Here is a 111,744-nt window from a genome sequence, read left to right as displayed (position 1 = left end):
ATGACCGGATCGCCCGCACGGGTCCCCCGGATTACGGGATCGCCCGCACGGGTCCACCGGATGACGGGATCGCCCGCACGGGTCCACCGGCTGACGGGATCGCCCGCACGGGTCCACCGGCTGACGGGATCGCCCGCACGGGTCTCCCCTTCGCACCCGGCGCACTCGTGATAGCGGCATTGCTGCTCATCGCCGCCGGAAGCGCCGCGCTGATCCGGCGTCCGCGCGAGCGGCCAGACGGGAGGAACGGATGACGCGCCTCCGGTACCCCATGGTCGGAGCGGTACTCGCACTCGGCGCCGTTCTCACCTTCTCGGCGCAGTCGACCGCGACCGACGCAGGGTGGAGCGAAGCGACCGTAGCGAAGGGCGAGTTCTTCGCGCTGACCGTCGTTGCGCCGACAATCTTGGGGTGCACGGCGGGCGGCACCGACCTCTCGCCGACCCTCACCGCACAATGGTCGTTCCCCGTCGGGAGTGGCTACACCGCGCCAACGAACATCAACCTCTATTACTCGAACGACGGCCTGCTTTCGAATCTCGTGCTGATCGGCGCCGGCGCCTCGACGAGCGGCCCGAACGGCAGTGGTGTCTACACGACGACATACAACATCGGCCTGCTCGGCGGCGTGTTGAACAGGCAAGCGGCCATCGGCTTCGAGACCACGGTGAATGGCTGGACCTCCTTCACGCGCGCGACTGCGCTGGCGAGGTGGCCGCTCATCGGCTCGAATTCGTGCACGGTCAACTAAGCCGAGGAGGTCCGCTCATGCCTCGACGGCCGCGAGCGTCTGGCGCGCGATCTCGAGCTCCTCGTTCGTGGGCACGACGAGCACCGCGGTGCGCGAGGCATCGGTCGAGATACGGCGCGCGTGGCTCGCCCGCGCCCGGTTGCGGTCGGCGTCGAGCTCGACGCCGAAGCCCTCGAGTCCCGCGAGCGACCATTCGCGCACGATCGGCGAGTTCTCGCCCACACCCGCGGTGAACGCGATGGCATCGACGCGGCCCAGCTGGGCGGCATAGGCGCCGACGTAGGCGCGGATGCGGTGCGTGTACACCTCGAGCGCGAGGGTGGCCGCTTCGTCACCCGACTCGAACGCGCCGACGAGGTCGCGCATGTCGCGATGGCCGCTGAGCCCGAGCACGCCGCTCTGCGAGTTCAGGAGCTTATCGGTGGCATCCGTGTCGAGCCCGGCCACCCGCTGGAGGTGCAGGAGCACCGCGGGGTCGATGTCGCCCGACCGCGTGCCCATCACGAGCCCCTCGAGCGGCGTCATGCCCATGCTCGTCTCCACCGAGCGCCCGCCCGAGACGGCGCACGCGGATGCCCCGTTGCCGAGGTGCAGCACGATCGTCCGCAGCTCCTCGACCGGTTGCCCGAGGAACTCCGCCGCCGCTCGAGACACGAACCGGTGGGAGGTGCCATGGAAGCCATAACGCCGCACCCGGTGCTTCGCTGCGAGCTCACGGTCGATCGCGTACGTGTAGGCCGCGGGCGGCAGCGTCTGGTGGAAGGCCGTGTCGAACACCGCGATGTGCGGCACGTCGGGAAAGGCCTGCTGCGCGGCGACGATGCCCGCGAGGTTCGCGGGGTTGTGCAACGGCGCGAGCTCCTCGAGCTGTTCGATCTCGCGCTTCACCTGGTCGGTCACGACCGTCGGCTCGACGAAGCGCGAGCCGCCCTGCACGACGCGGTGCCCCACCGCGACCGGCGAATGCGACTCGAGCGACGGCCCGTGCTCCTCGAACGCGTCGAGCATGAGCTTGAACGCCGCGTCGTGATCTGGGATCTCCTCGTCGGTGTCCCACGTGTCGTGGTCGTTCTCGGCATCTTCACGGCGATGCTGCACGTGCCCCTCGGCCTGCCCGATCCGCTCGATGAGGCCGTTCGCGAGCGCGCGCCCGGCCTCGACGTCGATCAGCTGGTACTTCAGCGACGAGGAACCCGAGTTGACGACGAGGACGATGCTCACGAGGCATCCGCCGCCTGGATCGCCGTGATGGCCACGGTGTTCACGATGTCCTGCACGAGGGCGCCGCGCGAGAGGTCGTTGATCGGCTTTCGCAGGCCCTGCAGCACCGGCCCGATCGCTACTGCGCCCGACGAGCGCTGCACTGCCTTGTAGGTGTTGTTGCCCGTGTTGAGGTCGGGAAAGATGAACACGGTGGCCCGGCCGGCGACCTCGGAATCGGGAAGCTTCGTGCGCGCGACCGCGGCATCGGCGGCGGCGTCGTACTGGATCGGCCCCTCGACCGCGAGCTGCGGCGCGCGCTCGCGCACGAGCTGGGTCGCACGGCGCACCTTGTCGACCTCGGCGCCCGAGCCCGACTCGCCGGTCGAGTACGAGAGCATCGCGATGCGCGGCTCGATGTCGAACTGCGCCGCCGTCTCGGCCGATGAGACGGCGATGTCGGCGAGCTGCTCGGCGGTGGGATCAGGCACGACGGCACAATCGCCGTAGACGAGCACGCGGTCGGCGAGTGCCATCAGGAACACGCTCGAGACGACCTCGACCCCGGGCTTCGTCTTGATGATCTCGAATGCCGGCCGGATCGTGTGCGCCGTCGTGTGCGCTGCGCCCGACACCATGCCGTCGGCGAGACCCAGGTGCACCATCATCGTGCCGAAGTACGAGACGTCGCTGACGGTCTCCCGCGCCTGCTCGAGGCTGACGCCCTTGTGCGCGCGGAGCCGCTGGTACTCGTCGGCGAAACGGTAGACGAGCACGTGGTCGTGGTTCGAGAGCACGGTCGCGCGTGAGATGTCGAGGCCGAGGCCGATCGCGCGGGAACGCACCTCGATCTCCTCGCCGAGGATCGTGAGCTCCGCCACGTCACGCGCGAGCAAGGTGGCTGCTGCGCGCAGGATGCGGTCGTCGTCGCCCTCGGGGAGCACGATGTGCTTGCGCACCCCACGCGCCCGTTCGAGGAGGCCGTACTCGAACATGAGCGGCGTGACGACCTCGGCGCGCGCGACGTCGAGCAGGTCGAGCAGGCCCTGCCCGTCGACGTGCTTCTCGAAGAGCGAGAGCGCCGTGTCGCGCTTGCGCTGCGACTCCGCCGCGAGCCGCCCGCGGGCATGCGTGATCGCGAGCGCGGTGTCGTAGCTGCCGAACTCGGTGCGGATGATGGGCAGGCCCGCCTGCAGCCCGTCGACGAGTCGCTCCACCTGTTCGGCGAGCGGGAAGCCGCCGTTCAGCACGATGCCCGAGATCGACGGGAACGTCGCCGAGGCGTGCGCCGTGAGCACGCCGATGAGCACTTCGCTGCGATCGCCCGGCACCACGACGACCGACCCCTCGATGAGCCGCGTGAGCACGTTCTCCATCGACATCGCCGCGACGACCACGCCGAGCGCCTCGCGGTTCAGGAGGTCGGGATCGCCCGCGTACAACTCGCCGTCGACCGCCGACATGATCGTGCGCATCGAGGGGGCGACGAGGAACGGGTCTTCGGGAATGGCCCACACGGCGACGGATGTCTCGGCCAGCACCTCGGTGCCCGCGGCATCCGCTCCCGAGCCGGCGGCCTCCCGCACGGCCTCGACGATCTCGATGAGCCGATCGGGATCGGCGCGATTGGCCACGATGCCGAGGAGACTCGCGTGCTCACGTCCGAGCTCCTCGACGGCGAGCTCGGTGAGCTGGGCGAGCTCGTCGGGGGTTCGCGCGTCGGAGTAGCCGAGTCGCTCCGAGCGGCCGCGGCCCTCGCCGACGCGGCCGCCGAGCACGAGCAGCACGGGGGCACCGAGGTTCGCCGCGATGCGCGCGTTGTAGGCGAGCTCGGTGGGACTGCCGACATCCGTGAAGTCGGAACCGAGCACGACCACGGCATCGCAGCGGTCTTCGACGGCCTTGAAGCGGCGCACGATCGTGGCGAGCGCGGCATCGGGGTTCGCGTGCACGTCGTCGTAGCGCACGCCGATCGCGTCGTCGTAGTCGAGCTCGACCACGCCCTCGTGGCTGAGCAGCAACTCGAGCACGTAGTCGCGCTCGGCGGTCGATCGGGCGATCGGACGGAACACGCCCACGCGCGTCGCGCGCCGGCTCAGGGTGTCGAGAGTTCCGAGCGCGACCGTGGACTTGCCGGTGTTGCCCTCAGCCGAGCAGATGTAGATGCGGTGCGCCACCCGCCCAGCCTATTGGGCGGGCATCGCGGCGGGCATAAGAAAGACCCCCCGCGCACCCGCCAGAGCCGGGTTACCCTTGCTGCGTTTCCGCCCTGGGGGAGTTGGCCTGGATGGCGCCACGCGGGGAGCCGTCGTCCATTCTACCCGTTCTCGAGCTCGGGTGAAGCCCTGTCGCATCGGCTCGACCGATCGCGCGAACGGCGGGCGTTCGGAAGTCGGGTACGATTTCATGAGGTCGCACGCGCTTTCGAGTGCCGCGTCCCGTGGAGGATTCGCCTAGTGGCCTATGGCGCACGCTTGGAAAGCGTGTTGGGTGCAAGCCCTCGGGGGTTCGAATCCCCCATCCTCCGCCAGTTGGTCTCCGCCGCGAGCATGTTCCCATGCCCGCGGCGGAGCTGTTTCCGGCCCGCTCCTCATTCGCGCGCGGATGTCTCGCCGTTCGCGCACGGACGTGTCCTCCTTAATGCCGAATAGCGCGGTCTTCGGGCGCACTCCATGATGTGAGTGATGTCAGCGGCGCAGGTGGAGATGAGAAGTGGGGACACAGGGGGTGTCTCCACCGGACCGGCGGCAGTAGGGGGCGATGGCCTCAGGGTCTCAACCCTGAGGCCGCGTCGCACTCTCGGTTGGAGCATCGGCCTTCCGGTCGTCATGCTCTTCCTGCCGCTGCTGACCGTGCTGCTCTGGGCCCTCGATCCGCTCGGCGAGTGGCCGATCGTCGCCGCGTCGGCGGTGGTTGTCGCGCTCCTCTTCGTGACGGCCTGGCTCGCGTACCGCCGCACGAATGCGTCGCTCAGCCGGCATGGCATCGTGGAGCGCGGCTTCTTCGGCTTCATCTCAGTGGTCGCTGCTCGGGACATCACCGGGGTGCTCCGTGTGCAGATCTACCGATCGAACAGCCTCGACACGACCGAGCAGCTGTTCGTGGTGTGCCGAGACGGCCATTGTTCCTTCCGCATGCGCGGCCGATTCTGGGACGAGCGCACGATGTCGCGCGTCGCTCCCATCCTCGGTGTGGAGGAGACGAGGCGCGACGAGCCCGTGACGCTTGCCGAACTGCGCCAGACCGACCCCCAGTTGCTCTACTGGTTCGAGCGCCGATCGCTCGCCCGCAGGCCGGTCACGCTCACGTAGCGCGCCGCGATGGCCCGGCGTGTCAGCGCGTCGCGATGCCGAGCAGTGGCGCTTCGGGGCGGCTCGAGGGCAGCTCGTGGAACCCGAGCCGGTCGTAGAACGCTCGAGCGTCCGTGTTCGCGGCATCCAATCCGAGGTGCACGGCCGGAACCTCGCGGCTCGCGAGCGCCGCACGGAACACGTCGATGAGCTTGCGACCGAACCCCTGCCCCTGCAGTTCGGGCAACAGGTCGATGTGGAGGTGCGCCGGGTACTCGTCGAGCTCCGCGATGAGCATGCGATCGGGTTCGACGCCCGCTTGGATGAGCGCTTCCTCGGAGAACTTCGGGTCGTGCCCGGTGGGCGGTCCCGGCGCCGGATGCCGCTTCCGGAACTCCGGCGCCCATTCGCGCCGCCACCACTCGACGAAGGCCGCCGTGTCGGCGACGCCGAGCACATAGCCGAGCACGCGGTGCCCGTCGCTCACGACGAAGGTGAGCTCGGGCGCGTACTCCACATAGGGCAGCGCGAAGACCTCCGGCATGAGCGTGTCGTCGGAGTACACGCCGGTGGCGTCGCCACCGCTTGCCGCTGTGCGCAGGCACACCTCGGCGATGCCGTGCCGGTCGGCGGGCTGGTAGCGGCGGATCAGCGGATGCGGCGCGCCCGCCCCCCTCGTCGGGGCATCCGTTCGCTCCGCGCTCACTTGCGCCGCCGCGTGCCGAAAATGCCCTCGACGACGGTCGTGAGCACGTCGCGGGCCGCCTTGGAGCCGAGCACCTGCTCGAGCGTCGACTTCGATCCGCCCGTCGAGCGCGACGTCGAGCGCGAACTCGACCCCGAGGAACGCGACGTGCCGGAGGTGCGTTTCATGAGCCGGTCGTACTCGGCTTGCGCCGCCCTGCGCTCCTTCTCCTGCTGCTTCTCGATGGCCGCCTGCTGCTTGGCGAAGTCGGCATCGGCCTTCGCCTGCGCGGTCGCGTCATCAGCCGCCTTCGCCGCCGCTGCCGCCTCGTTCATCTTCGCCGTGAGGATCTCGCCGGCACTCTCGCGGTCGAGCGGTGTGCCGTACTTCGGGAGCAGCGGCGAGGCACCGATGAGGGCGTCGATCGCGGCATCCGTCGACGGATTCATGAGCGCTTGCGGGGCGCGCAGCCGGGTCCAGGCGACGGGGCTCGGTGCGCCCTTCTCATTCATGACGGTGACGATCGCCTCCCCGGTGCCGAGGGTCGTGAGCACCTCCTCGAGGTCGTAGCCCGACCTCGGATACGTCGACACCGTCGCTCGCAGCGCCTTCGCGTCATCGGGAGTGAACGCCCGCAGCTGGTGCTGCACACGCGAGCCGAGCTGGGCGAGCACGTCGGCGGGCACGTCTTTCGGCGTCTGCGTGACGAAGAAGATACCGACGCCCTTCGAACGGATGAGTCGTACGGTCTGCACGACCTGCGCGAGGAAGTCCTTCGAGGCGCCGGTGAAGAGCAGGTGCGCCTCGTCGAAGAAGAACACGAGCTTCGGCTGGTCGAGGTCGCCGACCTCGGGCAGGTCGTTGAAGAGGTCGGCGAGCAGCCACATGAGGAACGTCGAGTAGAGCGCCGGCCGATCGGCGACGCCCGGCACCTCGAGCAGGCTCACGATGCCGCGACCGTCGGATGCCACTCGCAGGAACTCGGCCGTATCGATCTCGGGTTCGCCGAAGAAGACGTCGGCTCCCGCCTCGGCGAACGTGACGAGTTCGCGCAGGATGACGCCCACCGTCGCCTTGCTCAAGCCGCCGAGGCCCTCGAGCTCGCCCTTGCCGTCGTCGCTCACGAGGTACTGCAGCACCGCGCGCAGGTCGGCGAGGTCGAGCAGGGCGAGGCCCGCGTTCTCGGCGTAGTGGAAGACGAGACCGAGACTCGACTCCTGCGTGTCGTTGAGTCCGAGCACCTTGCTGAGGAGGAGGGGGCCGAACCCAGCCACCGTGGCCCTGATCGGCACGCCCTTGCCGATGCCGCCGAGCGAGAAGAACTCGACCGGGAAGGATGCTGCGGTCCACGCCTGCCCGATGCCGTCGGTGCGCTGCAGCAATTTCTCGTTGCCTTCGCCGGGCGTCGCCATGCCAGAGAGGTCGCCCTTGATGTCGGCGGCGAACACCGCGACGCCCGCCGCGGAGAGCTGCTCGGCGAGCACCTGGAGCGTGCGCGTCTTGCCCGTGCCGGTGGCGCCCGCGACGAGTCCGTGCCGGTTCGTCATCGCGAGCGGGATGCGCACCGGGACATCTGGAATCGCCTCGCCGTTGACGAGGGCGCCCATCTCGAGGGCGGCGCCCTCGAACGCGTAGCCGCTCTTGATCACCGCGACCTGGTCGGCGTCGAGCGGACCGGCCGGCGCCGGTGGTTGAGTAGCCCGCGAAGCAGGCGTATCGAGACCACCCTCGACAGCGGCATCCGCGGCCTCTGTCACTCGCTGGTGCGACTCGAGCGCAGCGCGGGCGAGCTCCGCGGCCTCCTCGGCCTTCTTGATGGCCTCCTGCGCCTGCACCTGCAGCGCTTCGGCTGCCTCGGCCGCAGCAGCGGCCGCCTCTTGAGCTCGCGTCACTGCGTCATCGGCCATGAGCCGATCCTATGACTGAGCACCGCGCGCCGGATGAGGCAGATTCACGCGACGCTCGGCGCGTCGTCGCCGACCAGGCCCAGCCCGGATCTGGCGCCCGCTCCCGCGCCGGTACCGCGCCGGCCCCCGCGCGCTGCCCGCCCCGGAGAAGGGCTCCCCTTTCCGCGCACCCCGCCTTAGAGTGAAAGCGTGAGCCCGAAGACGAGCGCGGCCCAGGTGCTGGAGATCGGCGGCCGCGAGGTGCGCATCTCGAGCCCCGAGAAGATCGTGTTCCCCGAGCTGGGGCTCACCAAACTCGACCTCGTGAACTACTACCTCACGGTGGCCGACGGGGCGCTTCGTGGAGTTGCCGGCCGGCCGATGGTGCTCAAGCGCTTCGTCAAGGGCATCGACCAGGAGGCGTTCTTCCAGAAGCGGGCGCCCGAGAAGCGGCCCGAGTGGATCGAGACGGCGACCCTCCAGTACGCCTCGGGCAACTCGGCCGAAGAGGTCGTGGTGCGCGACGCCGCGGCGCTCGCGTGGGTCGTGAACCTCGGATGCATCGACCTCAACCCGCACCCGGTGCGCGCTGACGACCTCGATCATCCCGACGAGCTGCGCGTCGACCTCGACCCGATGCCCGGCGTCGAGTGGGCCCAGATCGTCGACGTTGCGCTCATCGCGCGGGAGGTGCTCGCCGACCACGGCCTGATCGGCTGGCCCAAGACCTCGGGGTCGCGCGGCATGCATATCTACGCCCGCATCGAGCCGCGGTGGAGCTACCACGACGTTCGGCTCGCCGCCGAGACGCTGGCCCGCGAGATCGAGAATCGTGCACCCGGTCTCGCGAGCGCGAGATGGTGGAAGGAGGAGCGCGGCGAGAGCGTCTTCGTCGACTTCAACCAGAACGCGAAGGACCGCACCGTCGCGTCGGCCTACTCGGTGCGCGCCCTGCCCGACGCTCGCGTGTCCACTCCGCTCGACTGGGCCGAGGTGCGCGACAGCGATCCCGAGCAGTTCACGGTGCCGACGGTGCTGCGCCGGTTCGAGGAACGCGGTGATGCGGCATCCGGAATCGACGACGCCGCCGGCAGCCTCGACGCGCTGCTCCGACTCGCCGAGGAGCTCGGGCCGGCCGAGAAGGCGCCGACGTCATCCGACGGCTCCGGTCGCAGGAAGTCCACGATGCCGCTCATCGAGATCGCGCGCGCCGAGACGAAGCCCGAGGCGCTCGAAGGACTCGAACGCTGGAAGGCCAAGCACCCCGATGTCGTGCCGCTCCTGCAGCCGGCCGATGTGCTCGTCGACGGCATGAGAGGCTCGAGCTCGCTCTGGTATCGCATCCGGGTGAACCTGCAGCACGTTCCCGAGACGAAACGGCCGAAACAGGAGGAGCTCGAAGTGGACTACGACCCGTGGGCGGGGAAGGCGTGAACATGCTCGACAACGACACCCAGCCCGCGGAGGACGGAACGACGACGGATCTCGCCGTCGCGACCGAATGGCTCGAGCGCTGGCGCCTCAGCCTCGACGGCGCCGTGTTCCAGACCGCGACCTCGACGCTCGCACCCGCCTACACGGCGACCGGGCAGGCCGTGATGCTGAAGATCTCGCACGTCGACGAAGAGCAACGTGGCTCCCACCTCCTCGCCGCATGGTCGGGTCACGGCGCAGCGCGCGTGCTCGAACACGAGGGCGACGCCGTCCTCATGGAGCGGGCGACCGGTCCGCGATCGCTCGCGCACCTGTCGGTGTCGGGGGCGGATGCCGCGGCCACCGAGGTGCTCTGCGAGACCGCAGCCGTGCTGCACGCGGCATCCGCCGACGTGCTCGACTCCCCCGAGCCGCCCGAGCTCGTGCCGCTTCGCACCTGGTTCCGCAACCTCTTCTCACACGCCGACGAGTTCACTGCGTTCCATCGGCGTGGCGCCGACCTCGCCCTGGCACTCCTCGACGACGAGCGCGACGTCGTCGCCCTGCACGGGGACGTGCACCACGCCAACGTGCTCGACTTCGGCGAGCGCGGCTGGCTCGCGATCGATCCGAAGGGATTGCTCGGCGACCGCGCGTTCGACTACTGCAACCTGTTCTGCAACCCATCGCCCGAGCTCGCGCTCGAGCCCGGCCGCCTCGAGGCGCGCTTCGCCCAGGTGACGGATGCCGCCGCATTGCCGCCCGACCGTCTCGCGCGCTGGCTCGTGGCATGGTGTGCGCTGTCGTCGACGTGGTCGACGCTCGACGGGGACGACGCCGTGGCGGAATCCATGATCCGCATCGGCGAGCGCGCCATCCCGCTCGCGCTCGACTGACCGCCCACCCGCACCCACCGCGTGCCGCCGCCCGCCGAAAGTGCGCGTCGTGTCGGAATGATCCACGGATTCCGACATCTTGCGCACTCTCGAAAGCTCCCACCCGGCTACGACCGCCAGCCGCGCGAGCTCAGGGCGTCGCGAAGGAGGCCGAAGACCACGGCGAGGTCGGTGTCCTTGTTGACGCGGATGACCATCCAGCCGTTGGCGGCGAGCTCGTTGAGCCGGTCGACGTCCTTCGCCCATTGCCGTGCGTGCTCCCGGTGATGCTGGCCGTCGTACTCCACGATCACCCTGAACGCACGGAAGACGAGATCGGCGCGAGTCGAACGCCCGGACCTGAGTAGGACGATCCCGTTCGGCTCGGGTTCGGGGAACCCCTCGTCGAGGAGATCGAGGCGAAGCTTCGTCTCGCGCGGTGATTCCGACCTCGGTCGAAGACGCGCCCGTGCCCTCCGGAGACGTCGTGCGCCGCGCCGACCACCGTGCCGCACGATTGCCGCGTCGATCTCGTCTTCGGTGGCGAGCGGTCTGGGAAGACCGAGCAGCCGGTCGCCGGCGACGACGAGGTCGCGTTCGTCCAGCTCGGCCGAGAGTTGGCACCAGGCGTCGGCCGGAGCCACGACGCGGAGACCGAAGCGGCGGCGGAGCTCGGGCTCAGACGCCATGCGATGGCCGACGATCGCCGAAGCTCTGGATGGATGGCCGCCGTCCCACACCACGTCGTGCAGCCGCGGATCCGCCTGGAGACGCCACGGCAACGGGAGTCCCCACAGCTCTGCGGCAGTCGCGTGGCTGAACGCCCCACGCGGACCCCTGCGGAGGGCGTACGCGCGACACGTCGCTACGCGCGAACCCCTGAGCGATTGCGGCAAACGGATGCCCCGAAACGGTGTTGACAGGTCGAGGGCGCGCAATCGCCGAGTCGATACGCCGACGGCGTCGGCCGAGCTGATCGTGAAGGCGGTGCGGTCGAACGGCGAGGGAAGCGGGTTCGGAGGGCGAATGAGCACACTCTGCCGTCGGCGGCATCCGTCGATTCCCCGAATCCGTCACCCTGTGGACGCCATCCGTGGTTCTCCACAGCCCGCCACACGGCAGACCGACGTCGAGAGTGCGCGTCGTGTCGGAATGCGCGGCGGATTCCGACACGACGCGCACTCTCGGCGATGACGGGGGGCAGGGCGAACGCGAATGCGCCGGGCGACGTCAGGGGGTGAGCACGACTGGGGGCATGGTCGCCCACTCGCGCACGAGCTCCTCGCGCACGGTGACGCCCGAGCCCGGGGCATCCGGAACCCGAAGCTGGCCGCGGTGCTCGCCGGAGCCGAGCACGAACGGCTCGGTGATGTCTTCGGCGTAGTAGCGCGACGAAGCCGAGGTGTCGCCGGGGAGCAGGAATCCGGGCAACGCTGCAAGCGCGACGTTGGCGGCCCGCCCGACCCCCGTCTCGAGCATGCCGCCGCACCACACCGGAACGTCGAGGGCGACGCACGCGTCGTGCACGCGCAGCGCCTCGAGGTAGCCGCCCATGCGTCCCGGCTTGATGTTGACGACGGAGGTGGCGCCGCGCTCGATCGCGTCGACCGCCGTGCCGACGCCGAGGATCGACTCGTCGAGGCAGACGGGTGTCTCGCACGCCTCCGCGAGGCGGGCGTTGGTGGCGATGTCCTCTTCGGCGAACGGCTGCTCGATGAGCAGCAGGCCGAACGCGTCGAGGCTCGCGAGCAGCGGGATGTCGTCTGCCGTGTAGGCCGTGTTCGCGTCGACCTGCAGCAGCCCGTCGCGGCCGAGGAGCTCGCGCACCGCGCCGACCGGCACGAGGTCCCAGCCGGGCTTGATCTTCAGCTTGATGCGCCGGTAGCCCTGCTCGACGTAGCCCGAGACCTCGTCGAGCAGCTCGTCGAGCGTGGGTGCGATGCCCACCGAGACGCCGCAGTCGACCCACTCGCGCACGGCGCCGAACGCCTGGCCCATCGATCGGCCCTGGGCTCGGAGCTCGGCATCGAGCACTGCGGCCTCGAGGGCACCCTTGGCCATGCGGTGCCCGGCCACGAACGCCAGCGTGCCGGAGACGGATGCCGCGAGCGGCACGCTCGCGATCGACGCCGCCGCACCGCCCGCCGCGGCGGCGGCCCGCGCGTCGCCGGCAACGTGCTGCTCCCGATCGTCGACCCAGAGGCCCACCGAGTGGGACGGGTCATCGATGAGCACGCCGGCCATGCGCCCGTCGGCCTCGAACTCCGCGGCGTGGCGCCGCAACAGCGCCGGCGCCAAGTAGCGTTCGATGACGGATGCCGCTCCGTCGACGAACTCCCCCGAGTAGAACGGGTCGCGACCGGCGACGCACTCGCCCCAGCCCTCGCCGGCGCCGGTCACGACGTGCACGAGGAGCACCTCGCGCACGGTCTCGCGCCCGAAGGACGTCTCGAACGGCCGCACGAGCGGCACCTCGAGGCGGTGCAACTCGATGCGCTCGATGCGGGCGAGGCGCCCGCTGCGCCCGCCGTCACGCGCAGCATTCGTCGGCTCGGTCATGGTGCCTCCCGATCGGGGTCGTCGCGGGTGAAGACGTAGTCGCCGTTCGCGTCGAGCTCGGCGCGCAGGCCGCGGCCGTCGGCGAGCGCGGCGAACGCCTCGCGCGAGGCATCGCGCAGGCGTGCTGCGACCTCGGGATCCTCGGCCCGAACGCGCTCGTAATCGGCGACGAGCGCGAGTCCGCCCTCGGCTCGCCACTCGGGCACCGGGCGGCGGGCGATCGCCCGAGCGGTGCGGCGGGAGTCGAGCCGCCACAGCACCTCGAACCGGTCGCTGCGGTCGGCGCCGGTGATCGCGTCGCGCAGCTCGCCGTAGAAGTCGGGCAGGAACCGGTCGACCTCCGCGCCGAGTCGCACGAGGTTCAGGTGGGCGTTGCGGCGGATCAGCGGATCGTAGGTCCAGCGCATCTCGGTCACTCCGTGGGCGAGGCACACGGCGCGCTGGCGCAGCTTCAGCGCGACGCCGATGCCGCGCCCGCGCGCGCCGGGGTCGACGGCGTTCATGTGCGAGTGCAGGTGCAGTCCGCCGGTCCAGCCGAGGAAGCCGAGCGTCGCGCCAAGCGGCGTGTCACCCGACGCGGTGGGCTCGGCAGCGGCATCCGGCCACTGGGTTGGCGCATCCGCCCACTCGGTGGCAGGCACGGCGACGAGCACGGTGTTGCCCGCGTGCTCGAGCGCCTGGAGCATCGAGCGGTCGGGTCCGCGCCCCTCGCCCCACGTCGCCTCGAAGCGGGCGAGCACGCCGCCGAGTTCGCTCGGATCGGCCGGACGGGTGTGGATGCCGCCGCGCGCGTCTGCGGCATCCGCCGTCGCCTCGGCCTCGGCGATGAGCGACGCCGGCACCCGCTCGAGCGAGCTGCTCACGCCAGCCGGTCTTCCACGTGCCAGGGCTGGCCGTAGCCGCCGTCGAACTCGGGTCGCGCCATGAGATCGAGGTAGGGCGCCGCGTCGAACGCCTCGGGGCCGAGCACGCCGCGGCCCTGCCAGACGCCGGTGGCGAGCAGCTCGAGCGCGATGACGGGGTTCAGCGCGGTCTGCCACACGACGCACTGCGCCTCGTACTCGCGCATCGTCCACTCGTTGTCGCTCACGTGGTAGAGGTACGCCTCGCGGGCGCCGCCGTCGGTGCCGGTGCCCGTGACCCACAGGCCGGCGCACGTCTTGCCCGTCATCCGCGGCCCGATGGTCGCCGGATCGGGCAGCGATGCCGCCACGACATCGCGCGGTGCGACGTGCACGGGGCCGTCGTCACTCCGCACCCGCACCGGCGTCGTCGAGTCGAGGCCCAGCATGTGGAGGGTGCGCAACACGTTGATGAACTCCGCACCGAGTCCGTACTTGAAGGTGACGCGCTTCGCGTCGATCCAGCGCGGCATGAGGAGCACCTCCTCGTGCTCGACGTTCACGCACTCGACCGGGCCGATGCCCTCGGGGAACTCGAACACCTCGGGCTCCGAGAACGGCGCCGTCGTGAACCAGCCGGCCTCCTCCTCCCAGATGACGGGCGGGTTCAGGCACTCCTCGATCGTCGTCCAGATCGAGAACGACGGCGCGAAGATCTCGTTGCCCTCCTCGTCGGTGACCACGAGGTTCGCGCCGTCGCGCACACCGAGCTCGTCGATCTCGCTGAAGAGGTGGTCGGCAGCGAACCGCGCGAAGACGTCGGAGAGGCCCGGCTCGACGCCCATGCCCACGAGGGCGAGGCGGCCCGCGGCATCCCAATCGGGGCCTTGCGCGAACTGGTCGTCACCGAGCTTCACGCCGGTCTGCGTGTACGGGTCGGACGGATGCGGCTCGGAGAGGCTCATCGCCATGTCGAGGTAGTCGGCTCCCGCCGCGAGCGCGCCCGCGAAGATCGCCTGCACGAACTTCGGCTCGACCGCGTTCATCACGTGGGTCGCGCCGTGTTCACGGGCGACGGATGCCACGATGTCGGGATCGCTCGCATCGATCTGCGTCGTGGCGAAGCGGGCGGCCACCTCGTCGCCGTGCTTCGCCCGGATCCAGTCGACCGTGCGCTGCGCTCGCGACTCGTCGTAGTCGCTCACGACGAGGAGCTCGAAGAACTTTCGACGGGCCGCGATCTTGGCAATGGCGTCTCCGACGCCGCCGGCGCCGACGAGGAGGATCCGCATCCCACGACGCTATCGTGGCGGGCGCGGCACGTCGACGGCGGGATGCCGTCAGGCCCCGAACAGCACCCGCTCGGTGAACGCGTTCCGGAACCGGCCCTTGGGGTCGTACTGCGCTGCGAGCGCGGTGAACGCGTCGAAGCGAGGGTAGAGCGGGGCGAGCGCCGCGGCATCCGCTGCGAAGAGCTTGCCCCAGTGCGGTCGTGCCTCGAACACGGCGAGGGCTGCCTCAAGTCGCGGGAGCAGCGCGACCACCTCGGCCTGCATGGGTCGCCAGGTGAAGTGCAGCCCGACGACGTCGCGACCGAACGCGGGGCTCAACCACAGGGCGTCGGCGGCGACCGTGCGCACCTCGCTCACGAACAGCAGCGGCGCGATCTCGGCGGCGAGCCCCCGCACCGCCCCGATTGCCGCGACGGCATGCTCGCGCGGCACGAGGTACTCCGACTGGAGCTCCTCGCCGTTCGAGGGCGTGAAGCCCATCCTGAAGTGCGCGAGCCGCTCGAGCCACGGGCCCGCGGCGCCGCCCTGTTCGGTGCAGTACTCCGCCGACACCCCGGGCAGCGGATGCCGCGGACCCGTCGCCGGGCGCGCACCGACGACGTCCGCGAGCGCCGGGCGGTCGCGGTCGGGCCGCCGCTTGACCCACAGCTGGTCGATGACCTCGGGATCCCGCCAGGTGGTGAACAGGCTCACCGAATAGCCGAGCCCGGTCACGGCGTCGAGGTCGGCGAGCACGGCGTCGACCGGAAGACGCTCGTACACGGTCTGCTCGACCTGGAAGCTCGGCTCGATGTCGAGCGTCACCTGCGTGACGACGCCGAACGCGCCGAGCCCCACCACGACCGCGTCGAATTCCGCATCGCCGCGGCGGAGCGTCACAAGATCGCCCGCCGCGGTCAGCAGCTCGACTGCGGCGACGGATGCCGCGAGCGAGCCGTTGCGATCGCCGGAGCCGTGCGTTCCCGTGCTCACGGCGCCCGCCACCGAGATATGCGGCAGGGAGGCGAGGTTGCCGACCGCCCAGCCGGACTCCTCGAGCCGGACGGCGAGGTCTCCGTAGCGCATGCCCCCGCTCACACGCACGAGGCGTCGCTCGGCGTCGATCTCGATGTCGGCAGGCAGCGCCGCAGTCGACACGAGCAGGCCGTCGGTGTCGGCGATGTCGTTGAACGAGTGCCTGGTGCCGAGCGGACGCACGCGTTCGCCGGCGAGTTCGGCGTCGGCGAGCAGGCGTCGCAGTTCGTCGAGGTCGCGCGGGGCGGCGACGCCGCGGGCGGCGTAGCGGAGGTTGCCGGCCCAGTTGCTGGCGCTTGGCTGGATCGTCGTGGGGGCGGGGGTCATGGGGTCAAGCCTGCCGTACGTGTCCATCGCGGGCTCGGTTGACGCGCGGATTCCTCGCGACGACACGCACCTGGGCGTCATCGAGGGGCGCGGCATCCGTCATCGCAGCCCGCTCGAGACGTCACCCCCCGAGAACAGTCCGCTCGAGAGCTGGCCGCTCGGGAACTGTCCGCGGGGAAGCGGCTCGGTCAGCCGCACCTGGCGATTCACGTCCTTGTAGAGGAGATAGCGGAACGGGCCCGGCCCGCCCGCATAACAGGCCTGCGGGCAGAAGGCCCTCAGCCACATGAAGTCGCCTGCCTCGACCTCGACCCAGTCGTCGTTCAGCCGGTACACGCCCTTGCCTTCGAGCACGAAGAGCCCGTGCTCCATCACGTGCGTCTCGGCGAACGGGAGTGAGCCGCCCGGCTGGAACGTCACGATGTTCACGTGCATGTCGTGCGCGAGATCGTCGGGATCCACGAACCGGGTCGTCGCCCATGCGCCGTTCGTGCCGGGCATCTCCTGGGGCGCGACCTCCGCATCGCTGGTGACGAACGAGATGGCCGTATGACCCTCGAGTGGTTCATACGCCTTGCGGATCCAGTGGAAGCTCGTGAGCGCCGCAGCCTCGTTCGCGATCGACCAGCGCTCCCCCGCCGCGAGATACGCGTAGCCGCCCGCCTCGAGCACGTGCCGCTCGCTCTCTCGCTCGAGCGTGAGGGTGAGCTCGCCCGACGTCACGAACAAGACGCCCTCGACCCCCGGCTCCTGCTCGGGATGCTCCGCTCCGCCGCCGGGCGCGATCTCGACGATGAGCTGCGAGAACGTCGTCGCGAACCCGGCGATGGGCCGGGCGATGATCCACGCGCGGGTGTTCGTGAAGCCCGGCAGGTTGCTCGTGACGATGTCGCGCAGCACGCCCTTCGGGATCACCGTGTAGGCCGCCGTCACGATCGCACGATCCGTGAGGAGCTCGGTCTGCGCGGGCAGTCCGCCCAGCGGGGTGAAGTAGCTCATGGGCCCTCCTGATCGGTGATGGCCGCGGTGCGGCATCCGTTCACGGTTCCGACCTCCTCGGATGCGCGAGCGCAGCGAGCTCCGACTCGTCGATGCCCGTGTCGTCGGCGACCTCGGCGGCCGAGATCGCGCCGCACTGCACGCCGCGCAGCACGAACGCGGCGAGGGCACGCACCGTGGCGGGTTCGTCCAGCACCGCGCTTGCGATGCGCGCGCGGTGATCGCGAAGGCGAGCGGATGCCTCGGGGTAGCCCTCGCGATAGAACGCGTACGTCGCGATGAACCGAGTGGGGAGCTGATGCGCGTGCAGATCCCAGCCTTGGGGGAACCCGCGCTCGAGCGACCGGCGCACGAGCCGAGCGTGCTGCCGCCATGCCTCCCCTGCGCGATCGCCGATCGGCAGGAGGTTCGTCGATCCGTCGGAGAGGCGAATGGAGGTGCCCGCGACCGCGAGCTGCATGAGCTCCTTCGCGACATCCGCAGCGGGGTGCTCCATCGACTGGTACGGCGCTGCGATCTGCAGGGACGCACTGTAGTCGTAGGTGCCGTAGTGCAGCGCGCTGATGCGGCCGGGCACCGCGAGGGGCAGGCGTGCCACGGGCGAACGGCCGTCGGCGCCGAGGATGAGCTGCGGCGTCTCGACCTGCACCTCGAACGTGAGCCGGCCGTCGGGCAGGCCGAGGGCGCGTTCGAGCGCGGCCGCGACATCCGCCATCGCCTCGACCTGCGCGACCGTCGACACCTTGGGCAGCGTGAGCGCGAGGCCGTCGGGCAGCGCGCCGTGCGCGACGAGCTCGGTCACGAACAGGTCGAGGGTGCGGATGCCGCGAGCTCGCGTCGCCGCCTCGAACGACTTGAAGCGGATGCCGATGAACGGCGGGGCGAAGCCCGCGCCCGCCGCGGCGACGATCCGCTTGGCGGCGCGCACCGCGTCGGCGTCTTCGACCTCGTCGTTGCGCACGCCGTAGCCGTCTTCGAAGTCGATCCGAAGGTCTTCGATCGGCTCGCGTTCGAGCTTCTCGAGCACGCGTGGTGCGACGGCGGCCGTGACGGCGGCGTCGATGCCGACCAGGCCCGCGAGCGCCTCGATCCCTCCCGCCGAATCGGCGGCGGCGAGCGCGGCGCGTCCCCAGATGAAGGGAAGCTCCGGCGTGTACCGGTCGGCGGCCACGTACACGGTGTGCACGGGCTGTCGCGAGCCGTCGTCGCCGGGATACGCGGTGGCGAGCAGCTCGTCGGTCGCGGCGAGGCGGGCGTCGATCGCAGCGAGGTCGGTTCGGGTCAGTGCGGTGCGCATCCTCATTCCAGCAGTTCGTAGGCGGGCAGGGTGAGGAAGTCGACGTAGTCGTCGGAGAGGCAGAGCTCGGCGATCAATCGCGAGGCGGGCTCGTAGTAGGCGGCGAACCGCTCGGGCGTCACGTCGGTTCGGAGGGCCTCCACCTCTTCGGCCAGCACCTGGCGCACGAGTTCGGGCGTCATCGTGCGGCCCGTGTCGGCGAGCACGACCCGGTGCTGCAGCTGCTGCCACACCTGGGAGCGGGAGATCTCGGCCGTGGCGGCATCCTCCATGAGGTTGTGCAGGGCGACCGCACCATTGCCCGAGAGCCACACGGCGGTGTAGGCCACGCCGACGGAGAGATTGGTGCGAAGCCCCGCCTCGGTGACCTCGCCGCCTGCCGAGGCGACGTCGAGCAGTTCGCGGGCGGTGACCTCGACCTCGGGTCGCTGGCGATCGAACTGGTTGGGGCGGTCGCCGAGCACGCCGTCGAACACCTCGCGGCATACCGGCACGAGGTCGGGGTGCGCCACCCATGATCCGTCGAACCCGTCACTCGCCTCACGGGCCTTGTCGGCACGGACCTTCTCGAACGCGGCCGCCGTCACCTCGGGGTCGGCGCGGTTCGGCACGAACGCCGCCATGCCGCCCATCGCGGCGGCACCGCGCCGATGGCAGGTCTTCACGAGCAGTTCGGTGTAGGCCCGCATGAATGGTGCCGTCATCGAGACCGAGGCGCGGTCGGGCACGATGAACTCGGGCCCGGCGTCGCGGAACAGCTTGATCATGCTGAACAGGTAGTCCCAGCGGCCGGCGTTGAGGCCCGACGCGTGGTCTCGAAGCTCGAAGAGGATCTCGTCCATCTCGAACGCGGCGGGAACGGTCTCGATGAGCACGGTGGCACGGATGCTGCCGGCCGGGAGGCCGAGCTGCCCCTCGGTGAAGGCGAACACGTCGTTCCAGAGCCGCGCCTCGAGGTGACTCTCGAGCTTCGGCAGGTAGTAGAACGGGCCGTGGCCGTTGTCGATGAGCCGGGCCGCGGTGTGGAAGACGTGCAGCCCGAAGTCGACGAGCGACCCTGATCCTCGTTCGCCGTCGACGAGCACGTGCCGTTCGGGGAGGTGCCAGCCGCGCGGCCTGGTGACGACGGTCGGGCGGCGGATGTCGTCGCGAAGCGCGTAGTCCTTGCCCTCGGGCGAGGTGAACGCGAGCGTGCCCAGTGCCGCATCGCGGAGGTTCCGGATGCTTCCCACGACGTTCGCCCACGTCGGACTCGACGCGTCCTCGAGGTCGGCGAGCCACACGCGGGCGCCGGAGTTCAGGGCGTTGATCGCCATCTTCGCGGGAGACGCAGGCCCCGTGATCTCCACCCGCCGGTCGAGCAGCGCCTCGGGTGCGGGCGGCACGCGCCAGTCGCCCTCACGGACCTCCCGCGTCTCGGGGAGGAAGTCCAGGCGCTCGCCCCCGGCGATCCGCTCGCGCCGGCCGCCGCGGGCGGCGAGCAGCTCACGGCGTCGCGGATCGAAGCGGCGATGCAGTTCCTCGACGAAGGCCAGCGAGTCTCTCGTGAGGATCTCCTCGCCGCCCTCGACGTCGGTGGCATTCGCGATCTCGATCGTCATGCGGCAGCCGCTCCCTCCCGGGTGATGGTCCACACGCTGAGTTCCTCTCATCTTGGCGCAGAAGCGCTCGCAGCGTAACCGGAACATGCGGAACGTCGCGGCGCAGTCTCCCGAGACAAGGAGTTCGACGATGGATGATCACCAGTGCGCCACGGGCCAGCCCTCGGCGTCCCACTCGAGCTCGATGAGCGCGAGCTGGAACGCGCCGTCCAGGCGTCGATCGTAGTAGTGCAGGGCGAGCGTCTCCCCCGCGACCGATTGGCCGCCCGGGCCGACGCGATCTCCGTCGGCGGCCAGCAGGAGCGTGCCGCCGCCCTCGAGGAGCGAAACACCGTCGCGATCGACGTAGGGGCCGGTGATCTCGTCGGCGCGGCCGACCGCGATGTTGTAGGTGCTCTCGAGTCCGCGGCAGCACGAGTCACGGGAGACGAAGAGGAAGTACTCGCCTTCGTGCTCGACGATGTACGGGGCTTCGATCGCGTTGGGCGGCAACTGGCGGTCGGCGAGCCGCAGCGGCTCCGCGGCATCCGCTCGCATTCCGCTCGGCCATTCGAGCGCCACCATGCGGATGCCGCTCCAGAACGACCCGAATGACATCCACGGCTGCCCGTCGCCATCGACGGCGATGCCCGGGTCGATGGCGTTGAAGTCGTCGGAGCGGGCCGAGGAGATCACGGGTCCGCGATCGACCCACTCGTACTCCGCGGCATCGGGATCGAGCGTCTCGTTGGTCGCCAGGGCGATCACCGAGGTGTTCGATCCGAACGTCGACGCCGAGTAGTACAGGAACCACGTGCCGTCGTGCTCGATGAGCTCGGGCGCCCAGAGGTTCGAAACTCCGGGCACGGCCTCGTCGAGCCATTCGGGCTTCTCGGGCCACACCTCGCCGCGGTGGCGCCACGACGAGCCGTCGGTCGAGCTGCGGATCTGGATGTTGCCGTCGGCCACGGTTTCGCTGCCCGTCGAGTACACGTAGCTCGTGCCGTCTTCGACGGCGAGCGCCGGATCATGCGTCATCAGGTCGCCCGTGAGCTCTCGCGCGCCGCCGCTCGAGCAACCGGCGAGCGCGGCGAGCGAGACGACGGAGACGAGCGCGACGACCGAGCGCAGCGTTCTGACGAGAAGGGCGGGGCGCGCCGTCATGGACGACCGGCGCGCCCCGCTGCTCATGCGCCGAGCGAGACGGCGGTCCACGACACGGCGGGCAGCACGAGCGTGAGCTGCCCGTCGGCGAGCTCAGCGCTGTCGTTGGCGCGCAGGCCGACGCGCTCGGGCTCGTCGAGCGTGTTCTTCGCGTACACGTCGTCGTCGGCGAGGGTCTGCGCATCGAGCACCGTGATCTCGCCGAGCGCCGAGACGTCGATCGTCACCGAGATGGGCTCGCCCTGGCTGCGGTTCACGAGGAACACCGCGGCTCGGCCCGTCTCAGCGTCGTGCGTCGCGACCGCGTCGACGAGCGGCACGACGCCGTAGACCTCCGTCTCGTACGTGGGGGCGTCGAGCCTGACTTCGAGTGCCTTGCCCGTCGCGAGTTGCGACGTGAGCGCGAACGGGAAGAACGTGGCCTGCCGCCACGCCGGGCCGCCGGGCTCGGTCATGATCGGCGCGATCACGTTCACGAGCTGCGCGAGCGACGCGCTCGTGACGCGATCGGCGTGCTTCAGGAGCGAGATCATGAGGCTGCCGAAGACCACCGCGTCGGCGACCGAGTAGACGTCTTCGAGGAGGCGCGGCGCGACCGGCCAGTTGTCGATGCCGTCGATCTTGTCGACGTTGTGGAAGCGCTCGATGTACCAGACGTTCCACTCGTCGAACGAGATGTCGATCGTCTTGTCGCTGCCGACGACGGCCTTCACGTGGTCGGCGGTGGCGACGACCGTCTCGATGAAGTGGTCCATGTCGACGGCCGACGCGAGGAACGAGCCGAGGTCGCCGTTCTTCTCCTCGTAGTAGGCGTGGCACGAGATGTAGTCGACGTCGTCGTAGGTGTGCGTGAGCACGACGCGCTCCCACTCGGCGAACGTGGGCATGTGCGCGCTCGACGACCCGCACACGACGAGTTCGACCGACGGGTCGAGCTGGCGCATGGCCTTCGCCGTCTGCGAGGCGATCTTGCCGTAGTCGTCGGCCGAGCGGTGGCCGAGCTGCCACGGGCCGTCCATCTCGTTGCCGAGGCACCACATCTTCACGCCGAATGCGTCGGTACGGCCGTTGGCGATGCGCCGGTCGGCGAGCGCCGAACCGCCCGCGACGTTCGAGTACTCGAGCAGGTCGAGCGCCTCGAGCGGCCCCCGCGTGCCGAGGTTCACGGCGAGCATGAGCTCACTGTCGACCTTGTCGAGCCACGAGGCGAACTCGTGCAGCCCGATCTCGTTCGTCTCGGTCGAGTGCCACGCGAGGTCGAGGCGGCGGGGGCGCTCCGCGCGCGGGCCGACCGAGTCCTCCCAGCGGAACCCCGAGACGAAGTTGCCGCCCGGGTACCGGATCGTCGAGACGCCGAGCTCCTTCACGAGGTCGATGACGTCTTGGCGGAACCCCTCTTCGTCGGCGGTCGGATGTCCGGGCTCGTAGATCCCGTCGTACATGCATCGCCCGAGGTGCTCCACGAAGGAGCCGAAGACGCGGCGGTTGATGGGTCCGACCGAGAACTGAGGGTCGATGGTGAGGCGTGCGGTGGGCATAACGGTCTTTCTGTGATGAGGTGTACGGTCTGCGGATGCCGCCGCTCGCGGCATCCGTCATTGGTCGTCGTTCGCGTCGGCTACTTCACGCTGCCGATCGCGAGCCCGCCCTGCCAGTACCGCTGCAGGAAGAGAAACGAGAGGATGAGCGGGATGATCGAGATGAAGGAGCCCGTCGTGATCAGGTTCCACACCTGCTCGCCGCCGGCACCCGCGTTCGAGAGCGCGGTCCAGCGATTCAGTCCGAGGGTCACGGGCAACAGCTCGGGGTCCGTGAGCACGGCGAGCGGCAGGAAGAAGTTGTTCCACGTGCCGACGACGGAGAGCAGGAGCACCGTCACGATCGCCGGCTTCAGGAGGGGCAGCGCCACTTGCGCGAACGTGCGCAGCTCGCCGGCGCCGTCGATGCGTGCCGCCTCGAGCAACTCGTCGGGCACGGCGTCTTGCGCGTAGACGCGCATGAGGTACACCCCGAATGGATTCAGGAGCGACGGCAGGATCACGGCCCATGGCGTGTTGATGAGGCCCATCTGGCTGAGCAGCATGAACGTGGGGATGACGAGCGCGGTGAGCGGCACCATCACCGACGCGAGCACGATCGTGAAGAACGGACCGCGACCGCGGAACCGGTACTTGGCGAAACCGTAGCCCGCGAGGATCGCGAGGATGGTGGCCCCGGCTCCACCCGCGAACGCATAGAGGAACGAGTTCGCGAACCAGCGCCAGTAGACGCCGCCCTGGTGGGTGAAGAGTCCCGCGATGTTGTCGAAGAACGCGAACTGGTCGTCGAACCACAGCGGCCCGCCCGTGCCCGTGAAGAGGCCCGAGTTGCTCTTCGTCGCCGCGACGATGAGCCACCACAGCGGCGTGATGAAGTAGATCGCGAGGATGATGAGGAAGACATGCGAGCCGATGCGCCGGCCGCCCGAGCGACCGCGGCCGTCGCCGCGGCGCGGCTGGTGCGCCGGCACTCCGGTCGCGACGGTGAGGTCGGTGGGCGCCGTGGCGCGAGTCGAGGTCGTGGAGGACATCACTTCAGTCCGCTCTGCTTGCGCGTGAGGAAGAGGAACACGGTCGACCCGGCGAACACGAGCGCACCGAGCGAGAAGGCGATCGCCGAGGCGTAGTTGAACTGGCTGTAGGAGAACGCCAGCGAGAACGCGTACATGTTCGGCGTGTACGCCGCGTCGATCGCCCCTTGGGCGACGCTGCGGAGCACGACCGGCTCGGTGAAGAACTGGAGCGTGCCGATGAGCGCGAACGTGATCACCATCACCATCGACGACGAGATCATCGGCAGCTTGATGCGCGTGGCGGTCTGCCAGCCGTTCGCTCCGTCGATGCGCGCCGCCTCGTAGATCGTGGGGTCGATCGAGCGGAGGGCCGCGTAGATGACGATCATGTAGTACCCCGCCCACTGCCACGTGACGATGTTCACGAGGCTGCCGAAGATGCTGTCGGCGGCGAGGAAGTTGGGGGCGTCGAGGCCGACCATGCTGAAGATCGTCGCCGCGGGGCCGAAGCGGGGGCTGTAGAGGAAGCTCCACATGAGGGCGCCGATGACGACCGGAATCGCGTACGGCACGAAGATGAGCAGCCGCGAGAGCTTCGACACGCGCGTCGCGAGCGTGTCGAGCACGAGCGCCGCGACGAGGGCGACGAGCAGCTGCGCCGGGATCATGACGACCGCGTACGCGAGCACCCGCAGCATCCCCTCGAGGAAGAGCGGATCGGTGAACGCCTTCGCGTAGTTCGCGAGACCCGTGAACTCGGTGCCGGTCGCGAGCGTCGAGGTGAACAGGCTCATGCCGAACGCGTAGCCGAGCGGGAGCACGAGGAAGATCGCGAAGACGACCGCGAACGGGGCGACGAACAGCCAGCCCCAGCGCTGGCGGCGACGAACGAGGCGGGCACCTCCGCCCGGGCGTGGAGGCGCGTCGCGCCGCGACCGGACTGCGGATGTCGCGGCCGCCTCCATGGTGTTGCTGGTCATCGTTGCTCTCTTCGTCGAGTCGTCGGTCGGAGGTGGGCCCGCGTCCGGTGAGGGAGATCACCGGACGCGGGCCGCGGGAAGGCTACTGGAGCGTGAAGCCCTGCTCGGTGGCGTACGCCTCGAGCGAGGCCTGCAGGTCGTCGAGCGCCTTCGAGGCATCCTTCTCGCCCTGCACCATCGCGTACAGCTGTTCAGTCAGCTGGTCGTAGGCGTAGTTCTGGAAGGGGCTGAACGTGAATCCGGTGTAGCCGGATGCCGCTTCGAGGAACACGTCCTTGTTGATCTGCTGCCCGCCGAAGAACGGGTACTCGAGGTCGCGGAAGTAGTCGGACTCGAGGATCGGCTTCCACAGCGGGAAGAGCGCCGCCTCCTCGATGCCGATCTTCCAGGCCTCCTCGGTGCCGAAGACCTCCTTGGCGACGAGCGCCGCGGCCTCGGGGTCCTTCGCCTGCGTCGTCACGGCGAACGTGGAGCCGCCCCAGTTGATCTGCACCGGGTTGGCCGGGTCCCACTGGGGAACCGGCGCTGCGCGCCAGACGGCGTCGGCGTCGGCGTCGGAGAGACCGCCGAGGTAGCCGGGGCCCCAGGCCGCCGCGATGTAGATGGCGTACGAGCCGTCGACGAGCTTGGTGTTGTAGTCGGCCGTGAAGGCGTCTTCAGTGCCGACGAGGCCGTCTGCTGCGAGCTTCTCCCAGTACGCGAGCACGTCCTTGGAGGGCTGGTCGTTGACCTCGATGCCGATCTCGGTCGGCTTCGCGTTGTCGTAGACGAACGGCGTCGAGCCGACCTGGGCGAAGAGGGCCTGGTTGTAGGCGCGGCCGTTGGTCGGGAAGTCGGCGAGCACGCCGGGCGCCCCGGCGTCCTTCAGGGTCTGCGCGGCCGCCGCGAATTCGTCCCACGTGGTGGGCACAGGGATGCCGTACTCGTCGAGGATGTCCTGCCGGTAGAGCATGCCCATGGGGCCGCCGTCGACCGGGATCGCGTAGACCGCGTCGCCGCTCGAGACGTCTTTCCAGGCGCCTTCCGAGTAGTCGCCCTTGACGTCGTCCGCGCCGTACTCGGTGAGGTCGACGAGCGAGTCGCGGATGCTGAAGCTCGAGAGCACCTCGGACTCGAGCATGATCACGTCAGGTGCGCCGGAGCCCGATTCGATCGCAGTCGAGAACTTCGTGTACTCGTCGTTGCCCTGGCCGGCGTTGGTCCAGCAGATCTGCACCTCGTCGTGGGTCTCGTTGAACAGGTCGACGACCTGCTCGAAGGCCGGATACCAGGCCCAGACGCTCACCTGGGTGGCGTCGGGCTGGAGGATCTCGTTGGTGCAGGATTCTGCGCTGGCACCGGGCGTGCAGCCGGTGAGTGCGGCTGCGGCGACGGCGACGACGCCGCTCGCGGCAAGGAGCTTGGATCTCATTTGCTGTGCTTCCTCTCGCGGTGTTGGACACCGTTGTCTCTGGCGATGGAGGCTCGTGCACCGTCGCACAGCAGGGGCTCCGCGGCGAGTTCCGAGTCTTCTACAACGTTGTAAAGTAAACGTTGTAGAGACATGGTGCCGTGGCATCCGCGTGATGTCAAGTTCGAACCGGACGCGTGCCGGATAGAGCCCCGGCTATGCGCCGATCATCGCCCTCGATGGAGCTGACTCGCGTTCGACCACGTGGAAGTCGGCAAGGAGAAGCCTCGGCTCGCCTGCGGCATCCGTTCGCCGGATCCGCTCGAGGAGTGTCGCCACGGCGGTGCGGGCGATCCAGCGCTGGCCCGGGTCGACGGTCGTGAGCGACGGAATGGAGTACTTCGCCTCGTCGAGACCGTCGAACCCGATGACGGCCACATCAGTGGGCACCCGGATGCCGGCCTCCTGCAGCACGCGCATCGCGCCGAGCGCGAGCGTGTCGTTGAGCCCGAACACCGCATCGAAGGTGACGCTGCGGTCGAGGAGGTCGCGCATGCCGCGGGCGCCGTTGGCACGGTGCCACGTGGTGGTCTCGCTGATGATCGAGTCGTCGTAGGGCACGCCAGCCGCCTCGAGGGCCTCGCGGTAGCCGCGCAGTCGCAGGCCTGCCGAACCGATGACCTCGCCCGGGTGCGCTCCGACGACGGCGATCCGCCGCCGCCCGGAGGCGAGCAGGTACTCCGTCGCGGCCCGCGCAGCCTCGACGTTTCGCATCGTGACGTGGTCGACGGGGGCATCGAAGATGCGCTCACCGAGGAGCACGAGCGGGTACGGTCGCTCGAGGTGAGCGGCATCGTCCTGGCCCATGCCGAGTGCGCTGAAGATGAGACCGTCGGTCATCTGCAGCCGCGGACTGCGCAGCAGTTCGATCTCGCGATCGCGGTCGCCGCCCGTCTGCTCGACGAGCACGACCACACCTGCCTCGTCGGCGGCTTCGATGACGGCGGCCGCGAGCTCGGCGAAGTAGCTGAGGGCCAGTTCGGGCACCGCGAGCGCGATGGCTCCGGTGCGGCCCGACCTCAGGCTGCGGGCCGTGAGGTTCGGGGTGTATCCGAGATCGGCGATCGCCTGCTCCACCTTGGCCTTCGTCGCCGGCCGGATGTGCGGGTAATCGTTGATGACGTTCGAGACGGTCTTGATGGAAACCCCCGCCAGACGGGCCACGTCATGCAGCGTCGACGCCATGGTGCCTCCTCAGCCGATGCCGCCACTCTACAACGTTGTAGGTGGCGGGGCTTCTCCGCAATGCGGTCGGGCGCTGGGCGCCCGAGCCCTGCATCACGCCCGCGCCGGTGGCGTGACGTGCGCCTGCGCGCGCTCGGCGTTGCGTGCCGAGATATGCGCGAGCCGAGCGAGCCGTTCGCGTTCGAGGGGCGCCGCGAACACCGCCCACAGCACGAGGGCGACCCCCGCGCCGACGAGCAGGCCGCCGATCGTGTCGGAGAGCCAGTGCGCGCCGAGGTACGTGCGGCTGATCGCCATCAGCACGGTGTAGGCGGCGCCCAGGACCCACATCCAGACGTAGGGGATGATCACGGCCAGGGCGAGGGCGATGGTCGCGGCATTCCCGACATGCCCCGACGGGAACGAACCCGTATCTGACGTGACGAGGATGTCCGGCGGGCGGGCCCGCATGAATGAGCGCTTGAGGATCTGCACCACGCCGGCGCTCGCGGCCGATGCCACGAGGAAGTACAACGCCGCCCATGGGCGTCTGACGACGAGGAGGATCACGGCCGTCACGACTGGGACGACGAACACCCCGGCCACGCCGCCGCCGAGCATGTTCATGAAGTACCCGAACACGTCGCCGACCGGGCCGCGGATCTCGACCAGGTCTTCAGCCCACTCCTCGTCGAACTCGAAGGGCAGGCCTCCGGAGCGCGCCATGACGACCACACCGAGCAGTGCTGCGACGACGATCCCGGAAGTCCCGCTCACGAGCGGGACGCGACGACCGAGCCGCCGCGCCTTCGCCTCGCGCTGGGCGGGTCTCAGGTCGTCGGCGACCGTCGCCGTGGTGTCGTGGCCGTTTGCCTCCTGCGCGGTGTCAGGTGCCTCCGGTGGCGGCATCGTGGGAGCGTCGTCGCGGCCGGTCATCGTTCAACGCTAACGCGGGAGGCCAGCGGATGCACCGGCACACTGCACGCGGCACGCGGCATCCGCTCGCCCGGCTCAGTCGCTCAGCGGCGGCACCGTGCTCGGGCGCACGAGCCACCACAGCGCCGTGATCGCGACGGCGGCTGCGCACAGCATCACGAACGCCATGGGCACGGCGCTGCCGACGCCCAGGAGTCCGATGAGCGGCGAGATCAGGCCGGCGAGTCCGAAGTTCAGCGCGCCGAGCAGCGACGCCGCGGTGCCGGCCTCGGCGCCGTGTCGCGCGAGGGCGAGCACCTGCACTGCCGGGAACGAGAAGCCGCACGCGAGGATGTAGATCCACAGCGGGATCGCGATGCCCCAGAAGCCGGCGCCCGTGCTGTCGAGCACCATGATCGCGATCGCCATGGCGAGGTGCACGATCGTCGTGATGGCGAGGATCCACTGCGGCTGCACCGGGCCGCGCATGAGCCGCGAGCTCGCCTGCACGCCGATGATGATACCGACGGAGTTCACCGCGAAGAGCAAGCCGTACTGCTGCGCGGTGAACGCGTAAAGCTCCTGGAAGAGGAATGACGACGTGGAGAGGTAGCCGAAGAGGCCCGTGAAGGTCATGCCGCCGACGAGCACGGCGCCGAGGTACACGCGGTCGCGGAAGAGGGCCGCATACCGGTCGCGCAGCGTCGAGTGTCCGGCGACGTGGCGGCGCGACTCGGGCAGCGTCTCGACGATGAAGAACGAGACGGCGACGACGACGACGGCGGCGTAGATCGCGAGCACGACGAACACGCCCCGCCAGTCCATGAAGGCGAGCAGCTGCGACCCGATCACGGGCGCGAGCACCGGGGCCAGGCCGTTGACGAGCGCGAGGCGCGAGAGCATGCGCACGAGCGGCTTGCCGCCGAAGAGGTCGCGCACCATCGCCATGGCAACGACGCCGCCGGCGGCCGCGCCGAAGCCCTGCAGCAGGCGGAACACCATGAGCCACGCGATGTCGGGCGCGAGGGCGGCGGCGACGGATGCCGCGATGTGCAGCACTGTGGCGAGGATGAGCGGCAGTCGACGACCGACCTTGTCGCTCCACGGGCCGACGATGAGCTGGCCGAAGCCGAACCCGATCATGGTGCCCGTGAGCGTGAGCTGGACGGCGGCAGCTGAGACGCCGAGTTCGTCCTGCAGCACGGGGAACGCGGGCAGGTAGAGGTCGACGGTGAACGGGCCGAGCGCGGTGAGCGCGCCGAGCACGAGCACGTAGACGAGTCGCTGGCGGCGGCTGAGGAGGTCGCCGGGGTGCGACGGACGACCGTAGTCGTCGGGACGGATGATGGGGATGGATGACGTGCTCGACATGCGTATTCCTGGGCGTGCTCGGATGCGGCGGCGCACGCCCTCGGGCACCGGGAAACAGGACTGACGGCACCCTCGGGCGCCGTCAGTGTTCGATCTCAGGCTCGCGCGGCCTCGAATCGATTCGACTGCGGTCCAGTCTAGCGCGCGCCCCCCGGAGCAGATCAAGTTCGAATCGATGGTCCGCACACCTTGCGAAGCACTTTCGAGAGGTTTCGGCGAACGATGCCCTAAAAATGCGCCGAATATGTTGCGCTTGACGGCATATCTGCCTTCGCCGTATATTCGAGACGTCCAGACCACTTTCGACGCAGGTGTCGAAACTTTCGAGAGGTTCAAAGATGAACAGACGCAGCATCCCACGGCTCGTCACGCTGGGTGCCGTGGCCGCGCTGGCCCTCGGCACCCTCGCCGGGTGCAGTGCCGCAAGCGGTGACACGGGGGACGGCTCGGCCGAGCTGAGCTTCTGGCACAACTCCACCACCGGCCCCGGCAAGGCCTATTGGGAGCAGACCGCCAAGGACTTCGAGGCGGAGCACCCCGGCGTCGACATCAAGATCCAGGCCATCCAGAACGAGGACATGGACGGCAAGCTCCAAACCGCCCTGAACTCCGGCGATGCGCCAGACATCTTCATGGCCCGTGGTGGCGGCAAGCTCGCGGCCGTCGTCGAGGCGGGTCAGGTGCAGGACCTCACCGACGCGCTCTCCGACGACACGAAGGCCGCACTCGGCGAAGCATCGCTCGCCGCGCTCTCCGTCGACGACAAGGTCTACGGCGTGCCGTCTTCAGTGCTGCCGGGCGGCATCTACTACAGCAAGGACCTGTTCGCCCAGGCCGGCATCACCGCGCCGCCGGCCACCTTCGACGAACTGAGTGAGGCCGTCGACAAGCTCAAGTCGGCCGGCGTCGCCCCGATCGCCCTCGGCGCCAAGGATGCCTGGCCCGCCGCTCACTGGTACTACTTCTTCGTGCTCCGCGAGTGCTCGCAAGATGTCGTGGCCGAGCTCGCGTCGGACCCGAGCTTCAGCGACGAGTGCTTCCTGCGCGCCGGCGAGGACCTCGCGGACTTCGCCGCCACCGAGCCGTACAACGATGGCTTCCTCACCACCTCCGCACAGCAGGGTGCCGGCTCCTCCGCGGGTCTGCTCGCCAACCACAAGGCCGCCATGGAGCTCATGGGCGCATGGGATCCCGGTGTGATCGCCTCGCTGACGCCCGACGAGCAGCCGCTCGCCGACCTCGGATGGTTCCCCTTCCCCGCCGTGAACGGCGGCGACGGCGAGGCCGGCGCGATGATGGGCGGCGTCGACGGCTACAGCTGCTTCGTCGACGCGCCCAAGGAATGCGGCGAGTTCCTCGAGTTCGCCTCGCAGAAGGAGCAGCAGGAGGCCTACGCCGAGGCGTTCGTGACGCTCCCGGCCAACAAGGACGCCCAGAGCGTCGTCACCGATCCCGCGCTGCAGGAGGTCCTCGCCTCGTACAACGACGCACCATATGTCTCGGTGTGGCTCGACACGCTGCTCGGCCAGAACGTCGGCAACGCGCTCAACGTCGGCGTCGTCGACCTGCTCGCCGGCAAGGGCGACGCCCAGGGCATCGTCGACGCCGTCGAAGACGCCATCAAGAAGGGCTGAGAGGCCCTCGCAACATGAATGTTCGCACCAGCACTCCCGCACCGAAGCGAGGAGCCCTGGCGGACGGCGTGCGGGTCGGGGACGACGAGTCGTCCCCGACCCCGCGCCGGGTCACCGCCCCGGCGCCGGCGGCCGCACGGCGAGGCCGACCGGACTGGCGGAAGGCCTTCGAGATCGCCTTGCTCGTCGGCCCGGCCCTCGTCGTCTTCCTCGGCTTCGTCATCTTCCCGGTCGTCATGGCCGGCTACTACGGGTTCTTCAGCTGGAAGGGCTACGGCCCCCCGACCGACTTCGTCGGCCTGCAGAACTACGTCACGATCCTCCAGGACCCGACGTTCCACGAGGCCCTCTGGCACAACGCCGTCATCGTCGTGATGTCGCTCGTACTGCAGGGGCCGCTCGCGCTGCTGCTGGCGCTGCTGCTGAACCGCCCGATGCGAGGGCAGTCGGTGATCCGAGTGCTCATCTTCGTGCCCTACGTGCTCGCCGAGGTCGTCGTCGGCACCGGCTGGAGCCTCATGCTCCAGAGCAATGGCGCGGTCAACGGATTGCTCGAGAAGGTCGGCCTCGGCGCTCTCGCCCAGGACTGGCTCTCGAACCCCGACCTGGCGATCTGGACCCTGATGGGGATCATCACCTGGAAGTACATCGGCTTCGCCGTCATCCTCTTCCTGGCGGGTCTGCAAGGCATCCCCCAGGAGCTCACCGAGGCGGCACAGATCGACGGCGCCTCCTACTGGCAGATCCAGCGCAGGATCACGCTCCCGCTGCTCGGCCCGACGCTGCGTATCTGGGCGTTCCTCTCGATCATCGGGTCACTGCAACTGTTCGATCTCGTCTACATCATCTGGGGCCAATACATCGCCTCGACCGCGGGCACCTCGACGATGGCGACGTACATGGTGGCCAACGGCCGCAACGCCGGCAACTTCGGCTACGGCAACGCCGTGGCGGTCGTGCTATTCGTCATCTCGCTCGTCGTCGCCCTCATCTACCAGCGCTACGTGCTGCGCCGTGACACGGCGGGCGCCCTCACCGAACGGAGCGAGCGATGACCGCCTCGACCATCGCCATCCCGCAGGCCAGGCGGCCGCGCGGCAACGGCCGGCTCCCCTGGGGCAGCCCCGCCACCTACTTCGGCGCCCTCGTCGTCATCGGGCTCATGCTGGCGCCGATCGCGTACATCATCATCGGCGGCTTCCGCACCAACGCGCAGATCACCGCCGATCCGTCAGGGCTGCCCTCGCCATGGGTGATCGAGAACAACGCCGACGTGCTCGCCAGCACGACGTTCTGGGGCGAGGTGGCGAACTCCACGGTCGCCGCGGTCGCCACCACGGTCGGGGTCGTCGCGCTCGGCCTCATGGCCAGCTACGTGCTCGCGCGGTACCGGTTCCGTGCGCGCGGCCTGCTCTACGCGACCTTCGCTGCCGGACTCATGTTCCCGATGACGGTCGCGATCACGCCCCTGTACCTCGTCGTGCGCAACCTCGGCCTGACGAACTCGCTCGCGGGCATCATCCTGCCCCAGATCGCCTTCGCGCTGCCGGCCACGATCATCATCCTCGTGCCGTTCCTGCGCGCCATCCCCGACGAGCTCGAGGAGGCCGCCTCGATCGACGGATGCTCGCGCCTCGGCTTCTTCTGGAGGATGGTGGTGCCGTTGGCGATGCCCGGCGTCATCACCGTCGGCATCCTCGCCTTCATCGCGAGCTGGAACAGCTACATGCTGCCGCTGTTCATCCTCAACCACGAGGCGAGCTACACACTGCCGCTCGGCGTGCAGGCCTTCGCCTCGCAGTACTCCGTCGACACCGCCAAGGTGCTCGCCTTCACCTCACTGTCGATGATTCCCGCGCTCATCTTCTTCAGCATCTTCGAGCGCCGCATCGTCGGCGGCCTGACCGGGGCAGTGAAGGGATGAGCGAGCCGGTGACGGATGCTGCGGGCGCGACGGATGCCGCCACGATGACGAATGCCCCGACAGAGCGAGAGGCCGGCACGATGACGGAAGCCCAGATGACCGATACGACGGCGACGGATGCCACGGCGACCCATGCGCCGTGGCGCGACCGGTCGCTGCCTGCCGGTGCGCGCGCGGGTGCGCTCATCGCCGAACTCACGCTCGAAGAGAAGATCGCCCAGCTCTACGGCATCTGGATCGGCGCCTCCGATGACGGCGCCGACGTGGCGCCGCACCAGCACGACATGAGCAGCGAAGTGGATCTCGACGAGCTGCTGCCCAAGGGGCTCGGCCAGATCACGCGGGCCTTCGGCACCGCGCCGGTCGATGCGGCGGTCGGAGCCCAGTCGCTCGCCCGGCTGCAGGAGCGCATCGTCGCGTCGGGCAGGTTCGGCATCCCGGCGCTCGTGCACGAGGAGTGCCTGGCGGGCTTCGCCGCCTACGGCGCGACCGCCTACCCGGTGCCGCTGTCGTGGGGCGCGACGTTCGACCCCGAGCTCATCGAGCAGATGGCGCGCCGCATCGGCGCCGACATGCGCTCGGTCGGCGTCCATCAGGGACTCGCTCCAGTGCTCGACGTCGTGCGCGACGCCCGGTGGGGCCGCGTCGAAGAGACCATGGGCGAAGATCCGTACCTCGTCGGCACCCTCGGCACGGCGTACGTGCGGGGGCTCGAGGCATCCGGCATCATCGCGACCCTCAAGCACTTCGTCGGGTACTCGGCATCGCGAGCGGGCCGCAACCTGGCGCCGGTGTCGGTCGGCGCCAGGGAGCTCGCCGACGTGCTGCTGCCGCCATTCGAGATGGTGGTCCGAGATGCCAAGCCGCGTTCGGTGATGAACGCGTACACCGATCTCGACGGCGTGCCCACCGCTGCTGACCGCGACCTGCTCACGGGCCTGCTGCGCGAGACCTGGGCCTTCGAGGGCACCGTCGTCGCCGACTACTTCTCGGTGGCCTTCCTCGAGACCCTGCACGGCACGGCCGGCGACCTGGGCGATGCGGCCGCTGCGGCGCTCGAGGCGGGCATCGACGTGGAACTGCCCACGGTGCACGCGTTCGGCGAGCCGCTCGTGCGGGCGGTGGCCGACGGCCGCGTCGACGAGGAGGTCATCGATCAGGCCCTCCGCCGTGTGCTCGTGCAGAAGATCGAAGCGGGGCTGCTTGACGACCCCACGGCGCCGGCCGCGGCCACAGCCGCGAAGGGCGCGGTCGATCTCGACCCGGTGGAGAACCGCGCCCTCGCGCGCCGCATCGCCGAGCGGGCGATCGTGCTCCTCCACAACGACGGCACGCTGCCCCTCGCCGAACCCGCCCGTATCGCGGTGATCGGCCCGACCGCCGACGACCCGCTCGCCGTGCTCGGCTGCTACGCCTTCCCGACGCACGTGGGCGTGCACCATCCCGGAAGCGGAGCGGGAATCGAGCTTCCCACCCTTGTCGAGGCCGTGCGCGCCGAGTTCCCCTCGGCCGAGATCGCCCTGGCACCGGGCACCTCGATCGACGGCGGCGAGACCGATGGCATCGCGCACGCGGTCGCGGTCGCGGCATCCGCCGACGTCGTGGTGCTCGCACTCGGCGACCGCGCGGGCCTGTTCGGCCGGGGCACGAGTGGCGAGGGCTGCGACGCCGAGACCCTCGACCTGCCCGGTGCGCAGGCGACCCTGCTCGAGGCCGTGCTCGACGCCGGCACGCCGACGGTGCTCACCCTGCTCGCGGGTCGCCCGTACGTGCTCGGCACGGCACCCGACCGCGCTGCCGGCATCCTGCAGGCGTTCTTCCCTGGCGAAGAGGGCACCCGCGCGCTCGCCGCCATCCTCGGGGGACGCGTGAACCCGAGCGGACGCCTGCCCGTGAGCGTGCCGTCGACGCCGGGTGCGCAGCCGTCGACGTACCTGGCATCGACGCTCGCCCGGCGCAACAGCGTGTCGAACATCGATCCGACGGCTCGATATCCCTTCGGCCACGGACTCGGCTACGCGTCGTTCGCGTGGAGCGACCTGCAGGTAGGGGTGCCCGAGGTGACGACCGAGGGCACGGTCGTGCTGTCGCTCACGGTGGAGAACACCGGTGACCGGGCGGGCGCCGAGATCGTGCAACTGTACCTGCACGACCCCGTGGCATCCGTCGTGCGACCGGTGCAGCGGCTGGTCGGATTCCGCCGCGTCGAGCTCGAGCCCGGAGCATCCGTGCGCCTGAGCGTCGAGGTGCCCGCCGACCTCGCCGCATTCACGGGGCGCGACGGCCGCCGCATCGTCGAGCCGGGGTCGCTCGTGCTGGGCTTCGGGCGGTCGAGCGCCGACCTGCCGCTGCAGGCGAGGGTCGACCTCGTCGGGCCGGTGCGGGTGGTCGACCACACCCGGGCGCTGCATCCCGTGTGGGCCGTCGTCGGATGACGGATGCCGCGTGCCGGGGTGGTCCCCCCGGCAGGCGGCGCCTCAACTCGCGGCAGGCGGAGCCTCAACTCGCGGCCGGCGGTGCCGTGCTCTCGCGCACGACGAGGCTCGTGGCGAGGTCCATGCGCGGCGTGGGCGCCGATCGGGGCTCGCCCGACCCGTCAACCGTCGCGGCGGGCTCGTCGTATTCGTCGGCGAGCCGGATCGCGAGCCTGGCGGCCTCCTCACCCATGCGGCGAAGGGGCTGGTGCACGGTCGTGAGCCGAGGGGTGAGCCAGCGGGCGAGCGGGATGTCGTCGTAGCCGACGATCGAGAGCTCCTCGGGCACGCGGATGCCGCGCTCGCGGGCCGCTTCCATGACACCGAGCGCCTGCATGTCGCTGCCGGCGAAGATCGCGGTCGGCCGGTCGGATCGGCCGAGCAGCTCGCGGGCTCGTTCGCGGCCGCCGCTGACGTGGAAGTCCCCGAAGCGGATCCAGTCGGGGTCGATGGCGAGTCCTGCGGAGTTCATCGCCGAGCGATAGCCGTCGACCCGGGCGAGCGAGCACATCATGTCTTCAGGGCCGGTGATCGCGGCGATGCGCGTGTGGCCGAGCTCGATGAGGTGCCGGGTGGCCGCGAGGCCCCCCGACCAGTTCGCCGAACCGACCGAGGGCGCGTCGGGCGAGGGGTCGCCGGCCGGGTCGACGATGACGAACGAGATGGCCCGCGAGTGCAGCCGCTCCCGGTATTCGGGCGCCAACTCGGAGAAGACGAGGATGACGCCGACGGGCCGGCGTCGCATGACCCCCTCGATCCAGTCGGGGTCGGGCGCATGACGGCTGCCGCTCACCGTGAGCACGACGCTGAGCCCGTGCTCCTTGGCCACCTGCTCGACGCCGCCGATGAGCTCCATCGACCAGATCGGGTCGAGTTCGTGGAACACGAGCTCGATGAGCTCGGCGCGTGACTCCGAGCGCCCGCCGCCGCGGCGACGGTAGCCGCGCTCGGCGAGGAGCTGCTCGACGCGGGCGCGCGTGGGTGGCGAGACATCCGCCCGGCCGTTCAGGACCTTCGAGATGGTGGACAGCGAGACGCCCGCCTCCTCGGCCACGCTTGCGAGGGTGACCCGCTCCCCCACGACATCCGCTTCCATGTTTCGAATTCTAAGCCCGAAACTTGCGGTCAGCCGCGCGAGCGTGCGAGTTCGGCCCCCGCCGCCTGGAGCCAGCGCAACGGCTCCGCCATGGCGGGCGCGCTGCCGCCGGCGATGGCCGCGAGGGCGACGGATGCCGCGAAGCCTCGCGGATCGGCCGTGATCGCCCCGGCGACGAGCGCCGTCGGCACGCCCGCGTCGCCCGCGAGCGCAGCCACGACGGTCGGCGCCTTGCCCGCCTCGGACTGCCCGTCGAAACGCCCCTCCCCCGTGATCACGAGGTCGGCTCCCTGCAGCACGTCGGCGAGGCCGACGGTGTGCGCGACGAGCGCCGCGCCACCGCCCATCTCGGCGCCCCAGGCGAGCAGGCCGAAGCCCGCGCCGCCGGCCGCGCCCGCACCGGGTGTCTCGGGGTTCGCGGGCAGGAGCCGTGCGAGCCGCGCGAGGTTCGACTCGAGCACCTCGACGCCCGCGGCATCCGCCCCCTTCTGCGGCCCGAAGACCGCGGCAGCGCCGAGCGGGCCGAGCAGCGGATTGGTGACATCGCCGAGGATCACGGCCCCGCCGGGCGGCAGCGACCGAAGCCCGGAGAGATCGACGCGCGCGAGCGCGCCCAGTCCCCGATTGCCGAGCTTGATGGGCCGGCCCGACGCATCGAGGAATCGCCCGCCGAGCACCGCGAGCGCGCCCACCCCGCCGTCGGTCGAGGCGCTGCCGCCGAGCGCGAGCAGAAGGCGGTCGACGCCATGGTCGAGCGCCGCGGCGATCGCCTCGCCGAATCCGGCGGTGTGCGCGTCGAGCGGCGCGAGCGGGTCGAGCAACGTGATGCCCGAGGTCGCGGCGAGCTCGACGACGGCGGCCGGGCGGTCGCCGGGCAGCAGCAGCCAGTGCGACTCGACCGGTTCGGAGACCGGGCCGCGCACCGTCACCGGCATCCGCCGAGCATCGGGCACCGCCGCTGCGAACGCGTCGAGCGTGCCCTCGCCGCCGTCGGCCATGGGGCGCAGCACGAGGTCGTCGCCGGGGCGCACCGCGTGCCAGCCGCGCGCGAGGGCGGCAGCGGCATCCGCTGCGCTCGCCGTTCCCTTGAACGAGTCGGGCGCGACGACGATGCGGCTCACTCCACCTCCGCCGTGGCCGCCGGAACGTGCGAGAGCCACTCGAGCGATCGCGTGATGAGTTCGCGATGCTCCGCCGACTCGTAGGAGCGGGTGTCGTGCCCGAGCCCGTCGTACACGAGGCGCGACCGGCCGAACTCTCGCGCCCACACGAGCGGGTGACGGCCGCCGCCTTCCTCGTGCTCGGCGATCGGCTCGATGACGTCGTGCAGGTGGAAGTCGGTGTATCGCTCGTCGAACACCGTGAAGTCGCCGAGCCCCTCGGCGATGGCGTGGTTGCCGACGACGTGCACGTGCGCCTCGTCGATCGGCGGATGCCACGACTCGCCGCGCACCCAGCGCGCACCGAGCGCCCGCCCGTACGCCGGGTAGGCGCGCAGGCTCGCCGCCGCGGCATGCAGCGCGAGGATGCCGACGCCGCGATCGATCGCGGCGTCGAGCGCGGCGTTCGCCTCGGTGGTGACGGATGCCGCGGGCTGCACGCGTGCGGTGTCGTCTGGCCCCTCGGGGTCGCCCGCGTTCACGACGAGCAGGGTGACGTCGTCGGCGAGGCCGGCGAGCGCGGCGTCGGGATCCTCGGAGATCTCGACCGTGAACCCGGCCGCTCGCGCGAGCTCTGCGAGCACGGCGCTCGTCTCGGGATAGGGATGCCACGGATCGGCGTACCGGCCGGCTCCGCTCAGGATGATCGCCTTCGTCATCGTCGCTCCTTCATCGCCGTCACTGTCGCCCGTCGCCCCAGACTGCCACGCCGTGGCCGGTGCGGCCACCGTGACCTGCACCGCTTGCGCACCCGGTCTCACGCATCGAGCACCATCGCCCAGTCGAAACGGCCGAGCATGACGCGCTCGACCGGAGCGCCCGTCACGGCATCGGTGCCGACGACCACGACCTCGACCTCGTCGTCGCCGTGATTCACGAGTGTGAGGAGCTCCCCGCGGCGCGCCGCCTCGACGTGCTCGGGAAGGTCGGCGAGCACCGGTGCGACGCCCGCGTCGGCGAGGACGTGGTCGATCACGGCTTGGGCGCCCGCCTCGTCGGGCACGGTCGCGAGGTAGCGGGCGGTGCCGTTTCCGGTGCGGCGCACCGTGAGGGCCGGATGCCCCGCCAGGCGGCCGCTCGTGAACGACGCCTCGACCGTGGCATCCGCTGCCTCGATCTCGATCTCCTCGGCGACGAGCGTGCCGACCGACTCGCCGAGCGCGTCGCCCGCGAATCGCGCCTCGCGCTCGCCCGGGCCGGCGGCGCCTGGTGCGACGAGGGCTCCGAAGTCGTCGAGGCGGATGCCGTAGAGCTCGCCGAGCTGCGTGAGGAATCCGCCGTCGCGGAACCGGTCGAACTCGTCGACCACGTCGGTGAATGGGCCCGCGACCAGGTGTCCGCCGCCCTCGACGAACGTCGTGAGCGCGGCGGCACCCTCGTCGCGCAGGAGGTAGAGGAGCGGGGCGATCGCGAGCGCGTACTGGCCGTCGACGCGTTCGGGCGGCACGATGTCGACCTGCACATGGCGGCGGTGCAGTGCCCGGTACCAGCGCTGCACGACGGCGACGTAGTCGAGCTCGTTCATCGGGTGGTCGGAAGCCTCGACGGCCCACCAGTTCTCCCAATCGAAGACGAGCGCGACGCGGGCGTCGCGAGCGCCCGCCGGCAGCTCGGGCAGGGCCGCGAGCTGCTCGCCGAACGCGGTGACCTCACGCCACGTGCGAGTGCGCGTACCCGCGTACGGGAGCATCGCCGAGTGGAACTTCTCGGCGCCCGCCCGCGATTGCCGCCACTGGAAGAAGAGGATGCCATCGGCGCCTCGGCCGATCGCCTGCGCGCTGAGCGCGGCCATCTGGCCGGGAGCCTTCGGGGCGTTCGTGGGCCGCCAGTTGAGGGCGTTCGTGGCCTGCTCCATGAGGATCCAGGGCACGTCGGGCTTCATCGACCGCATGAGGTCGCGCTGGAATGCCGCGGCGCGGAAGCTCTCGGGGTCGTTCGGATCGGGGTAGCAGTCGTCGCTCACGACATCTATGTGCTCGGCCCACTGGGCGTAGTTCGCGGGCTTGAACGCGCCCATGAAGTTCGTCGTGATCGGCTGCGTCGCGCCCGCGGCACGGATGATCTCGCGCTCCATGAGGTAGCACTCGAGGAGCATGTCGCTCGTGAACCGCCGGAAGTCGAGCATCTGGCCCGGATTGTGGCTGTAGGGCGCCTTGCGCGGCGGGAACACCTCGGCGAAACTCCCGTAGCGCTGCGACCAGAAGTTCGTGCCCCAGACCTCGTTGAGCCGGTCGATCGTGACGTAGCGGCGCTCGAGCCAGCCGCGGAAGGCGTCGCGCGCGGCATCCGAGTAATCGAGCTGAACATGGCAGCCGTACTCGTTGTTGACGTGCCACATCACGACGGCCGGATGCTGCGCATACCGCTCGGCGATCGCCGTCACGAGCTCGGTGGCGAGCCTGCGGTACACCGGCGACGAGGGAGCGAACTGCTGCCGGCTGCCCGGCCAGTACACGGCGCCGTTCTCGTCTTGCGGAAGGAGCTCGGGGTAGCTCGCCGACGCCCACGGCGGCGGGGAGGCGGTCGCGGTCGCGAGGTCGACGGCGATGCCGCCCTCGTGCAGCAGGTCGATCACCCGGTCGAGCCAGTCGAAGTCGAACTCGCCCTCTCGCGGCTGGATGCGCGACCACGAGAAGATGCCGAGGCTGACCATCGTGACGCCCGCCTCGCGCATGCGCGCCACGTCGTCGGGCCAGATCTCCTCAGGCCACTGCTCGGGGTTGTAGTCGGCGCCGTAGTGCATTCGTCCTCCGTTGCTCCGTTGCTCCGTTGCTCGCTCTGGGAAAGCGTATTCCATCCCGGCCGCCCGACCGAAGTGGCGGGTCGTCGCGTGACTACTGACCAGTCTGTGCTGTTCTGGCGGGCCAGAACGACCCGAAATGGCCAGTAAACGAAAACCGGGTGCCGGCGCCCTTGCGCGCCGACACCCGGGGTCTTCGATCGAGCTCAGCCGAGGATCACCTTGGCTTCGCCGAAGAACTGCTCCACCGCGTCATCCACGCTGAGCGCGCCGAGACCGATCGACTTGCCGAGGTCCCAGAAGGTCTGCTCGAGCGAGCCGTAGCCCACGACCGGCACGGGCGGTGCCTCGCCGATGCGGTCGGCGACCGACTCGAGGTAGTCGGCGACCTGGGCGTCGATCCCCTCGAGGGTCGTGCCGGCGAGCTTCGTCTTCGAGGCCGGGAACCCGACCGTGGTGCCGAAGATCTCACCGGCCGCCTCGCTGTTCACGATGAAGTCGAGCCAGAGCGCCGCTGCCTCGGGGTGCTCCGTGTCGGCCGAGATCGCGACCTGGAGACCGCCCTGACGGTAGAGGTCCTTCGAGCCGGGCTCGTCGGTCGGCGGCGCGACGAGGGTGACGCTCGCGGCACCCGAGTCGGCGAGGTAGCCGCCGAGGAAGTTGCTCCAGCTCGCCTCGCTCGCCGTCAGGTTCGACGCGAACCCCGACTTCGGGAAGGTCTCCTCAAGGCGCTGCTGCGGCACCGTGACGCCATCGCGCGCCTCCGCACCCGAGTTCCAGAAGTCGCGGAGCTCGTCTTCCGTGAAGCCGAGCTCGCCGTCATCGGTGTAGAGGTTCTTGCCCTGCTGGCGCAGCTCGTTCTCGAAGGTCTGGATGCGCTGGGTCATGTCGGTGCCGCCGTAGACGGCGCCGCCCGTGGCATCCGTGACCGACTTCATCCAGGCCGTGTACTCCTCGGTGCTCGTGCCACCCTCGTAGGGCTCGACGCCCGCCTGCTCGAGCAGGCCGTCGTTCAGGAACACCGCCCACGAGCTGTACCCGGTGGGAAGCGAGTACTGCACGCCCTCGAGCTGCCCGGTCTGCTGCAGCGACTCCTCGAACGCGTCGAAGTCGATGTAGTCGCTCACCGTGCCGAGGTCGAGGAGCATTCCGGGCTCCGCGTATTCGCGCAGGTAGGAGTCGGAGAACTGCCACACGTCGGGCAGGCCGCCGCCGGTGGCCTCGATCTTCCGCTTCTCCCAGTACGCGGGGAAGTCGGTGAAGGTGCCCTCGATCGTGATGTTCGGGTGCTCCTCGTTGAACGCGTCGATGAGCGACTGGTACCGCGTCGCGCGGTCGTCGTTGCCCCACCAGGTGAACTGCAGCGTGACCTCCTCTTCGGGGTCGTAGGCCGCCTCGCCGTCGCCCGCGCTCCCGGCGCACCCGGTGAGGGCGAGCACCGCAGCCCCGGTCATCGCCGCAGCGGCGAGCATGCGCCGTCGCGCTCCAGTCGTGAACATCATCGTCCTCCAGTAGGTCAGTTCTCTGTGATCGGCGCGGCCCGGGAATAGCAGGGGGGAAAGCGCTTCCCGCAGCGTAGCGTGAGACGATTCAATCGGTCAACGCCGCGGCCGGTGAAGCAGGTCTCGATTCGGCAACGAGACCGCGATCGCGGTGCGTCCATCGAGGGCCCGCACGGATGCCGCGTCGCCATCGACGACCACAACGCCTCCGTCGGCGTGGCCCAGGCGCGCCACCACGCGGCATCCGTCACCTCGACGGCGTGAGTTACCGAGCCGCCCCGCGGGCGCGCCGAGGGCGCTCGGGCACGGCGACGATGGCGAGCGCGACGCAGCCGAGTGCGGCGATCACAAGCGGGATGAGCTGCCACGTGACGATGACGGCGAACGCGGCGGTCGCGATGAGGTATCCGGCACCCGCGGGGTCGTCGCGGAGTGCGCTCGGCACTGCACGCAACGCACCGAGCCAGCCGTGCTCGGGCGTCCACCGCCCTGCGGCCACGAAGAGCACGAGCACGAGCACGGCGAGTCCGACCCAGCCGACGACGCCCACGATCGGGCCTCCGGGCAGCACGCCGGTTGCGGCGAGGTCGATGTCGAGGGCCAGCACGGCGGCGATGACGACGGATGCCGCGCCCACGCCGAGGCCACCGAGCAGTGCTGCCCGCACGTCGCGCCAGAACCACTCGAGACTCGAGTCGTCGGCGCGGAGGAACCGGCGGAGGTGCCGCGCCCCCGCGGCGAGCCCCGCCGGCAGCGTGACCAGCGGAAGCGACACGAGCGCCACGAGGATGCCCACGAGCAGCACCTCGCCGAGGAGGCCGAACGCGCTGCGTGCACCCGGGAAGCGCGCCGTCGTCGCGGCGTCGTCGCGCGTCGGCCCGCTGCCCGAGAGGGCGGCCCGGCGTGCAGCTCGATCGGCGGCTCGAGACATCCGGATCCTAGCCCTTCAGACCCTGCGTGGCCACGCCGTCGACGAGGAAGCGCTGGAACACGATGAAGAAGATCAGGATCGGCAGCAGGGCGAGGAACGACACCGCGACCGTGGCCCCGTAGTCGGACGTGCTCGTCGCGTCGTTGTAGAGACGCAGCGCGATCGGCAGCGGATACTTCTCGGGTGAGTTCACGTAGAGGAGTGGACCGAGGAAGTCGTTCCAGGTCCAGATGAACGTGAAGATCGCGCTCGTGATGAGGGCCGGCTTGATGAGCGGCAGGATGATCGAGAAGAAGATCCGGACGTGCCCGGCGCCGTCGATGCGCGCCGCCTCGTCCATGTCGCGCGGGATGTTGCGGATGAACTGCACGATGAGAAACACGAAGAACGCCTCGGTGGCGAGGAACTTCGGCAGGATCAACGGCCAGTACGTGTCCACGAGCTCGAGCCGGTTGAAGATGATGTACTGCGGGATGATGATGACGTGGAACGGCAGCAGGAGCGTGCCGATCATCGCTGCGAACAGCACCCCGGCGCCCTTGAACTTGATGCGTGCAAACGCGTACGCGGCAAGTGCTGAAGAGAAGAGCGTGCCGATCACGGCCATCAGGGCGATGAAGAGCGAGTTGGCGAAGAACCGCCAGAGCGGAGTGCCGCCGATGCCCTCGAGCACCTTGACGTAGTTGTCGACCGTGGGGTTGTCGGGAATGAGTCCGGGGTTCTGGCCGAACTCGCTCGACGGCTTGAACGTCGAGAACACGAGCCAGACGAGCGGGTAGAGGATCACCGCCGTGATCGCGAGCAGCACCACGAACCAGATGATCGTGTTGACGGTCTTGCTCTTGATGCGCCGGCGCCGCGGGGGCCGCGGTTCGGTGGCGACCTCGAGGAACTCCGCGCGCGGGACTTCGATCGTGCTCATCGGTTCTCTCCCGCGTAGTGCACCCAGGACTTCTGGGTCTTGAACAGAATGAAGGCGATGATCGCCACGACGATGACGAGCACCCAGGCCATGGCTGCGGCGTAGCCCATCTGCCCATCGGCGAAGCCTCGCTTGTAGAGGTAGACGGTGTAGAAGTTCGTCATGCCGGCGGGGCCGCCCGAACCGTTGGAGATGATGAACGCCGACGCGAACACCTGGAAGGCGTTGATCGTCTCGAGCAGCAGGTTGAAGAAGATGACCGACGACAGCATCGGGATCGTGACGCTGCGGAACTTGCGCACCGGCCCCGCGCCGTCGACCTCGGCCGCCTCGTAGAGCTCCTGCGGAATCTGCTTGAGCCCGGCGAGGAAGATGACCATCGGGGCGCCGAACTGCCAGACGGCGAGCAGGATCATCATCGGGATGACGAGGTCGACGTTGCCGACCCATCCACCGAGCTCGATGCCGAAGAGGCTCAGTGAGCTGTCGACCGGGCCGTCGGTGGAGAACATCGCACGCCACACGATGGCGACGGAGACGGATGCCCCGATGAGCGACGGCGCGTAGAACGACGAGCGGAAGAAGCCGCTGCCCTTGTTGCGATAGTTCAGGAGCATCGCGACGGCGAGGGCCGCGGCGAGCTTGATGGGGGTGCCGACGAGCACGTAGACGAGCGTGATCTGCACCGACTGCATGAACTGCGGGTCTTCGGTGAACATGCGCACGAAGTTGTCGAGGCCGACCCACTCGGGCGCAGTGAAGAGGTTGTACTTCGTGAAGGCGAGGTAGAGCGAGAAGATCATCGGGCCGACGGTGAGCCCGAGGAAGCCGAGCATCCACGGGAGCAGGAAGCCGTAGCCCACGACGGTCTCCCGACGACTCTGCGATCGCTTGCCCTCGGTGGTCGGGACCTTGCCGCGCTCTGTGCGACGCAACTGGCGCATGGCCTGGCGCACGCGCGTCGACTCGGCCTCGGCGGTGACGATCGATTGGGTTTCCGTGCTCACGTGGTTCTCCGTCCTTGCGAGAACAGTGCTCCGGGCCCGGGGCAGGCCCGTCGGGCCCGGAGTCGCTGTCGTGCTGCTACTGGTTGAGGACGACGTCCAGCTCACCGAAGAACTGGTCCACGGCCTCGTCGACGGTCAGGGTGCCATAGGCGAGCTCCTGTCCGATCAGGCGGAACTTCTCCTCGAGCGAGCCGTATCCGACGATCGGCACCGGCGGTGCGTCGCCGAGGCGGTCGGAGATCGACTCCTCGTACTCGCGGATCTGCTCGCCGAGCGGGTCGAGCTCTGCACCCTCGAGCATCGTCTCGGAGGCCGGGAGGCCCCGGTTGGTGCCGAACGCCGCGCCGGCCTCGGGTGAGTTCACGAGGAAGTTGACGAGCGTGGCCGCCGCTTCGGGGTGATCGGTCTTCGAGGAGATGGAGTGCAGCATCGAGGGCTTCAGGTAGAGGTCCTTCGCGCCTTCCTCGGTGACGGGCGGGGCGACGAGGCCGAGCTCGGTGTACTCCGCGCCCAGGTTGCCGAGGTAGCCGGCGCCGAAGTTGTCCCACGTGAGCTCGCTCGCGGTGAGCGCCGAATCGAAGGCCGAGAGCGGGTAGATCTCCTCGAGGCGCTGCTGGTCGATCACGGTGCCGGCTTCACGGATGCCCGAGCCGGATTCCCAGAACTCCGCGAGGTCTTCCTCGGTGAAGTTCGGCTCACCCTCGTCGGTGAAGAGATCTTCGCCCTTGGCGCGCTGCTGGATCTCGAAGTTCTGGATGCGGCCGGTGTAGTCGGTGCCGCCCCAGATCGTGACACCCTGAGCCGCGGCGGCGTCGGTGATCTCCTGCATCCAGGAGTCGTAGTCGGCCCAATCGCCGCCCTCGAACTCCTCGATGCCGAGCTGCTCGAGGAGCTTCGGGTTCGTGTACATGCCCCAGGCGTTGGTCGACGTCGGGATACCGGTGGTCTCGTCGCCGACGACGCCGATGTCGAGGATGTTCTGGCTGAGCGGCTTGGTGTCGATGATGTCGCCGAGGTAGGGGCTCAAGTCGAGGAGCAGCCCGTTCTCGGAGTACTGGCGGAGGTAGGAGTAGTCGAACTGCATGACGTCGGGCAGGCCGCCGCCGGCAGCCTCGGTCTGGCGCTTCTCCCAGAACTCGGGGAAGCCGAGGAACGAGGAGTTCACCGTGATGTTCGGGTACTCCTCGTTGAACGCGGCGATGGCCTCTTCGTACATGGCGGCGCGCACGTCGTTGCCCCAGAAGGCCAGGTTGAGCGTGACCTTCTCGTCGGGGTCGTACTCGGCAGCGGCATCCGACCCGCCGCCCGAGCAGCCCGTGAGCACGAGGGCCGCGCTCGCGGTGAGTGCCGCTGCGGCGACCGCGACGCGGCGCTTGCGAATGTTGAACATCGTTGTTCCTCCCGGAAACGTCTCTGTCTGCCTGATTGCAATTCCACGTCGTGTGCGGGAAAGCGCTTCCCAAAGCTAACCCGCGCTCGTGCGCTGAGTCAACCTCAGACAGAAAATCGTTTCAATTCGTTATCTTCGAGCGGTCCGGATGGCGCCGAAGTGGATACGAAGCTCTGGTCAGACGGTGTTTACGCGCAGGGTCAGTCAGTCAGCCACGGCGAAGGTCGACGACCGGGCTCTCGAGGCTGCGCAACCGGTCGACGTCGTCACGGAGCGTTGCCGGCGTCACGGTCTGGCCCGTCGCGGCCGAGGAGTAGATCGCGGTCACGATCTCGAACGAGCGCGCGGCATCCGACGCCGTCGACGGCAGCGGGCCGCCTGAGCGGAGCGCCGCGTAGACGTCGCGCAGGAGCGGCTCGTGCCCGCTCGCCTCTTCGAGGTCGGGAAGTGCCCACGCCGCGGAATCTGCTTCGCCGACGTGCGGAGCCGGCGTGATGCGCCAGTGCTCGTGACCGTGGCCGTAGAGGTGGTCGACCGTCACGGTCGCGAGCTCGGTGTCGATGCGGATCGAGCTCACCTCGCGCGGCGACACGGCGCTCGTGATGACGGATGCCACGGTGCCGCCCGCGAACGTGATGACCGCCGTCGAGACGTCTTCGGTCTCGGTCTCGCGGTCGAGCCGCCAGAGGCCGCCGTGCACGCTCGCCCAGTCGCCGAGGAGCCACGCGAGCAGGTCGATCTGGTGGATGCCGTGCCCCAGGGTGGTGCCGCCGCCCTCGGTCGACCACTTGCCGCGCCACGGCACGGCGAAGTAGGAGGGGTCGCGGTACCAGAGCGTCTGGCACGTCGCGACGAGGGGGCGCCCGAGCGCGCCGGAGTCGAACAGGCGGCGCACGTGGGCCGCGGCCGAGCCGGTGCGCTGCTGGAACACGACGACGAAGCGACGATCGTTGCGCTCGGCGGCATCCGTCATCGCGTCGAGCTCGTCGAGGGAGAGCGCGGCGGGCTTCTCGCACACGACGTGCACTCCTGCGTCGAGCGCGGCGATGGACTGCTCGGCGTGGGCGCCCGGAGGCGTGCAGACGTGCAGCACGTCGATCGTGCCGCTCGCGAGCAGTTCGTCGAGCGAATCGAACACCGCGGGGCCGCCCCAGCGTTCGGCGAAGGCGCGGGCGAGCGCGGGGTCGCGGTCGACCACGGCGACGAGCTCGGCATCGGATGTCGCCGCGAGCCCCGCGGCATGGGAGTTCGCGATGGCGCCGGTGCCGACGATCGCCGCGCGCAGCGGGGCGGACGAGGCGGGTGTGGTGGACGGCGCGGGTGAGGGCTTCTCGGTCATCGGGCTCCTTCGGGGTGGCCGGTCTCGGGCACGGCGGCGCTCATGAGTTCAGCAGGTCGGGCAGCCGGGCCGATCCTGCCGCGGCGAGCGCCGCAGCGCGGTCGGGGTCGCTCGCGCCATCCGCGATGACGACGCCGTAGCGAAGGTCGAGGGTCGCACCCGGCTCGACCTCGTGCTCCTCGCTGAAGAACGGAGCGGGGCACAGGCACGCGAACTCCTCGCTGCGGGCAAACCACTGCGGCGGATGCTGCAGGTTGCCGGGGTCGTCGATCATGACGATCGTCGAGGCGGCGCCGGTGACGTCGTGGCGACCGGTGAACCCCATCCAGGGCGCCCGTGTTCCGCGCAGCTCATCGCCGCCGGCGATGCCGGGGGCGAGCACGGATCCGCCGGTGAACGACCTGGGGCCTCGCCAGAACAGTCCGCCGTAGCCGGCGTTCTCCCGGCCGCGCGTGGTCGGCGAGCCGATCGGGATCAGGCGGCCGCTGACGTTGCGCATGCTGGTCGCGAAGGCGAGGAGCCACGAGTCGTCGTCGAGGAGGGTGGCCCCCACGATGCGCTGCTCCTCGAAGAGCTGCTCGCCGCCCTCGGTCACCCAATCGAGCGCCTCGACGAACCGGGCCGTGGATTCGTCGTCGACCACCGGGAATTCGCGGTGGCCCTGGGTGCCGTTGTTCGGCAGCTGCACGTAGCCACGGCGGTCGACGAACGTGGGTCCGCCCCAGAAGTTCTCGTCGCCGACCACCGGCAGCGACCAGGTGATGCCCTTGTGCCAGACGTGGTCGTGCGGGCGGTAGAGCGAGACGAGCTCCCCCGCGCGAGTGCGGATGGGGCTGAAGTACGGCCGCGGGGACTCGAGCTGCGGGTTGTCGGGACGGTGCACGTATTCGGCGAGCACGACGGAATCAGCCGTGAACCCGAGGCGGCCATCCATGGTGTCGATGCGGATGCGGCTCATCTGGAACTCCTGCGAGTCGTCGTCGGTCTCATGATCGGTCGAGCTGGTTGGGAAAGCGCTATCCCACGCGCTATCCCGAGCCTACACGCTCGAGCTCGATCGGGCGATCGATGCCGGCGACCTCGATCGTCGGCCAGCGGGGATCGACGGTGAGCACCTCCACACCGGTCGTCCGCACGAGCACGGTGTCTTCTACCTTGGCGCCCGGCGCCGTCGGATTCCACGCGAAGGCGTGGTCCTGCTGTACCACGTCGCTTACGACCGCAGTGCCGCGCGGGTCGCGCCCTGCGTATCCCGCGGCGCCGCCCTGGTGATGACGGCGCCACTCGTCGCTGCCGAAGCCGTGCCGTGCATACGAGTCGATGCCGCCGCGGAACGCCTCGCCGATCGTCGCGCCGACCAACGTCGAGGCGAAGAAGGCCGCCTCGACCTCGAGGATGCGCCGCTCGGCGTCGGCCTCGGCGTCGGCGTCGCTCCGACCGCCCGAGCGCACCCACCTCGTGGCGTTCGCGATGAGGCCGTGCCGGCGGCCGCACGCCACGAGCATGGCGCGGTCGCCGATCGGCGAGCCGGTGGGCAGCGGATGCCGGTGGCCGAGGCGCGATCGGCCCGCGACGAGGATCACGAGCGGGTCGATCCCGCGCGCGATGAGGTCGCCGCCGAGGCGCGCCGCGACGTCGCGCTCGGATGCAGCGGGATCGGCGGAGTCCGCGGCATCCGTCAGCGCCTCGGCGACCTCGCGCCCGAGCGCTCGGTACCGGGCGAGCTCGGCCGGAAGGAGACTCGCCCGCGCCGCTCGCAGTTCGGCCGCGACGTCGTCTTCGGCGAGCGCGGCGATGCCGGCCGGCGCGAGGACGTCGTGCCATGGCACGCGGGTGACGTCGAGGTCGAGGTCGCCGATCGCGCCGAGCTCCTCGTCGAGCAGCCGGTCGGCCTCGTTGGCGAACACGCGCAGCTCGTCGCCGCCGTGCCGCACGACGACGGCCGCAATGGGATCGCCCGCGAGCGAGACGTGGGTCCGCGCTCCGTCGAGGTACCACGCGACGGCGGCGTGCGAGTGGAGCACGATCGAGTCGGCGCCGCGGCGCCCGAGCAGTTGCAGCATCCGCTCGCGCTTCACCCGGCGGTCGGCGGCCGAAGGCGCCGATGACGCCGGCACGGTCGTCTGGGCCGACGTCGCCGCCGCCACCCTGCTCATCGCACGGGCCCGGTGCTCTCGCGCGCCTCGAGGCGCGGCCGATACAGCACGGTGTGCTCGATCGGCCCGCCGGCGATGAGCGTGCGCAGCCGTGCCCAGACTTGCGCGCCGATCTCGCCTCGCGGCACCGACATGCTCGTGAGCCGCGGCGTGGCGAACCTCGCCATCGGCACGTCGTCGAATCCCGCGATGGAGAGGTCGCCGGGGACCTCGACGCCGAGCTCGCGCAGCCGGGTCATGAGCCCGAGCGCGACGAGGTCGTTGAAGGCGATGACCGCGGTCACGCCCTCACGTCGCGCGGCGTCGACGGACTCGGCGGCCTCGTAGCCGTCGTCGAGCCGGGAGCCGCCCTCGATGACGTCGATCGCGATGCCGGGCTCGGCCGCCACCGCGTCGGCGACGCCGCGCAGGCGCTCGGCGTTCGAGGCGCTCAGCCTGGGGCCGCTGAGATACGCGAGGCGCCGATGGCCAAGGCCGTGCAGGTGGTCGACGAGGTCGCGGATGCCGCGTGCGTAGTCGACGCCGACGATCGGAACTTGCGCGCCGGGAAGGGGCCGGTTCACGACGACGACCGGCGCGATGCGGGCCACGAGTCGTTGCAGGCGCTCCTCGGGCATGCGCGGCGCGCACAGCACGATCGCGTCGCAGCGATGGCGCGCTTCGAGCGCAGTGACCTCTTCTTCGTCGACCTGCTCGGCGGTATCGGCGACGAGCACCCGATAGCCGTCGGCCGCCACCGCTCGGCTGAGTCCCTTGAGGATGCCCTGGAAGAGCGGGTTCTCGAGATCGGGCACGACCATCGCGATCGTGTCGTTGCGCCCGTGCACGAGACTTCGCGCGGCGACGCTCGGCGTGTAGCCGAGTGCCGTGATGGCGGCCTGCACGGCCTGCACGATGGCGGGGTCGACGGACTGCTTGCCATTGAGCACGCGGGAGACGGATGCCTGTGACACCCCCGCCCGCGCGGCGACGTCGGCGATCGTGACCGCTCGGTTCCGATCGCTCATCTCACTCCTCGGCGCTGTCGTCTGTGCGATGCCGGCGTGCCGACACGCCGGGAAATCGGTTCCCCAGTGTAGCGCCGAAGTTGCCCGAGACGCGCGCCTCCCCTAGGCTCTCAGCGAGAAAGCGGTTTCTCAGCAAGGGAGCACGAGCCATGCACGTCGTCGTCACCGGTGCATCCGGTCGTCTGGGCCGCAGCGTCTGCGCCGCCCTCGTGGCGGCGGGCCACCTCGTCGTGGGCGCCGACCGCACGTTGGGCGGTCTTGACGGCATCGACGAGCGGGCGATCGACCTCGCCGACGATCGAGCCGTCCAACGATTGCTCGACGAAGTGCGACCCGATGCGCTCGTGCACCTCGCGGGCATCGCCGTGCCCTTCAGCGCGCCAGAGCGCGACATCCTGCTCACGAACACGAGCCTCGCGCACATCGTGCTCGCCGCCGCAGCTCGGGGCGGAGTGGCGAGGGTGCTCGCCGCGAGCAGTCCGACGGTGATCGGCTACGGCTCGCCCGGTTGGCATGCGGCATCCGTGCCCATCGACGAACGCCATGCGGTCGCGCCGACGAACGCCTACGCCCTCTCGAAGGTCGTCATCGAAGACACCGTGCGAATGTTCTCCCGCACGTCGAACGGCGCGTTCGGCTTCTTCCGGCCCTGCTACGTCGTCTCCCCCGAGGAATGGGCGGGCGCCCCGACGCAACAGGGCCACACCATCGCCGAGCGGCTCGCCGACCCCGCCCTCGCCGCGGTGAGCCTCTTCAACTACGTCGACGCGCGCGATGCCGCGGAGTTCGTCGCCGCGTGGCTCGCAGCCCCCGCCGCCGCCATCGACGGCGAGGGGTTCTTCGTCGGCGCCGCCGACTCGCTCGCCGTGCGCCCCGTGGCCGAGCTCTGGCGCGACTTCGCCCCGGGTCTCGGCGAGGCCGCCGAGCTGCTCACGGGCACGCAGCCCGTGTTCGACATCGGCAAGGCCCAACGGCGGCTCGGATGGCGGCCGGCGCGCAGCTGGCGCACCGAGCTCGACGCGGCATCCGTCGCCTCCGAGGCATCCGTCGCCGCATCCGTCATCCGACCGCACGAGACGAGGGCCTCATGACCGCATCCGCTCCCCGATTCGACGGAGTGCTCTTCTTCCCCGTCACGCCGTTCGGCGCCGACGGCGGCGTCGAGCTCGACCTGCTCGCCGAGCACGTCGAGAGCCGGCTCCCGTTCGGCCCCGGCGCGGTGTTCCCGGCGTGCGGCACCGGCGAGTTCCACGCACTCGCGGCCGGTGAGGTCGTCGACGTCGTGCGCACGACCGTGCAGACCGTGGCCGGGCGCGTGCCCGTGATCGCCGGCACCGGCGGCCCGCTCGGTCACGCGATCGAGCTCGCGCGGGGCGCGGCCGACGCCGGAGCCGACGGCTTGCTGCTCCTTCCGCCGTACCTCGTCTCGGGCACCGCCGACGGCCTCGTCGCGTGGGTCGAGGCGGTCGCTGCGGCGACCGAGCTGCCTGTGATCGTCTACCACCGCGGCACCGCGCGCTACACCGCCGACACGATCACGCGGCTCGTCCGCAACCCGCGCATCATCGGCTTCAAGGACGGTACGGGCGACATCGGGCTCGCGCAGGAGATCGTGCTCGCGGCGCAGGCAACGGGGCGCGACCTGCAGTTCTTCAACGGCCTGCTCACGGCCGAGCTCAGCCAGGGCGCCTACCGCGGCATCGGCATCCCGCTCTACTCGTCGGCCGCCTTCGCGATGATCCCCGAGCTCGCCGGGCTGCACTATCGCGCCTACACCGACGGAGATGAGGAGACACGGATGTCGCTCCTGCGCGAGTTCTACACGCCCCTCGTTCGACTCCGCGACGAGACACCCGGCTTCGGGGTGTCGCTCATCAAGGCGGGACTCCGCTTGCGCGGCCTTCCCGTCGGCTCGGTGCGCCCGCCGCTCGTCGACCCGTCGCCTGAGCAGGAATCCCGGCTCGCGGCGATCCTCGACGACGGCCTCGCGCTCGCCGAGCGGCTCGAGACGGCGGCGGCTGCGGCAGTGACGGCGCCACCGGCGGCTGCGGCTGGACCGACAGCAGTGACGGCGGCGGCCGCGCGGTGACCACCTCGATCCGGCGGTTGTCGACGCGGCTCGTGCGCGTGCCGTTGCGGCGCCCGTGGGGGCCCGACGTCACCGACATCTCCCTCATCGAGGTCGTCGTCGAGGATTCGGCCGGCGACGTCGGCTACGGATTCTCGTGGACCCCCTCGATCGGCGCCGCGGCCGTACAGGCGCACCTCGACCACGACATCGCCGCGTTCGCCGTCGGGCGCGACGCCGACGCCGAGTCGCTCTGGACCCCCCTCTGGCTCCACTTGCACGAGGGCGGTGGCGGCGGCATCACGACGATCGCGATGGCCGGGCTCGACCTCGCGCTCTGGGACCTCGCCGCACGCCGGGCCGGCGTGGGCATCACCGACCACCTCGGCCGCCGCCACGACGTCGCCGCGATCTACGGCAGCGGCGTGAACCTGCACTACCCGCTCGACGAGCTCGTCGCGCAAGCCGAACGCTGGGTGGCCGCGGGATTCGACGCCGTCAAGGTGAAGGTCGGCAGTTCGCTCCTCGACGACGACGTGCGGCGCATCGCGGCGGTCCGCGAGGTCATCGGGGGCGACCGCGACCTCATGATCGACGCGAACCAGCGGTGGGAGCCTCGAGCAGGCCGAGCGGGCGCTCGACGCCCTCGCCCCCTTCGACCTGGCCTGGATCGAGGAGCCGCTGCGCGCCGACGACCTCGCCGCGCACGTCGCCCTCCGCGACCGCATCGACGTGCCGATCGCCCTCGGCGAGAACCTGCACACGCGCTACCGGTTCGCCGAGTTCATCGACGCGGGCGTCGTCGACGTCGTGCAGCCGAACATCGTGCGCGTCGGCGGCATCACCCCGTTCCTCGCGATCGCGTCGCTCGCCGACGATCGCGGCGTGGATCTCGCGCCGCACCTGCTCCTCGAGCTCTCAGCCCAGCTCGCGCTCACGCTGCCGGGCGAGCACCTCGTCGAATCCGTCGAGGACGCCTCCTTCGCCGACCTCGGCGTGATCGCATCGCCATCGCCGGTCATGGTCGAGGGCACGCGGGCACGCACGACGGGGCAGACTGGACTGGGCATCCGCTTCACCGATGACCGAGCGGATGCCGCGGCATCCGCTGATCCCACGGAGGAATCATGACCACGACCGATACCGCCACCCGCACCACTCTCGACGAGGTCTCGGATGCCGCCCGGCGCGCCTTCGCCGTCACGGTGGCGTCCACCGCCGCCGAGCGTGCCGCGTGGCTCACCGCGGTCGCCGATGCCCTCGATGCGAATGGGCCCGAGCTCATCGCCATCGCCGACGAGGAGTCTCACCTCGGCACCACTCGCCTCACGGGCGAGCTCGCCCGCACGACCTCGCAGCTGCGGCTCTTCGCGGAGGCCGTCGTCGAGGGCTCCTACCTCGAGGCCACGGTCGACCACCCGAATGCCGAGACGATCCCGCCGCGCCCCGACCTCCGCCGCATGCTGCGTCCGCTCGGCCCGGTGGCCGTCTTCAGCGCCTCGAACTTCCCGTTCGCCTTCTCGGTCGCGGGTGGCGACACCGCGTCGGCCCTCGCCGCCGGATGCCCCGTGATCGTGAAGGGGCACTCCGCGCATCCGCGGCTCTCGCGTCGCACCGCCGACGTCGTCGCCGGTGCACTGGCCGCGGCGGGGGCGCCCGACGGCGTGTTCGGCCTCGTCGAAGGCCGCGAGACGGGCGTCGCGCTCGTGCAGCATCCGTCGATCCGTGCCGTGGGCTTCACCGGATCGCTGCACGGCGGCCGCGCGCTCTTCGACCTCGCGTCGGGCCGACCCGACCCCATCCCCTTCTACGGTGAGCTGAGCGCCGTGAACCCCGTGCTCATCACCGCCGCCGCGCTCGACGCGCGCGCCGACGAGCTCGCCGCGGGACTCGCGGCATCCTTCACCCTCGGGGCCGGACAGTTCTGCACGAACCCCGGTGTCGTATTCGTGCCGGCGGGCTCCGGCTTCGCCGAGCGCGTCGGAGCGGCGGTCGGCGCGACCGCACCAGTGCCGATGCTCACCGACGGCATCGCGGCGGCGTTCGCCGACGGGCTCTCGGGCCTTGCCGCCCACGACGGCGTGACCGTCGTGGCGGGCTACGCAGCGCAGCAGCCGGGCACCGGATCGGCCGTCGTGCTCTCGACGACGACCGCCGCCGTGCTCGCCGATCCGTCGGCGCTCCTCGTCGAGTGCTTCGGCCCGTCGACGCTCGTCGTCGAGTACGACCGCCTCGACGACGCCTTGGACGCGATCCACTCCATCGGCGGCAGCCTCACGGCCACCGTTCACGCCGAGCCCGGCGAGGAACTCGGCGGCATCGTCGAGGTACTCACCGAGATCGCCGGCCGCGTGCTCTTCGCGGGCTGGCCGACCGGCGTCGCCGTGAGCTGGGCGCAGCAGCACGGCGGCCCGTGGCCGTCGACGACGTCGATCCACACCTCGGTCGGCGTGACCGCCGTGCGCCGGTTCCTCCGGCCCGTCGCGTACCAGGATGCATCCGATGCCGTGCTGCCGCCCGAGCTCCGCGAGTCGAACCCGCTCGGGATCCCGCGCCGCGTCGACGGCGTGCTGCGCCTGCCCGGTGCGCCGGTGACCTGAGTGGGCGTCGACGCCTTCTGTGACGCTGCCGCAGGGCGTTCGCGGCTCAGCCCGCGGCGCGGGTGAACGTGCCGAGTCCGTGCTCGTCGAGCAACTCGATCTCGAGCGTGGACCCGTCGAACGTCGTCTGCGAGACGCTGCCGAGGGCTGCGTTCTCGCTGAACGGTTCGAAGACGAACACGTCGCCGTCCCAGTGGTCGAGCGGCCAGACCACCGTGCCCGGGCCGACCGTGAGCTCGAGGGAATCACCCACCACGGTGACCCGGGCGGTACCGAAGTAGTCGTTCACGTAGTCCCCCGCGTACTCGGCGAGCGCGCGAGCCGGCGCGGCATCCGCGGGAGGTGACTCCCCGACGAGTTCCCCGGTAGGACCGGCCTCCGCGGTAAACAGGGCCGTGTACAGCGCGAACCAGTCCTGGCGGATCTCCCCGAATTGGGCGAGATCCATGAAGCGGGCGGCGACGGCCTCTGTGGTGCCGTCGGCGGAGCCGTTCGCGAGGGCGATGATGCCGAGCCCTGCTTCCGGGAGCATGCTGAACGTCGTGCCGGCACCGAGGTAGAAGGCGCCCGAATGGGTGACGGAGGCGAGGCCTCCCGCTGTCGACCCCACATTGAAGCCGTAACCGTAGAACCCGGAGCGCTGGTAACCGAGCGCCGCCGCGCCCGAGACCGACTGGGCGGTGATCGCCGGAACGAGCGCCTCGGGGCTCACGACGTCGTTCGCCTCGGCATCCGGGCCGGAGGCACTGAGGACCATCGACATCCACGCCGCCATGTCGGTGGCACTCGAGCTCACCCCGCCCGCGGGCGACTCGGCGTCGGGCTGGCGCTGGCTCGGGGTGACGATCCACTCGTCGTCGTCGAGGATGTGGCCGTCGGCGCGGTTCCCCTCCGCCATGAAGTCGTCGAACCGAGAACTCGTCGAGCGCATGCCCAGCGGCTCGTACAGCACCTCCTCAGACAGGTCGGCCCAGTCGACGCCCGCGGCGCGAGCGACCGACTCCGCCGCCGCGGTGATGTCGAAGTTGCCGTACGCGTACGTCGAGCGGAACGGGGACAATGGCGTGTACCGGAGTCGCTGCAGCACCTCACCGCGGTCGTACCCCAGGTCTTCGAGCTCGTCACCCGCATGCTTGAAGAGCCCCGAGCGGTGCGCATACAGGTCGCCGATCGTCACCTGCTCGGTGACCCAAGGGTCGGCGAGGGCGAATTCGGGCAGGTGCAGCGCGACCGGAGTGTCCCAGTCGACGACGCCCTCGGTCACCTCGTGCGCGACGACGGTCGCACCGACCGACTTCGACACCGACGCGAGCTGGAACACGGTGTCGGGGTCGACGGGCTCTCCGCTGTCGATGTTGCGCACACCGAACCCCTCCGAGTAGATGAGCTTGCCGCCGTACACGACCGCAACGGCGAGCCCAGGCATGCCGGTCTCATCCATGAGTTGTTCGATCGAGGCGGGGAGCGCTGCGACCGCCGCCTCGATGCGTTCGTCGGTGACCGTCGCGACGGCGTCGGCCGGCGGGTTGCCGTATCCCGGCCTCTCGGTGGACAGGGGTGGCGTGGTCGGGGTGGATGGCTCCCCCGCGCCGAAGGTGCATCCGCTCAATGCTGCCATGGCCCCCGCCACGACTCCTGCCGTAGCGATGAACATGCTCGTGCGTCGCATCCGATTCACCGCCCCCGCGCGGGCCTGGCCGCGACGCCGACAGCATATTCCCAACGGACCCCGCCCGCTCGCCCCAGTTCGCGTGGGATGCGTCATCGCGACGACGCGAAGTCCGTGACAGGATCGCGGTGTGGCCGACCGATTGATGCTCCTCGATACCGCCTCCCTCTCTTTCGCGCCTTCGACGGCGTGCGCCGGTGCGCCGGTGAGCTGAGTGGGCGTCGCGGCCTATCTCACAGCGGCCACGCCGCCGCGACTGGCGGTCGGCGGCATCACCGTGGCCATCCCCGTGCTCGCGGTCGAGCAGCTCGGCGACGTCGCGCTCGGCGGCCTGCTCGTGGCCGCTGCACTGGGGCCGAGCATCGTCGCCGCGCCGATCGTGGGCGCAGTGCTCGATCGCTCGCGCCGGCCGGGAGCGCTCATGGCGGGCGCGGGACTCGTGACGGCCGTGGCGTTCACGGTCGCCGCCTTCCTCGGCGACGTGCCCGCATGGGTGGTCGCGCTCGCCCTCATCATCGCCGGCGTCACGACGCCGTTCCTGATGGGCGGACTGTCGAGCTTCGTGACCGAGGGGATTCCAGAAGAGCGGAGAGCCTACGCCATCGACGCGCTGGCCTACAACCTCGGAGCGGTGGCCGGACCGGCCACCGTCGCGGCGGCGGCAGCCTTCGGCTCCGCCCGGCTCGCAACGCTGCTCATGGCGGGAAGCGCGTTGCTCGGCGCGGCCGGTACGCTCCCGCTGCGACTCCGCCCGCTCGCCGGCGAGCCGCACGGCTCGATGCTCGCCACGATGGCTGCGGGCTTCCGCCATATCGCGACGCATCGGCCGCTCGCCGTCATCACCGCGAGCGGCACCGTCAGCCAGTTCGGCGCGGGCGGCCTCGCGATCGCCGCGGTCGCGCTCTCGGTCGAGCGCAGCAGCGATGCGGGCGCGGGAGCCGTCATCGTGACGGCCTTCGCAGTGGGCGGCCTGCTCGGCGCGCTCGCGAACTCGGCGTATCCCGCGCGGCTCCGGCCCGAGCTCGTCATGGGCGCCGGCTTCGCCGCCACCGGGGTGTTCACCGTTCTCGCCGCCCTCGATCTCGGCACGGAATGGACGATCGCCGCCATCGGGATCTCCGGGCTGTTCACGGCGTCGAGCGCGGCGGCGATGCTGCTCCTCCGCAAGCAGCAGAGCCCGCCGTCGCTCCGATCGCAGGTGTTCACCGTGGGCGCGGGCCTGCGCGCCGCCGCGGCCGCGGCTGGTGCCGCGGCCGCGGGGCTGTCGGCCGGCATCGGCGCCGAGGCGCTCATCATCGCCATCGGTGCGGTCTGGATCGTCTCGGGGGCGATGCTCGTCGCTTACCCGAAGGGCGCTCCCGCCATCGACGGCCCGCGCTGACCACACCCGCTGTCGCTGTCGCTGCCGCGAGATGACGCAAATCGACCCTTCCACGCTCGGGAAGGTCGATTTGCGTCATCTCACGCGCGACGTCGCGCCCACCCCCGCGCCGCCCTACACCCCGAGCTCGAGCTCCGAGATCAGCACCGGCTGTCCGGTCGCGAGCGAGAGGTTCCCGGCGATGCCCACGGAGACGGCCTTCACGCCATCGGCGTAGCCGGCGACGCGGCCGAGCGGCGCGTCATCCGTCACGCGGTGGAAGAGGTGCTCGAGCAGGTAGGCGTCGCCGCCGCCGTGGCTGCCGATGCCGTCGGGGATCGGCACGACCTGCGCGCCCTCCCAGTGCCGCTGCAGCACGAGCCGCTCGGAGTCGGGACGCACTTCGTCTTCGGGCGAGTACCCGGGATGCATGCTCGGGTCGATCACCACGCGGCCGTCGTCGCCGATGAGCACGGCGCCCCGCTCGACGACCTCGAGCTCGGCGCGCCCCTCGGTGCCGTTCACCGTGACGCGGTAGCCCTCCCACGGCGCGTGCGCGTTCAGCGAGTAGCTCATCGTCGCGCCGGAGTCGTAGTCGACGATCGCGGCGAGGTTGTCTTCGATCGTGATGCCCGGATCGAACACGTCGCGGTCGCGGAGGTAGCCGTCATGGTGCTCGTTGTCGAGGTAGAGCTCCTTCATGCGGGCGTCGGCCTCGAGATCGAGCGCGAAGGGGTCGCCGATGACTCCGGTGCCGCGCGCGGCACGTTCGCCGAGCCCGCGCGCGGCCGCGTTCTCCGCACCGTAGAAGCGCAGCCCGCCGCTCGCGAAGACGCGCGTGGGCGACGCCTGGATCCACCAGTTGACGAGGTCGAAGTGGTGCGAGGCCTTGTGGATGAAGAGGCCGCCCGAGTTGGCCTTGTCGCGGTGCCAGCGGCGGAAGTAGTCGGCGCCGTGCACCGTGTCGAGCGCCCATTCGAAGTGCACGCTCGTCACGTCGCCGATCGACCTCTCGGCGATGACGCGTCGAAGCGAACTGTTGCGCGGGCTGTACCGGTAGTTGAACGTCGTGATGACCTCTCGGCCGGTCTCGGCGATGGCCTCGCCGATGCGCCGAACGCTCTCGGCGTCGATCGTGAGCGGCTTCTCGACGACCACGTCCGCGCCGGCGCGGAGTGAGCGCACGACGAGATCGGCGTGCGTGTAGTCGGGGGTCGTCACGATGATGCGGTCGAGGCGCTCGTCGCGAATCATCCGTTCCAGGTCTTCGGGCCGATAGCGGACGGGCAGCGGATGCCCCGACGCGGCGATCTCCCGCTCGTACACGTCGAGACGCCCGGGGTTCACATCGCTCCACGCCACGAGGCTCGCGACGTCGGCGTGCTCGCCGATGAGCGCACCGACGTACATTCCCGCTCGACTGCCCGTGCCGATGAGTCCGTACCGTTCCTGCTGCGCCATCGCCTGCTCCGCTCGGGTCTCGGTTGAGAAAGCGCTTCCCCCGAGGCATCCCATTCACGGGGGTCTCGCCTTAGAATCAAGGAGAAAGCGCTATCTCCGTTCTACCAGCAACGGCCGCGGCGGCCAAACCGCCGGGTCGTGGAAAGGGCCGCGCGGTAGAGTCGGATCGCGCGAGCGGAGCGGAGAACGCCCCTCGGAAACGCGGGAGGAACCGATGACGGAGACCGGGATCGGCACGAGCAAGAGCACTCCGGCGACCCTGCACGACGTCGCTCGCGAGGCGGGCGTCTCGCTCGCCACTGCGTCGCGTTCGCTGAACGGCAGCACGCGCAAGGTCAATGACGAGTACCGCAAGCGCGTGCTCGACGCCGCCGCGCGTCTCGACTACTCCCCCAACCTTTCGGCACAGGCCGTCGCCAGGGGCACGACGACGACCGTCGCCCTGCTCGTCGCCGACATCGCCGACCCCTACTTCTCCTCGATCGCCGCGGGCGTCGTGGCCGAGGCCGACCACGAGCGGCTCATCGTCACGATGGCGGCGACCGAGCGCGACCCCGAGCGAGAATTCGAGCTCGTGCGCACCCTCCGCGGGCAGCGTCCCCGCGTCATGATCCTCGCGGGCTCGCGCCCGACGAGCGATCCCACCGAGGGCGCGCTCGGCGAGGAGCTCGCCGCCTACGAGCGCTCGGGCGGGCGGGTAGTGCTGATCAGCCGCAACGAGTTCGACTTCCGCACCGTGATCGTCGAGAACACCGCCGGAGCCGAGGCGCTCGCACGTGAGCTCGTCGGCATCGGCTACCGCCGGTTCGCCGTCATCACGGGCGGCGAGGGCCTCCGCACCGCGGCCGACCGCGTCGAGGGATTCCGCGCCGGCCTCGCCGCGGCGGGCGGCACGCTCGACGACGAGCACGTGGTGCGCGCGGCGTTCACGCGCGACGGCGGCTACGACGGCATGCGCCAGCTCATCGAATCGGGCCTCGACGGCATCGAACTCGTCTTCGCGGCCAACGACGTCATGGCGGTCGGCGCGCTCTCGGCGGTCCGCGACGCGGGCCTCACACCCGGCACGGATGTCGCGGTCGCCGGCTTCGACGACATCCCCACGGTCCGCGACGTCACGCCCGCCCTCACGACCGTGCGAGTCCCACTCGAGGAGCTCGGGCGCCGCGCGCTCCGACTCGCCCTCGGTGACGAGACCGCCTCGAGCGAGGGCGCGGTGCGCACCGAGGTCGTGCTGCGGGAGTCGACCCCCGGCATCACGCTCTGAGCCCGGTGGTTGAGTAGGCAGCGAAGCAGCCGTATCGAGACCACCCGACCCCTCGACGTCCGGTGGTTGAGTAGGCAGCGAAGCAGCCGTATCAAAACCATCCCCGCACACGGGGTGTTGCGAATCGCACCACCCTGTCCTACACTTCACTTCGGGTAAACGCTTTCCCGCAGCGGACTCGGCTCGCGCCGCCCGCTCCCGGCTGAACAGGAACCAACGTGGCAGAGTCGACCATCGGCATCATCATGAACGGCGCAACGGGGCGCATGGGCTACCGCCAGCATCTCGTGCGCTCCATCCTCGCGATCCGCGAGCAGGGCGGCGTGCTGCTCGCCGACGGCACTCGCGTGCAGGTCGAGCCGATCCTCGTCGGCCGCAGCGAGGCGAAGCTCGCCGAGCTCGCCGCGAAGCACGGCATCGAGCACTACACGACGAACCTCGACGAGGCCCTCGCCGACCCGCGTTGGCAGATCTACGCCGACTTCCTCGTCACGAAGGCCCGTGCAGCAGCGATCAAGAAGGCGATCGCCGCCGGCAAGGCGATCTACACCGAGAAGCCCACCGCCGAGAGCTTCGAAGAGGCCCTCGAGCTCGCGCGCCTCGCGCAGGCCGCCGGCATCAAGAACGGCGTCGTCCACGACAAGCTCTACCTGCCGGGCCTGCAGAAACTCAAGCGCCTCATCGACTCGGGCTTCTTCGGCCGCATCCTCTCGGTGCGCGGCGAGTTCGGCTACTGGGTCTTCGAGGGCGACTGGCAGCCCGCCCAGCGCCCCAGCTGGAACTACCGCGCCGAAGACGGCGGCGGCATCATCGTCGACATGTTCCCGCACTGGAGCTACGTGCTCGAGAACCTCTTCGGCCGCGTCGAGTCGGTGTATGCGCAGGCCGTCACGCACATCCCGAGCCGCGTCGACGAGCAGGGCGACGAGTACCTCGCCACCGCCGACGACGCCGCCTACGCGGTCTTCGAGCTCGAGGGCGGCGTCGTCGCCCAGCTGAACTCGAGCTGGACCGTTCGCGTCAACCGCGACGAACTCGTCGAGTTCCAGGTCGACGGCACGCACGGCTCGGCCGTCGTGGGGCTCTTCGGCTGCAAGATCCAGCCGCGCAACGCCACCCCGAAGCCCGTCTGGAACCCCGACCTCGCCGACGCGCACGACTACGACGCCGACTGGATCGAGAGCCCAGGCAACCAGGAGTTCGAGAACGGCTTCAAGACGCAGTGGGAGGAGTTCATCCGCCACGTCGTCGACGATGCCCCGAACCACTACGACTTCCTCGCGGGCGCACGCGGCGTGCTGCTCGCCGAGCTGGGTCTCGCGTCCTCCGAGCAGGGCCGTCGCATCGAGCTCCCCATCGTGACGCTCGAGGGCGTGGCCCAGACGGATGCCGCCGGCAGCACCACGGCGCCGGGCGCCGCGGATGCCGCGAGCATCGCCGGCCCCGCGGCATCCGACGCCCTCACCGGATCGGCCCGCTGAGCACCATGACGACCCTCACCCTCATCGACGAGTCGGGCACCCGCACCGGGGTGCCCCTCGCCCCCGCGTCGATCATCGCGAAGCCGCGGCATCCGCTCACGAGTCGCGTGGTGTACGCCGCAGCTCACGTCGTGCCCAAGGCGTGGGCCGACAACGTGCCGGGCGCGCCGGCCGAGATCGACTGGGACCAGACGCTCGCGTTCCGCCACCACGTGTGGTCATGGGGGCTCGGCGTCGCCGACGCCATGGACACCGCACAGCGCAACATGGGCCTCGACGCCGCCGCGACGCGCGAGCTCATCTCGCGCAGCGCCGCCGAGGCGGCGAGCGTCGGCGGTCGCCTCGTGGTGGGCGTCAACACCGACCATGTCGACGAGGAGCACATCTCGCTCGACGAGGTGATCGACGCCTACAAGGAGCAGCTGCACTTCACCGAAGACGCGGGCGCCGGCGTCGTGCTCATGGCGAGCCGCCACCTGGCCCGCGCTGCACGCACGGCCGACGACTACCGCCGCGTCTACCGCGAGGTGCTGCAGGCGGCTGGCGCGCCCGTCATCCTGCATTGGCTCGGCACGGCGTTCGACCCGAGCCTCGCCGGTTACTTCGGCTCAGCCGACACCGACGTCGCCTCGTCGACACTCCTGCAGGTGATCGAGTACAACCGCGAGCGCGTGGCGGGCGTGAAGATGAGCCTGCTCGACGCGGGCGCCGAGATCGCCGTGCGCGAGCGCCTGCCCGAGTCGGCCCGCATGTTCACGGGCGACGACTTCCACTACGTGGGCCTCATCGAGGGCGACGAGCGCGGCCACTCCGACGCGCTGCTCGGCGCCTTCGCTGCACTCGCGCCGCACGCCTCGGCGGCCGTGCAAGCCCTCGACGCGGGCGACACCGCGAGGTACCGCGACCTGCTCGGCCCGACCGAGGCACTCTCGCAGCAGATCTTCGCCGCGCCCACCTACTACTACAAGACCGGTGTCGCGTTCCTCTCGTGGCTCAACGGCCACCAGTCGGCGTTCAGCATGGTCGGCGGCCTGCACGCCGCCCGCAGCCTGCCGCACCTCTCCGAGATCGTGCGGCGCGCGAACGCGTGCGGCGCGCTCGAGCGGCCCGAGCTCGCGGCGGCCCGCTGGCAGTCGCTGCTGACGCTCAACGGCATCGAGCCGGCCGAGGTCACGAGCGAAGCTGATCTCGAGGAGGCGCTCGCATGACCGCGCACCCGCGACTCTCGCTCAACCAGGCCACGATCAAGTACGCCCCGTTCGACGAAGCCCTGCGCCTGACGCGCGCCGGCGGCTACGAGTCGATCGGGCTCTGGCGGGAGCCCGTCGCCGCCGTCGGACTTGACGAGACGGCCCGCCGGCTCGCCGACTCGGGCCTGCGCGTGTCGAGCCTCTGCCGCGGCGGGTTCTTCACCCTGCCCGAAGGTCCCGACCGGCGTGCGGCGATCGACGAGAACCGCAGGGCGATCGAGGAGACCGCGACGCTCGCCGCCGCCGGAGCTCCCGGCTCGGCCGCCGTGCTCGTGCTCGTCGCGGGCGGGATCCCTGCCGGATCCACCGATCTGGTGGGTGCCCGCGAGCGCGTGGGCGACGCCCTCGGCGAGCTGGCTCCGGATGCCGCGGCCGCCGGGGTGACCCTCGCGATCGAGCCGCTGCATCCGATGTACGCCTCCGACCGTGCCGTCATCTCGACGCTCGGGCAGGCGCTCGATCTCGCGGAGCCGTTCGACGCGGCGACCGTCGGGGTCGTCGTCGACACCTTCCACGTCTGGTGGGATCCAGCAGTGTTCGAGCAGATCGCGCGCGCCGGAGCATCCGGTCGCATCGCGAGCTATCAGGTGTGCGACTGGGCGACGCCGCTGCCGGCCGACGTGCTGCTGGCGCGGCATTACCCGGGCGACGGCGTCATCGACTTCACCGCGTTCACGCGGGCCGTCGAGGCCGCCGGATACGCGGGCGACATCGAGGTCGAGATCTTCAACGAGGCGATCTGGGATGCCGCGTGGCCAGAGGTCGTCGAGCGCACCGCGTCGTCGTTCGAGCGCGTCGTGGCACCGCACCTGTCTGCGCGCGTCGGAGCCTGAACCGACCGCTGCGGGCACCCCCAGTCAAGGGGCCACGATCGGGCGCATCGGCGAGCAATCCCGGAGTTCCGGCAGGGATGGCGCGTAACCGGCCCATTCGGTACCCAAGCGTTATGAAGGAATCCTCCACATTGCGCGATCATGGCAGTGCCGCCGCCAAGGATGACGACGGCACCGCGAGGGGTCGACCTCACCTACAGAAGGGGAGCGCCATGAAGACTTCTTCACTGGTCTCTGCCGCCGCTTTCGCCGGAGTCTCGGCGCTGTTGCTGGCGGGCTGTGCGGGCGGCGGCGATGGTGGCGGAGAAGACGGGGGCGACGCGGCGACGCGAGCCTGTGTCATCTTGCCCGACGCCGCCTCCTCACCGCGCTGGGAGAACAACGACCGTCCGTATCTCGAAGAGGGCCTCGAGGCCGCGGGATTCGAGACCGACATCCAGAACGCCCAGGGCGACGTCAACAAGTACTCCACCATCGCCGACCAGCAGCTCAGCAAGGGCTGCGGCGTGATGCTGCTCGTCGACTACAACGGCGCCGGAGCCGCGGTCGCCGAGAAGGCCAAGGCCGAGGGCATCCCGGTGATCGCCTACGACCGCCCGATCGAGGGTGCCGACTACTACGTCTCGTTCGACAACTTCGAAGTGGGCCGCCTCGAGGGGCAGTCGATCGTCGACGGCCTGGCCGCTGCCGGCAAGGACCCGGCCACGGCGGTCGTGGTCTACATGGGCGGTGACCCGGCCGACGGCAACGCCAAGATGTTCCACGACGGCGCCGTCGAAGCCATGGAAGCCGCCGGCATCAAGCCCGCCGCTGAGCCGCCGGGAGTCTGGGACGGCGACAAGACCGCGACGAACTTCGAGCAGGCGCTCACCTCGCTCGGCGGCAAGGTCGACGCAGTCTGGGTGGCGAACGACACCAACGCGGCGGGCGTCATCACGATCCTCGACAAGAACGGCCTCACCGTTCCCGTCTCGGGTCAGGATGCCTCGATCGCCGGCCTGCAGAACGTGCTGCTCGGCAAGCAGACCGCAACGGTCTACAAGCCGATCAAGCTCGAGGCCGACGCCGCGATCGAACTCGCCGTCGCGCTCCTCGAGGGCGAGACGCCCACCGCTGACCAGGAGCTCGAGGACGGCACGCCGTACATCGCCGTCACCCCGGTGCTCGTCGGGCCGGAGGAGGTCATCCAGGTCGTCGACGCCGGCGACGCCGACGCTGCGGAGCTCTGCGAGGGCGAAGTCGCCGCCGCGTGCGAGCAGTACGGCATCACTCCATAGCCGAACGGATCGGAGGCCTCGAGGCGCAGCCTGCTCCGGGGCCTCCGATCCATCCCGTCATCCGCGACGTCGCGTGCCACACTGAGATCAGACAGCGTCGTCTGAAAGGAACCGGCAATGGACAAGCCCATCATCGAGCTCACGGGGATCGTCAAGAGCTTCGGGCCGGTCAGCGTGCTCAAGGGCGTCGGCCTGAAGGCCTACCCGGGCAAGGTCACCGCCCTCGTGGGCGACAACGGCGCGGGCAAGTCGACGCTCATCAAGGGCCTCGCCGGCGTGCAGCCCTACGATGCCGGCACCGTGCGCTTCGACGGTGAAGAGGTCGTGCTGCACACCCCACGCGACGCCGCACACCTCGGGATCGAGGTCGTCTACCAAGACCTCGCGCTCTGCGACAACCTCGACATCGTGCAGAACATGTTCCTCGGTCGCGAGGAGACGGTGAGCGGCACGTTCGACGAGGGCCGCATGGAGCGCGAGGCATCCGACACCCTCCGCTCCCTCTCGGTGCGCACCGTGAAGTCGGTGCGACAGAAGGTGGCTTCACTCTCGGGCGGCCAGCGGCAGACGGTCGCGATCGCCCGTGCGGTGCTGAAGAAGGCACGCGTCGTCATCCTCGACGAGCCGACGGCCGCCCTCGGCGTCGCACAGACCGAGCAGGTGCTGCACCTCGTGGAGCGCCTCGCCGAGCAGGGCGTCGCGGTCATCATCATCAGCCACAACCTCGCCGACGTGTTCGCCGTCGCCGACCACATCTACGTGCTCTACCTCGGGCAGATGGTCGCCACGCTCGACACGAAGGACACCACGAGCGACGACGTCGTCGGCTACATCACCGGCACGAAGACCGCGGCAGGAGCGAGCGCATGAGCGCACCAGAGACGGTGTCCACCTCCGACGCCGCGCCAGGCCCCGGCACAGGCGACCTCATCGGCAGCGGCCAGGAGGGGACGATCCAAGACCAGGTTCGCGGGTACCTCCAGCGCCTGCGGAGCGGCGAGATGGGCGCGCTGCCGGCCGTCGGCGGCTTCGTCGTGCTGACGATCCTGTTCAGTCTGCTCAGCCCGTTCTTCCTGACCGAGCGGAACTTCGCCAACCTGCTGACCCAGGCGGCCACGCTCGTCATGCTGGGCATGGCCCTCGTGTTCGTGCTGCTGCTCGGAGAGATCGACCTGTCGGCCGGCGTGACGAGCGGCATGACGATGGCCCTGTTCATCGTGCTCGTCAACGTGCACGGAGTGCCGTGGATGATCGCGCTGGCGATCGCGTTCGCCGCCGGCATCCTCACCGGCACGTTCATCGGCTTCTTCGTCGCGAGGGTCGGCATCCCCTCGTTCGTCGTGACCCTCGGCCTCTTCCTCGGCTATCAGGGACTCACGCTCATGATCATCGGAGCGGGCGGCCTCTACCGCGTGCAGATCCCCGAGATCAGGGCCATCCAGAACCAGAACCTCCCGGTCTGGGCCGGGTGGGCCATGCTCGCGATCATTCTCGCGGTCTCGGCGGCGACCTCGTTCTGGGATCGCGCCCGTCGCACACGCGCCGGCGTTCCCAACCGCACGATCACGCTCGTCTGGATCAAGCTCGGCGTCATCGCGGTCATCGGCGGCGCCGTGGTCGGCATCCTCAGCCGCAACCGCGGCCAGTCGGTCGGAGCCGTCGAGGGCGTGCCGATCGTCGTGCCGATCGTGCTCGTCATCCTCTGGATCGGCACGTTCGTACTCGACCGCACGAGGTACGGACGATACCTCTACGCGATCGGCGGCAACGCCGAAGCGGCGCGGCGCGCGGGCGTCAAGGTCATGCTGATCCGGTGGACCGCGTTCATCATCTGCTCGAGCCTCGCCGTCGTCTCCGGCCTGTTCTCGATCAGCAAGGTCGGCGCGGTCGACGCGGCCGCCGGCCGTGAGATCGTGCTGTCGGGCGTCGCCGCTGCGGTCGTCGGTGGCGTGAGCCTCTTCGGCGGCCGCGGCCGCCTGCTGCACGCCGCCGTCGGCGCGCTGGTGATCGCCGTCATCACGAACGGACTCGGGCTGCTCAACCTCCCCGCGGGGGTCAACCTCGTGGTCACGGGCAGCGTGCTCATCCTCGCGGCCACGGTCGACGCGGTCTCGCGCACGAGGGGCGGCGGCAGGATCCTGCGCACCTGACGGGCTCGCCCGACTCCCCAGCCTGCCGCAGGTACTCTGGGATGATGTCGTTCGATCTGCAGGACATCCCGCTCGACTCCGCGGCATCCGCTGCCATCGCGGCGCAGGGACTCGAGTACCGACTGCTCGACCCGGGCAACCGGGCCGCGCTCGCGGCGTGGATCCAGGCAGACATACGCGGCTTCCACCGCGCCCGGCCCCGGAAGACGGATGCCGCGCACCAGCTGCAGGTCCTGACAGACCGGCGCGTGCTCGGCGTCTACGACCCGAAGGCCGCCGACCGCGAGACTCCTGTCGCGACGGTGTCGGGCTGGCCGGCCGGACTCACGGTGCCCGGCGGGCGCAGTGTCGACGGCTGGGCGGTCAGCTCGGTCACCGTCTCGCCGACGCATCGGCGCCGCGGCATTGCGAGGGCGCTCATGGCGGGCAGCGTCGCCGATGCCAGTGCCGCCGGCGCTGCGCTCGCGATGCTCACCGCCACCGAGGCGACGATCTACGGTCGCTTCGGCTTCGCCCCCGCTGCACAGGCGGCGACCATCACGATCGACCGTCCCCGGGTTCGCTGGATCGGTCCCGCCGCGCCCGGACGCCTCGAGCTCATCGAGCCCGCCGAGCTGCGCGACGACGCCGCAGCCCTCGTCCGTCGCGCCGTCGCGCGCACCCCGGGCGAGATCGACCGCTGGCCCGGCCTTCTCGATCGCGTGCTCGGGCTCATCGATCCCGAACGGGACTTCGCCCGAGCAACCCGGGTGGTGCGCTACGACGACGAAGACGGCCAGCCGCAGGGCTTCGTCACCTATCGCATCACGCGCGAGCTCGACGAGCCCGGCATCCTCGACTTCGACTTCCTCGTTGCCGCCACCGACGACGCGGAGCGCGCGCTCTGGCGATTCCTCGTGGAGCAGGACTTCGTGACGGCCGTGCGCGGGCGACTGCGCTCAGTCGACGAGCCGGTGGCGTGGCTGCTCGAGGACCCGCGGGCGATCACGGTCAGCGACGTCGTCGACCACCTCTGGGTGCGCGTGCTCGACCCGGTCGCGGCACTCTCGGCTCGGGTCTATGGCGCGACCGGCACCCTGACCCTCGAGATCGCCGATCCCGACGGCCACGCCGACGGCACCTTCGAGCTCGAGGTCGCCGGCAACGGGCGGGGCGAGCTGCGGCGGGTCGACGATACGCCGTCGGCGGGCGTCACAGCATCGCGGGTCGCGCAGAGCACGCGTCGCTCGCGCCCGTCCCAGGGCATCCGCCTCGGCGTGCAGGAGCTCGGCGCGATCTACCTCGGCGGGGTGCGGCCTTCGGTGCTCGCGCGTGCCGGTCGGCTGGCAGAGGTGGCGCCCGGGTCGATCGCGCTCGCGGACCGCATGTTCGCGTCCGAGCGCACGCCGCACCTCAGCATCTGGTTCTGACCGGCACGCGCGCTCGTTCGCGCTGCAGCGCTACATCCGGTCCTGTCGCGGGAACACGACCTTGTCCATGATGATGACGAGCGAAGCCGCCACCGGGATGGCCACGAGCGCCCCGAGCACGCCGCCGAGCGTTGCGCCCGCCACGGCGGCGATGACGACGAGGGCGCCGGGCACGGCGACCGCGCGCGACATGATGCGCGGACTCAGCACGTAGGCCTCGACCTGCATGTAGATCAGGTAATAGATCGCCGCCGCGAGCGCGGTCACCGGCGACGCGGCGAGGCACACGAGCGAGATGATGACGGCACCCGTGATCGTGCCGACGAGCGGCACGAGCGAGGCGAGGAACGCGATGAACGCGAGCAGGATCGGTTGAGGTGCGCCGATGATCGACAGGTAGATGAGGCTCAGGACACCGTTGGTCGCGCCGAGGCTCACTTGGCCGATGACGTACCGACCGACGGAACCGGTGATCTCCTCCTCGACCTCGCGGTACGCGCCGCGCGAGCTCGCGGGCACGAAGCGCGCCGCGTAGCGCTTCAGCGAGTCGAGCGAGGCGAGGAAGTAGAGGGTCAGGATGAGGACGATGACGGCCCCGGTGAACCCGCCCAGGATGCCGGCGCCCACCGCGAGGATGCCGCCGCCGAGCGAGCCGAGATTGTCGGGGTCGGCGAGCCAGTCGCCCGCGGAGACGATGGTGTCTTCGATCGCGGTGCCGGTGCCGGTCAGGGAATTGAGCCAGCCGACGAATTCGCTGTTCAGCACCCGCTCGACGATGTCGTCCCATTCCCTGATGATGGTCGTCGTCTCTCGGATCACGATCGGCACGATGAGGGAGATGAGGCCGACGAAGAGGCCGATTACGACGACGAACACGAGCAGGATCGCGAGCCCTCGCGGCATGTCGCGGCGTTGCAGCCAGCTGACGATGGGGTCGAGCCCGAGCGCGAGGAAGAGCGCGAGGGCCACGTAGAGGATGACCGTGCCGAGATCGCCGACGATGTTGCCGAGCATCAGGGCGAGCAGCACACCGAGCGCCCCGACGAATCCGATGCGGAACGCGCGGACCCTCACCTCGGGTGCGCGCGATTCGCTGTCGGCCGTGACCTGGGCGGTCGGCTCGGGTTCTGGCGTCGGCCGTCGTTTCGTTCGCACCCGCATGCCCCGACGCTACACGGGCGCGGGGCATCCGTCGGGAATGAAACGGGCGCGAACGCGTTGCGACTGAGAGGGTGACTGGAGGGGCGGCGGTCGACGTCGCCTCAGCGAGGAGCAGCATGACGGAGCAGAGCGCGGTGGGATTCCGTTCCGATCGAGGTCCCGTGCTCGTCGCGGTGATGCTCGCGACGGGGCTCATCGCCATCGACTCCACGATCCTCGCGACCGCTGTGCCGTCGATCGTGGCCGACCTCGGCGGGTTCACCCAGTTCCCGTGGCTGTTCTCGATCTACCTGCTCGCGCAAGCGGTGTCGGTGCCGGTGTACTCAAAGCTCGCCGACACGATCGGGCGCAAGCCGATCATGTTCGTCGGCATCGGCCTGTTCCTCGTCGGCTCGATCCTCTGCGGGTTCGCATGGGATATGACCTCGCTCATCGTGTTCCGCGCGCTGCAGGGACTCGGAGCCGGAGCCGTGCTCCCCGTGTCGATCACGATCACGGGTGACATCTACACGGTGCGCGAGCGCGCGAGGGTGCAGGGCTACATCGCGAGCGTCTGGGCGGCCTCGTCGGTCATCGGGCCGACGCTCGGCGGGCTGTTCGCCGAGTTCGCCTCATGGCGGTGGATCTTCTTCGTGAACATCCCGCTCTGCATCATCGCCGCATGGATGCTGCTCCGCGCGTATCACGAGTCGGTCGGGCGGGAGAAGCACCGCATCGACATCGCGGGGGCGAGCGTGCTCAGCGTCGCGCTCACGCTGCTCATCCTCGCGGTGCTCGAAGGAGGCCAGGCCTGGGCGTGGCTGTCGTGGCAGAGCGTCGGCGCCTTCGCCGTGGGCGGGCTGCTCCTCGTCGCGTTCGTGCTCATCGAACGGCGGGCGGCCGAGCCGGTGTTGCCGCTCTGGCTGTTCTCGCGGCGGCTCATCGTGACGACCTCGCTCATCTCGCTCGGCGTGGGCGCCGTACTCATCGGCCTGACCTCGTATGTTCCGACCTTCCTCGAGGTCACGGCCGGCGCTTCGCCGCTCGTGTCGGGGCTCGCCGTCGCCGCGCTCACCCTCGGCTGGCCGATCGCGGCCGCCCAGTCCGGCCGCCTCTACCTCCGCATCGGGTTCCAGCGCACCGCGCTCATCGGGCTCGCGATCACCGTGCTCGGCTCGACGGCGCTCCTCGTGTCGTCGTTCACGCCGAACGTCGTGGCGACCGCGATCGCGTGCTTCATCGTCGGGCTCGGACTCGGGCTCGTGGCCTCCCCCACCCTCATCGCAGCGCAGTCGTCGGTGCCGTGGACCGAGCGCGGCGTCGTCACCGGCGCGAACATGTTCCTGCGCTCGATGGGCAGTGCCGTGGGCGTCGCGATCTTCGGCGCGGTCGCGAACGGCGTCATCGTGCGCTCCGGGCTCGGCGAGCACTCCCCCGTCGCCATTCAGGCCGCGTCGACGGCCGTCTTCGTCGCGGTGCTCGTCGCCGCGTTCGTCACGATCGCCGGCGGCATCGCGATGCCCCGTGCCGACGTCGACGACGTCGAGCACCGCCCGGCCGAGGTGAGCGCCGCAGGGAACGCCGCCGCCACCGCCACCGAGCGCGCCGACGAGGCAACCGGGGCCTGAATTCCGCTCACGCCATCGCGCTCACGCCGGCGATCACGCGCTCGACGAACCAGAACAGCCCTGCGGCTCCGACGAGCACGGCCGCGATGAGGATCGCAGGTCCGGCCGCAGCTGTGCGCCGGAGCAACACGAGCAGCGGGAACGCGATCGCGATGAGCACGAGCTGCACCGCCTCGATGCCGAGGTTGAACGCGATCAGCGACGACAACAGCTCCCACGACCACCCTTCGTCGATGCCGAGTGCGCTCGCGAACCCGAGGCCGTGCAGCAGGCCGAAGGCGAACACGACCGGCGGCCGCCATCGTGCGGCCGTCTCGCGACGGGAGAGCGCTGCGGCTGCGGCCGCGACGATCGACAGCGCGATCACCGGTTCGACGATCGCGGCCGGCACGTTCACGAGGCCCATCCCGGCGAGCAGGAACGTCACGCTGTGCGCGACGGTGAACATCCTGGCGTTGAGCACGACCCCTCGAATGCTTCGTGCACCGAGCAGCAGCGCGACCAGGAAGAGCACGTGGTCGAGCCCCAGCAGCAGGTGCTCGGCGCCGAGCACGAAGAACGCGCCGAATTGCGGAGCGGTCGCGTCGAGTTCGATCGTCGGCGCGCCGGCGTCGAGCATGCCGCTGCCCCGAGCGCCGTCGAGATCCCAGCTCACGAGGGTCTCGGTGTCGTGCACGAACCCCTCGATGTCGGGGAACAGCGCGCTCGAGACCGCGAGGGTGCCGGGTTCGCCACCGCGGCACTCGGCGACGTAGCTGAGCACCGCGAAGGCACGATCGTTCCGCTGGCGGAGGTCGGGCGCATCGCCGCGTTCGAGGAGACAGCGGCTGTCATCGGCGTCGACCGCGAACCGTTCGGTCACGTACTCGTCGACGGCGTCGGCGTTCCCGGTGAGCTGGCGCAGCTGTTCTGCGGGATCCGTCGCCTCGTAGGCTTCCGCGTAGAGCCAGGCCGACTTCATCAGCAGGTCGTACTCGAGTTCGAGCTCGACGGTGACCTCGGAGCCGAGGCGCTCGATCTCGGCGTAAGCGGACGTCGTCGAATCGTGGGCCGCCGCCGGGCCTGCCGGGAGCACGACGGCGAGCAGGATGGCGCCGACCGCCGCCGCGGCCCGGGCGAACGGGACGCGACGGCGGCGGTGATGATGCATCATCCGGCCAGGGGCTCACTCTGCCGGAAGTACGGGAAGAGCGGGGAGCCCTCGTTCCACACGCCGGGCCGGCCTGCGGCATCCGACGTGATGAACACCGAGGGCTCCGAGGTCGTCTCGCCTCCGCCGGCCGATCGAGCGGTGACGAGCCACGCGTACGCCGTGCCCGGCTTGAGCTTCGCCCATTCGATCGACGCCACTTCACCGGAGGCCACGGTCGTCTCGCCGACGACCTGGGTCGGCACGTAGAGTGCCACCGAGTCGGTGTGGAAGCTCGTCGTGCGGCTCGTGAGGTCGACCGGCAGCACCATGTTGTCTTCTGTGCCGTCGTACCGCTTCCGGTCGTCGTATTCGGTCGCCCCGAACTCGTCGAGCAGCGGCGAGTACGTGTCGACGTTCATGATGCCCCGGTCGACGTCGATCTGCAGCAGCCGGAAGAAGCTCGCTCCGAACTGCAGCTGCGCGTCGGGCTGGTACCCGCCGATCTCCGTCAGTCCGAGGCGATCTGCAGAGACCGTGTAGAACTGGTAGTCGGCGAGCAGTTCGACGACGCCGCGGTCGACCTCCCCGACGCGCGCCTTCACGTTCGTGCCCACGCCGTGCTCGTGGCCGGCGAGGATCAGGAACACGTTCGCGTTCTTCTCCACCACCGTGTTGTAGAGCATCGAGCCGTCGGGTGCCGAGAAGCTCGCATTGCGTCCGTCGGGTTGCGTGCTCGGGGCGAGGTAGTCGTGCGAGAGCAGGATGCCGTTGCGGTCGGGGAACTGCGCGAAGATGCCGCCTGCCCACTCCGCCTCCTCGCGCGTCACGCCGTACGAGAGGCCGACCACGACGAAGTCGAGCCCGCCCGCCGAGAACAGGTCGTAGTGATTCTGGTTGTCGCCGTCACGCCAGGGCCCACCGTACTCGGCCTGCTGCCACCCGGCCGCTGCTGCCGCGTAACGGTCGGGGCCGTAGTAGCGGTTGAAGATGGCCTCGGGTCCGTTCTCGGTGCCCGACTGGTTGTCGTGATTGCCCGCGACGACGCCGTTCGGCACGCCCGCGGCATCCAGCACGGCCTGCTGGGCCGACGACACCTCGAACTCGCCGATCGCCTGCTGCGCCTGCGCGTCGGTGACGGGCTTGCGGATGTTGTTCTCGATGATGTCGCCCGTGTGGGCGACGTAGGCGATTTTGCGCGACTCCGCGTTCTCGGCGATCCAGTCGACGATCCCCGAGTACGCCGACTCCCACACCGCACGCTCCTCCGGCGTCTCCTGCTCGACGGCGCCCTCCGAGATGTACTGCGTGTCGGTGAAGTGCGCGATCGAGAAGTCGTAGCTCGCTGGGTCGGCGAAGCTGTTCGGGTCGCCGGCGACGAGGTCGTCGGCGAAGGGGTCTTCACCCGTGACCATGACGTGCACCTGCTGGCCGTCGATGTAGCGGTCGTCGACGTCGGCCGTGAGCACCGTGTCGCCCTCCGCTGTTCCACGGGCGCTCGCGAGCACGTCCCACGTTGCGCCTGCCACGTTCCATGCACGCAAGGAGGCGAGGCGGTCTGGGTCGATGACGCCGGCCCAGCGGAGCACGGGGGCGCGCACCTTGCCCTTGATCATCACGTCGAAGCGCTGGTAGGCGACATCGCGCGAGGCGCTGGTGTCGAGGGTGAGTCCGTCGCCAGGGGTGAGCGATGAGGCGTCGACCGGCTGCTCGCCGTCGACCCGGAGCGTGGTCGGGACTGCCGGCGACGTGCCCTGCCACACCTGGTTCGGGCTGATGATCTCGGCCTGCGAGAAGGTCGCCGTGACATCGCCGCCGTCGGGCTCGGCGACCTTCGCGGAGAGCGTGACGTCCGCGCCGATGTCGGTGGCACCGGAGAGCGGATCGAGCTCCGCCGGCGCATCCGGGATGCCGGCCGAGACGAACACGATCTCGTGGGTGACCCCGTTGCCGAGACCGTCGACGGCCGTGACGGCGAGCGTGTGCTCGCCTGCGCTGAGGCCGGGGCCGATCGCGTCGGCGAGTGCCACGGGGGCGCCGTCGAGTGTGACGTCGGGTCCGGAGAGGATGCCCGAGGCATCCTCCAGGAACACATCGAGCGTCACGGCCGACGTGATCGTCTCGCCCGCGGCGGGGCTGCTCGAGACCACGGCGGGGCCGCTGTTGTCGCTGATGAGCGTGCGCGTCGCGACCTCGCCGGTCGTGGAGGCGGCGGCGATGAGGTGCTCGCCGTCGGCGAGCGCCGTCGTGTCCACATCGGATCGGAGACCCTGCTGGGGCGCTTCGACCGAGAACTGGAGCGCGACCTCGCGGAGCAGGGTCGCGTTGGTGCCGCAGCTGCCGTCGCCCATCGCGTAGGAGGCCTGAAGCCCGACGCCCGTCGCGGTTCCGGCGGCCGGCGCGAGTGCGAGCGCCGAGACCGCGAAGTCGTCGCGGTTCACCCCGCACGCCGAGTCAGATGCCGCCGGTGACGAGCTGGATCGTGTTCGCGCCCGGCTGGAGCCACTCGTTCGGGAATGCGACGTCGACGCGGCGGCTCACGAAGTCGCCGCCGATGTCGTGCTTGATCCCGTTCACGAGAATGTGGTTGTGGTAGCGGGACTCGATCGAGTTCGAGCCCACGTTGAAGCTCAGCACGGCGTCGCCCGCGCCGAGGGCCGGCACGGTCTGCGCGCCGCTGCCGTCGATCGTGAGGCTGGCCACCCCGCCGTCACCCGAGGCCGGCTGCGTCGCGAAGACCTGCTGCACACCCTTGGCGATCGTTCCATCGGCCGGCGTCACGTGCGGTGCGCCCACGGGGGCGTTGTTGACGGTCACGGTGCTCGTGGCGCTCGCGCCCGAGGCGGTCGTGGCGACGATCGTGTGCGGGCCGTTCGCGACGGTCGACGTGTCGAGCTCGCTCGAGAGACCGGTCGTTCCCTGCGGGTCGCCGAGGACGAAGAACGAGAGCTCCGCCGAGAGCCGGAGCGAGGTGTTCGTGCCGCAGCTGCCGTCGCCGAACGAGTAGCTGTACTCGTTCTCCTTGCCGTCGGCGATCTCGCCGAGCAGCTCGAGGCCCAGGTTCGAGAGCACGAAGTCGTCGTGGTTGAGGCCGCACGAGGAGGGGACCGCGCCCGTGACGATCTCGATCGTGTTCTCGCCCTGCACGAGGTGCTCGTTCGGAATCTCGAGATCGACGCGCTCGTTCACGTGGTCACCGATGGCGATGCGGTGGTCGCCGTTCACCAGGATGTAGTTGCCGAAGCGAGCCTCGGTGGAGTTCGAGCCGACATCGAACCGCAGGTACGAGACCCCCACGGTCGCCGTCGCGTCGAGCTCGGCGCCGTCGAGGGTGAGGCTCGTCACGTCGTCGTCGGCCGCGACAGGGGTCGCCGCGATCGTCGCGACGCCCTCGAGGTAGGCGCCGCTCTGCGGCGTGAGCAGCGGCGGCGTGGGTTCCGCCGGTGTCGGCTTCGCCGCCGGCAGTGCCATCGTGCCGGGCGCCGCCGAAGCGGCCTGCACGTGCACCGGCGCGATCGCGAGGCCGGCTCCGAGGAATGCCGAGATCGCCACCGCCACCACCTCCATCGGTCTGCCGCCGTTGCGGCGTCCGTTCCTCCACCACTGCATGCGTGTGCACCCTCCCTGGCAAGCCATTCGGGCCCTCGCGGTCGTTGCGAGGCACCCCGGATGACACGGTGGCCAGCCACGGTGAACAACGGGAGTTCGATGGACGACGTGTCGGGGTCAGCTGGGAGAACGGTTGCCGGAGAGTGACCACGGCTGAAACGGTCAGCGCAGCCCCGCCGGCGGAATGACCTCGCCCTGCAGCGTGCGCACCCAGCGCTCACCCGTCTCGCGGTACTCCGCGTGCGTCGAGAAGCGGTAGTGGTACGCGCGGGCGCGCACCCATCGCGGCGGCTGCCCGTCGAACGGGTCGATGCGGATGAGCTTCAGCGTTGCGGCATCCGCTTCGAGGAATCGCAGCAGGAGCATCTCGAACCACGGCTCCCAGATGCGGCCGAGCGGCAGGAACCACATCAGCCAGTCGAGCCGCAAGTGATAGGGCGCCCATTGGGGCGGCATCCGCCGCAGATCGCCGGGCTTTCCCTTGAACTCGTACTCGCGCCATTCCGCGTCGCCGTCGGGCGACTCGGCGAGGGTGCCCTCGACGACGATCTCGATGCGCCGCTTCGTGACCGTGCCGAAGGCGCCGTAGGCGTTCACGAGCATCCAGCGGTTGAAGCTCGCGTTCATGAGCTGCCGGCGCGAGAAGAGGTTCTGCACCGGGCGCCAGCTCAGCGCGAGCAGGAGCACCGCCACCGCGGCGACGATGACGAACCACCAGATCGGCGTCGACGCGGCATCCGTGCCCAAGTCCGTCGGGATCGCCGGGATCAGCCAGTGCCAGGCGGAGTCGGTGACAGCGGATGCCGCGAGCACCACGGTGATCCAGTTGAGCCACGCGAAGTTGCCGGTGACGATGAGCCACAACTGTGTGAGGATCACGACCGCGGCGGCTGATGAGCCGACCGGCCCCGGCACGAACAGCAGGAACGGCACGATCAGCTGGGCGAAGTGGTTGCCGAGCACCTCGCCCTTGTGGAACCACTTCGGCAGCAGGTGCGCCTGCCGGCTCACGGGATTGGGAATCGGCTGCGTCTCGTGGTGGTACATGAGCGCGGTGAGGTCGCGCCACTCGCTCCCGCCGCGGATCTTGATCATGCCCGCCCCGAACTCGAGCCGGAACACGAGCCACCACACGGCGACGACGATCATGATCGGTGGCGGCTCGTTGATCGACCCGAGGAACGCGACCGAGAAGAGCGCCTCGCAGAGCAGCATCTCCCAGCCGAAGCCGTAGAAGGTCTGGCCGACGTTCACGATCGAGAGGTAGAGGATCCACAGCGCGAGGAACACGAGCATCGGCAGCCACGGAGGGCCGAGCTGCGGGAGGCCGAGGATCACGGATGCCGCGAGCACGAGCCCCGCGATCGCCACGGCCACGAGCCGCCGATCGGTGTATCCCCAGCGGAAGAGGGTGGGGCCGCGGAGCCGCGACGCGAGCTGCAACAGCACGGGAACGGGCAGCAGCCCGTGCTCGCCGAGGAGCGGCCGGAACTGGTTCAGTGTCGACCAGAACGCCACGAAGGCGAGCGCGCCCACCCCGCGTTGCAGCACCTGGCGGGCGATCTCGTAGTCGTGCGCATCGAACCAGTCGAGCCAGTCCACTCGCTCACGGTACCGCCGGCGAGCAGCTGCCGTCGATCAGCACCGGCCGTCGATCAGAAGCGGTGCAGGTAGACCCACGGCAGCCGGTCCATCACGAGCCGGTGGCGGCGGCCCTCGGCGTCGGGGGCGTCGTCGGGAACGGCAGGCTGGTCGCGCTCGGCACCGTTCACGGCGTCGTACTCGTCGTCCTCCTGCCAGAACACGGTCGTGCGTCGCTCGTTGAAGCGACCGACGAAGGGGCGCACGTCGCCGCTGCGCAGTTCGGCGAGTGCGGCGTCGACGGATGCCGCGTGCTGCAGTCCGTGCAGCGTGACCCACGTCGGCGGCCACAGCGTCATCGCGCCGGCGGCGTGCCGCTCGAGCGCGTCGATCGGGCGAAGCCACTCCGCGCCGGCGACCTCGTCTGGTGCGAGCCGCAGCTCGCCGTCGGGCACCCGCACGGCGAAGAACGTCGTCGTGAGCTGCTTCTGCGCTCCCTTCGGCGGGGTCCAGTGCGAGAACGGCACGAGCTCGGCGGCGTCGATCTCGAGGCCGACCTCCTCACGCGTCTCGCGCACGGCGGCCCTGCGGGCGGCTTCGATGCCGTCGATCGGGTCCCCTGCGGCATCCGCCTCGTCGACCGCACCGCCGGGGAAGACCCACGCACCCGCGAACGAGCCGCGGTCGCGCGGTCGCTCGGCGAGGAGCACCTCGAGTCCGCGCTCGCCATCGCGCAGCAGCACGACCGTCGCCGCGGCACCGGTGCCGGCGGGATCGGTCAGGGATTCGAGGTCGCTGTCCATGCCCTCAGACTAGGCCGCGCGGCGCGCGAGCACACGGGTGCCGGCGTCCCCCGAAATGGGCTGCGCCGATACACTGCGGACATGGATGAGACCTCTTCGGGCCCCTCCGTCGGCGAGCCGGTCTCGCCGGTCGCAACGCTCGTGCGGGCGCCGAACCCCGGACCGATGACGCTCGACGGCACGAACTCCTTCGTGCTGCGCACGCCGGGCGCCGCGGGCTGCGTCGTCGTCGACCCCGGCCCCGACGACGCCGGCCATCTCGCCCGCCTCGCCGCCGCCGGCCCCGTCGAGCTCGTGCTCGTCACTCACCATCACGCCGACCACACCGAGGGCGTCGCCCGGTTCGCCGCGATGACGGATGCCCCGGTGCGGGCGATCGATCGCGCGCTCTGCCTCGGCGCTCCGCCGCTCACCGATCGGGAGCGCATCAAGGCTGCAGGCCTCGAGATCGAGGTCGTCGCCACACCGGGACACACCGCGGACTCGGTGTGCTTCGTGCTGCCCGGCGACGCGGCGCTCGGCGTGAAGGATGCGATTCTGACGGGCGACACGATCCTCGGTCGGGGAACGACGATCATCTCCGACCCCGACGGCGCGCTCGGGCCGTACCTCAGCTCGCTCGAGCGGCTGCGCGCGCTCGGCTCCGAAGCGCCCGTGCTCGTGCTGCCCGGCCACGGCCCGGTGCTCCCCGATCTCGCCGAGATCTGCGACGCCTACCTCGCCCATCGCGCGGAGCGCATCGAGCAGATTCGTGCCGCCCTCGCCGAACTCGGCGCGGGCGCCTCGGCCGCTGCTGTCACCGACCTCGTCTACGCCGACACGGATGCCTCGGTGCGAAGTGCAGCCGAGGCATCCGTTCGAGCGCAATTGCGGTACCTGCGCGGCACCGCGTAGCCGTCAGGCTGCGACCGCGAAGCCGCCGGTCCAGCCGATCTTCTCCTGCACGCCGAGCGTGAGCTGGAGGAAGCCCACGGACTCGAGCTCGCGAGCACGTGACAGCGACCCCGCGTCGATCGCAGCGACGCCACCGGCGCGCACGACCTCGGCGAGCTCGTTCTTCGCGTCGACGTCGTCGCCGGCGATGAGCACGGTGGTCGGCAGGCCGCCCACGGTCTTCGCGGCGAGCGTCGAGGCGAAGTTCGTGTTGAAGGCCTTGAGCACGCGCGAGTCGGGCAGCGCCTTCGCGAGCTCGCCCGCCTTCGAACCATCGGCCGGAGCGACGAGGGAGTCGAAGGTCTCGAAGTTCAGCGGGTTCGTGATGTCGACGACGATCTTGCCGGCGAGGTCGGCGCCCCGGGTCGCGACGATCTCGTCGAGCGCCGGGTGCGGCACGGCGAGCACGACGATGTCGCCCGTGATGGCCTCTGACGTGTCGCGGCCGATGTACTCGACGGGGTTGCCTCCGGCGGTGACGATGCCGCCGATGACGCTGCCCATGTTGCCGGATCCGATGATGCTGACGGTGGTCATGTGTGTTCCTCTCGGCGCCGCTCTGGCGCATTACTTGTCGGTACAACCAACACTCTAGCCGCAATCAGTTGTAGCGTCAACCAATGCGGTAGGATGAAGACATGAGCAGCGACACGAGATGGCTGAGCACCGAGGAATCCGCCGCCTGGGTGCGGCTCGTGGCGATCACCGAACTGCTGCCGAACGCGCTCGATGCGCAGCTTCTCCGCGACGCGGGCCTCACCCACTTCGAGTACGGCGCCCTCATGGCCCTCGCCGGGGCGCCAGAACGCACCATGGTCATGACCGAGCTCGCCTCGCGCACCAACGCGACCCTCCCGCGCCTCTCGCACGTCGCTCGCCGGCTCGAGGAGCGCGGCCTCATCGAGCGTTCTCCATGCCGCACCGACCGTCGCGCCACGAACGCGACCATCACCGAAGCCGGTCTCGACCTCATCGACCAGGCGGCGCCCGGTCACGTCGATACCGTTCGCGCGAACGTGCTCGACCTGCTCACCGAGGAGCAGGTCGGCCAGCTCTACCAGATCGCGGGCGCCGTGCTGACGCAGCTCGATCCCGAGGAGCGCCTCGCCGCCACCTCGTGCCAGTTCAGCGAGGGTCCGGCGGTCGCGCGGGCGGGGTAGAGCTCTCAACCACCGGTCTGCTCTCGGCAGCACTGCCCTGAGCGGCATCCGCCCCGCGGCATCGCGCGCCCGCGCAGGCTGGAGACATGAGCGACCATGAGCCCCCTCCGATCCTGCCGATCGACGCCGAGCTGACGAAGCGGCTCTTCCACGAACGCATCATCGTGCTCGGCGACGAGCTCGACCAAGCCGGCGGCAATCGCCTGGTCGGGCAACTCATCACCCTCGCGGCCGACGACCCGCGCCGAGACATCCGCTTCTGGATCAACTCCCCCGGCGGCTCGGTCTCAGCGATGCTCGCGATCGCCGACGTCATGCGCTCGATCCCGAACGACGTCTCGACGATCGCCGTCGGCATCGCGGCGAGCGCGGGCCAGTTCCTGCTCTCGGCCGGCACGCCGGGCAAGCGGTTCTCGCTGCCGCACGCGCGCATCCTCATGCACCAGGGCTCCGCGGGCATCGGCGGCACGGCCGTCGACGTCGAACTGCAGGCCGACGACCTGCGCTACACGCGCGACACGGTGCTCGGCCTCGTCTCGGAGTTCACGGGCCAGCCCGTCGAACGCATCGCCGAGGACTCCCTGCGCGACCGCTGGTACACGGCGACCGAGGCCGTCGACTACGGCTTCATCGACCGCATCGCCGAGGGCTTCGACGAGATGTACCCGCAGGCCCTCCGGCCCCAAACAGGATTGCGAGTGATGGCATGACCAGTTACACGATCCCCTACGTCATCGAGAAGCGCGGCAACTCCGAGCGCTCGCTCGACGTCTACAGCCGGCTGCTTTCGGAGCGCATCGTCTACCTCGGCACCGAGATCGACGACGGCGTCGCGAACGTGCTCATCGCGCAGTTCCTGCATCTCGCCTCGGAATCGAACGACGTGCCGATCAGCCTCTACGTGAACTCCCCCGGCGGCTCCCCGGGCGCCGCGCTCGCGGTGTACGACACGATGCAGCACATCCGGCCGGATGTCACGACGACGTGCGTCGGCCAGGCCGGCGGGCCTGCCGCGGTGCTCCTGGCCGGCGGGGCGAAGGGGCAACGCGCGATCCTGCCGCACGGGCGGGTGATCCTGCACCAGCCGTCGACCCAGGGACGCGGCTCGATCCCCGACCTCATCCTGCACGCCGACGAGGTGGTACGCGTGCGCGCCGAGCTCGAGGCGGCGCTCGCCGCCGACACCGGGCGGGATGCCGTGACGCTCCGGCACGACACCGACCGCGATCTCATCCTCCCCGCGGCCGCCGCGGTCGAGTACGGCCTCGCCGATCACGTGCTCACAGCGCAAGTGCCGATCGGGGCGTCGAGCGTCGAGGCGTCCTACGCGGCGAGCAGGTAGGCGTCGAAGCGGACGGGAGCCGGTGCCGGGGTCGGGCATGGTGACGTCGGGCATGGCGAGCGGATGCTCCGGCACGGCGTCGGCGCGGAACGCGAACGAGGCCTCGACCCGCAGGAGCTCCCGCCGCTCGGCGTTCCTGCGCTCGGCCTCCTGCCGCTCGCCGAGCACGTCGCCGACACGGCGGACCACGTCGACGAGTGCGAGCCCGAGCGCGTCGGCCACCGAGCCGAGCACCTCGGACGACGGCTCCTTGCGGCCGCGCTCGATCTCGGAGAGATACTGCGGCGAGACGCCCGCGGTCGACGCGACCTCGGTGAGGATGCGCTCCTGCTCGAGTCGCTCGCTGCGCAGCACCTCGCCGAGCACGTGCCGCCACAGCGGCTTGGACGTGGGCGAGCCAGTGGCCCGCGTGAACTCGACGACCTTGCGCATGGCACGAGGGTAGCCGTGGCATCCGCTCGGGAACAGGCCGATCCGCTCAGAGCAGAACGAGCGGGTCTCTCGCCGGATCAGCGGGGGTCGTAGGTGAGGCAGTCGGCCTCGACGGCGCCCGGGCCGACGCGAACGGATGGCGCCGTGCACTCGAGCGAGGAGTTGTGCACGCACTCCGCACGCTGGCAGGCGCCGACGTGCGTGAGCACCTTGTCGAGCCCGCCCTTCGTGCCGAGCGGGATGAACGTGGCGCACTCGGCATCACCGATGGAGCCGCCGATCGTCACCGCCGCCGCATGGCAATGCGAGTGGTCGTTGTAGGAACATCCGGAAACCGAACACTCGCTGACTGCGGGCATGTCGTCAAGGGTCATGCTCATGGTGACCTCCACTGCGTCTCGACCGTGCAATACCGAGATGCTAGCCCGGGCACCCGGCGGCGCACAGCACCTGCGACCCGAATTTCCGCAGATCAAAGGCCGTTTCTACTGAGGGGAGGCTTACCTACCTGACCCGAATGCGAGCTTGCCGACACCGTCAGGCGGGCGGGTTCTCGGGGTCGAACGTCTCGATCGAGTCCTGCTCGACCGCATTGTCGGCGTCGAGCTCGTTGGCGTCGGGACCGAGCTCCTCGGCATCGTTGCCCTGCTCGGGACGCACCTTCTCGGGCTCGCCGACGTCAGGGGTGTTCTCGTCGGGGTCGCGTCGCTCGAACGGCTCGCGTGGGTCGGTCATCATCGCTCCATAACTCGCCGGTAGGGATGCGTCCAGCCTGCGCCCGGTCGCGGCATCCGTCAACTGCTTGACAGCACGGCGCCACGACGCGGGTGGTTTCCATACGCGTCCGGCTTCGCCGGGCGCTACTCAACCAGCGGGTGACAGAATGAACGCAGACACTCGGAGGTGGGCGATGTCAACCGAATTCGTGCTGTGGTCGATGCTGGGCCTGTATGGCGCCGTCGGCGGCTTGCTGCTCCTCGCGGCGTTGTGGTCGATCATTCGCGCGAAGCGCTGAATGCTCTGGCCTCGCCGCCGCGCCTCGTGAGAGGCTGAGCGAACGCGGCTCCCGGTCAGGGAAGTCGACGCTCGAGGGGAGTCGGCATGGGACTTTTCGACAAGGCGAAGAACGCGTTCACCGGCGGGCAGGCCAGCGGGCAGGCTGGCGCACAAGACTGGGCCGCGCACGCGCAAGCCGCGCAAGAGCTCGCGAACCAGTCACTGCGCGACGCGGGCTACACCGACGGCTCGCCGGTCACGATGGCCAACGCCGGTGCGGTGAACGCAGCGATGTCGGCCGACCACGACGTGCTCAACGCGTACGGCCAGGAGCTCAATCGCATCATCGCCGTCGGCGCGCCCGGCACCTCGGTGATCCGCAGCGCCGTCGATACGGGCGAGCGCACCGCGGGCAACCCGTGGTACCTGCTCGAAGTCGAGGTCACCCTCCCCGGCAAGGAGCCCTATACGGTGCAGAAGCGCGAGATGGTCGCCCCGCAGTTCCTCGCGGGCTACGCCGAGGGCAGCGTGCACGAGATCAAGGTCGACCCGGCCGACCCGAACAAGACCGCCTTCACGAGCTAGCGATGGGTGTCTTCCGCGACCTGTTCCGGCTCACCAAGGCTGGGCTCGAGCAGACCGCTCGCACCGACTACGTCGGAAATCTGCGCCAGTCGGCCGACCTCGCCGAGCAGTTCGCGGGAGTCCAGCCCGGCGATGTCACGGGAACGCACGGCGCGGCCACGGCGAACCCGTTTCTCAACATGACGAGGTACGGCGGCATGACCCAGGGATCGGGGCGCGTGGTCACTTTGGCCGACAGCGGCAAGCGCATCGGCGATGAGGTGATCTACGCCGTCGAGCTCGACATCACCCTGCCCGGTGCCGAGCCCTACCGAACGACGTACACGACCGTGATCGCCGAGGCCGCACTGCACGGCTGGCAGGCCGGAGCGGTGTTCCCGGTTCGCGTGAGTCCCGACGACCGCAACGCGGTCATGCTCGGCTGACGGCGAGCGCGCGGTTCCCGGCGACATCCCTAGGCTTGACGAATGAGCAGCGCAGAGGTCACCGTGCAGGGTCCCGGCGTGCTCGATCGCACCCGGCGACGCGGTGGCACTCCTGACCGCACCGCGGCCATGCTGCTGCTGCTCTTCACCGTGATCGCGATCGTGTGGGCGAATTCCCCGTGGGGCGCGACGTACGACGCGTTCTGGGACACCGACGTCGAGGTCGGGATCGGCGGATTCCAGGAGCACCTCACGCTGCATCAGCTCGTGAACGACGGGCTGATGGCCTTCTTCTTCTTCACGGTAGGCCTCGAGGTGAAGCGTGAGTTCACGATCGGCGAGTTGACCGATCGCTCGCGTGCGGCCGTGCCCGTGATCGCCTCGATCGCCGGCCTCGCGCTCCCGGCCGCGATCTTCCTGGCGCTGAATGCGACCTCGGGCAACGCGCACGCGTGGGGCGTCGTGATCTCGACCGACACTGCATTCCTGCTCGGAGCGCTCGCGGTCATCGGGCCGAAGTTCCCGGCACGCCTGCGCACCTTCCTCCTCACGCTCGCGGTCGTCGACGACATCGGTGCGCTCATCGCGATCGCCGTGTTCTACAGCGACGGGCTCCGGCTCGTACCCCTCGCGCTCGTCGCCGTGCTGCTCGTGGCGCTCGCGCTCGTGCGGTTCCTCCCGGCAGCTCGCGGACCCGCGTACGCGGTGCTCGGCGTCGCGCTCTGGATCGCCCTCACCGCCGCGGGCGTTCATCCGACCCTCGCGGGCGTCGCGGTGGCGCTGCTGATCCCGGTCTTCCCTCCGAAGCGCATGGAGGTCGAGCGCGCGGCCGAGCTCACGCGGGCGTTCCGCGAGTCGCCGAACTCCGTCTACGCTCGCGACGCCACCCGCAGCCTCCGCGACTCGATCTCGATCAACGAGCGCCTGCAGACGGAGTGGGGGCCGTACATCGCGTTCGTCGTGCTGCCGGTGTTCGCGCTCGCCAACGCGGGCGTGCGCCTCGATCCCGCCACACTCGCTGACGCCGCCGGCTCGACGCTGACGTGGGGTGTCGTCGCGGGCCTGGTGGTCGGAAAGCTCATCGGCATCGCCGGCACGACGGCGATCGTGCAGAAGCTCCGCATCGGCAGGCTCGCACCCGGGCTCACGATGCCGCGCATCGCGGGCGGCGCTGCGCTGTCGGGCATCGGGTTCACGATCTCGCTCTTCATCGTCGGCCTCGCGATCGAGGACCCCGAGCAGCAGGATCTCGCCCGCGTGGGCGTGCTCGCGGCATCCGTCATCGCGTTCGCGCTCGGCTGGGCGGTGCTCACCGTGGCCGATCGCGTGCGACCTCCTCAGGCCATCGGGGCGAAGCTCGTGCGCCCCGTCGACGTGGAGCGCGACCACTTCCGCGGCCGCTCCGACGCCCCGCTCACGATCGTGGAGTACGGCGACTTCGAGTGCCCGTTCTGCAGCCGGGCCACGGGGTCGATCGACGCGGTGCTCGCGTATTTCGGTGACGAGGTGCGCTGGGTGTGGCGGCACCTGCCGCTCGAGCCGGTGCATCCGCACGCGCGGGAAGCGGCACAGGCGGCAGAGGCGGCAGGGCGACAGGGCCGGTTCCTCGAGATGGCGCTCATGATGTTCGCGAACCAGGATCGCCTGGAGACCGGCGCGCTGTTCCGCTATGCCGAAGAGCTCGGGCTCGACACCGACCGCTTCGCAGAAGACCTCCGCTCGCCCGAGGTCGTCCGCAGGGTCGAAGACGACGTGCTCGATGCCGAGCTCATGGACCTGCACTCGACGCCCACGTTCTTCATCGGTGAGCGGCGACACAAGGGTCCGTATGACTCCGTGAGCCTGATTCGCGCACTCGAGGGGTCGCGAGATGCGTGAGCGACGACGAGGAGCGACGGCATGCCGGTGACGAGCGCGGGACTGCTGCTCTACCGCGAGGGCGAGGTGCTCGAGGTGTTCATCGCCCACATGGGCGGCCCCTTCTGGGCGCGCAAGCGCGAGGGCGCGTGGTCGATCCCGAAGGGCGAGTACGACGCCGGCGAAGATCCGCTCGCCGCCGCCCGGCGCGAGTTCGCCGAAGAGATCGGGGTTGCCGCCCCCGACGTCGGCTACGCCGACCTCGGATCGTTCCGCTACACGTCGGGCAAGCTCATCCGCGTGTTCGCCGGCGCTGCTGCCGACTTCACGGTTGACGCAGTGCGCAGCAACACCTTCGAGGTGGAGTGGCCGCCGCGATCCGGTCGGCGGCAGTCGTTCCCCGAGATCGACGAAGCCGCCTGGGTCAGCGTAACTGAGGCGCGCTCGCTGCTCGTCGCAGGGCAGCGACCCGCCCTCGACGCGCTCGAGCGCTTCCTCGCGACGGTCGCCGAGTAGGTCGCGCCGTCACGCGGGCTTGGTCGCCTTGCCGTCGAGCCACAGCGTCTCGGAATCGTCGCGGTGCACCCCGTCGGTGCCGACGTGCTTCGCGTCGATCTGCGGGCCCTTCTTGATGACGTGCACGAGCGCCATCGCATGGCCGCGGCCGAGGCCGTAGTCGGCCTTCAGCCAATCGACGATCACACCGGCCTTCACCGCTGCGTCATCGAATCCCTTCTCGTGAGCAAGATCGATGAACTGGCGCGGGGTCAGGCCCGTCTTCTCTTCGATGTTGTCGAGATATGCCTGGAACGACATGGTGCGGTCCTTTCAGTGAATCGAGCTTTCGGGAGGATGTTCGAGAAGAATCGGCACGGCTCAGTCGGCGTCGAGGAACTCCTGCTCGATCCGCGGCGACGCGTGGATGCACATCATGCGCAGGGTTCCCGAGCTCTCGGCCCGGAATCGGTGCGGCGTAGCCGGCCCGACCACGAGGATGTCGCCGACACCCGCGCGGTGGTCTTCGCCGTCGGCGGTCACGGTGACCTCGCCCTCGAGTACGACCCAAGTCTCGCTGTAGGGGTGCTGGTGCAGGTCGGGGCCCTGACCGGGCTGGTTGTCGACGAGGAAGAACGAGACGCCCGAGCCGTAGCCCTCCCCCTCGAACTTGACGGTGCGCCCTGCACCGATGGTCAGGTCGGATCCTCGAACGGCGGTGAACATCAGGCGACCGGGGTTCCGCCGGCAGTGCCGGGGGCTTCTGCCTTCGCTGCGCGTCGTCGTCGCCCCAGCGACCGCCGTTCCTCGATCGACGGATCGGGGCCTTCCCAGACCTTGATCATCGCCCAGCCCACTGCCGCGATCGGGACGGAGAGCACGGCGCCGACGATGCCGGCGAGGATCGTGCCGGCCGTCAGCGCAATGAGGATGACAAGCGGATGCAGCTTCAGGGACTGCGCCATGACGACGGGTTGTAGGAAGTTGCCCTCGAGCTGGTTCACTCCGATCACGATCGCCACGACGATGAGGGCGACGCCCGGCCCGTTCGCGACGAGCGCGACGAGGGCGGCGAGGATCCCGGTGATCGTGGCACCGACGATCGGGATGAAGGAGCCGAGGAAGACGATGACCGCAAGCGGCAGCGCAAGCGGGACCTGCAGGATGGCGAGGCCGATGCCGATGGCCGCCGCGTCGACGAACGCGATGACGGCGGTGCCGCGCAGGTAGCCGCCGAGCACGTTGACGCTCGTCTCGCCGATTCTGCGGCCGCGAGCGAGCTGCGCCCCGCGGAAGGGACGCAGGAAGAACGCCCAGATGCGGTCGCCGTCTTTGAGGAGGAAGAAGAGCAGGACCACCACGAGCAACGCACCGGTCAGCACTTCGGCCGCCGCCTCCACCCCGGCGAGCGCTCCCGTGCCGAACTCGGCGCTCGTGAAGAATTCGACGATCGCATCACGCGCGGCGTTGATCTGCGCCTGATCGATCGCCACGGGCAGCGTCTGGAGCCAGGCGATCAGCTCGTCGAAGCCCTCGTTGGCGGAGATGACGAGCTCTCCCCATTGATCGCGCACCGCGAACACGATAAGCGTGATGACCGCGCTGAGCAGGAGGATGCCGCCGAGCAGGGTGATCCATGCGGCGAGGATCGGGGACACGCCGTGCCGGCGCAGCCAGCCCACGAGCGGGGCCGCCGCCGCCGCGAGGATGATCGAGATGAGCACAGGGATGACCAGGAGCTTCACCTGCACGAGCGCCCAGATGGCGAGGGCCGCGAGCGCGACGACGATGAGCACCTGCAGGCTCCGAGTCGACCAGCGGCCGAGGCGATCGTTCCACATGGAGCCGAGCGCTGCGGGGGTCGAGACATCTTCGATGTCACGCTCGAGGGCGTCGTCGCGCGGGGGCTCGGCCGGGGTCGTATCAGGTCGCTTGAAGAGCCGCATTCCGCCACCCTATTGGTCGAACGGCGGCGCTCGCTCAGGCCGAGCCGCTCCACGGCGCCGGCACGAGTACCCAGCACACCTCGGCGGGCGCGTCATCCTCTGCATGCCAGGTGTGCGGTTCGCGACCCGGGAACGTCAGCGCATCGCCCGTCTCGAGTCGCACCGAGCGGTCGGCGAATCGCACTGTGACCGCTCCCTCGACGACGTGCAGCACCTCGACGTCGCAGTTCACGGTGTAGAGCTCATGGCCGCCGTGCGCTCCGGGTTCGAGCGCCGATCGGATGAGCTGCACGCGGGACTCACCGCGGGGCGACATGAGCAGCTCGCTGACCCCGACGCCGCCGAGGTTGATGTGCGGTGCATCGGCGCGCGTCATGCGCTGGATCTCGGGCTCGGCGAAGAGCGCACCGACGGGAAGGGACAGCACTTGGCAGAGCTGCACGAGAGTGGCGACGCTCGGCGAGGTCTCGTCGCGTTCCACGCGGCTGAGGAAGCCCTTGCTCAGGCCGCTCGAGTCGGCGACCTGCGCGAGCGTGAGGCCCTGCGCGATGCGGGTGCTCCGGAGCTTGGCGCCGATCGGCGTTCCTGCAGCGTCGGCGGACGGGTGGATCGGCCGCATGAGGCTCCCTTTCGTCGCGTCGTCGAACACGTTTCAGCCAGGCCTTGACGGCGGCACGGGCCGCGGCTTACAGTTGCGGCAAGTTTCCTCAACAGTACCGGAAGTTTCGTAATATGCAACTCAGTCCTGAACCCAGCGCCGATCAAACCGGCGCGGATGTCGCCACCCCAACCGACGGCATCCGCGGCCCCGTCGACGCGAGCGTCGTGCCGCGCTTCGCCGGCATCGCGACGTTCGCCCGGCTGCCGCGGCTCGATCAGGTGGGGCACGCCGCGATCGCGATCGCGGGCGTGCCGTTCGACAGCGGAGTGAGCTACCGGCCCGGAGCGCGCTTCGGCCCGGCGCACGTACGCGAGGCCTCTCGGCTCCTCCGCCCCTTCAACCCCGCGCAAGACGTGTTCCCGTTCGGCGCGCAGCAGGTGGCGGATGCCGGCGACCTCGTCGCCAACCCGTTCGACATCGCAGAGGCGGTTCGCCAGATCGAAGCGGGTGCGGTCGCCCTCGGGGAACACGCCGACCGCATCGTTGCGATCGGCGGCGACCACACGATCGCCCTGCCGCTCCTCCGTGCGGTGAACGCGAAGCACGGCCCGGTCGCCGTGCTGCACTTCGACGCCCACCTCGACACGTGGGACACCTACTTCGGCGCCCCGACCACGCACGGCACACCGTTCCGCCGCGCCTCCGAGGAGGGCCTCATCGACCTGACGGCGAGCATGCACGTCGGCATCCGCGGCCCGCTCTACGCGAAGTCCGACCTCGAGGACGACGCGCGGCTCGGCTTCACGATCGTGACGAGCGAGCAGCTCGAGGAGCAGGGGGTCGCCGCGGCGATCGAGCGCATCCGCGCGCGCATCGGCCGAGCGCCGCTCTACGTCTCGATCGATATCGATGTGCTCGACCCGGCGCATGCGCCGGGCACCGGCACCCCCGAGGCGGGCGGTCTCACGAGCCGCGAGCTGCTCCGAATCATCCGGAGCCTCAGCGATCTCGACATCGTCGGCGCCGATGTCGTCGAAGTCGCGCCCGCCTACGATCACGCCCAGCTGACGGCCGTGGCGGCGAGTCACGTCGCCTACGAGCTCATCAGCGCGATGGCGCCGCGCACCACCACCGCCACCACCGTCCAGGCGAAGGAGCCGAACCGATGAACGCACCGACCGAACCCACCCGCGACGCGGTGCTCGCCGCGGCATCCGAGATCGTCGACGCCTTCGCCGCGACCGACGGCGAGCGCTACTTCGCCGCGTTCGCCCCTGACGCGAGCTTCGTCTTCCACACCGAGCCCGAGCGGCTCGCCGACCGGGCGGCGTACGAGCAGCTCTGGGCGGGATGGGTCGACGGCGGCTGGCGCGTCGTCTCATGCACGTCGAGCGAGCCGCTCGTGCAGCCGTTCCCGGGTGGCGCAGTGTTCACGCACTCGGTCGCGACGACGGTAGAGACGGGCGAGGGCGACGAGTCCTACCGCGAGCGAGAGACCATCGTCTTCCGAGTCGAGGCGGCGACGGATGCCGCGTCGCCGCGCCTCATCGCCGTGCACGAGCACCTCTCCCCCATGCCCGACGCGTCAGACGCATCCTGACGACAACCCGAACCCGACCCACCACTCAACGAGGAGACCTGGCCATGTCGCTCTACTCACGCCTCGAGCAGTACCTCGAGGAACACTCCGATGACGCCGGGCCCGTGCGCGGCACCCTGTCGCTGCCGCGCATCGGCATGATCTGGCTCGCCGCGAACCTCGTGGTCACGACCCTGCTCACCGGCACGCTCTTCGTGCCGGGTGTCGACTACGGCCTCGTCGTCGTGCTCATCATCGTCGGCACGCTCATCGGCGCCGCCGTGCTCGTGACCGTCGGCAACATCGGCACACGCACGGGCCTGCCGACGATGGCGCTCACGCGCGGGCCGTTCGGCACGCGCGGCAGCCTCTTGCCGGTCGCCGCGAACGTCATCATCCTCATGGGCTGGAGCTGGGTGCAGGCGATGCTCGCCGGCATCGCGCTCGACTTCCTCGTGGCATCCGTCACCGGATTCTCGAGCCCCGTGCTGTTCGCGGTGATCTGCCAGACCCTCGTCGTGATCCTCGCGATCTTCGGTCACACGGGCATCGCGCGCGTCGAGCCGTGGCTCGCCGTGCTCATCCTCGGCATCATCGCGTACATCTTCGTGGTCGCGTTCACGACGTATGCCCCCGCGGAGTTCGCCGCGATCCCGGCCAACGAGTCGATCGGCTACACGCCGATCCTCGTGCTCGACGTCGTCATCGCCACCGCGATCTCGTGGACCGTGCTCTCGGCCGACTTCAACCGGTTCGCGACGTCGAGCAAGGCCGGCATCATCGGCTCGGGGGTCGGCTACACGCTCTCGACGGTCATCTCGATGGTCGTCGGCGCGACCGCGATCGGCTACGTCGTGCTCTCGGGCGGCGAGGCCGTTCCGTTCGACCCGGTGACGATCGTCACCCCGTTCGGCGCCCCGCTCGCCGTCGTCATCTTCCTGTCGGTCATGGCCACGAACACGATGGTCGTGTACGGCATGGTCACGACGATCGTGAACGCCGTTCCGGGCGGCACGAAGCTGAAGTTCCTGCCGACCGCGCTCATCGTGGGCGTCATCTCGATCGTGGGATCGACGTGGTTCGGGTTGCTCAACCAGTTCACGACGTTCCTCGTGACGATCGGCGCACTCTTCGCGCCCGTCTTCGCGATCATGATCGCCGACTACTACATCGTGAAGCGCGGTGCCTACACGCGCGACATCCTGCGCTCGCGCGACGGGCGCTACTGGTACCTCGCGGGCGTCAACTGGGCTGCAATCGTCGTGTGGCTCATCGGTGCAGTCGCAGCCTACGTCTTCACCTACGTGTGGCCCACGCCGGTCGGTGCGACGATCCCGGCCTTCGCGCTCACGTTCGTGCTCTACCTGCTGGTGTCGCTGCGCGAGCGCTCGTCGGCACCGGCGGTGAGGAGCGAGCACCTCTCGGATGCCGCAGCGGAACCGATGCCGCATGCGTGATCTGAGCCAGCCGCTGCACACGGGCATGCAGGTCTACCCCGGCGATCCCGGCGTGGACCTGTCGCCCGCGCTCGAGCTGGAGCGCGACGGCGCCGCGGTGTCGGCCCTGCACCTCGGATCGCACAGCGGCACCCACGTCGATGCGCCCGCGCACACCGTTGCGGGCGGGCGCACGATGGATCGTGTCGCGCTCGACGAGCTCGTCGGTGAGGCGCTCGTGATCCACCTCCACGGTCTCGGCGACGGCGACACCATCACGAGCGAGGCGCTCGGCGAGCTGCCGCAGCGGGTGCCGTCGATCGTGGTGATCGACACGGGCTGGGCCCGGCACTTCGGCACAGAACGTGCGTTGCGGCATCCGTCGCTCGATGCCGGCGCCGCCCGCCACCTCCTCGCCCGGGGCATGCACGTGCTCGCCGTCGACACGCTGAGTCCCGACCCGACGGATGCCGCGGGCACGAGCGCGTTCCCGGTGCACGACGTCGTGCTCGGCGGCGACGGCCTCATCGTCGAGAACCTGACCCGGCTCGAGGGCCTGCCCGCCCGCGTGCGGATCGGCGTGTTCCCGTTGCGGCTCGATGCCGACGGAGCGCCGGCGCGGGCGGTCGCGTTCCTCGACTGAGCGGCTGCGCGCGACGGATCCCGCGCACCTCGCCTCACCTGGTCGCGGCGAGCTGCTCCTCGACCCACTCGGGCACGACGATGCTCGCCGGCCCGTGCCGCACCTCGTCGAAGAGCGGGGTGATCTCGCTCGCGGCGAGGTTCAGCTCGATCGTGCGGGCGCCGAACTCCGTCGCGATCATGACGAACCCCGCGGCCGGGTAGACCCCGCCCGACGTGCCGATCGCCGCGAACAGGTCGCAGCGCAGGAGCGCCTCGTCGATGCGGTCGAGCTCGTACGGCATCTCACCGAACCAGACGACATCGGGCCGGAGCATCCGCTCGCCGCAATTCGGGCACGGGGGCCGCTCGATGAGGTCGGCCGCGTGCGGAGAGCGGTCGCCGCACGCTTCGCAGAGCGCGGTGAAGAGGTCGCCGTGCATGTGCACGACTCGCTCGGATCCCGCGCGTTCGTGCAGGTCGTCGACGTTCTGCGTGACGATGAGCAGGTCGTCGCCGAGCTCCTGCTCGAGCCGGGCGAGCGCGAGGTGTGCAGGGTTCGGCTCGGCTTGCGCCGCCGCGCGCCGCCGTGCGTCGTAGAAGCGATGCACCGTGTCGGGGTCGCGAGCGAATCCGTCGGGCGTCGCGACGTCTTCGACACGGTGCCCCTCCCACAGGCCGCCCGCGTCGCGGAAGGTGGGCACGCCGCTTTCGGCCGAGATCCCGGCGCCGGTAAGGACGACGAACTGCATGTGTGTCAGCGTCTCGAGCCGCTCGGCGTGGTCGACCAGACGGCGAGCGCGACGAGCAGCGGCTGGAAGAACAGGCGGATGAACCGCGCCCGGTCGGTCGAGAGCCCGAATGCGTCGCGCCGTTCGGCCCATTGCGCGAGGTTGCCGGGGAAGATGGCCACGAAGAACGCCGCGACGATCGCCCCGACTCGCCGCCGCTCCCGTGGCAACGCGAGCAGCGCACCGCCGAGGCCGATCTCGGCGACGCCCGACGCGACGACGACCGCGTCGGCGTCGAGCGGCACCCAGTCGGGCACCTGCGCGCGGAACTCGCGCCGCGCCCAGAAGAGGTGGCTGACGCCGGCGAAGACGAGGCCGGATGCCAGGGCGATGCGCCCGATCGTTCGCGCGGGCGTGGACCGCGGAACGCCGGGTCTCGGGCTCATCGCTCGATGGACTTCCGGTCGCGCGACCGCCCCACGAAGGAACGGAGGACGAAGAACACGATGACCGCGACCACGGCGACGATGGCGAGCTTGGCGATGAACCACAGCACGCTGAACGCCACGTCGACGAGGATCCAGGCGATGATGACGGCGGCGATGACGCCGATGACGGTCCACACGTTCCGACTCATGCTTCGAGGCTAGTCGAGCGCTCCGGTGCCCGGCTCTGAACCGCGGTGATTCGTTCGCCTCGGGGAGTCGCGCGCCGAAAGTGCGCTAGTGGTCGGAATGCCGGCCGCATTCCGACCGGAAGCGCACTTTTGGCGGGGCGGGCGGGGAGGACTTCAGGGGCGCTCGGACCCGGCGCCAGCCCGCGGGCGGGCTCCGTGCGGGCCGGGATACGCTGGCCGTGCGCTGCCGCGGCCTGCGGCATCCGCTCGCCTTCGTTTCCATTGGAGGACCCCGTGACCGATGCGAACTCGGCCGACGCGCCGGCGCTGCACCCCGACACTGTCGCCGTCGTCGCGGGGCGCCCGCCGCACACGCCCGACCAGCCGATGAGCGTGCCGGTGCACCTCACGTCGACCTACGTCGCGGGCGGCGAGCTCGAGTACGGGCGATACGGCAACCCCTCGTGGACCGCGTTCGAAGACACGCTCGGCGCGCTCGAGGGCGGGCGCTGCGTCTCGTTCGCCTCGGGCATGGCCGCGATGGCCGCGGTGCTCGACCTGGTCGAACCGGGCGGAACGGTCGTGGCACCGCGCCACTCGTACACCGGCACGATCGCCATGCTGAAGAAGCTCGAGGCCAAGGGCCGAGCGAAGGCCGTCTTCGTCGACATCACCGACCTTGAAGCGGTGACGGATGCCTCCGCGGATGCCGCGATGGTGTGGTTCGAGTCACCGACGAATCCGGCGCTCGAGGTCGCCGACATCCCCGCGATCGTGCGTGCGGCACACGAGCATGGAGCCCTCGCCGTGGTGGACAACACGTTCGCGACGCCGCTGCTGCAGCGTCCGCTCGAGCACGGCGCCGACCTCGTCGTCCACTCGGCGACGAAGTACATCTCGGGACACAGCGATGTGGTCATGGGCGCCGTGATCGCGGCGTCGGAGGAGCTCGCAACCGCGGTCGTGGCGCACCGTTCCCTGTTCGGCGCGACGCCGGCGCCGCTCGAGACGTTCCTCGCGCTCCGCGGCCTTCGCACACTGCCCGTGCGCCTGGAGCGCGCGCAAGCCAACGCGCAGGAGCTCGTGCGGCGACTCGAAGGGCATGCCGCCCTCGAAGAGGTGCGGTACCCGGGATTCGGCGCCATCATCTCGATCGTCGTGCGCGGCGGAGCCGAGCCGGCCGACGCGCTCGTGCAGCGCACGAGCATCTGGGTGCATGCCACGAGCCTCGGCGGCGTGGAGTCGACGTTCGAGCGCCGGCGCCGTTGGCCGCTGGAGCAGCCCACGATTCCCGAGGGGCTCGTGCGACTCTCGGTGGGTCTCGAGCATGTCGACGACCTGCACCGCGATCTCGTGTGGGCGCTCGACTCGCTCGTCGAAACGGGTGCCTGAGCACGGCCCGGCGGGTGCTGCGCGAACTCGAGATCGAGCCCGACGAGCTCGCTGTCGCCGGGAAGGCCGCCTTCGAGGAGGGTGACACAGCGACTTAGGCCCCGGCTGGAACGAGGACCTCCTCGGCTCTGAGCGCCCGGCCGGCCGCGAGGAACCAGATCGGCGTGCCGATCCAGCCGACCAAGCCGATGACCCCGCCGAGACCGAACACCGCCCATTGCATCCAACCAGCCGGAAGCAGGAACCCCAGCCCGACGACCGAGACGCCGATGAGGAACGCGGCGCCCATGAGCACGCCCGACCTCGCCAGTCGGCGGGGAACGTCGCCGCGCTGCCCGAGCTTGAGGCATGCTGCCACGAGCCACACGGCCACGGCGGCGAGTGCCGCCATCGCCGCTGCCGTGGCGGGCACGAAGTGAAGCACCCGGGCCACGAGGAGGAACGAGCCCGCGGCCCCGGCAACCAGGAGCACGACGACGACCACGAGCGCGAACCGGGAGGCCGCAGACACCGGCAGGCGCCGGTGGAGCTGCACGACGACCGGGATGACGAGCAGACAGTAGAGCCCGCTGCCGAGATCGCTGAGTGGCCCGAAGAAGCGAGGACTCGTCTGACTCGGGAGCTCGATCGCGTACATGAGGCCGAGCGCGATGAAGGTGATGATCCCGACGAGCCCGGCCGCGTAGGCGAAGGCACCGGCCCACCCATCGCCCGGAATCGTCCGCAGGCTGGTGTTCGGCGGGTTCATGTCGACTCCTTCTGTTGGCCTGGCACTCTGGGGAAGTCCTCGGCGAGCGCCGCTTCGATCAGCCCGAGCGAGTCGTAGCCATCGAGGATCGCGCCGATCTCACGCGCCCGCTCCTGAAGCCGACGATCGGCGAGCACGCGCGCAACGCCCGCGGCGATTCGTCGAGGAGACGGACGCTCGGTGCGCAGGTCGACGGCGACACCGTTGTAGGCGAGGCGGGCATTGATGTCGTTCTTCCCCTCGCGCGTGCCGGCGAGCAGCAGCGGCACGCGGTACTGCAGTGCGAGCATCACGCTGCCGTAGCCGCCGTTGCAGACGAAGACGTCGGCGTGCTGGAAGAGCTGGTGGAAGTCGATGAAGTCCTCGACGATCACGGAGGGCAGCGGGTAGCGCCGCCGCAACTCCGCCGTGCCGGAACCGGCGGTCACGGCGACCACGAGGGTGTCCGCTCCGGCGAGCGCCTCGATCGTCGGTGCGATGAGTTTCGACAGGTCTCGGTTGTCGACGGTGCCCTGCGACACCACGACGACCTTGCCCTTCCACGCCGCAATGCGCGGATCGAGCGGGGGCGGGACATCCGTCTTCTGCGGGAGCAGCGCACCGACATACACCGTGTTCGGCGGGGCATCCGAGCGCGGGAAGTCGGTCTCGGGGATGCCGGACTGGAAGACGCGTCTGGCCGTCTCCTCGACGATGAGGAGGACCTCGCGTCGCTCCACCGCGGGCAGGCCGGCGACGGCGAACGCGTCGTTGAACGAGATGAGCCCGCGCTTCAGGGAGCCGAGCACCAGCTTCCACACGATGCGGTCCCGCACCCACCCGAGAGGGCCGCGCGCGGGGCGGAGGCCGAAGAAGGGCGGAGGCACGTCGCGCGCCGGGTGCACCGACGGGCCGGGATTGACCGCGTAGACGGGCACGTCGAGCGCCCGGGCGACGATGGCCGAGGCGAAGAAGGCCGAATCGCAGAAGAGCAACTCGAACGGGTACTCCTCGCGGATCTCCTGCAGGTCGAGAAAGTGGTCGCGCACGGGTGCCGCGAAGACCTTGTCGAAGTCGAAGGCGAGCCGCTCCGGCCCCCGGAGCTTCGCACGCTCGGGATAGAGCTCGCCGATGTTCTCGTCGGTCACCTCGATGGCACGCCGGTAGGGGAACGGGGTCACGCCGAGGCGTTCCACCTTGTGCACGAAGCTCGGCGCGGTGTACCAGGCCACTTGATTCCCGCTCTCGAGCAAGCGGGCTGCGACGCCCGTGAGGGGATTGAAGTGCCCTGCGAAGGGCATGGTCGCGATGAGGATCTTCATGGTGCGCCGCCTCGGGCTTCGGAGCATGGCTAGATGCCGCTACTAGTGACTACCTCTAGTAGAGTAGACCTCACCATGACGGCCCACAAGACTCCAGACGCCCCCGCACCCCTCACTCGCAAGGAGCGAGCGGGCCGCACCCGTGCTCGCATCCTCACGGCGGCACGCGCAGAGTTCACGGCGAAGGGGTATCACGCCACGACGATGGCCGCGATCGCCGCTGAGGCCGGCGTCGCCGTGCAGACGGTGTACTTCGTCTTCGGCACCAAACCGGCACTGCTCCAAGAGCTGCTCGGCGTCGCCGTGATGGGCCAGTCCGACGACGGGCTCCCCGTGCAGCGCCCAGAAGACTCCGACTGGTTCCGCGAGGCACTCGAGTCGAGTGACGGACACGGCGCCCTGGCCTCGTTCGTGCACGGATCGATGCCGGTCTACTCGCGCGCAGCGGCGGTTGCCGAGACGGCGCGCGTGGCCGCGCAGACCGACCCCGATGTCGCCGACGTCTATGCGCAGGCGGAGGCACGCCGCATCGAGGAGTTCGGCCGCGTCATCCGAGCCCTCGCCGATCACGATGCCTTGCGTTCCGACCTCACGATCGCGCAGGCGACCGCCGTGCTCACGACGGAGTTCGGTCCTCAGAGCTACCTCAGCTACACCGCCGCGCATGGCTGGACGGATGCCGCGCTGGCCGAGTGGATGTCCGACGCGCTCGCGCGGCTGTTGCTGCGCTAGCCCCGGCGGTGGCTCGGCGTCAGCCCTGCACGCGTCCTGATGTCGCGGCGATGCGCTTCAGGAGCGGTGGTTTCGCGAGCACCCACGCGACGACCATGACGATGACGGATGCCGCGAACACCCCGAATCCGATCCAGTCGTCGGTGTCGCGCACGGCGTACATCTGGTTGAGCTTGCGGAGCGCCCCGGTGGTGAGCACGAGCACGACGTGGACGAAGGTGAACCCGATGAAGAACAGCATGACCGGGTAGTGCAGGGTCTTCGCGAGCTTCTCGGGGAAGGCGCGCACGAGCGGTCCCTCGAGCGGCCACGCCGACGAGAGTCGCAACCCGGTGAGAATGGCGAGCGGCGACGCGATGAACACGACCGTGAAATACGCGAGTTGCTGGAGGGAGTTGTAGACGACCCAGGAGTTCTCGTTCGGCCACTCGAGCGAGGCGTATTGGAGCGCCGCTGAGATCGCGTTGGGCACGACGGCCCAGTCGGTGGGCACGATGCGAACCCACTGCCCGGTCGCGAAGAGGAGCCCGACGTAGCTGAGCCCGGTGAGCACCCAGAGCGCGTCGAGCCAGAGGTGGAACCACAGGAAGATGCCCATGCGCCGCGGCGAGCGCTTGGTGCGCGGCCACCGGGTGTTGTCGCGTGTCCAGAATCCGGGCGGCCGCTTCTTCGAACGCAGCTGGTAGCCGGTGCGCACGATGAGCAGGAGGAAGAACGCGTTGAGGAAGTGCTGCCAGCCGAGCCATGCGGGGATGCCGGTCGGCGCCCACTCCGGCGGCGGCACGATACCGGGGTAGGTCTCGATGAATGACTGCCCCGCCGGCAGCTCGCGGAGCCAGCGCGCAAGCAGCACGACGACGGCCAGCGCGACGACGGCGATGAACGTGGTCCACAGCACCTGCTTGCGCTGCGCCCGCCACCATTCGGCGGCGCGAGCGGACTTCGTCGAGGTCACGGTCATCTCGGGAGGCGGTTCCTTCTCCGGCACGGCCGGGCAGAGCTTGTGGCCGGCGGCGCATCGCACACACGGCCGCAGGGGTGAATGCGGATGCCTCGACGATAGCGCCGGCCGCTGGGAGCACGAAGTCGGGGCGCAACAGGCCGCCACGCGGAGTCATCTGGTGCCGTCGGCTGAGCTCACTCCTCTCGGGCTGCCGCCTGCCGGAGCAGCCAGTCCATGGCGTCGGGCACGACGTCGAGCACCGAGATGTGCCCGTCGTCGAGCCGCATCCAGAGTCGGGCGTTCGGCAGCCGGCTGAGCATCGAGACGGCATGGCTCCTCGGAACCACCCGGTCGAGCTCACCCTGTACGAGCAGCACCGGCGCGGCGACCGCCTCAAGGTCGAATCCCCACGGCGATGCGAAGGCGACGTCGTCGTCGATGAGTCCGTCGTCGCCATAGGCCTCGGAGCGGCCGACGTCGACGCCGAGCGACGACCAGGTTCCCTCGAGGGCGGCGAAATCGACCGGCAGGAACTGCTCGGGATCGAACTCGTCAGTCTCGGCGAAGCGCTCGCGCGCCGCGCGACCCTGCAACGCGGCCTGCAGTGCACCCGGCGAACGCATCCCGCCGAACCAGTCGAATTCGTCGGTGTAGGGCGCGATGCTCGCGAGCGTCGCGACGCCCGTCACGCGATCGGGCAGCAGTGCGGCGCACGCGAGCGCGTGCGGTCCACCACCGGATGCCCCCATCACCACGAACCGGTCGACGCCGAACGCATCGGCGACGCCCGCGACATCCGACGCCGCCGACGCCACATCGCGCCCAGGCCGCGGCGACGAACCGCCATAGCTCGGTCGCGCATAGGAGAGCACGCGGATGCCGCGAGCTGCCGCCGCCTCGAGCACCGGGTCGAGCGGGGCGCCGGTCTGCGGCGAACCGTGGTGCCAGACGAGCACGAGCCGCGCCGCGGCATCCGGCCCGCTGTCGTAAGCGCGGAGCACTCGCTCGTCATCGAGGGGCACGTCGAGTTCGATGACCATGCTGCTCCTGCTTCGTCGAAGAGTCCCGCCCGGATTCCGGCGCTCGGGATGCCAGCCTAGGCTGGTGCGGGTGATGAGCCGCTTCTTCTCGGGCGTCGGAATGCTGCTGCGCGGCTTCGGCTTCTGGCGGCGACGGCCGGCGGTCATGATGCTCGGGCTCATTCCTGCGGCGATCGTCTTCATCGTCATATTGGCCGCGCTCGTCGCCCTCGGGCTCAGCCTGCCGTGGCTCACCGAATGGCTCACCCCGTTCGCCGACGAATGGGACGACCCGTGGCCGGACCTCGTGCGCGGGGCGATCGGCGCGATCGTGCTCGCCGCGGCCGTCGTGCTCGCGGCCGTGACGTTCACGGCACTCACCCTCGCCGTCGGCGACCCCTTCTACGAGCGCATCTGGCGCGCGGTCGAGCTCGAACTCGGCGGAGAGGTGCCCGAGCAAGGCGCGGGACTGTGGCGATCGATCGTCGACTCGGGTCGACTCATCGCAATCGGATTGCTCGCCACGATCGGCGTCGTCGCCACGGGGTTCATCCCGATCGTCGGCGCCGTGCTCGCACCGACGCTCGGGGTCGTCCTGTCGGGCCGGTTGCTCGCGACCGAGCTCACGTCACGGGCGTTCGAGGCCCGCGGCATCCGTTCAACCGGCCGGCGTGCCGTGCTGCGCGGTCGTGGCGCCGAACTGCTCGGGTTCGGCGTTGCGACGCAGCTCCTCTTCATGGTGCCGCTCGGCGCGATCTTCACGATGCCCGCAGCTGTGGCGGGCTCGACGATGCTCGCCCGATCAGCGCTCGACGCCGCTGCCGGTGCTGCCGCCGGCGCCGCCACGCGCTCCGGGGCGACCCCGCCGACCCCACCGATGCGCTGACTGAGCACGCGACAGTTCGGGAAGATTCGAACTTGATCGCCGTTTAGTAAGCGCGCATACTAATTAGCATGACAACGAAGATCCTGGGCAGCGCGACTGCCCGCTCCACCGCCCCAGCCGACGCCTTCTTCGCTCGGTGGGTCGACCACGAGAGCTGGCCCACGTGGTCGCCCGACACCGAGTGGGCACGCGTCGACGGCCCCGTCCGCACTGGCGCCGAGGGCGTGCTGAAGCCCAAGGGTGGCCCACGCACGCGCTTCATCGTGAGTGCCTGCGCGCCCGGCCGCGAGTACACCGACACCGCGAGGTTCCCCGGCGCGAGGCTCGTGTTCCAGCACCTCGTCACCCCCGTGGCCGACGGCGTGGAGCTGAGCGTACTCGTCACGATGCACGGTCCGCTCGCCCCCGTCTGGGCCGCGATCATGGGCGGCGGTTTCCACGACGCCGTACCGGCCGACCTCGCGCGGCTCATCGCGCTCGTCGAGGCCGAGCAGCCCGCCGTCGAGCCTCGCTCGCCGGGGGCGGCATCGTGACCGCCTGGCTCGGAGTGGCCTCCGCCGAACACGTGCGACGCGGCGTCGCACTCGGCATCGCGCAGATCGGCCACGGCAAGCGCGCCGGCCTCGCGCGGATGAAGCCCGGCGACCTCATCGCGTACTACTCGCCGACCGAGCGCCTCCGCGACGGCGTGCCGCTCAAGCAGTTCACCGCCATCGGTCGGGTCGCCGACGACGTCATCTGGCAGGCCGACGAGGGCGAGTTCCGCCCGTTCCGGCGCCGCGTCGACTGGGAGGATGCCGCGCCGGTCGACGTCGACACCGTCCGCGATCGACTCGCACTCACGGCGCAGCCGAACTGGGGATACCAGTTGCGCCGCGGACTGATCCCCTTGGATGACGTGGACGCCGCGGTGCTGCTCGACGCGATGCGCTCGGCGCTGCACCGATGAGCGCGCGCCGACTGGCGAGCGAGTTCGACGACGCCGACGCGAGCCCTGGCCTGCTGCTCTGGCGGGCGACCAACGCCTGGCAGGCGGCACAACGGGCCGTGTTGGCGCCGTTCGACCTCACGCACGTGCAATTCGTGCTGCTCGCCTCGCTGACCTGGCTGGATTCCGACGAACCCGTGACCCAGCGAGAACTCGCCGAACTCGCCGGCACCGACCCGATGATGACCTCGCAGGTGCTCCGCGCCCTCGAGTCGAAGGGACTCGTGGTTCGAGGGTCGCACCCACATGACGCGCGGGCTCGGGCGCTCGCGGTCACGGATGCCGGCGCCGAGCTCGCGAACCGCGCCAACGCCGCCGTCGAGGCGACCGACCGCGACTACTTCGCGCGATTGGGCGACGACGTCGCCGGGTTCGCCGATGCGCTTCGCCGGCTGGACGGTCGGCGGTCGTCGTCGCGGCATCCGGTGCGCGGTAGCTAGCCTGCGTCGAGCGGCGCCCGGCCGTCGAAGAGCAGCATCGGCACAGGTCCGAACGGCATCGACCGCACTCTGAGTCGACGGATGTCGCTGCCGACGAACCCCGCCGCCTCGAGCGCCGGCTCGGGATCGCGATCCCAGTGGCATCCGTGGCAGAGCCGCTTCGAGCACGGCGTCGCGACGAGCTGCACGAGGCGCTTCAGCGTGCCGGGCGGTGCGATCACATGGTCGACGAGCACGATGCGGCCGCCCGGCACGAGCACGCGACGGAGCTCGGCGAGCGTGGCGTCGACGTCGCCGACCGAGCACAGCACGTAGGTGCCGACGACCGCGTCGATCGAGTGATCGGGCAGCGGGATCGACTCCGCCCGCGCATCGAGCGGCGCTGCCGAGTGCTTCCACTCGCGCGCTCGCGTGGCGAGCTCGGCACGGCGTTTCGCGTCGGGCTCGAGGCCGACCCATTCGACATCGGGATGGAACGCACCGAAGTTCTCGCCCTCGCCGGCGCCGATCTCGAGCACCTTCCCACGCACCCGCGACACGAACTCGCGCTCGAGCTCGTCGAGGGCGTCGTCGTCGATCAGGACCATGCTCGCACCGTACCGCGTCGCGAGAATTCCGGCGAGGGGATGTCGCTCCGCGCACTGCCGGCACAAAGAGAACGCAAAGACGCCGCACTGAAGATCGAGAGGAACATGGAGTTGATTCGACTCGACGCCGAACGAGAGGACACCCCCATGACCCACGACGCAACCGAAACGAAATGGCGCGACGCCGAAGGCCAGATCATCGACGAGGAGGACCGCGGGCTCGTCTACGACATCCGCACCCTCGTCGACCGCCGGAAGGCCCTCGGCCTGTTCGGCGGCATCGCGGCGACCTCGCTGCTCGCCGCGTGCTCCGCCTCGCCGACGCCGACGGCGAGCGCGAGCCCGAGCGCCACGGCGACGACCACGCCGACCGCCACGCCCGAGGCCACCGCGACCTCGGGACCGCTCACCGAGGTGCCCGACGAGACCGGCGGCCCATTCCCGGGCGACGGCTCGAACGGGGTCAACGTGCTCGACGACTCGGGAGTGGTTCGCCGCGACATCCGCTCGAGCTTCGGCTCATCGACCACCACCGCACCGGGCGTACCGTTGACGATCAACCTCACCGTGCGCGAGGCCGCCACGGGCAATGCGATGGCGGGCGCCGCCGTGTACCTGTGGCACTGCAACCGCGACGGCGACTACTCGCTCTACAGCTCGGGCGTCGAGAACGAGAACTACCTGCGCGGCGTGCAGGAGGCCGACTCGACCGGAACGGTGAGCTTCACGTCGATCTTCCCTGGCGCGTACGCGGGCCGGTGGCCGCACATCCACTTCGAGGTCTACTCGGATGTCGCGACCGCAGTGGCGTCGGGTCCGATCGTGAAGACGTCCCAGATCGCCCTGCCGAAAGAGGCGTGCGACGCGGTCTACGCGACGTCGGGCTACGAGCAGAGCGTGCGCAACATGAACTCGACGAGCCTCGCATCCGACAACGTCTTCGGCGAAGACGGCGGCATCCACCAGATCGCGAGCATGTCGGGGTCGGCCTCGGCCGGCTATACCGCGGCGCTCACGATCGGCGTGTGAACCGGCACGACTCCAACGCGCGGTCTCCGCTGCTGTCGACGAGTGAGCGGATGCCACGGGCGCTGTGCCGTGGCATCCGCTCGACGCGCGCTCCCCTCAGCGCAGCGCCGAGAAGAAGGCGCGGATGTCGCCGGCCACGACCTCCGGCAGCTCGAGGGCCGCGAAGTGGCCGCCGCCCTCGTCGAACCGACTCCAGTGCACGATGTTCGAGTTGTCGCGCTCGGCGAAGACCCGGATCGTCTGGAAGTCGTCCTTGAACACCGCGACGCCGGTAGGTGCCGTGTTGACCTGGGGCTCGGCCTCGGCACGGGCGTTCTCGAGGTAGGCGCGGCTCATGCCGGCGGCGGCATTCGCGAACCAGTTCACCGTCACCTCGGTGAGGATCTGCTCGAGCGAGACGAGCGACGTGCCATTGCCGAAGGAGTTGAACAGCTCGCTGTAGGCGAGGAGGCCGATGGGCGAGTCGCTGAGCCCAGCGGCGACGGTCTGCGGCCGGCTCGCATTCATCGTGTTGTAGCCGCCGACCGACTGGAACCACTGCATGTGCTCGAGTCCCACGTAATCCTGCGGCTCGAGCCGCTCGAACTCGCTCGGGTCGCCGCTGGGGAATGAGAAGAGCTGGAGCACGTGCAGGCCGAGGAAGCCGTCGGGGTTCAGCAGGCCCAGCTCGCGCGCGACCATCGCGCCGTTGTCTGAGCCGTGGATGCCGTACTCGGCGTATCCGAGGCGCCGCATGAGCGTGTCGTACGCGCGGGCGACGCGCGCGGTGGTCCACCCGCGATCGGTGACGGGCGCGCTGAAGCCGAAGCCCGGGGCATCCGGGATCACGACGTCGAACGCGTCCTCCGCACGGCCGCCGTGCGCGACCGGGTCGACGAGCGGGCCGATCATGTCGAGGTAGTCGACGGATGACCCGGGGTAGGTGTGCGCGAGCAGCAACGGCGTCGCGCCGGGGTGCTCGGACTTCACGTGGATGAAGTGGATCGCCTGCCCGTCGACCTCGGTTATGTAGTGCGGCACGGCGTTGATGCGGGCCTCTTGGGCGCGCCAGTCGAAGCCCGAGCGCCACAGTTCGACGGCTTCGCGGAGGTAGGAGTTCGGGGTCCCGTAGTCCCAGTCGTCGACGGGCGAGGGCTGCGGGAGCCGCGTGCGGGCGAGGCGTTCCATGAGGTCGTCGAGCTCGGCTTGCGCGACCTCGATGCGGAAGGGGCGGATGTCGATGCTGGTGTCCGAAGTGATGTTCGTCATGTCTTCGACGGTACGAGGCATATAGGCACGTTCGATTCCTAATGTGCGAGATTCTTCACGCTTCAGACTCGCGAGACCGCCCTCCGCCGCAGCACGCCTCCCGCTGCGATCGCGACCGCGGCGATGGCGAACCCGAGGGGGCCGAACAGTGCTCCACGGTAGGCCTCGATACCGTCGGCGTCGGTCGACTCCAGCGCGACGAGCAGCGCCGAGACCACCGCGAGCCCGATCGCGCCGCCGAACTGGAAGCCCGTGTAGAGCAACCCGCCGGCGAGCCCCTGCTCATCGTCTTCGACGTCTTCGGTGGCCGCGATCGTGAGTGGGCCATAGGCGAAGGCGAACGCGAGCCCGATCGCGAGGAAGCTCGGGAACATCATCGCGTAGGTCCAATCGGGAGCCACCGGCAGGAAGAGCGCGTAGGCGAGCGCGGCGAGCGCGAGGCCGCCGAGGATCACGCGCCGGGTGCCGAACCGGGCCACGAGTCGCGGAGTGAACAGCGGCGCGATGATGACGTCGATGCCGGAGACGAGCAGCGCAAGCGACGTCTCGAGCACCGACCATCCGAGTTCCTCCTGCAGGTAGAGGGCGACGACGAACTGGAAGCCCAAGAAGCCGGCCGCGAGGAGCGCAGCGCCGAGGTTCGCCCGCACGAGGTTCGTGTGGCGGAAGATGCCGAAGCGCACGAGCGGCTGGGCGGCGCGCCGCTCGACGACGACGAACGCCACGAGCAGCAGCGCGCCGATCGCGAAGGTGACGACGGTCGTGAGCACCGGCCGGTGCGGTGCGCCCTCGATGCCGGCCACGAGCACGACGAGTGCCGTCGTCACCGTGAGCCCGCCGAGCACGTCGAGTCGGCCGCGGCCGCGCGCCGTGAGCGCGTTCGCGGCGCGCGGGATGGAACAGCACCGACATCGCGAGCAGTGCGGCAGCGACCACGAGCGGCGCGATGAAGACCCAGCGCCATCCGAACGTCGTGAGCAGCCCGCCCGCGACGAGCCCGACCGAGAACCCGCCGGCGCCGACGCCCGAGTAGATGAGCACCGCGCGGTCGCGAGTTGCGCCGGTGAACGTCGTCGTGATGATCGGCAGGCCCGCGGGAGCCATGAAGGCGGCCGCCACTCCCGTCGCGGCGCGCGCGACGATGAGCATCCAGGGATCGGTGGCGAGCGCCCCGAGACCCGTGAACGCGAGGAAGACCGTGAGTGCGATGAGGAAGACCCGGCGCCGCCCGAAGAGGTCCGCCGCGCGGCCGCCGAGCAGCACGAATCCGCCGTAGCCGAGGATGTATGCGCTGATGATCCACTGCAGCTCGCCGGTTCCCATGGGCAGATCGGCGCGGATCGACGGCAGGGCCACGTTGAACATGCCGATGTCGATGCCCTCCAGGAAGATCGCGCCGCACATCACGAGGAGCACCGCGAGGGCACGCCCTGTGATCGCGGTGCTCGGGCGGGCTTCGATCTCGACAGACACGTTCGCACTCCCAGGTCGACTGACGGATACTCGTGGTTCTCTCTTGTAACTGACCCCATCTTGGGTCACCATTGGGAAGTATGGAAGAAGGCACTTCAACGTCACTCGGTTACCCCGAAGGCACCGTCAGCGCCTGGAGCGATGCACACCAATGGGACACGCGTGAAGACTGCGAGGTGCGGCAGATCCTCGATCGCATCGCCGACAAGTGGTCGCTGCTCGTACTCGCCCTGCTCGCCGAGCGCCCACTGCGGTTCTCCGAGCTGCGCCGGCGCGTCGACGGCGTGAGCCAGCGGATGCTCGCGGTGACCCTGCGCCACCTCGAACGCGACGGCCTGATCTCGCGAACGGTCTTCCCGGTCGTGCCGCCACGCGTCGACTACGCCCTCACCGAGCTCGGCGAATCGCTCGGCAGCACAGTGCAGGCACTCGTGGAGTGGACTGAAGGTCACCAGGAGCGCATCATCGAGGCGCGCAATCGGTACGACTCCGCCAAGGTGTCGGCCGAGGCCTAGCGATGGCCGATACCGCCGCGCGCCTGCTCGCCCTGCTTTCGTTGTTCCAGTCGCGGCCCGACTGGTCGGGCACCGAGCTCGCGGCTCGCCTCGGCGTCTCGCCCCGCACCATCCGGAACGACATCGACCGCCTTCGGCAGCTCGACTACCCCGTCGACGCCACGCGCGGCGCCGCGGGCGGATACCGCCTCGGCGCCGGCGGCAAGCTGCCGCCCCTCCTCCTCGACGACGAGGAGGCGGTCGCGGTCGCGATCGGGCTGCGCGCCGCCAGAGGCATCATCGGCATCGAGGAGTCGAGCGCCCGCGCCCTCGCGAAACTCGAGCACGTGCTGCCGTCGCGACTCAAGCCCATGGTGACGGCCCTTTCGTCGACCACCGAGCATGCGCCCGAGAACACCGGCACGGATGCCCCCGACCCCGAGGTCGACCCCGCCGTGCTGAGCGCGATCGCCGGCGCCATCCGCGACGTCGAATGGCTGCGCTTCGACTACGACGACACGGCGCGCCTCGTCGAGCCGTATCGCCTGCTGAGCTGGCAGCGCCGCTGGTACCTCGTGGCTCGCGACCCGTCGGCGAACACGTGGGAGACCTTCCGCGCCGACTGGATGGAGCCGCGGATGCCGACTCGCCGACGCTTCTCGCCCGTGCCACTGCCCGGCGACGACTACACCGCGTTCGCGATGCGCTCGATCGCGGCGAGCGGCTGGAAGGTGCACGCGCGCCTCCGCATCGACGCGCCCGCCGAGGCCGTGCTCGCCCGTATCAATCCCGCCGTCGGCGTCGTCGAGTCGATCGACGCCGAGACGTCGGTGCTCGTCACGGGAGCCGACAGCCTCGACACGATCGCCGCCTACATCGGCATGCTCGGCATGGACTTCACGGTCGAGTCGCCGGATGCGCTTCGCCCGTTGCTCCTCACGTACTCCGATCGCTACGCCCGAGCGGCGGCCGTCGACATTTCTTGACGTTCAGCCGGTGACCGCGGTCGACTCGCCGAGCGCGACGCTGAAGTTGTCGCGGAAGAGGTTCTCGGGGTCGAGTTGCACCTTCAGCTCGCGCAGTCGCGCGAGGGTCGCGGGCGGGAACGCGTCGTCGATGCGCTCCGGCCGGTCGTCCGACTCGAAGCTCAGGTACAGGCCGGTGGAGTGCGAGCGGAGCCGGTCCCACGCCGCATCGAGGCGATGGCGATTCGCGCCGAACGCGGCGACGGAGAAGTTCGCGGCGCGATGCGCGTAGGCAGAGGCATCCGGAGCCACGTCGTTCACCGCGCCGCCGACCGAGCGGACCTGGAAGAAGTACACATCGCCGCTCGCGAGCAGCTCTGCGGCGGCTTCGGCGAACTCGGGCGTGAGGTGCTCCACGAGCGCCGACCGGGCGTTCGGTTCGCCTTGCCCCTCGTGCGGCGCGTCCTGCGAGTTGGCCATCGCCGCGGCGTAGGTGGTGAGCTGCACCGATTGGTCGAGCAGCGGGCCGGCGTCGGCGAACGGCTGGAGCCGCTCGATGATCGTGTCGGGGTCGTCCGAATCGACCATCGCCATCATCTGCGCGACCGACCGGCCGCCGCGTGGTGCCCCGAGGATGACGAAACTCGTGACATCTCGCGGTGCGTTCTCGATCGTGCTTCCCCACCGCTCGAGGAAGTCGGCGGTGTCGGATGCATCGAAGGCGAGTTGCGCCCAGCCGACGTCGCCGATCTCGTCGACCTCGAACTCGAACGACGTCACGATCCCGAAGTTCGCGCCCGCGCCCCGCGCAGCCCAGAACAGCTCGGCGTTCTCCTCGGAGGAGGCATGCACCACGGTGCCGTCGGCGAGCACGATCTCGACGGCACGCACGTGGTCGATCGTGAGGCCGTGCTCGCGCACGAGCCATCCGATGCCGCCGGCCGTCGCGAGTCCGCCGACGCCGACGCCTCCGTAGTCGCCCGAGCTCAGCGCCCACCCGTGCGGCTGCAGCGCGGCCGCGACATCCTTCCACCTCGCGCCCGGCTCGATCCGCACTCGACGTGCCACCGGGTCGAGGATCTCGATCGAGTTCATCGCCGACAGGTCGATGACGATGCCGCCGTCGTTCGTCGATCGGCCGCTGATGCCGTGCCCGCCGCTGCGTACGGCGAGCGGCACGGGTTGCCCGCTCGCGAAGCGGACCGCGTCGACGACCTCCGCGGTGTCGTGGACGGGCAGCACGAGCCCGGGTGCACCGCCGCGAAGATACGTGGATCGCACGCGGGCGTAGCCGAAGTCGCCAGGCTCGATCGCGGCCGAGGCGAGGGAAGCCGGCAGCCCGTCGTAGTCGATGCCGTCGCGTCGCCGGGCGAGGGCGATGCTGGTGCGACGCTGCGGCTCGGTCGTTCCGCGTCGGGCGCGCTCGGTCGCCACGGCTTCGCGAAGGGCGGGCGCGACCTCCTCGGCGAACTGCTGCATCACCGCCGGGTCATCGGCCATGAGCACGAAGGTGCCGACGCCGTCGTCGAGCACGAGCGGAAGCAGCTCACGCACCCACTGGTCGGCCGGTCCTCTCAGGATGCCGCCATTGCGGGCGCTGAACGAGCCGGCGATGTTGAGCATGCGCCGGATCTCGCCCGGGTCGCGGCCGGCCCCACGAGCGGCATCGTCGATCGTGGCATTGCCCGCCGCGAGGTCGCCCGGCTGCAGGTACGGCAGTGACGGCAGCCAGCCGTCGGCCTTCCGGCCGATGAGGCGAAGCATCCGTGGCTTGTACGCCCCCACCAGATCGGGATGGAATGGGCGGGCATCGGGCCGCGCTTGGCCCCGTCGACGTGATGGAACTCGCCGGGCACGCGCAGCGGAGTGCGCTCGTCGACCGCCCAGATGCCCCGGATGATGTCGATCGCCTCATCGAGCGCCTGCACGCCCTGGCCGGGAGTGAGCTTGTGCCCGCCCATCGCCCCGATGGCGTCCCAGAATCCGCCGGCGCCGAGCCCGAGGTCGAACCGCCCGCCCGAGAGCAGGTCGAGGCTCGCGGCCGATCGGGCGAGCACGGCGGGTGCCCGCAACGGCAGGTTGAGCACGTTGCCCGAGAAGTGCACGCGGTCGGTCCGCGCGGCAACCCACGTGAGGAGCGTC

105 protein-coding genes, 1 tRNA gene, 1 other RNA gene and 4 pseudogenes (2 of these 111 only partly in view) are annotated in these 111,744 nt (G+C 70.0%); 47 read left to right on the top strand and 64 right to left on the bottom strand.

The features are described from left to right. Together QFZ29_RS03685 and QFZ29_RS03680 are read left to right on the top strand one after the other, a co-directional pair. On the top strand, nt 1–254 hold the end of the coding sequence (locus tag QFZ29_RS03685) for a signal peptidase I (RefSeq protein WP_306892894.1). It extends 1,108 nt beyond the left edge of the window; only the last 254 of its 1,362 coding nucleotides appear in the window; its start codon lies off the left edge, out of view; it ends in the stop codon at nt 252–254. Beyond that, nucleotides 251–751, top strand: coding sequence for a hypothetical protein (locus QFZ29_RS03680; protein WP_306892893.1), 501 nt, complete (start codon nt 251–253; stop codon nt 749–751). Before QFZ29_RS03685 ends, QFZ29_RS03680 begins: the two co-directional genes overlap by 4 nt. A 15-nt stretch (nt 752–766) precedes the next feature. Here the strand turns inward: QFZ29_RS03680 and QFZ29_RS03675 are convergent, their stop codons facing one another. The 3 genes from QFZ29_RS03675 to ffs form a co-directional block, all read right to left on the bottom strand. Beyond that, entirely contained in the window at nt 767–1,972 is a 1,206-nt protein-coding gene (locus tag QFZ29_RS03675) for an acetate/propionate family kinase (protein ID WP_306892892.1), read from the bottom strand. After that, nucleotides 1,969–4,128: a phosphate acetyltransferase gene (pta, locus tag QFZ29_RS03670; RefSeq protein ID WP_306892891.1), complete on the bottom strand. Its 2,160-nt coding sequence runs from the start codon at nt 4,126–4,128 to the stop codon at nt 1,969–1,971. The genes QFZ29_RS03675 and pta overlap by 4 nt, the downstream gene beginning before the upstream one ends. Before the next feature lie 36 nt (nt 4,129–4,164). Beyond that, an RNA gene (gene ffs / locus QFZ29_RS03665) (signal recognition particle sRNA small type) lies at nt 4,165–4,261 on the bottom strand. Nucleotides 4,262–4,393: 132 nt separating this feature from the next. Between ffs and QFZ29_RS03660 the strand changes: the two genes are divergently transcribed. Together QFZ29_RS03660 and QFZ29_RS03655 are read left to right on the top strand one after the other, a co-directional pair. Continuing rightward, nucleotides 4,394–4,481, top strand: a tRNA-Ser gene (locus QFZ29_RS03660). 298 nt (nt 4,482–4,779) lie between these two features. Continuing rightward, nucleotides 4,780–5,262, top strand: coding sequence for a hypothetical protein (locus QFZ29_RS03655; RefSeq protein WP_306892890.1), 483 nt, complete (start codon nt 4,780–4,782; stop codon nt 5,260–5,262). A gap of 22 nt (nt 5,263–5,284) precedes the next feature. Here the strand turns inward: QFZ29_RS03655 and QFZ29_RS03650 are convergent, their stop codons facing one another. Together QFZ29_RS03650 and QFZ29_RS03645 are read right to left on the bottom strand one after the other, a co-directional pair. Further along, the gene (locus QFZ29_RS03650; protein ID WP_306892889.1) at nt 5,285–5,947 is read right to left on the bottom strand and encodes a GNAT family N-acetyltransferase; all 663 of its coding nucleotides are present in this window, start codon (nt 5,945–5,947) and stop codon (nt 5,285–5,287) included. Next, entirely contained in the window at nt 5,944–7,833 is a 1,890-nt protein-coding gene (locus tag QFZ29_RS03645) for a helicase HerA-like domain-containing protein (protein WP_306892888.1), read from the bottom strand. The genes QFZ29_RS03650 and QFZ29_RS03645 overlap by 4 nt, the downstream gene beginning before the upstream one ends. Before the next feature lie 189 nt (nt 7,834–8,022). Between QFZ29_RS03645 and ligD the strand changes: the two genes are divergently transcribed. Both ligD and QFZ29_RS03635 read left to right on the top strand, forming a co-directional pair. Beyond that, entirely contained in the window at nt 8,023–9,246 is a 1,224-nt protein-coding gene (gene ligD, locus QFZ29_RS03640) for a non-homologous end-joining DNA ligase (protein ID WP_306892887.1), read from the top strand. 2 nt (nt 9,247–9,248) lie between these two features. After that, nucleotides 9,249–10,121, top strand: coding sequence for an aminoglycoside phosphotransferase family protein (locus tag QFZ29_RS03635; protein WP_306892886.1), 873 nt, complete (start codon nt 9,249–9,251; stop codon nt 10,119–10,121). A 107-nt stretch (nt 10,122–10,228) separates the two neighbouring features. Here the strand turns inward: QFZ29_RS03635 and QFZ29_RS03630 are convergent, their stop codons facing one another. The 16 genes from QFZ29_RS03630 to QFZ29_RS03555 form a co-directional block, all read right to left on the bottom strand. Then, a complete protein-coding gene (locus tag QFZ29_RS03630) occupies nt 10,229–10,789 on the bottom strand; it encodes a DUF559 domain-containing protein (RefSeq protein ID WP_306892885.1) in 561 nt (186 codons plus the stop codon). A 541-nt stretch (nt 10,790–11,330) separates the two neighbouring features. Further along, a complete protein-coding gene (menC, locus tag QFZ29_RS03625) occupies nt 11,331–12,659 on the bottom strand; it encodes an o-succinylbenzoate synthase (protein ID WP_306892884.1) in 1,329 nt (442 codons plus the stop codon). Further along, nucleotides 12,656–13,522 (bottom strand): hypothetical protein, encoded by an 867-nt coding sequence (locus QFZ29_RS03620; protein ID WP_306892883.1) that lies wholly within the window; start codon nt 13,520–13,522, stop codon nt 12,656–12,658. The genes menC and QFZ29_RS03620 overlap by 4 nt, the downstream gene beginning before the upstream one ends. After that, nucleotides 13,519–14,793 (bottom strand): saccharopine dehydrogenase family protein, encoded by a 1,275-nt coding sequence (locus tag QFZ29_RS03615; protein ID WP_306892882.1) that lies wholly within the window; start codon nt 14,791–14,793, stop codon nt 13,519–13,521. Before QFZ29_RS03615 ends, QFZ29_RS03620 begins: the two co-directional genes overlap by 4 nt. Nucleotides 14,794–14,841: 48 nt before the next feature. Beyond that, a complete protein-coding gene (locus QFZ29_RS03610; RefSeq protein WP_306892881.1) occupies nt 14,842–16,134 on the bottom strand; it encodes an FAD-binding protein in 1,293 nt (430 codons plus the stop codon). Nucleotides 16,135–16,233: 99 nt separating this feature from the next. Further along, complete coding sequence (locus QFZ29_RS03605; RefSeq protein ID WP_306892880.1) at nt 16,234–17,133, bottom strand: bifunctional allantoicase/(S)-ureidoglycine aminohydrolase; 900 nt, start codon at nt 17,131–17,133, stop codon at nt 16,234–16,236. A 40-nt stretch (nt 17,134–17,173) separates the two neighbouring features. Beyond that, nucleotides 17,174–18,430: a DUF6986 family protein gene (locus QFZ29_RS03600; RefSeq protein ID WP_373426178.1), complete on the bottom strand. Its 1,257-nt coding sequence runs from the start codon at nt 18,428–18,430 to the stop codon at nt 17,174–17,176. 2 nt (nt 18,431–18,432) lie between these two features. Continuing rightward, nucleotides 18,433–20,031: a malate synthase A gene (gene aceB, locus QFZ29_RS03595; protein WP_306892878.1), complete on the bottom strand. Its 1,599-nt coding sequence runs from the start codon at nt 20,029–20,031 to the stop codon at nt 18,433–18,435. A 138-nt stretch (nt 20,032–20,169) separates the two neighbouring features. Beyond that, nucleotides 20,170–21,174 carry an arabinan endo-1,5-alpha-L-arabinosidase gene (locus tag QFZ29_RS03590; protein ID WP_306892877.1) on the bottom strand — a complete coding sequence of 335 codons (1,005 nt, stop codon included), beginning with the start codon at nt 21,172–21,174 and terminating at the stop codon, nt 20,170–20,172. 23 nt (nt 21,175–21,197) lie between these two features. Beyond that, nucleotides 21,198–22,712 carry an arabinosylfuranosidase ArfA gene (gene arfA / locus QFZ29_RS03585; RefSeq protein ID WP_306892876.1) on the bottom strand — a complete coding sequence of 505 codons (1,515 nt, stop codon included), beginning with the start codon at nt 22,710–22,712 and terminating at the stop codon, nt 21,198–21,200. An 80-nt stretch (nt 22,713–22,792) separates the two neighbouring features. Further along, the gene (locus QFZ29_RS03580) at nt 22,793–23,743 is read right to left on the bottom strand and encodes a carbohydrate ABC transporter permease (protein WP_306892875.1); all 951 of its coding nucleotides are present in this window, start codon (nt 23,741–23,743) and stop codon (nt 22,793–22,795) included. Next, nucleotides 23,743–24,705: a carbohydrate ABC transporter permease gene (locus QFZ29_RS03575; RefSeq protein ID WP_306892874.1), complete on the bottom strand. Its 963-nt coding sequence runs from the start codon at nt 24,703–24,705 to the stop codon at nt 23,743–23,745. Before QFZ29_RS03575 ends, QFZ29_RS03580 begins: the two co-directional genes overlap by 1 nt. 82 nt (nt 24,706–24,787) lie before the next feature. Then, on the bottom strand, nt 24,788–26,116 hold the full coding sequence (locus QFZ29_RS03570) for an ABC transporter substrate-binding protein (protein ID WP_306892873.1): 1,329 nt from the start codon (nt 26,114–26,116) through the stop codon (nt 24,788–24,790). A gap of 195 nt (nt 26,117–26,311) precedes the next feature. Further along, nucleotides 26,312–27,340, bottom strand: coding sequence for a LacI family DNA-binding transcriptional regulator (locus QFZ29_RS03565; RefSeq protein WP_306892872.1), 1,029 nt, complete (start codon nt 27,338–27,340; stop codon nt 26,312–26,314). Nucleotides 27,341–27,433: 93 nt separating this feature from the next. Then, nucleotides 27,434–28,255, bottom strand: coding sequence for a phosphatase PAP2 family protein (locus QFZ29_RS03560; protein WP_306892871.1), 822 nt, complete (start codon nt 28,253–28,255; stop codon nt 27,434–27,436). Nucleotides 28,256–28,330: 75 nt separating this feature from the next. Then, a complete protein-coding gene (locus QFZ29_RS03555) occupies nt 28,331–29,605 on the bottom strand; it encodes a multidrug effflux MFS transporter (RefSeq protein WP_306892870.1) in 1,275 nt (424 codons plus the stop codon). Between the two features lie 338 nt (nt 29,606–29,943). Between QFZ29_RS03555 and QFZ29_RS03550 the strand changes: the two genes are divergently transcribed. From QFZ29_RS03550 to QFZ29_RS03535, 4 genes are all read left to right on the top strand, one after another. Further along, nucleotides 29,944–31,239: an extracellular solute-binding protein gene (locus QFZ29_RS03550; protein WP_306892869.1), complete on the top strand. Its 1,296-nt coding sequence runs from the start codon at nt 29,944–29,946 to the stop codon at nt 31,237–31,239. Nucleotides 31,240–31,253: 14 nt separating this feature from the next. After that, nucleotides 31,254–32,294 carry a carbohydrate ABC transporter permease gene (locus tag QFZ29_RS03545; protein WP_306892868.1) on the top strand — a complete coding sequence of 347 codons (1,041 nt, stop codon included), beginning with the start codon at nt 31,254–31,256 and terminating at the stop codon, nt 32,292–32,294. Further along, a complete protein-coding gene (locus tag QFZ29_RS03540; RefSeq protein ID WP_306892867.1) occupies nt 32,291–33,163 on the top strand; it encodes a carbohydrate ABC transporter permease in 873 nt (290 codons plus the stop codon). Before QFZ29_RS03545 ends, QFZ29_RS03540 begins: the two co-directional genes overlap by 4 nt. Nucleotides 33,164–33,258: 95 nt before the next feature. Beyond that, the gene (locus tag QFZ29_RS03535) at nt 33,259–35,598 is read left to right on the top strand and encodes a beta-xylosidase/alpha-l-arabinosidase (protein WP_444876253.1); all 2,340 of its coding nucleotides are present in this window, start codon (nt 33,259–33,261) and stop codon (nt 35,596–35,598) included. 64 nt (nt 35,599–35,662) lie between these two features. On the opposite strand, the gene QFZ29_RS03530 is transcribed toward QFZ29_RS03535, so the two are convergent. The 5 genes from QFZ29_RS03530 to QFZ29_RS03510 all read right to left on the bottom strand — a co-directional run bounded on the left by QFZ29_RS03530 (nt 35,663) and on the right by QFZ29_RS03510 (nt 42,132). Then, the gene (locus QFZ29_RS03530; protein ID WP_306892865.1) at nt 35,663–36,733 is read right to left on the bottom strand and encodes a LacI family DNA-binding transcriptional regulator; all 1,071 of its coding nucleotides are present in this window, start codon (nt 36,731–36,733) and stop codon (nt 35,663–35,665) included. Nucleotides 36,734–36,762: 29 nt separating this feature from the next. Continuing rightward, a complete protein-coding gene (locus QFZ29_RS03525) occupies nt 36,763–37,854 on the bottom strand; it encodes a glycerate kinase (RefSeq protein WP_306892864.1) in 1,092 nt (363 codons plus the stop codon). Next, on the bottom strand, nt 37,851–38,552 hold the full coding sequence (locus tag QFZ29_RS03520; protein WP_306892863.1) for a ThuA domain-containing protein: 702 nt from the start codon (nt 38,550–38,552) through the stop codon (nt 37,851–37,853). Before QFZ29_RS03520 ends, QFZ29_RS03525 begins: the two co-directional genes overlap by 4 nt. 98 nt (nt 38,553–38,650) lie before the next feature. After that, nucleotides 38,651–40,636, bottom strand: a complete 1,986-nt coding sequence (locus QFZ29_RS03515) for a beta-galactosidase (protein WP_306892862.1) — start codon at nt 40,634–40,636, stop codon at nt 38,651–38,653. A gap of 203 nt (nt 40,637–40,839) precedes the next feature. Continuing rightward, a complete protein-coding gene (locus QFZ29_RS03510) occupies nt 40,840–42,132 on the bottom strand; it encodes an ABC transporter substrate-binding protein (protein WP_306892861.1) in 1,293 nt (430 codons plus the stop codon). Nucleotides 42,133–42,246: 114 nt separating this feature from the next. Here QFZ29_RS03510 and QFZ29_RS03505 point away from each other — a divergent pair, with 114 nt between their 5' ends. Further along, entirely contained in the window at nt 42,247–42,399 is a 153-nt protein-coding gene (locus tag QFZ29_RS03505) for a hypothetical protein (protein ID WP_306892860.1), read from the top strand. A gap of 1 nt (nt 42,400) precedes the next feature. On the opposite strand, the gene QFZ29_RS03500 is transcribed toward QFZ29_RS03505, so the two are convergent. The 8 genes from QFZ29_RS03500 to QFZ29_RS03465 form a co-directional block, all read right to left on the bottom strand. Beyond that, complete coding sequence (locus QFZ29_RS03500; protein ID WP_306892859.1) at nt 42,401–43,066, bottom strand: hypothetical protein; 666 nt, start codon at nt 43,064–43,066, stop codon at nt 42,401–42,403. Nucleotides 43,067–43,073: 7 nt separating this feature from the next. Then, entirely contained in the window at nt 43,074–43,988 is a 915-nt protein-coding gene (locus tag QFZ29_RS03495; protein ID WP_306892858.1) for a carbohydrate ABC transporter permease, read from the bottom strand. Continuing rightward, nucleotides 43,985–44,932, bottom strand: a complete 948-nt coding sequence (locus tag QFZ29_RS03490; RefSeq protein ID WP_306896589.1) for a carbohydrate ABC transporter permease — start codon at nt 44,930–44,932, stop codon at nt 43,985–43,987. The genes QFZ29_RS03495 and QFZ29_RS03490 overlap by 4 nt, the downstream gene beginning before the upstream one ends. A gap of 139 nt (nt 44,933–45,071) precedes the next feature. Next, nucleotides 45,072–46,385 (bottom strand): ABC transporter substrate-binding protein, encoded by a 1,314-nt coding sequence (locus tag QFZ29_RS03485; RefSeq protein ID WP_306892857.1) that lies wholly within the window; start codon nt 46,383–46,385, stop codon nt 45,072–45,074. 208 nt (nt 46,386–46,593) lie between these two features. Further along, nucleotides 46,594–47,724, bottom strand: coding sequence for a Gfo/Idh/MocA family protein (locus tag QFZ29_RS03480; RefSeq protein ID WP_306892856.1), 1,131 nt, complete (start codon nt 47,722–47,724; stop codon nt 46,594–46,596). Nucleotides 47,725–47,764: 40 nt separating this feature from the next. After that, the gene (locus QFZ29_RS03475; protein ID WP_306892855.1) at nt 47,765–48,682 is read right to left on the bottom strand and encodes a DUF6807 domain-containing protein; all 918 of its coding nucleotides are present in this window, start codon (nt 48,680–48,682) and stop codon (nt 47,765–47,767) included. Between the two features lie 70 nt (nt 48,683–48,752). Beyond that, nucleotides 48,753–49,880, bottom strand: a complete 1,128-nt coding sequence (locus QFZ29_RS03470) for a M24 family metallopeptidase (protein ID WP_306892854.1) — start codon at nt 49,878–49,880, stop codon at nt 48,753–48,755. Next, nucleotides 49,877–50,887, bottom strand: a complete 1,011-nt coding sequence (locus QFZ29_RS03465; RefSeq protein WP_306892853.1) for a LacI family DNA-binding transcriptional regulator — start codon at nt 50,885–50,887, stop codon at nt 49,877–49,879. The genes QFZ29_RS03470 and QFZ29_RS03465 overlap by 4 nt, the downstream gene beginning before the upstream one ends. 149 nt (nt 50,888–51,036) lie before the next feature. Here QFZ29_RS03465 and QFZ29_RS03460 point away from each other — a divergent pair, with 149 nt between their 5' ends. From QFZ29_RS03460 to QFZ29_RS03450, 3 genes and pseudogenes are all read left to right on the top strand, one after another. Then, entirely contained in the window at nt 51,037–51,978 is a 942-nt protein-coding gene (locus QFZ29_RS03460) for an NAD-dependent epimerase/dehydratase family protein (protein ID WP_306892852.1), read from the top strand. Beyond that, a complete protein-coding gene (locus QFZ29_RS03455; RefSeq protein ID WP_306892851.1) occupies nt 51,975–52,976 on the top strand; it encodes a 5-dehydro-4-deoxyglucarate dehydratase in 1,002 nt (333 codons plus the stop codon). The genes QFZ29_RS03460 and QFZ29_RS03455 overlap by 4 nt, the downstream gene beginning before the upstream one ends. Next, nucleotides 52,973–53,542, top strand: a pseudogene (locus QFZ29_RS03450) (enolase C-terminal domain-like protein); the annotation flags it as partial. The gene QFZ29_RS03455 and the pseudogene QFZ29_RS03450, both read left to right, overlap by 4 nt. On the opposite strand, the gene QFZ29_RS03445 reads toward QFZ29_RS03450, so the two are convergent. Beyond that, a complete protein-coding gene (locus QFZ29_RS03445) occupies nt 53,541–53,663 on the bottom strand; it encodes a hypothetical protein (RefSeq protein ID WP_306896832.1) in 123 nt (40 codons plus the stop codon). The pseudogene QFZ29_RS03450 and the gene QFZ29_RS03445 overlap by 2 nt on opposite strands. Between QFZ29_RS03445 and QFZ29_RS03440 the strand changes: the two genes are divergently transcribed. Then, a complete protein-coding gene (locus QFZ29_RS03440; protein WP_306896587.1) occupies nt 53,616–54,086 on the top strand; it encodes an enolase C-terminal domain-like protein in 471 nt (156 codons plus the stop codon). The genes QFZ29_RS03445 and QFZ29_RS03440 overlap by 48 nt on opposite strands. After that, nucleotides 54,083–55,555, top strand: a complete 1,473-nt coding sequence (locus QFZ29_RS03435) for an aldehyde dehydrogenase (NADP(+)) (RefSeq protein ID WP_306892850.1) — start codon at nt 54,083–54,085, stop codon at nt 55,553–55,555. Before QFZ29_RS03440 ends, QFZ29_RS03435 begins: the two co-directional genes overlap by 4 nt. 46 nt (nt 55,556–55,601) lie before the next feature. Here QFZ29_RS03435 and QFZ29_RS03430 read toward each other — a convergent pair whose 3' ends face one another. Beyond that, on the bottom strand, nt 55,602–57,173 hold the full coding sequence (locus QFZ29_RS03430; protein ID WP_306892849.1) for a serine hydrolase: 1,572 nt from the start codon (nt 57,171–57,173) through the stop codon (nt 55,602–55,604). Between the two features lie 265 nt (nt 57,174–57,438). Between QFZ29_RS03430 and QFZ29_RS03425 the strand changes: the two genes are divergently transcribed. Further along, the gene (locus QFZ29_RS03425) at nt 57,439–58,605 is read left to right on the top strand and encodes an MFS transporter (protein ID WP_306892848.1); all 1,167 of its coding nucleotides are present in this window, start codon (nt 57,439–57,441) and stop codon (nt 58,603–58,605) included. Nucleotides 58,606–58,719: 114 nt separating this feature from the next. Here the strand turns inward: QFZ29_RS03425 and QFZ29_RS03420 are convergent, their stop codons facing one another. After that, the gene (locus QFZ29_RS03420) at nt 58,720–60,045 is read right to left on the bottom strand and encodes a Gfo/Idh/MocA family protein (protein WP_306892847.1); all 1,326 of its coding nucleotides are present in this window, start codon (nt 60,043–60,045) and stop codon (nt 58,720–58,722) included. A gap of 214 nt (nt 60,046–60,259) precedes the next feature. On the opposite strand from QFZ29_RS03420, the gene QFZ29_RS03415 reads away from it, so the two are divergent. From QFZ29_RS03415 to QFZ29_RS03380, 8 genes are all read left to right on the top strand, one after another. Then, nucleotides 60,260–61,312, top strand: a complete 1,053-nt coding sequence (locus QFZ29_RS03415; protein WP_306892846.1) for a LacI family DNA-binding transcriptional regulator — start codon at nt 60,260–60,262, stop codon at nt 61,310–61,312. Nucleotides 61,313–61,557: 245 nt separating this feature from the next. After that, nucleotides 61,558–62,793 (top strand): Gfo/Idh/MocA family protein, encoded by a 1,236-nt coding sequence (locus QFZ29_RS03410; RefSeq protein WP_306896585.1) that lies wholly within the window; start codon nt 61,558–61,560, stop codon nt 62,791–62,793. Nucleotides 62,794–62,798: 5 nt separating this feature from the next. Next, nucleotides 62,799–64,001 carry a dihydrodipicolinate synthase family protein gene (locus QFZ29_RS03405; protein ID WP_306892845.1) on the top strand — a complete coding sequence of 401 codons (1,203 nt, stop codon included), beginning with the start codon at nt 62,799–62,801 and terminating at the stop codon, nt 63,999–64,001. Beyond that, nucleotides 63,998–64,876: a sugar phosphate isomerase/epimerase family protein gene (locus QFZ29_RS03400; protein WP_306892844.1), complete on the top strand. Its 879-nt coding sequence runs from the start codon at nt 63,998–64,000 to the stop codon at nt 64,874–64,876. Before QFZ29_RS03405 ends, QFZ29_RS03400 begins: the two co-directional genes overlap by 4 nt. Nucleotides 64,877–65,088: 212 nt before the next feature. Beyond that, a complete protein-coding gene (locus QFZ29_RS03395; RefSeq protein WP_306892843.1) occupies nt 65,089–66,153 on the top strand; it encodes a sugar ABC transporter substrate-binding protein in 1,065 nt (354 codons plus the stop codon). Between the two features lie 117 nt (nt 66,154–66,270). After that, complete coding sequence (locus QFZ29_RS03390) at nt 66,271–67,023, top strand: ATP-binding cassette domain-containing protein (RefSeq protein WP_306892842.1); 753 nt, start codon at nt 66,271–66,273, stop codon at nt 67,021–67,023. After that, nucleotides 67,020–68,303 (top strand): sugar ABC transporter permease, encoded by a 1,284-nt coding sequence (locus QFZ29_RS03385; protein WP_306892841.1) that lies wholly within the window; start codon nt 67,020–67,022, stop codon nt 68,301–68,303. Before QFZ29_RS03390 ends, QFZ29_RS03385 begins: the two co-directional genes overlap by 4 nt. 44 nt (nt 68,304–68,347) lie before the next feature. Continuing rightward, on the top strand, nt 68,348–69,712 hold the full coding sequence (locus tag QFZ29_RS03380) for a GNAT family N-acetyltransferase (protein ID WP_306892840.1): 1,365 nt from the start codon (nt 68,348–68,350) through the stop codon (nt 69,710–69,712). A gap of 30 nt (nt 69,713–69,742) precedes the next feature. Here QFZ29_RS03380 and QFZ29_RS03375 read toward each other — a convergent pair whose 3' ends face one another. After that, on the bottom strand, nt 69,743–70,873 hold the full coding sequence (locus QFZ29_RS03375) for an AI-2E family transporter (RefSeq protein WP_306892839.1): 1,131 nt from the start codon (nt 70,871–70,873) through the stop codon (nt 69,743–69,745). A gap of 116 nt (nt 70,874–70,989) precedes the next feature. On the opposite strand from QFZ29_RS03375, the gene QFZ29_RS03370 reads away from it, so the two are divergent. Then, entirely contained in the window at nt 70,990–72,480 is a 1,491-nt protein-coding gene (locus tag QFZ29_RS03370) for an MDR family MFS transporter (RefSeq protein ID WP_306892838.1), read from the top strand. A 7-nt stretch (nt 72,481–72,487) separates the two neighbouring features. Here the strand turns inward: QFZ29_RS03370 and QFZ29_RS03365 are convergent, their stop codons facing one another. The 5 genes from QFZ29_RS03365 to QFZ29_RS03345 all read right to left on the bottom strand — a co-directional run bounded on the left by QFZ29_RS03365 (nt 72,488) and on the right by QFZ29_RS03345 (nt 79,602). Next, nucleotides 72,488–73,633, bottom strand: a complete 1,146-nt coding sequence (locus QFZ29_RS03365; protein WP_306892837.1) for a HupE/UreJ family protein — start codon at nt 73,631–73,633, stop codon at nt 72,488–72,490. Then, on the bottom strand, nt 73,630–76,050 hold the full coding sequence (locus tag QFZ29_RS03360) for a metallophosphoesterase (RefSeq protein WP_306892836.1): 2,421 nt from the start codon (nt 76,048–76,050) through the stop codon (nt 73,630–73,632). The genes QFZ29_RS03365 and QFZ29_RS03360 overlap by 4 nt, the downstream gene beginning before the upstream one ends. A gap of 13 nt (nt 76,051–76,063) precedes the next feature. Further along, nucleotides 76,064–77,218 carry a hypothetical protein gene (locus tag QFZ29_RS03355; protein WP_306892835.1) on the bottom strand — a complete coding sequence of 385 codons (1,155 nt, stop codon included), beginning with the start codon at nt 77,216–77,218 and terminating at the stop codon, nt 76,064–76,066. A gap of 162 nt (nt 77,219–77,380) precedes the next feature. After that, nucleotides 77,381–78,820 carry a lipase maturation factor family protein gene (locus QFZ29_RS03350; RefSeq protein WP_306892834.1) on the bottom strand — a complete coding sequence of 480 codons (1,440 nt, stop codon included), beginning with the start codon at nt 78,818–78,820 and terminating at the stop codon, nt 77,381–77,383. 53 nt (nt 78,821–78,873) lie between these two features. Continuing rightward, nucleotides 78,874–79,602, bottom strand: coding sequence for an NUDIX hydrolase (locus QFZ29_RS03345; protein ID WP_306892833.1), 729 nt, complete (start codon nt 79,600–79,602; stop codon nt 78,874–78,876). 81 nt (nt 79,603–79,683) lie between these two features. Here QFZ29_RS03345 and QFZ29_RS03340 point away from each other — a divergent pair, with 81 nt between their 5' ends. Continuing rightward, on the top strand, nt 79,684–80,496 hold the full coding sequence (locus tag QFZ29_RS03340; protein WP_373426177.1) for an MBL fold metallo-hydrolase: 813 nt from the start codon (nt 79,684–79,686) through the stop codon (nt 80,494–80,496). A gap of 3 nt (nt 80,497–80,499) precedes the next feature. On the opposite strand, the gene QFZ29_RS03335 is transcribed toward QFZ29_RS03340, so the two are convergent. After that, nucleotides 80,500–81,072 carry an NADPH-dependent F420 reductase gene (locus tag QFZ29_RS03335; protein WP_306892832.1) on the bottom strand — a complete coding sequence of 191 codons (573 nt, stop codon included), beginning with the start codon at nt 81,070–81,072 and terminating at the stop codon, nt 80,500–80,502. A gap of 101 nt (nt 81,073–81,173) precedes the next feature. Between QFZ29_RS03335 and QFZ29_RS03330 the strand changes: the two genes are divergently transcribed. From QFZ29_RS03330 to QFZ29_RS03320, 3 genes are all read left to right on the top strand, one after another. Then, nucleotides 81,174–81,695, top strand: coding sequence for a MarR family winged helix-turn-helix transcriptional regulator (locus tag QFZ29_RS03330; RefSeq protein ID WP_306892831.1), 522 nt, complete (start codon nt 81,174–81,176; stop codon nt 81,693–81,695). Nucleotides 81,696–81,781: 86 nt separating this feature from the next. Further along, nucleotides 81,782–82,405, top strand: a complete 624-nt coding sequence (locus QFZ29_RS03325; RefSeq protein ID WP_306892830.1) for a ClpP family protease — start codon at nt 81,782–81,784, stop codon at nt 82,403–82,405. Then, entirely contained in the window at nt 82,402–83,037 is a 636-nt protein-coding gene (locus tag QFZ29_RS03320; protein ID WP_306892829.1) for a ClpP family protease, read from the top strand. Before QFZ29_RS03325 ends, QFZ29_RS03320 begins: the two co-directional genes overlap by 4 nt. A gap of 255 nt (nt 83,038–83,292) precedes the next feature. Here QFZ29_RS03320 and QFZ29_RS03315 read toward each other — a convergent pair. The 3 genes and pseudogenes from QFZ29_RS03315 to QFZ29_RS03305 all read right to left on the bottom strand — a co-directional run. Continuing rightward, nucleotides 83,293–83,469 (bottom strand): annotated as a pseudogene (locus QFZ29_RS03315) (helix-turn-helix domain-containing protein); the annotation flags it as partial. Between the two features lie 77 nt (nt 83,470–83,546). After that, complete coding sequence (locus QFZ29_RS03310) at nt 83,547–83,849, bottom strand: DUF1540 domain-containing protein (protein WP_129519240.1); 303 nt, start codon at nt 83,847–83,849, stop codon at nt 83,547–83,549. Nucleotides 83,850–84,006: 157 nt separating this feature from the next. Next, the gene (locus tag QFZ29_RS03305; RefSeq protein ID WP_306892828.1) at nt 84,007–84,204 is read right to left on the bottom strand and encodes a hypothetical protein; all 198 of its coding nucleotides are present in this window, start codon (nt 84,202–84,204) and stop codon (nt 84,007–84,009) included. Nucleotides 84,205–84,570: 366 nt separating this feature from the next. Between QFZ29_RS03305 and QFZ29_RS03300 the strand changes: the two genes are divergently transcribed. The 4 genes from QFZ29_RS03300 to QFZ29_RS03285 are packed head-to-tail and all read left to right on the top strand — an operon-like array spanning nt 84,571 to nt 87,848. Further along, entirely contained in the window at nt 84,571–85,050 is a 480-nt protein-coding gene (locus QFZ29_RS03300) for a hypothetical protein (RefSeq protein WP_306892827.1), read from the top strand. Nucleotides 85,051–85,052: 2 nt separating this feature from the next. Next, entirely contained in the window at nt 85,053–85,475 is a 423-nt protein-coding gene (locus QFZ29_RS03295; RefSeq protein WP_306892826.1) for a hypothetical protein, read from the top strand. A gap of 42 nt (nt 85,476–85,517) precedes the next feature. After that, on the top strand, nt 85,518–87,353 hold the full coding sequence (gene nhaA / locus QFZ29_RS03290) for a Na+/H+ antiporter NhaA (RefSeq protein WP_306892825.1): 1,836 nt from the start codon (nt 85,518–85,520) through the stop codon (nt 87,351–87,353). A 21-nt stretch (nt 87,354–87,374) separates the two neighbouring features. Further along, complete coding sequence (locus tag QFZ29_RS03285) at nt 87,375–87,848, top strand: NUDIX domain-containing protein (RefSeq protein ID WP_306892824.1); 474 nt, start codon at nt 87,375–87,377, stop codon at nt 87,846–87,848. 9 nt (nt 87,849–87,857) lie between these two features. Here the strand turns inward: QFZ29_RS03285 and QFZ29_RS03280 are convergent, their stop codons facing one another. The 4 genes from QFZ29_RS03280 to QFZ29_RS03265 are packed head-to-tail and all read right to left on the bottom strand — an operon-like array spanning nt 87,858 to nt 90,392. Next, the gene (locus QFZ29_RS03280) at nt 87,858–88,148 is read right to left on the bottom strand and encodes a DUF4287 domain-containing protein (RefSeq protein ID WP_306892823.1); all 291 of its coding nucleotides are present in this window, start codon (nt 88,146–88,148) and stop codon (nt 87,858–87,860) included. 60 nt (nt 88,149–88,208) lie between these two features. Beyond that, nucleotides 88,209–88,553: a cupin domain-containing protein gene (locus tag QFZ29_RS03275; protein ID WP_306892822.1), complete on the bottom strand. Its 345-nt coding sequence runs from the start codon at nt 88,551–88,553 to the stop codon at nt 88,209–88,211. Continuing rightward, nucleotides 88,553–89,773: an AI-2E family transporter gene (locus QFZ29_RS03270; protein WP_306892821.1), complete on the bottom strand. Its 1,221-nt coding sequence runs from the start codon at nt 89,771–89,773 to the stop codon at nt 88,553–88,555. Before QFZ29_RS03270 ends, QFZ29_RS03275 begins: the two co-directional genes overlap by 1 nt. A gap of 34 nt (nt 89,774–89,807) precedes the next feature. Beyond that, nucleotides 89,808–90,392, bottom strand: a complete 585-nt coding sequence (locus QFZ29_RS03265; RefSeq protein WP_306892820.1) for a helix-turn-helix domain-containing protein — start codon at nt 90,390–90,392, stop codon at nt 89,808–89,810. Nucleotides 90,393–90,505: 113 nt separating this feature from the next. Here QFZ29_RS03265 and speB point away from each other — a divergent pair, with 113 nt between their 5' ends. The 4 genes from speB to QFZ29_RS03245 are packed head-to-tail and all read left to right on the top strand — an operon-like array spanning nt 90,506 to nt 94,032. Then, nucleotides 90,506–91,543: an agmatinase gene (speB, locus tag QFZ29_RS03260; RefSeq protein ID WP_306892819.1), complete on the top strand. Its 1,038-nt coding sequence runs from the start codon at nt 90,506–90,508 to the stop codon at nt 91,541–91,543. Next, nucleotides 91,540–91,974, top strand: a complete 435-nt coding sequence (locus QFZ29_RS03255) for a YybH family protein (RefSeq protein WP_306892818.1) — start codon at nt 91,540–91,542, stop codon at nt 91,972–91,974. The genes speB and QFZ29_RS03255 overlap by 4 nt, the downstream gene beginning before the upstream one ends. A gap of 44 nt (nt 91,975–92,018) precedes the next feature. After that, on the top strand, nt 92,019–93,410 hold the full coding sequence (locus tag QFZ29_RS03250) for a purine-cytosine permease family protein (protein ID WP_306892817.1): 1,392 nt from the start codon (nt 92,019–92,021) through the stop codon (nt 93,408–93,410). Continuing rightward, nucleotides 93,403–94,032, top strand: coding sequence for a cyclase family protein (locus QFZ29_RS03245; protein ID WP_306892816.1), 630 nt, complete (start codon nt 93,403–93,405; stop codon nt 94,030–94,032). The genes QFZ29_RS03250 and QFZ29_RS03245 overlap by 8 nt, the downstream gene beginning before the upstream one ends. 34 nt (nt 94,033–94,066) lie before the next feature. On the opposite strand, the gene QFZ29_RS03240 is transcribed toward QFZ29_RS03245, so the two are convergent. Genes QFZ29_RS03240 through QFZ29_RS03230 form a run of 3 tightly spaced genes read right to left on the bottom strand, consistent with a single transcriptional unit; the run spans nt 94,067 to nt 95,378 of the window. Next, nucleotides 94,067–94,762, bottom strand: a complete 696-nt coding sequence (locus QFZ29_RS03240) for an NAD-dependent deacylase (protein WP_306892815.1) — start codon at nt 94,760–94,762, stop codon at nt 94,067–94,069. A gap of 5 nt (nt 94,763–94,767) precedes the next feature. After that, on the bottom strand, nt 94,768–95,187 hold the full coding sequence (locus QFZ29_RS03235) for a DoxX family protein (RefSeq protein WP_306892814.1): 420 nt from the start codon (nt 95,185–95,187) through the stop codon (nt 94,768–94,770). Then, nucleotides 95,184–95,378, bottom strand: a complete 195-nt coding sequence (locus tag QFZ29_RS03230) for a hypothetical protein (protein ID WP_306892813.1) — start codon at nt 95,376–95,378, stop codon at nt 95,184–95,186. The genes QFZ29_RS03235 and QFZ29_RS03230 overlap by 4 nt, the downstream gene beginning before the upstream one ends. 273 nt (nt 95,379–95,651) lie before the next feature. On the opposite strand from QFZ29_RS03230, the gene QFZ29_RS03225 reads away from it, so the two are divergent. Continuing rightward, complete coding sequence (locus QFZ29_RS03225) at nt 95,652–96,749, top strand: trans-sulfuration enzyme family protein (protein WP_306892812.1); 1,098 nt, start codon at nt 95,652–95,654, stop codon at nt 96,747–96,749. Nucleotides 96,750–96,843: 94 nt separating this feature from the next. Here QFZ29_RS03225 and QFZ29_RS03220 read toward each other — a convergent pair whose 3' ends face one another. Beyond that, nucleotides 96,844–97,497: a hypothetical protein gene (locus tag QFZ29_RS03220; RefSeq protein ID WP_306892811.1), complete on the bottom strand. Its 654-nt coding sequence runs from the start codon at nt 97,495–97,497 to the stop codon at nt 96,844–96,846. Beyond that, nucleotides 97,494–98,798: a glycosyltransferase gene (locus QFZ29_RS03215; RefSeq protein WP_306892810.1), complete on the bottom strand. Its 1,305-nt coding sequence runs from the start codon at nt 98,796–98,798 to the stop codon at nt 97,494–97,496. The genes QFZ29_RS03220 and QFZ29_RS03215 overlap by 4 nt, the downstream gene beginning before the upstream one ends. A 75-nt stretch (nt 98,799–98,873) precedes the next feature. On the opposite strand from QFZ29_RS03215, the gene QFZ29_RS03210 reads away from it, so the two are divergent. Further along, nucleotides 98,874–99,530, top strand: coding sequence for a TetR/AcrR family transcriptional regulator (locus tag QFZ29_RS03210; RefSeq protein WP_306892809.1), 657 nt, complete (start codon nt 98,874–98,876; stop codon nt 99,528–99,530). 19 nt (nt 99,531–99,549) lie between these two features. Here QFZ29_RS03210 and QFZ29_RS03205 read toward each other — a convergent pair whose 3' ends face one another. Together QFZ29_RS03205 and QFZ29_RS03200 are read right to left on the bottom strand one after the other, a co-directional pair. Beyond that, entirely contained in the window at nt 99,550–100,491 is a 942-nt protein-coding gene (locus QFZ29_RS03205) for a cytochrome b/b6 domain-containing protein (RefSeq protein ID WP_306892808.1), read from the bottom strand. Nucleotides 100,492–100,667: 176 nt separating this feature from the next. Beyond that, nucleotides 100,668–101,513, bottom strand: a complete 846-nt coding sequence (locus tag QFZ29_RS03200; protein ID WP_306892807.1) for an alpha/beta fold hydrolase — start codon at nt 101,511–101,513, stop codon at nt 100,668–100,670. A gap of 73 nt (nt 101,514–101,586) precedes the next feature. Between QFZ29_RS03200 and QFZ29_RS03195 the strand changes: the two genes are divergently transcribed. The 4 genes from QFZ29_RS03195 to QFZ29_RS03180 all read left to right on the top strand — a co-directional run bounded on the left by QFZ29_RS03195 (nt 101,587) and on the right by QFZ29_RS03180 (nt 103,806). Further along, a complete protein-coding gene (locus tag QFZ29_RS03195; protein ID WP_306896581.1) occupies nt 101,587–102,378 on the top strand; it encodes an EI24 domain-containing protein in 792 nt (263 codons plus the stop codon). 68 nt (nt 102,379–102,446) lie between these two features. Then, nucleotides 102,447–102,911, top strand: a complete 465-nt coding sequence (locus QFZ29_RS03190; protein ID WP_306892806.1) for an SRPBCC family protein — start codon at nt 102,447–102,449, stop codon at nt 102,909–102,911. Continuing rightward, nucleotides 102,908–103,327: an EVE domain-containing protein gene (locus QFZ29_RS03185; protein ID WP_306892805.1), complete on the top strand. Its 420-nt coding sequence runs from the start codon at nt 102,908–102,910 to the stop codon at nt 103,325–103,327. The genes QFZ29_RS03190 and QFZ29_RS03185 overlap by 4 nt, the downstream gene beginning before the upstream one ends. Further along, nucleotides 103,324–103,806, top strand: coding sequence for a MarR family winged helix-turn-helix transcriptional regulator (locus QFZ29_RS03180; RefSeq protein ID WP_306892804.1), 483 nt, complete (start codon nt 103,324–103,326; stop codon nt 103,804–103,806). Before QFZ29_RS03185 ends, QFZ29_RS03180 begins: the two co-directional genes overlap by 4 nt. Here the strand turns inward: QFZ29_RS03180 and QFZ29_RS03175 are convergent. Then, a complete protein-coding gene (locus tag QFZ29_RS03175; RefSeq protein ID WP_306892803.1) occupies nt 103,803–104,393 on the bottom strand; it encodes a class I SAM-dependent methyltransferase in 591 nt (196 codons plus the stop codon). The two genes, QFZ29_RS03180 and QFZ29_RS03175, sit on opposite strands and share 4 nt — an antisense overlap. A 147-nt stretch (nt 104,394–104,540) precedes the next feature. Between QFZ29_RS03175 and QFZ29_RS03170 the strand changes: the two genes are divergently transcribed. Beyond that, nucleotides 104,541–105,422: an intradiol ring-cleavage dioxygenase gene (locus QFZ29_RS03170; protein ID WP_306892802.1), complete on the top strand. Its 882-nt coding sequence runs from the start codon at nt 104,541–104,543 to the stop codon at nt 105,420–105,422. Between the two features lie 96 nt (nt 105,423–105,518). Here the strand turns inward: QFZ29_RS03170 and QFZ29_RS03165 are convergent, their stop codons facing one another. The 3 genes and pseudogenes from QFZ29_RS03165 to QFZ29_RS20365 all read right to left on the bottom strand — a co-directional run. Continuing rightward, the gene (locus QFZ29_RS03165) at nt 105,519–106,670 is read right to left on the bottom strand and encodes an epoxide hydrolase family protein (RefSeq protein ID WP_306892801.1); all 1,152 of its coding nucleotides are present in this window, start codon (nt 106,668–106,670) and stop codon (nt 105,519–105,521) included. A 62-nt stretch (nt 106,671–106,732) separates the two neighbouring features. After that, nucleotides 106,733–107,497 (bottom strand): MFS transporter, encoded by a 765-nt coding sequence (locus tag QFZ29_RS03160; RefSeq protein WP_306892800.1) that lies wholly within the window; start codon nt 107,495–107,497, stop codon nt 106,733–106,735. Nucleotides 107,498–107,600: 103 nt separating this feature from the next. Beyond that, nucleotides 107,601–108,074, bottom strand: a pseudogene (locus QFZ29_RS20365) (MFS transporter); the annotation flags it as partial. Nucleotides 108,075–108,223: 149 nt separating this feature from the next. On the opposite strand from QFZ29_RS20365, the gene QFZ29_RS03155 reads away from it, so the two are divergent. Then, a complete protein-coding gene (locus QFZ29_RS03155) occupies nt 108,224–108,658 on the top strand; it encodes a winged helix-turn-helix transcriptional regulator (protein WP_306892799.1) in 435 nt (144 codons plus the stop codon). A 2-nt stretch (nt 108,659–108,660) separates the two neighbouring features. Then, nucleotides 108,661–109,623 (top strand): helix-turn-helix transcriptional regulator, encoded by a 963-nt coding sequence (locus tag QFZ29_RS03150; protein ID WP_306892798.1) that lies wholly within the window; start codon nt 108,661–108,663, stop codon nt 109,621–109,623. Nucleotides 109,624–109,626: 3 nt separating this feature from the next. Here the strand turns inward: QFZ29_RS03150 and QFZ29_RS03145 are convergent, their stop codons facing one another. Further along, complete coding sequence (locus QFZ29_RS03145) at nt 109,627–111,387, bottom strand: FAD-binding oxidoreductase (protein ID WP_306892797.1); 1,761 nt, start codon at nt 111,385–111,387, stop codon at nt 109,627–109,629. Nucleotides 111,388–111,497: 110 nt separating this feature from the next. Then, nucleotides 111,498–111,744 (bottom strand): annotated as a pseudogene (locus QFZ29_RS03140) (LLM class flavin-dependent oxidoreductase); its annotated part runs 161 nt beyond the window's last position; the annotation flags it as partial.

Origin of the sequence: Agromyces albus (assembly GCF_030815405.1) — a bacterium.
In the GTDB taxonomy this organism is placed as follows: Bacteria; Actinomycetota; Actinomycetes; order Actinomycetales; family Microbacteriaceae; genus Agromyces; species Agromyces albus_A.
This window is presented reverse-complemented; position numbering and strand designations above follow the sequence as displayed.

Bases quoted from the DNA above. Each gene is read 5' to 3' on its own strand.
- QFZ29_RS03680 (WP_306892893.1), top strand. From the start codon at position 251: ATGACGCGCCTCCGGTACCCCATGGTCGGAGCGGTACTCGCACTCGGC.
- QFZ29_RS03655 (WP_306892890.1), top strand. From the start codon at position 4,780: ATGCTCTTCCTGCCGCTGCTGACCGTGCTGCTCTGGGCCCTCGATCCG.
- QFZ29_RS03645 (WP_306892888.1), bottom strand. From the start codon at position 7,833: ATGGCCGATGACGCAGTGACGCGAGCTCAAGAGGCGGCCGCTGCTGCG.
- QFZ29_RS03635 (WP_306892886.1), top strand. From the start codon at position 9,249: ATGCTCGACAACGACACCCAGCCCGCGGAGGACGGAACGACGACGGAT.
- QFZ29_RS03630 (WP_306892885.1), bottom strand. From the start codon at position 10,789: ATGGCGTCTGAGCCCGAGCTCCGCCGCCGCTTCGGTCTCCGCGTCGTG.
- menC (WP_306892884.1), bottom strand. From the start codon at position 12,659: ATGACCGAGCCGACGAATGCTGCGCGTGACGGCGGGCGCAGCGGGCGC.
- QFZ29_RS03615 (WP_306892882.1), bottom strand. From the start codon at position 14,793: ATGCGGATCCTCCTCGTCGGCGCCGGCGGCGTCGGAGACGCCATTGCC.
- QFZ29_RS03610 (WP_306892881.1), bottom strand. From the start codon at position 16,134: ATGACCCCCGCCCCCACGACGATCCAGCCAAGCGCCAGCAACTGGGCC.
- QFZ29_RS03605 (WP_306892880.1), bottom strand. From the start codon at position 17,133: ATGAGCTACTTCACCCCGCTGGGCGGACTGCCCGCGCAGACCGAGCTC.
- QFZ29_RS03600 (WP_373426178.1), bottom strand. From the start codon at position 18,430: ATGCGCACCGCACTGACCCGAACCGACCTCGCTGCGATCGACGCCCGC.
- aceB (WP_306892878.1), bottom strand. From the start codon at position 20,031: ATGACGATCGAGATCGCGAATGCCACCGACGTCGAGGGCGGCGAGGAG.
- QFZ29_RS03590 (WP_306892877.1), bottom strand. From the start codon at position 21,174: ATGACGGCGCGCCCCGCCCTTCTCGTCAGAACGCTGCGCTCGGTCGTC.
- arfA (WP_306892876.1), bottom strand. From the start codon at position 22,712: ATGCCCACCGCACGCCTCACCATCGACCCTCAGTTCTCGGTCGGACCC.
- QFZ29_RS03580 (WP_306892875.1), bottom strand. From the start codon at position 23,743: ATGTCCTCCACGACCTCGACTCGCGCCACGGCGCCCACCGACCTCACC.
- QFZ29_RS03575 (WP_306892874.1), bottom strand. From the start codon at position 24,705: ATGACCAGCAACACCATGGAGGCGGCCGCGACATCCGCAGTCCGGTCG.
- QFZ29_RS03570 (WP_306892873.1), bottom strand. From the start codon at position 26,116: ATGAGATCCAAGCTCCTTGCCGCGAGCGGCGTCGTCGCCGTCGCCGCA.
- QFZ29_RS03565 (WP_306892872.1), bottom strand. From the start codon at position 27,340: ATGGCGTCGACGCTGCATGACGTGGCCCGTCTGGCGGGGGTTTCCATC.
- QFZ29_RS03560 (WP_306892871.1), bottom strand. From the start codon at position 28,255: ATGACCGGCCGCGACGACGCTCCCACGATGCCGCCACCGGAGGCACCT.
- QFZ29_RS03555 (WP_306892870.1), bottom strand. From the start codon at position 29,605: ATGTCGAGCACGTCATCCATCCCCATCATCCGTCCCGACGACTACGGT.
- QFZ29_RS03550 (WP_306892869.1), top strand. From the start codon at position 29,944: ATGAACAGACGCAGCATCCCACGGCTCGTCACGCTGGGTGCCGTGGCC.
- QFZ29_RS03545 (WP_306892868.1), top strand. From the start codon at position 31,254: ATGAATGTTCGCACCAGCACTCCCGCACCGAAGCGAGGAGCCCTGGCG.
- QFZ29_RS03540 (WP_306892867.1), top strand. From the start codon at position 32,291: ATGACCGCCTCGACCATCGCCATCCCGCAGGCCAGGCGGCCGCGCGGC.
- QFZ29_RS03535 (WP_444876253.1), top strand. From the start codon at position 33,259: ATGACCGATACGACGGCGACGGATGCCACGGCGACCCATGCGCCGTGG.
- QFZ29_RS03530 (WP_306892865.1), bottom strand. From the start codon at position 36,733: ATGGAAGCGGATGTCGTGGGGGAGCGGGTCACCCTCGCAAGCGTGGCC.
- QFZ29_RS03520 (WP_306892863.1), bottom strand. From the start codon at position 38,552: ATGACGAAGGCGATCATCCTGAGCGGAGCCGGCCGGTACGCCGATCCG.
- QFZ29_RS03515 (WP_306892862.1), bottom strand. From the start codon at position 40,636: ATGCACTACGGCGCCGACTACAACCCCGAGCAGTGGCCTGAGGAGATC.
- QFZ29_RS03510 (WP_306892861.1), bottom strand. From the start codon at position 42,132: ATGTTCACGACTGGAGCGCGACGGCGCATGCTCGCCGCTGCGGCGATG.
- QFZ29_RS03500 (WP_306892859.1), bottom strand. From the start codon at position 43,066: ATGTCTCGAGCCGCCGATCGAGCTGCACGCCGGGCCGCCCTCTCGGGC.
- QFZ29_RS03495 (WP_306892858.1), bottom strand. From the start codon at position 43,988: ATGAGCACGATCGAAGTCCCGCGCGCGGAGTTCCTCGAGGTCGCCACC.
- QFZ29_RS03490 (WP_306896589.1), bottom strand. From the start codon at position 44,932: ATGCGCCAGTTGCGTCGCACAGAGCGCGGCAAGGTCCCGACCACCGAG.
- QFZ29_RS03485 (WP_306892857.1), bottom strand. From the start codon at position 46,385: ATGTTCAACATTCGCAAGCGCCGCGTCGCGGTCGCCGCAGCGGCACTC.
- QFZ29_RS03480 (WP_306892856.1), bottom strand. From the start codon at position 47,724: ATGACCGAGAAGCCCTCACCCGCGCCGTCCACCACACCCGCCTCGTCC.
- QFZ29_RS03475 (WP_306892855.1), bottom strand. From the start codon at position 48,682: ATGAGCCGCATCCGCATCGACACCATGGATGGCCGCCTCGGGTTCACG.
- QFZ29_RS03470 (WP_306892854.1), bottom strand. From the start codon at position 49,880: ATGAGCAGGGTGGCGGCGGCGACGTCGGCCCAGACGACCGTGCCGGCG.
- QFZ29_RS03465 (WP_306892853.1), bottom strand. From the start codon at position 50,887: ATGAGCGATCGGAACCGAGCGGTCACGATCGCCGACGTCGCCGCGCGG.
- QFZ29_RS03460 (WP_306892852.1), top strand. From the start codon at position 51,037: ATGCACGTCGTCGTCACCGGTGCATCCGGTCGTCTGGGCCGCAGCGTC.
- QFZ29_RS03455 (WP_306892851.1), top strand. From the start codon at position 51,975: ATGACCGCATCCGCTCCCCGATTCGACGGAGTGCTCTTCTTCCCCGTC.
- QFZ29_RS03435 (WP_306892850.1), top strand. From the start codon at position 54,083: ATGACCACGACCGATACCGCCACCCGCACCACTCTCGACGAGGTCTCG.
- QFZ29_RS03430 (WP_306892849.1), bottom strand. From the start codon at position 57,173: ATGGCAGCATTGAGCGGATGCACCTTCGGCGCGGGGGAGCCATCCACC.
- QFZ29_RS03420 (WP_306892847.1), bottom strand. From the start codon at position 60,045: ATGGCGCAGCAGGAACGGTACGGACTCATCGGCACGGGCAGTCGAGCG.
- QFZ29_RS03415 (WP_306892846.1), top strand. From the start codon at position 60,260: ATGACGGAGACCGGGATCGGCACGAGCAAGAGCACTCCGGCGACCCTG.
- QFZ29_RS03410 (WP_306896585.1), top strand. From the start codon at position 61,558: ATGAACGGCGCAACGGGGCGCATGGGCTACCGCCAGCATCTCGTGCGC.
- QFZ29_RS03405 (WP_306892845.1), top strand. From the start codon at position 62,799: ATGACGACCCTCACCCTCATCGACGAGTCGGGCACCCGCACCGGGGTG.
- QFZ29_RS03400 (WP_306892844.1), top strand. From the start codon at position 63,998: ATGACCGCGCACCCGCGACTCTCGCTCAACCAGGCCACGATCAAGTAC.
- QFZ29_RS03395 (WP_306892843.1), top strand. From the start codon at position 65,089: ATGAAGACTTCTTCACTGGTCTCTGCCGCCGCTTTCGCCGGAGTCTCG.
- QFZ29_RS03390 (WP_306892842.1), top strand. From the start codon at position 66,271: ATGGACAAGCCCATCATCGAGCTCACGGGGATCGTCAAGAGCTTCGGG.
- QFZ29_RS03385 (WP_306892841.1), top strand. From the start codon at position 67,020: ATGAGCGCACCAGAGACGGTGTCCACCTCCGACGCCGCGCCAGGCCCC.
- QFZ29_RS03380 (WP_306892840.1), top strand. From the start codon at position 68,348: ATGTCGTTCGATCTGCAGGACATCCCGCTCGACTCCGCGGCATCCGCT.
- QFZ29_RS03375 (WP_306892839.1), bottom strand. From the start codon at position 70,873: ATGCGGGTGCGAACGAAACGACGGCCGACGCCAGAACCCGAGCCGACC.
- QFZ29_RS03370 (WP_306892838.1), top strand. From the start codon at position 70,990: ATGACGGAGCAGAGCGCGGTGGGATTCCGTTCCGATCGAGGTCCCGTG.
- QFZ29_RS03365 (WP_306892837.1), bottom strand. From the start codon at position 73,633: ATGATGCATCATCACCGCCGCCGTCGCGTCCCGTTCGCCCGGGCCGCG.
- QFZ29_RS03355 (WP_306892835.1), bottom strand. From the start codon at position 77,218: ATGCAGTGGTGGAGGAACGGACGCCGCAACGGCGGCAGACCGATGGAG.
- QFZ29_RS03345 (WP_306892833.1), bottom strand. From the start codon at position 79,602: ATGGACAGCGACCTCGAATCCCTGACCGATCCCGCCGGCACCGGTGCC.
- QFZ29_RS03340 (WP_373426177.1), top strand. From the start codon at position 79,684: ATGGATGAGACCTCTTCGGGCCCCTCCGTCGGCGAGCCGGTCTCGCCG.
- QFZ29_RS03335 (WP_306892832.1), bottom strand. From the start codon at position 81,072: ATGACCACCGTCAGCATCATCGGATCCGGCAACATGGGCAGCGTCATC.
- QFZ29_RS03330 (WP_306892831.1), top strand. From the start codon at position 81,174: ATGAGCAGCGACACGAGATGGCTGAGCACCGAGGAATCCGCCGCCTGG.
- QFZ29_RS03325 (WP_306892830.1), top strand. From the start codon at position 81,782: ATGAGCGACCATGAGCCCCCTCCGATCCTGCCGATCGACGCCGAGCTG.
- QFZ29_RS03320 (WP_306892829.1), top strand. From the start codon at position 82,402: ATGACCAGTTACACGATCCCCTACGTCATCGAGAAGCGCGGCAACTCC.
- QFZ29_RS03310 (WP_129519240.1), bottom strand. From the start codon at position 83,849: ATGAGCATGACCCTTGACGACATGCCCGCAGTCAGCGAGTGTTCGGTT.
- QFZ29_RS03305 (WP_306892828.1), bottom strand. From the start codon at position 84,204: ATGACCGACCCACGCGAGCCGTTCGAGCGACGCGACCCCGACGAGAAC.
- QFZ29_RS03300 (WP_306892827.1), top strand. From the start codon at position 84,571: ATGGGACTTTTCGACAAGGCGAAGAACGCGTTCACCGGCGGGCAGGCC.
- QFZ29_RS03295 (WP_306892826.1), top strand. From the start codon at position 85,053: ATGGGTGTCTTCCGCGACCTGTTCCGGCTCACCAAGGCTGGGCTCGAG.
- nhaA (WP_306892825.1), top strand. From the start codon at position 85,518: ATGAGCAGCGCAGAGGTCACCGTGCAGGGTCCCGGCGTGCTCGATCGC.
- QFZ29_RS03285 (WP_306892824.1), top strand. From the start codon at position 87,375: ATGCCGGTGACGAGCGCGGGACTGCTGCTCTACCGCGAGGGCGAGGTG.
- QFZ29_RS03280 (WP_306892823.1), bottom strand. From the start codon at position 88,148: ATGTCGTTCCAGGCATATCTCGACAACATCGAAGAGAAGACGGGCCTG.
- QFZ29_RS03275 (WP_306892822.1), bottom strand. From the start codon at position 88,553: ATGTTCACCGCCGTTCGAGGATCCGACCTGACCATCGGTGCAGGGCGC.
- QFZ29_RS03270 (WP_306892821.1), bottom strand. From the start codon at position 89,773: ATGCGGCTCTTCAAGCGACCTGATACGACCCCGGCCGAGCCCCCGCGC.
- QFZ29_RS03265 (WP_306892820.1), bottom strand. From the start codon at position 90,392: ATGCGGCCGATCCACCCGTCCGCCGACGCTGCAGGAACGCCGATCGGC.
- speB (WP_306892819.1), top strand. From the start codon at position 90,506: ATGCAACTCAGTCCTGAACCCAGCGCCGATCAAACCGGCGCGGATGTC.
- QFZ29_RS03255 (WP_306892818.1), top strand. From the start codon at position 91,540: ATGAACGCACCGACCGAACCCACCCGCGACGCGGTGCTCGCCGCGGCA.
- QFZ29_RS03250 (WP_306892817.1), top strand. From the start codon at position 92,019: ATGTCGCTCTACTCACGCCTCGAGCAGTACCTCGAGGAACACTCCGAT.
- QFZ29_RS03245 (WP_306892816.1), top strand. From the start codon at position 93,403: ATGCGTGATCTGAGCCAGCCGCTGCACACGGGCATGCAGGTCTACCCC.
- QFZ29_RS03240 (WP_306892815.1), bottom strand. From the start codon at position 94,762: ATGCAGTTCGTCGTCCTTACCGGCGCCGGGATCTCGGCCGAAAGCGGC.
- QFZ29_RS03235 (WP_306892814.1), bottom strand. From the start codon at position 95,187: ATGAGCCCGAGACCCGGCGTTCCGCGGTCCACGCCCGCGCGAACGATC.
- QFZ29_RS03230 (WP_306892813.1), bottom strand. From the start codon at position 95,378: ATGAGTCGGAACGTGTGGACCGTCATCGGCGTCATCGCCGCCGTCATC.
- QFZ29_RS03220 (WP_306892811.1), bottom strand. From the start codon at position 97,497: ATGAACCCGCCGAACACCAGCCTGCGGACGATTCCGGGCGATGGGTGG.
- QFZ29_RS03215 (WP_306892810.1), bottom strand. From the start codon at position 98,798: ATGAAGATCCTCATCGCGACCATGCCCTTCGCAGGGCACTTCAATCCC.
- QFZ29_RS03210 (WP_306892809.1), top strand. From the start codon at position 98,874: ATGACGGCCCACAAGACTCCAGACGCCCCCGCACCCCTCACTCGCAAG.
- QFZ29_RS03205 (WP_306892808.1), bottom strand. From the start codon at position 100,491: ATGACCGTGACCTCGACGAAGTCCGCTCGCGCCGCCGAATGGTGGCGG.
- QFZ29_RS03200 (WP_306892807.1), bottom strand. From the start codon at position 101,513: ATGGTCATCGAACTCGACGTGCCCCTCGATGACGAGCGAGTGCTCCGC.
- QFZ29_RS03195 (WP_306896581.1), top strand. From the start codon at position 101,587: ATGAGCCGCTTCTTCTCGGGCGTCGGAATGCTGCTGCGCGGCTTCGGC.
- QFZ29_RS03190 (WP_306892806.1), top strand. From the start codon at position 102,447: ATGACAACGAAGATCCTGGGCAGCGCGACTGCCCGCTCCACCGCCCCA.
- QFZ29_RS03180 (WP_306892804.1), top strand. From the start codon at position 103,324: ATGAGCGCGCGCCGACTGGCGAGCGAGTTCGACGACGCCGACGCGAGC.
- QFZ29_RS03175 (WP_306892803.1), bottom strand. From the start codon at position 104,393: ATGGTCCTGATCGACGACGACGCCCTCGACGAGCTCGAGCGCGAGTTC.
- QFZ29_RS03170 (WP_306892802.1), top strand. From the start codon at position 104,541: ATGACCCACGACGCAACCGAAACGAAATGGCGCGACGCCGAAGGCCAG.
- QFZ29_RS03165 (WP_306892801.1), bottom strand. From the start codon at position 106,670: ATGACGAACATCACTTCGGACACCAGCATCGACATCCGCCCCTTCCGC.
- QFZ29_RS03155 (WP_306892799.1), top strand. From the start codon at position 108,224: ATGGAAGAAGGCACTTCAACGTCACTCGGTTACCCCGAAGGCACCGTC.
- QFZ29_RS03150 (WP_306892798.1), top strand. From the start codon at position 108,661: ATGGCCGATACCGCCGCGCGCCTGCTCGCCCTGCTTTCGTTGTTCCAG.